This is a genomic window from Kitasatospora sp. NPDC098652, from assembly GCF_044760155.1.
Taxonomy (GTDB): Bacteria; Actinomycetota; Actinomycetes; order Streptomycetales; family Streptomycetaceae; genus Kitasatospora.
Map to the genome: position 1 here is coordinate 57,672 of NZ_JBIWAQ010000020.1, position 112,535 is coordinate 170,206.

Below are 112,535 nucleotides of genomic sequence, written 5' to 3' on the forward strand. Positions count from 1 at the left end.
GTTCTCGACGCTCGCCGGGATGCCGCTGTCGGAGTACGTACGGCGCCGGCGGCTGACCGTCGCCGGGGCCGAGGTCCTCGACGGCGGACGGACGCTGCTCGACATCGCGGTCAGCTACGGCTACACCTCGGGGGAGGCGTTCGCCCGGGCGTTCCGGGCGATGCACGGGGTCGGGCCCGGCGAGGCCCGGCGCGAGGGTGCGGCGCTCATCTCCCAGCCCCGGATGTCCTTCCGACTCATCGTGGAGGGAAGCAGCAGCATGGAGTACCGGATCGTGGAGAAGCCGGAGTTCCGGATCATCGGGAAGAAGGCCCGGGTTCCCCTGATCTACCTGGGGGTCAACCCGCACATCGCCGAGTTCATCCGGGGACTGGGTACGGAGACCGTCGAGCGGATCACCGCGCTGACGGCGAAGGACCCGCTCGGCATCGTGTCGGTGACGGACGACTTCTCGCCCAACCGGGAGGAGGGGTCCGAACTCGACTACTGGCACGCGGTGGTGGCACGCGAGGACGCCGTCGTCCCGGACGACCTGGACGTCCTGCACGTCCCGGCCGGGACCTGGGCGGTGTTCACCAATCGTGGGCCGTACCCGCAGGCCCTCCAGGAGATGTGGGGGGAGACCTACAGCCAGTGGTTCCCCTCCAACCCGTACGAGACCCGGCCGGGCCCGGAGATCCTCCGGACCAGCTTCGTCCCGGGGACGGGCGACGCGGAGGCGGAGCTCTGGCTCCCGGTGTCGCGGGCCGTGCGAGCTGACGGCTGACGCTGACGGGTGACAGCTGACAGCTAACGGCTAACGGCTAACAGATGACAGAAAACAGATAACAGCTGACGGATAACAGATTTCGAAATCTGTTATCCGTCAGCTGTCTTTTGTTCGCCCGCCCCCGTTCGGCCCACCAGCGCCCGCCCAGTCCCGCCGCGCCCCGCATGCTGGGGCGGGGGAGCAGGTGCCGCAGGGCGCTATCCGAGGAGTGGGATCACCGATGGCCAAGGCGTTCGGCTTCATCGACTACGGCGGACCGGAGACGCAGGAGTTCCTCGACCGCCCGGTGCTCGACCCCGGCCCGGGGCAACTGGCGATCACCGTCCGGGCCGCCGGGGTGAACCCGGTGGACTGGAAGATCCGCCGGGGCTTCCTCGGCCGCGAGCGTCAACTCCCCGCCGTCATGGGCCAGGAGGCCTCCGGAGTGGTACAGCGGATCGGCCCCGGGGTCACCGGCTTCACCCCGGGCGACGAGGTGTTCGGCCTCGTCGCCGCCGGTGCCTTCGCCGAACAGACCCTGCTGCGCGCCGAGTTGAGCGCCCTCAAGCCCGAGGGCATCGGCTTCGACCTGGCCGCCACGCTCAGCGTCTCGGTCGCCACCGGCGACGACGCGCTGCGCCAACTCGCCCTCGGCGCCGGGCGTACGCTGCTGATCCTCGGGATCGCCGGCGGTGTCGGCAGCGCCGCCGCCCAGCTCGCCCGCAGCCAGGGCCTGATCGTGCTCGGCACCGCGAGCGACGCCAACCGGTCGTACGTGGAGTCCCTCGGCGCGACGCAGATCCGCTACGGCGACGGCGTCGCCGAGCGGATCGCCGAGGCCGCCCCCGACGGCGTCGACGGCATCCTCGACCTGGTCGGCGGTGACGCCCTGCGCGCGGTGGCCGGTGTCCGGGCCGACCGGACCGAGCTGGTCAGCACCGCCGACCCGGCCACCGCCGCCGAGCTCGGCGGCGTGTACGTCACCCGCTCGACCAGCTCCGAGACCCTGGCCGCCCTCGCCGCCCTGGTCGCCGCCGGCGACCTCGACCCCCAGGTCACCGGACGCTACCCGCTCGGCCGTGCCGGCGAGGCGCTCGCCGAGGTCGAGTCCGGGCACGCGCGCGGCAAGGTGGTCCTCGAAGTCTCTTGAGAGAAAACAGCTTTGACGAAGCATCAGGGCCGAGTGCCGCAGTGCGGCCCGCGAGTCCCTGAGAGCCGAGAGCCGAGAGCCGAGTGCCCCCGAGTGTCACCAACCGAGAGTCAAGAGCCGAGAGCCATGAAGCAGACCTCCGTCACCACCAATGCCCCCTGCTGGGTCGAGCTGGGTACCGACGACCCGGCCGCCGCCCGGGACTTCTACGCCGAACTGTTCGGCTGGCGCCCCGAGAGCGGTGTCCGCCCCGAGGACGGCGGCTACACCCAGATGTTCCTCGGCGAGGCCGCGGCCGCCGCCGTCACCCCGCGCTACGCCCCGCAGCAGCCGACGGCCTGGACGGTCGCCATCGCGGTCGCGGACGCCGACGCCACCGCGGCGAGGGCCGACGCGGCCGGCGGCAAGGTCCGCAAGGAGCCCACCGACGTGTCGGACCTGGGCCGCTTCTCGGTGGTCGCCGACCCGTCCGGCGCCGTCCTCATCCTCTGGCAGGCCCGGGCCTTCGCGGGCGCCGGGGTGTTCAACGAGCCTGGCTCGCTGGGCTGGGTGGAACTGGCGACCCGGGACGCGGCCGGGGCACGGGCCTTCTACCCGGCGGTCTTCGGCTGGTCCGTCGCGCAGTCCGAGCACTACACCCAGTGGGGGCTGGACGGTCAGGACTTCGGCGGCATGGTGGTGATGGACGACGGCTTCCCACCGGAGGTGGCGCCGCACTGGCTGCCGTACTTCTCGGTCGCCGACGTGGACAACACCGTCGGCCGGGCGGTCGCCATGGGCGCGGACGTGCTGATGCCCGCCTATTCCATGCCGGGACGGCGGATCGCCGTCCTGCGCGACGCCCAGGGCGCCCCGTTCGGCGTCTACACCGACGGTGGGGAGGCCTGAGCGACCGGTTCGCCCGCGCGCCGACGGGCCGAGCGCGAGCGCAGGTCGGCCGCTCCCGCGCCCGCCGTGACCAGCAGCGCGCCCAGCGGCACCACGTCGCCGATCCGGTCGTACCAGGTCAGCGTGCCCGGCTCGGTGAGCGGCAGCCGTACGGTCAGCGCGCCGGTGCCGTCGGTGCCGAGCCGGGCGAGCTGTCGGCCCTGGGCGTCGAAGGCGGCCGAGACGCCGGTCAGCGAGGCCTGGACGGCCGGGCGCCCGGTCTCGGCGGCCCGGATCGCGGCCAGTGAGACGTGCTGTTCGGGCGCCCAGGTGTGCTGGAAGGTCGAGGTGGAGGACTGGTAGACCAGCACCCGGGCGCCGTCCCGGGCGGCGGTGCGCGCCATGTCCGGGAAGGCCGACTCGAAGCAGATCAGCGCGCCGACCGGCAGCGGCCTCCCCGAGCGGTCGGTGGCGGGCAGCACGTGGAAGGCGGTGCCGGGGGCCCGGTTCTCACCCGCGGCCCGGCTGACCCCGGCGATCCAGCCGAGGACGGGCCGCAGCGGAATGTACTCGCCGAAGGGCACCAGCCGGATCTTCCGGTAGCGGTCGACCACCCCGGCGGGGGAGACCAGCACCGCGTCCTTGGAGATCCGCCCGTCAGCCTTGCGGGCGTCCTCCCCGGCCATCACCTCGGCGCCGGTGGTGACGGCGAGCCGGCGCAGCGCGTCCAGGGCGGCCGGGTCGCGGTCGAGGTCGGCGGTGGTGCTGCTCTCGCCCCACACCACCAGGTCGACCGGCTGTCCGACCAGGTCGGCGGTGGTCCGGACGCTCGCGTCGAAGCGGGCCTGCGGGTCCTCGAGGACGCCGGGCTGGACGAGCGCCACGGTGACCGCCCCGGCCCCGACCGGCGCCGGGCGCAGCGCGAACAGCAGTGGTCCGGCGGCCAGCACCAGGACGGTGGCCAGCGCCGCGACCGCCCGGGGCCGCGCGGGCACCGCCGTCAGGACGATCAGCACTCCGGTGTTGACGGCCGCCACCGCGGCGCTGACCAGCCAGATCCCGCCCGCCGAGGCCAGCCCGAGGACGGCCGGATGTTGCCACTGGGTGGCGCCGAGCAGGGCCCACGGTCCGCCGAGCGCGTGCCAGGACCGCGCGTACTCGGTGCCCACCCAGACCGCGGGGACGACCAGCAGGGCGAGCAGGGCCCGGCGGGTGGTGACCGGCGGGCCCAGCAGGCGGTGCACCGTGTACCCGACCGGCGCCTGCAGGGCCCCGAACAGCACGGCGAGTACGGGCAGCGCCGGTCCGACGGAGGGGACCAGCCAGTACATCGCGGTGAGGATGAACCCCGCCCCGAACCACCACCCGCGCACCGCCGCTTCCCGCCCCGACGGTGCCCGCTGGGCGAGCAGCAGTCCGGGGACGAGCGCGACCCAGGCGAGCCAGGCCTGCCCGGGTGCCGGGAACGCGACCACCGGTACGGCTCCGGCCGCCAGCGCGGCGAGCCGCGCCCGGTAGCGGTGCGGTGCGTGCGGCTCCCGGGCGTCCGTCGGGGCCGTGCTCGGGACTGGGCCGGCGGTGCCGGTGCGGCGCGACATGCCCCGTATTGTCCGCTCGGGTGACGGCTGGTGCCAGATGGCGGTACGCGTAGTTGACGCCGGTCCTCGGAACGGTGCAGGTCATTGGAACAAGCGGACCAATCCCGCACCCAACTGCGGCCCGTCACGCCCCCCGAGACGGCGGCCGGCCCGTCACGCCCCCCGAGACGGCGGCCGGCCCGTCACGCCCCCTCCGAGACGACGGCAGGCCGCCCTCCCACCCGAGGGAGCGCGGCCGGCCGCCGTACTGTCGTCGCCGTACTGTCGTCGCCGTACGGTCGGAGGGCGTCAGCCCTCGTCGCCCTCCAGGTCGCCCTCGGTCTCCAGGAACGCGGCCTGCAGCTGCTCGATCAGCTGCGGGTCCGGCTGCTCCCACAGCCCGCGGCTCGCCGCCTCCAGCAGGCGCTCGCTGATGCCGTGCAGCGCCCACGGGTTGGCGCCCGCCAGGAACTCGCGGTTGACCGGGTCGAGGACGTACTCCTGGGTGAGCTTCTCGTACATCCAGTCCGCGACCACGCCCGTGGTGGCGTCGTAGCCGAACAGGTAGTCGACCGTCGCGGCCATCTCGAAGGCGCCCTTGTAGCCGTGGCGCCGCATCGCCTCGATCCAGCGCGGGTTGACCACCCGGGCACGGAAGACGCGGGCGGCCTCCTCGGTCAGGGTGCGGGTGCGGACCGTCTCCGGGCGGGTCGAGTCGCCGATGTAGGCGGTCGGGGCCTTGCCGGTGAGGGCACGCACGGTGGCCACCATGCCGCCGTGGTACTGGAAGTAGTCGTCCGAGTCGGCGATGTCGTGCTCGCGGGTGTCGGTGTTCTTCGCGGCGACGGTGATCCGCTTGTACGCGGTCTCCATCTCCTCGCGCGCCGGGCGCCCGTCCAGGCCGCGGCCGTACGCGTAGCCGCCCCAGACGGTGTAGACCTCGGCGAGGTCGGCGTCGGTGCGCCAGTCGCGGCTGTCGATGAGCTGGAGCAGGCCCGCGCCGTAGGTGCCCGGGCGGGAGCCGAAGACGCGGACGGTGGCCTTGCGCTCGTCGCCGTGCACGGCGAGGTCGGCCTGGACGTGGGCGCGGACGAAGTTGTCGGCCGCCGGCTCCTCCTGGGCGGCGGCCAGGCGCACCGCGTCGTCCAGCAGGGCGACGACGTGCGGGAAGGCGTCCCGGAAGAAGCCGGAGATGCGCAGCGTGACGTCGATGCGCGGGCGGCCGAGCTCGTCGAGCGGGATCGGCTCCAGGCCGGTGACCCGGCGCGAGGCGTCGTCCCAGACCGGGCGGACGCCGAGCAGGGCGAAGGCCTCGGCGATGTCGTCACCGGCGGTGCGCATCGCGCTGGTGCCCCAGAGCGACAGCCCGACCGAGGGCGGGTAGGCGCCGTCGTTGTCGGCGGTGTACCGCTCGACGAGCGAGGCGGCGAGCGCCTGGCCGGTCTCCCAGGCGAGCTTGCTGGGGACGGCCTTCGGGTCGACGGAGTAGAAGTTGCGGCCGGTCGGCAGCACGTTGACCAGGCCGCGCAGCGGCGAGCCGGAGGGGCCGGCCGGGACGAAGCCGCCGTGGAGCGCGTGCAGCACGGCGTCCAGTTCGTCGGTGGTGGCGGACAGTCGCGGCACCACCTGGGTGGCGGCGAAGGTCAGCACCTCGCCGACGGCCGCGCGGACGGCCTCCGGCAGTTCGGCGGCGACCTTCTCCACCGCCTCGGGCGCCCAGTCCTCGGCCTCCATCGCCTCGACCAGGGCACGGGCCTGCGCCTCGGCCGCGTCGGTGGCGCCGAGGGTGAGGGCCGCCTCGTCCAGGCCGAGCGCCTCGCGCAGGCCGGGCAGCGCGCTGACGCCGCCCCAGATCTGCCGGGCGCGCAGGATGGCGAGCACGATGTTGACCCGGTCGGTGCCGGCCGGGGCCTGGCCGAGGACGTGCAGGCCGTCGCGGATCTGGGCGTCCTTGACCTCGCACAGCCAGCCGTCGACGTGCAGCAGGAAGTCGTCGAAGCCGTCGTCCTCGGGGCGCTCGTCCAGGCCGAGGTCGTGGTCCAGCTTGGCGGCCTGGATCAGGGTCCAGATCTGGGCGCGGATCGCGGGCAGCTTGGCCGGGTCCATCGCGGCGATGTTGGAGTGCTCGTCGAGCAGCTGCTCCAGCCGCGCGATGTCGCCGTAGGAGTCGGCGCGGGCCATCGGCGGGACGAGGTGGTCGACCAGGGTGGCGTGGGCGCGGCGCTTGGCCTGGGTGCCCTCGCCCGGGTCGTTGACCAGGAAGGGGTAGATCAGCGGGAGGTCGCCGAGGACGGCGTCCGGGCCGCATTCGGCGGACAGCGCGGCGGTCTTGCCGGGCAGCCACTCCAGGTTGCCGTGCTTGCCGAGGTGGATGACGGCGTGGGCGCCGAAGCCGCCGTCCTCCTGGGCGGCCTCGATCCAGCGGTAGGCGGCCAGGTAGTGGTGGCTCGGCGGGAGGTCCGGGTCGTGGTAGATCGCGACCGGGTTCTCGCCGAAGCCACGCGGCGGCTGGATGAGCACCAGCAGGTTCCCGGAGCGGATCGCGGCGAGCACGATGTCGCCGTCCGGGTTCTGCGAGCGGTCCACGTACAGCTCGCCGGGGGCCGGGCCCCAGTGCTGCTCGACCTGCTCGCGCAGGGCGCCGGGGAGGGTGGCGTACCAGCGGCGGTAGTCGGCGGCCGGGATGCGGACGGGGTTGCGGGCCAGCTGGTCCTCGGTGAGCCAGTCCTGGTCGTAGCCGCCGGCCGCGATCAGGGCGTGGATCAGGGCGTCGCCCTCGTGGCCGTCCTCCTCGCCGCCGTCGGTGGGGGCGTTGAAGCCGGGCAGGGCGGAGCCGAGGTCCATGCCGTCCGCGCGCAGCCGCTCCAGCAGGCGCATCGCGCTGGCCGGGGTGTCCAGGCCGACGGCGTTGCCGACCCGGGAGTGCTTGGTCGGGTAGGCGGACAGCACCAGCGCGAGGCGGCGCTCGGCGGCCGGGACGTGCCGCAGCCGGGCGTGCTTGACGGCGGTGCCGGCGACGCGGGCGGCACGCTCCGGGTCGGCGGCGTAGACCGTCAGGCCGTCCTCGTCCAGCTCCTTGAAGGAGAACGGGACGCTGATCAGCCGGCCGTCGAACTCGGGCACGGCGATCTGGGTGGCGGTGTCCAGCGGGGACAGGCCGTCGTCGCTGGCCTCCCACTGGGCGCGCGACCAGGTGAGGCAGAGCGCCTGGAGGATCGGGCGGTCGAGGGCGGCCAGCGCTCCGGCGTCCCAGGCCTCCTCGTCACCGCCGGCCTGGGCGTCGGCCGGGCGGGTGCCGCCGGCGGCGAGCACGGTGGTGACGATCGCGTCGGCCTCGCCGAGCGCGGCCAGCAGCTCGGGCTCGGCGCCGCGCAGCGAGGCGCAGTAGTAGGCCCTCGCCCGGGCGCCCTGGTCCTCGATCGCCCGGCAGAGGGTCTCCACGAAGGCGGTGTTGCCGCTCATGTGGTGGGCGCGGTAGTAGAGCACCGCGACGGTCGGGCCGCTCTCCGTACGGGCTTCGCGCTCCAGCGGGCCCCAGGCCGGGGCGGAGGCGGGCGGGGCGAAGCCGTGGCCGGTGAGCAGCACGGTGTCGGAGAGGAAGGCGCCGAGCTCGGCCAGGTTGGCCGCGCCGCCGTGGGCGAGGTAGGCGTGCGCCTCGGCGGCGATGCCGGCCGGGACGGTGGAGAGCTCCATCAGCTGGGCGTCGGGGGCCTGTTCACCGGTCAGCACGACCACCGGGCGGGGGCCGGCCAGCAGCGCGTCCAGGCCCTCCTGCCAGGCGCGGCGGCCGCCGAGCAGGCGGACCACGACCAGGTCGGTGCCCTCCAGCAGTGCGGGCAGGTCCTCGGGCGTCAGCCGGGCCGGGTTGCCGAGCCGGTACGGGACCGGTCCGGTCGCGGCCCGGGCGCTGAGCAGGTCGGTGTCGGACGTCGACAGCAGCAGGATCATGCGAAGGCCCTCCCGGCCTCTTCGGTGGCCAGGATGGCCTCGGTGGTGGCCGGGTCGGCCTCGGTGGTGGCCGGTGGAACGGGCGCGGGCATGCGACAGCGCTGGTGCATTTCTGCCTTCCTCGGGGTCCGCGCCCCGGGCCGGTGGAGGACGGCGGGAGTTCCTGGCTCCCGCGGCCGACCGGTCTCCCGGTGAACCGCGGTCACAGTGGCGGGACCGCACCGGGCTTGCACCGGTTTCCTCCCCTGCGCCGTCGCTGGCGTCGGGCGGCCCGCTGGGGACCGCCCGCCAGCATCGTACGGGGTGCGGCTGACCTGGGGGGAGGGGCGGCTTCGCCGGGCCCGGGGCACGGGCTGTCCGCCGCCCGGCGCACGGACGGGCGCACGGCGCTCACCGGCGCCGGACGGCCGGTTCGGCGTGCTTCGGCCGTGCCGTCCGGTGAGCCGCCGGTGTGACGCAGCGGACGGAGGCAAGCGATCGGATCATCTGTATGCTCGCCGCCATGCCACCGACACCCGACGCCACCGCGCCGGGCGCCGCCGTGCCCGACCGGGGGCGCGCCGACGCCTGCCCCGGGGCCCTTCGCCTGCACACCGCCGACGACGGCGGCCTCGCCCGGGTCCGACTGCCCGGCGGACTGCTGACGGACCGTCAGGCGCTGGCCCTGGTCGAGGCCGCGGAGGCCCTGGGCGACGGGGAGTTGGAGACCACCTCGCGTGGCAACGTCCAACTCCGCGGCCTGGCCGCGGACTGCGGGGCCGAACTCGCCGACCGGCTGCGCGCCGTCGGACTGCTGCCCTCGGACACCCATGAGCGGGTGCGCAACATCGTCGCCTCGCCGCTGGCCGGGCTGGACGCGGCCGGGAACGCCGATGTGCAGGCCTGGGTGCGGGAGCTGGACGCGCGGCTGTGCGCGAGCGACTGGGCGGCCGGACTCTCCGGCAAGTTCCTGTTCGCGCTGGACGACGGGCGGGGCGACGTCGCCGCGCTCGACGCCGATGTGACATTGATCGCAGCCCCGGACGGCCCCGCGCTGCTGCGGCTCGGGCGGGCCTCCCACGGGCGGCCGGTCGAGGCCGGGCGGGAGGTGACGGCCGTGCTGGACGCGGCCCGTGCCTTCCTGGGCGCGCTGCGCAGCGGCGGCCGCAAGGCCTGGCACCTGCGCGAGGTGCCCGAGTTGCTGCCGCCCGGCACGGTGCCGCTGCCCGCGTTCGCCGGGGCCGCCGCCGTCCCGGTCGGTGTGTTGCCTGCGGCCGGTGTGCTGCCTGCGGTCGGTGCGCTGCCCGGCGGGCTCTCGGTCGGCATGCGCTTCGGGCGGGCCGACGCCGGCCAGTGGCGGGCGCTGGTCGCCGCCTCGACCGGCGAACTGCGGCTGACCCCCTGGCGGGGCGCGGTACTGCCCGGCGCACCCGCCGACCGGCTGCCCGCACTGGCGGCCGCGGGGTTGCGGACCGAGCCCGGCTCGGCCTGGGAGCGGGCCACCGCCTGCACCGGGTTGCCGGGCTGCGCCAAGTCGCTGGCCGACGTACGGGCCGACGCGGCCCGGGCGTTGGAGCGCGCGGCGTCGGGGGCCAGGGCGTCGGGGGCCGGGGCGTCGGGGGCCGGGGCGTTGGAGGCCGGGGGCGGCGCACTGCCCGTCCACTGGTCGGGCTGTGAGCGGCGCTGCGGCCACCCGGCCGGGCAGTGGGTGGACGTGCTCGCCACGGGGCACGGCTACCGGGTGACGGTGAACGGGCCGGCCACGACCGCGGGCACCCCCGCGGGCGTTCCGGTGGACGTGACGAACGAGGAGATGGCCGAGGCGGTCGCCGAGGCCAGGAGGACCACGAAGTGATCGAGTACGAGAAGGACGGCGCGTCCATCTACCGCCAGTCCTTTGCCACCATCCGTGCGGAGGCCGATCTGGCCGCCCTCCCGGCGGACGTCTCCCAGGTCGCGGTGCGGATGATCCACGCCTGCGGGATGACCGACCTGGTCGAGGACCTGGTGTACTCGCCCGGCGTGGTCGCCTCGGCGCGCGCGGCGCTGCACGCCGGTGCGCCGATCCTGTGCGACGTCAACATGGTGGCGAGCGGGGTGACCCGTAGGCGGCTGCCCGCCGACAACGAGGTGATCTGCACCCTCACCGACCCCTCGGTGCCCGAACTGGCCCGCGCCATGGGCAACACCCGCAGCGCGGCGGCCATGGAGCTGTGGCTGCCCCGGCTGGAGGGCGCGGTGGTCGCCGTCGGCAACGCGCCGACCTCGCTGTTCCGGCTGCTGGAGATGATCGAGGCCGGCGCTCCCCGCCCGGCCGCGGTGATCGGCGTGCCGGTCGGCTTCATCGGCGCTGCCGAGTCCAAGCAGGCGCTGGCCGAACACCCGTCCGGCCTGGAGCACTTGGTGGTGCGCGGCCGACGCGGCGGCAGCGCGATCGCCGCGGCCGCCATCAACGCGATTGCGAGCGAAGAAGAGTGACGGACCATCAGATCGCCACCGCCGGGCCCGAGGGCACCGGTCGACTGTACGGCGTCGGGCTCGGCCCGGGCGATCCCTCGCTGGTGACCGTCCGCGCGGCCGAACTCATCGGCAAGGCCGACGTGGTGGCGTACCACAGCGCCCGGCACGGCCGCTCCATCGCGCGCTCGATCGCCGAGCGCTATCTGACGGGTGGTCAGATCGAGGAGAAGCTGGTCTACCCGCTCACCGTGGAGACCACCGACCACCCCGGCGGCTACCGGGGCGCCTTGGACGAGTTCTACGAGGAGGCCGCCGCCCGGCTGGCCGCGCACCTGGACGCCGGGCGCGACGTCGTCGTCCTCGCCGAGGGCGACCCGCTGTTCTACGGCTCCTACCAGCACATGCACAAGCGCCTCGCGCACCGCTACCCGACCGAGGTGGTGCCCGGCGTGACCTCGGTCAGCGCGGCCGCCGCCCGGCTCGGGCAGCCGCTGACCGAGGCCGAGGAGACCCTCACCGTCATTCCCGGCACGCTGCCCGAGGAGGAGCTCACGGCGCGGATCGCCGCCGCCGACTCCGCGGTGATCATGAAGCTGGGCCGCACCTTCCCGGCCGTCCGGCGGGCGCTGGAGCGGGCCGGCCGGCTGGAGGACGCCCAGTACGTGGAGCGCGCCTTCATGGACGGGGAGCGGATCGCCCCGCTCGCCGAGGTCGAGGGGGAGAGCGTCCCCTACTTCTCGGTGGCGGTGCTGCCGAGCAAGGTCGCGCCGCTGGAGCCGGTCGTCCGGCTCGCGGAGGGCGTCGGCAGCGTGACCGTGGTCGGCACCGGGCCGGCCGGGCCGCTCTGGCTCACCGCCGAGGCGCGCGGTGCGCTGGCCGAGGCCACCGACCTGGTCGGCTACACCACCTACCTGGACCGGGTGCCCGAGCGGCCGGGGCAGCGGCGGCACGGTTCGGACAACAAGGTCGAGTCGGAGCGCGCCGAGTTCGCCCTGGACCTCGCCCGGCGCGGGCACCGGGTCTGCGTGGTGTCCTCGGGCGACCCGGGGGTGTTCGCGATGGCCACCGCCGTGCTGGAGGTCGCTTGCGAGGCGGACTACCGGGACGTACCGGTGCGGATCGTCCCCGGGATGACCGCCGCCCACGCGGCCGCCTCCCGGGCGGGCGCCCCGCTCGGGCACGACTACGCGGTGGTGTCGCTCTCGGACCGGCTCAAGCCCTGGGACGTGGTGGCCAAGCGGCTGCGCGCCGCCGCCGAGGCGGACCTGGTGCTGGCGCTGTACAACCCGGGCTCGAAGTCCCGCACCACCCAGGTCGGCCTGACCCGGGACCTGCTGCTGGAGTACCGCGCGCCGGAGACCCCGGTGGTGATGGCCCGCGACGTCGGCGGGCCGACCGAGCGGATCCGGATCGTCCGGCTGGGCGAGCTGGACCCGGCGCTGGTCGACATGCGGACCATCCTGCTGATCGGCTCCTCGCAGACCCGGGCGGTCGAGCGGGGCGGCGGGGTCGAGGTCGTCTGGACGCCCCGGCGGTACCCGGAGGACGTGTAACGAATGACAGATAACAGCTGACAGATAATGAAATCTGTCAGCTGTTATCTGTTCCCTGTTTTCTGTCAGCCGTCAGCCGTCAGCCGTTTGTCGTTGGTCGTGAGCCGTCGGCCCGTTCCCGCCGCGGCCGTCACCGGGTCGGCTTGGTGATCAGCAGCTCGGTGTTGTGGTCCTCCCCGGCGCCCAGCAGCGCGGAGACCCGGCCGTTGGGGTCGTTGTACGAGAGCTCCCGGTACAGCGCGGCCAGGTTGGTGTCCGAGGTGCTGCCGAAGTCCGTCGCGTACGGCGCGGAGGACTCGATCAGCGTGGTGAACAGCGACAGGGTGCCGTCGCCGTTGTCCGCGATCTCGATGATCCGCCCGTGCTGCGGGTAGTCGATGTGCGAGGCGGTGTTGATCTCCCAGAACGCCCGCTCCGGCACCGCGTGGCCGTGCGCGGTGATCTTGTTCATGTGGGTGTGCCCGTTCACCCAGGCGACCACGTTCGGGTAGCGCTGCAGCAGGGCGACCAACTCGTTGCCGTCGTGCCGCTTCTCGAAGATGTTGCGCGGGTCGGGCAGCAGGTTGCCCATCGAGCCGCTGGTGTGGTGGCTGAACACCAGGATCACGTCGTCGGTGCTGCCACCGTTCACCCGGTTCCCGTTGGTGTCGTACCAGTGCCCGCTGTGGTTCTTCAACTGCTGCTCCAGCCAGCGCAGTTGAGCGGTACCGAGCGAACCGTCGGCGAATCCGGCCTGGTTGGTGGTGTCCAGGCTGATGCCGAGGACCTTCTCCGAGATCCGGAAGGTGTAGTAGAGCTTGCCGCTGCTCACCATGTCCGAGGTGAAGCCGTGCCCGTACGGTCCGGCGCCGGTGACGGCCGGGTCGAGGTGGGCCTTGGCGAACTGCTTGAGGGTGAACGGGTGGCGGCGCTCGTCCGGGGTGATGCGGCGCACCGCCTCGCCGTTCGCGAGCAGCTTGCCGAGCAGCAGGACGGCGCCCGCCGGGTCGCGCCGCAGCGAGTCCATCAGCTGGGCGGCGGTCGCGTCGTCGCAGCCCTCCAGCTTGAGCCCGCCCGTGTAGAGGTCGTTCAGCAGCCCGAAGTCGGGCAGCGAGCCCTCGATGCTGTCGTCGTGGTTGCCGACGGTGGTGTACCAGGGGGTCTTGAGGCCCGGCGCGTCGAAGGGCCGGCCGGCCGCGGACAGGAAGCCGGGCACCTGCGGGAAGCCCTTCGCCTTGTAGGCGTCGGCGTAGGAGAGTTCGGGGTTCCAGAAGGCCGAGTTGCCGGAGTTCTGCACGCCCTCGTAGCGGGTCGGGTCGCCGGTGTTCTGGGCCATCCGCCCGCCGCCCATGACGGTGAGGTACCAGTCCAGCTCGGCCAGCTCGTGGTTGTCGGTGTTGTCACCGGTGGCCATCACCAGGCTGAACGGCATTCCGGTGTAGGGGCCGCCGGCCAGCGAGTTGACCCGCTCGACCAGGGCCGAGACGCCACGGGCGTTCAGGGCCTCCTGCGGCCGGTAGGCGCTGTCGTTGAACTTGGCCAGGAACTCGAAGCGCACCGGGGACTCGGTGTCCACCAGGTGCAGGTCGCTGAACTGGACGAAGCTGGCCAGCCCGGTGCGGCGGTCGTCCCGCCCGCTGCCGGGGGCCGCGAGCTCCCCGCGCACCACCAGCGGCCAACCCGGTCCGGCCGCCAGTCGCTTGTAGGAGCCGGCCCCGGTCGGGGTGGCCACCTGCTCCAGGGTGGTTCCGGTGACGTTGACGGCCCGCGCGGCCGTGGTTGCCAGCGCCCGGTCCCGGCCCGCGGCCGTGGCGAGCTGGGCGCCGCCCAGCGACAGGGCCGACCAGGCGGCGGCCACCGAGGTGCCGGTCAGGAACGTACGACGTCTCATGCCTGCCACAGAAACCCCCACATACTGGCAGCCCGGCCGGGTGCCCCAGTCGCCGGACCACGTCATGAACCCGCTAAATAACGGAGCGACAGATTACTCGCTGGTAGTCGCACGGAGCGAGACCCGTGCGAAGAACAGTTCGAGAACGGCGGGGGCTCCCCGCTCCGGCTCCGGGCCGGGCTCCGGCCCCGTCCGGACGCCCCGGCCCCGGGCTCCGGGCGGTGGTGCGGATGGGGGAGAATCGGCGGGTGCGACCGAGGTGGTCGGGGCGGGCGTGAACGGAACGCGGAAGCGAGGCGCAGGTGGCCGCAGCGGGAGCCGAGGCGGGAGGCCGGGCCGGCCAGCTGAGGAGCAGCGGTCTGCGGCACGGCTGGACGACGGGTGCCTGCGCCACCGCCGCCACCAAGGCCGCGTACACGGCGCTGCTCACCGGTGAGTTCCCGGACCCGGTGACCATCACCCTCCCCAAGGGCCAGCAGCCGGCCTTCGCCCTCGCGGTCGAGGAGCTTGTCCTCCCCGCCGGGCGGCCCGCCGACGCCGGCCCGACCTCCTCCGGCGAGCCGCCCGCCGACGGCCCGACCTCCGCCGACGGCCCGACCGTGGCCGCCCAGCGGCCGGTCGCCGCCACGGCCGGAGTGGTCAAGGACGCCGGCGACGACCCCGACGTGACCCACGGCGCCCTGATCCGCGCGACCGTAAGGCTCGGCGAGCCGGGTGCCGGCGTGGTGTTCCGGGCCGGCCCCGGGGTCGGCACCGTCACCAAGGCCGGCCTGCCGCTGGCGGTCGGTGAGCCCGCGATCAACCCGGTGCCCCGGCAGATGATCCGCGACGCGGTGGCCGAGGTGGCGGCGGCGCACGGCGGTGGCGGGGACGTGGTGGTGGAGATCTCCGTCGACCACGGCGAGGAGATCGCCCGCTCGACCTGGAATCCCCGGCTCGGCATCCTCGGCGGGCTGTCCATCCTCGGCACCACCGGGATCGTCGTCCCCTACTCCTGCTCGGCCTGGATCGACTCGATCCGTCGCGGCGTGGACGTGGCCCGGGCGGCCGGGCGCACCCACGTGGCGGGCTGCACCGGTTCGACCTCGGAGAAGGTCGCGGTCGCGGTGCACGGACTGCCCGAGGACGCCCTGCTGGACATGGGCGACTTCGCCGGGGCCGTCCTCAAGTACCTCAAGCGCCACCCGGTGCCGCGGCTGACCATCGCGGGCGGCTTCGCCAAGCTGTCCAAGCTCGCCCACGGGCACCTCGACCTGCACTCGGCGCGCTCCCAGGTGGACAAGGGCTACCTGGCCGAACTGGCCCGGCAGGGCGGGGCGGACGAGGACCTGGCCGCGGCGGTGGCGGCGGCCAACACCGGCCTGGAGGCGGTGCAGTTGTGCCGGGCGGCCGGGGTGCCGCTGGGGGACCTGGTCGCCGAGGCGGCCCGGGCGACGGCGCTCGGGGTGCTGCGCGGCTCACCGGTCGCGGTGGACGTCATCTGCATCGACCGCGCCGGCGCCGTCGTCGGCCGGGCGGAGCCGCTCGGCCCCTGAACGGCGCCCGGCCCACAGCGGTTGGCCCCTGAACGGCGCCCAGTTGGCCGCCTCACCCGTACAGCGGAAGCTCAGAACTTTCGTGTGGTGATGTGAAGATCCAGGAGTCATACGGGGTGAGAAACGGACAAAAGTGGCGCCGCACCCACTCTTGATTCTGGTGCCATCTCAACCATGAGATATGGTCTGCCGAGTGACAGGCGACTACCTCACCCGTATCGGCACCCTCATCCGTACCGCGCGCCAGCATCGCGGCTGGTCCCAGGCGCAGCTCGGCGAGGCACTCGGCACCAGCCAGAGCGCGGTCAACCGCATCGAACAGGGCAAGCAGAACGTCAGCCTTGAGATGATCGCGCGCATCGGCGATGCCCTCAACAGCGAGATCGTCTCCCTCGGCTACTCCGGCCCGATGCACCTGCGGGTCACCGGCGGCACCCGCCTCTCCGGCGCGATCGAGGTCCGCAGCAGCAAGAACGCCTGCGTCGCGATCCTCTGCGCCTCGCTGCTGACCACCGGCCGCACCACGATCCGCAGCGTCGCCCGGATCGAGGAGGTCTACCGCATCCTCGAGGTGCTCACCAGCATCGGCGTCAAGAGCCGCTGGCTGAACGACGGCCGCGACCTCGAACTCACCCCGCCGGCCGAGCTCGACCTCGCCGCGATGGACGTCGCGGCGGCCCGCCGCACCCGCAGCGTGCTGATGTTCCTCGGCCCGCTGATGCACCGCGCCCAGCGCTTCGCCATCCCGTACGCGGGCGGCTGCGACCTCGGCACCCGCACCGTCCAGCCGCACCTGACGGCGCTGCGGCGCTTCGGTCTGGAGGTCGCCACCACCGGTGGCGCCTACCACGCCTCGGTCGAGCCGGGCACCCCGCTGGACCGCCCGATCGTGCTGACCGAGCGCGGGGACACCGTCACCGAGAACGCCCTGCTGGCCGCCGCGCGGCACGACGGCGTGAGCGTCATCCGCAACGCCTCGCCCAACTACATGGTCCAGGACCTGTGCTTCTTCCTGGAGAAGCTGGGCGTGAGGATCGAGGGCATCGGTACCACCACCCTCACCGTCCACGGCGTCCCCGAGATCAGCTGTGACGTCGACTACACCCCGGCCGAGGACCCGGTGGAGGCGATGAGCCTGCTCGCCGCCGCCGTCGTCACCTCCTCCGAGCTGACGATCCGCCGGGTGCCGATCGAGTTCCTGGAGATCGAGCTCGCGGTGCTGGAGGGCATGGGCCTCGACTACGACCGGACCCCGGAGTACCGGGCCCACAACGGCCACACCCGGCTGGTCGACCTCACCGTGCGCCCCTCCAAGCTGACCGCGCCGATCGACACCATCCACCCGATGCCGTTCCCCGGCATCAACATCGACAATGTGCCGTTCTTCGCCGCCATCGCCGCGGCCGCGCACGGCACCACGATGATCCACGACTGGGTCTACGACAACCGCGCGATCTACCTCACCGAGCTGACCCGGCTCGGCGCGGACGTCAAGCTGCTCGACCCGCACCGCGTCCTGGTCCAGGGCCCGACCCGCTGGCGCGCCGCCGAGATGATGTGCCCGCCCGCACTGCGCCCGGCCGTGGTCATCCTGCTCGCGATGCTCGCCGCGCAGGGCACCTCGGTGCTGCGCAACGTCTACGTCATCAACCGCGGTTACGAGGACCTCGCCGAGCGCCTCAACTCCATCGGCGCCCAGATCGAGACCTTCCGCGACATCTGACGGACCGTCATCTTCCTGGCCGGCCTCAGCTACTGAGGCCGGTCAGCAGGATCGCCACGTCCAACCCGGTGTTCAGGTACTCCACGAACACCTGGTTGTTCAGCGCCCAGGGCGAGCGCCGCTCCCGGGTCAGCCGGACCGCCCCGTCCGGCTCGTGCCCGAGGCCGACCATCGCCTGGGCGACCACCAGGCCCGAGCGGTTGTAGCCCGAGTGGCAGCGCACCAGCGTCCGGCGGCCCCCGCGTACGGCGGCGGTGGTGAGTTCCGCGGCCTCCTGGACGGCGAGCAGCTGACCGGGGGAGAGCGGCCGGTCGGGCACCTCCCGGACGACGTGCTCGACCCCCGGGGCCGGGCCGTGGCCGGGGAGCGTGAAGAGGCTGACGACCAGGTCGAACTGCCGCCCGGCGACGACGGGTTGGAGCTCACCGCCGGGCGGGGTGCAGTAGTGTCCGCCCATCCAGAGCCCGGGGACGATCTCGTTCCAGGGCTCCTGCGGCCCGTGGACGTCGCGGTCATTCTGGCGGGTCCGCATTCCTGCTCCTTCCGGCCCGGCGACGCGTCGGCCCCCGTACGTCTCCTCGCTCGCGTGCGTTCTCGCCCGCGTGCCTCCTCGCCCGTGCGGCTACTCGCCCGTGCTGCCGTCGAGGTGCTCGCGCAGGAGGTCGGCGTGGCCGTTGTGGCGGGCATACTCCTCGATCATGTGGGTGAGGATCCAGCGCAGCGAGAACACCTCCTCGCCGTAACGGCCCTGGACGTCCAACGACTCCGCGGCGGCGACGAGTTCCCGCGCGTGCGCGCACTCGCGGCGCCAGATCGCGAAGGCCTCCTCCGGGTCGGCGGTCTCGGCGTCCCACTCGGCGAAGCTGCCGTCGGGGTTCTTCCAGAAGCCCGGAACGGCCTCGTCGGCGAGGACGTTGCGGAACCAACTGTGCTCCACCTCGGCGAGGTGGCGGACCAGGCCGAGGAGGGAGAGCCCGGAGGGTTCCAGTACCCGGCTGCGGAGTTGTTCGGGGCTCAGCCCGGCGCACTTCATCGCCAGGGTGTCGCGCTGGTGGTCGAGGAAGCTCGCCAGGGTGGCCCGTTCGTCGGCGGTCCGCAGGGTGGCGGTCCGCAGGGTGGTGGTGCGCAGGGTGGAGGTGTGCAGGGTGGAGGCGCGCTGATCAGCGGTCATCGCGCCATCGTGCCGGGCGGTCGGCGGCGCCGCTGACCACTCCACTGGGTGGACGCGTCAGGCCGACCGCTCCAGCCAGCGCACCGCGCCCGCCACGTCCGGTGCCACCGGCAGGCCCGCCGGAACGGGCGGGCGTTCCACCACGACCACGGGCAGCCCGAGTTCACGGGCGGCGGTCAGCTTGGGCGCGGTCGCGGTGCCGCCGCTGTCCTTGGTGACCACCACGTCGATCCGGTGCTCGCGCAGCAGCGCCCGCTCGCCGTCGAGGGTGAACGGGCCGCGGTCCAGCAGGACTTGGAGCGAGGGCGGCAGCGGCGGCTCCGGCGGGTCCACCGAGCGGGCCAGGAAGTGCAGTCCGTCCAGGTGGGCGAAGGCGGCGATGCCCTGGCGGCCGGAGCTGAGGAAGACCCGGCGGCCGAGGCCGGGCAGCAGCTCGGCGGCGGCCGTGAGGGAGGGGACGAGGTGCCAGCGGTCCCCGGGGACGGGCGCGAAACCGGGGCGGCGCAGCACCAGCAGCGGGACGCCGGTGGCGGCGGCCGCGAGGGCGGCGTTGTGCGACATCCCGGCGGCGAACGGGTGGGTGGCGTCGACCACGGCGTCCACCGCCTCGGTCCTCAGCCAGTCGGCCAGCCCGTCCGGTCCGCCGAAGCCGCCGATCCGCACCTCGCCGACGGGCAGCCGGGGTCGGGCGACCCGCCCGGCCAGCGAACTGGTGACCCGCAGGCCCGGCCGGCCGTCCAGTGCGGCGGCCAGCGCCCGCCCCTCCGTCGTCCCGCCGAGGACCAGTACGTGGGTCGGTCGGTGGAGGGGCGCGGACGCCCGGTCCGGTCGACTCATGCGCCGCAGGGCTCGTGCGGCCGCTCGCGGTCCGCCGAGTAGAGGTGGCTGTCGCGGAACTGCTCGGCGGCGAGGGTGCGGCCGACCAGGATGACGGCGGTGCGCACCACGCCCGCCGCCTTGACCTGCCCGGCGATGTCGGCCAGCGTGCCGCGCAGCACCAGCTCGTCGGGGCGGCTGGCCATCGCGACCACGGCCGCCGGGCAGTCGGCGCCGTAGTGCGGGAGCAACTGCTCGACCACGTCGTCCACGTAGCCGGCGGCCAGGTGCAGCACCAGCAGGGCGCCGCTGCGGCCGAGGGTGGCGAGGTCCTCGCCCTCCGGCATCGGGGTGGCGCGCTTGGCGATCCGGGTGAGGATGACGGTCTGGCCGACGGTCGGCACCGTCAACTCCCGCTTCAACGCGGCCGCGGCGGCGGCGAAGGCGGGAACGCCGGGGACCACCTCGTACGGCACCCCGGCCGCGTCCAGCCGGCGCATCTGCTCGGCGACGGCGGAGAAGACGGAGGGGTCTCCGGAGTGCAGCCTGGCCACGTCCTGGCCGGCCTCGTGCGCGGCGACCAGCTCGGCGACGATCTGGTCCAGGTTGAGCTGGGCGGTGTCGACCAGCCGGGCGCCGGGCGGGCACTCGTCCAGCAGCTCGCGCGGGACGAGGCTGCCGGCGTAGAGGCAGACCTCGGCGCGGGCCAGGAGGCGCTGGCCGCGCAGGGTGATCAGGTCGGCGGCGCCCGGGCCGGCTCCGATGAAGTAGACGGTCACGAGGCGTCCTCCTGGGGGGTGTTGGGCTTGACGGCGGACCACTGGGTGACCGGCATGGCCTGCCGCCACCCGGTGAAACCACCGACCGGGACGGCGTGGGCGACGGCCAGTTTGACCAACTCCCCGCCGTGGCGCCGGTACCACTCGGTGAGCAGCGCCTCGGACTCCAGCGTCACGGTGTTGGCGACCAGCCGTCCGCCGGGGCGCAGTGCGGCCCAGCAACTCTCCAGCAGACCGGGGGCGGTGAGGCCGCCGCCGATGAACACGGCGTCGGGGGTGGGGAGTTCGACGAGTACATCGGGGGCGCGGCCGGTCACCACCCGGAGCCGGGGCACGCCCAGCGCGGTGGCGTTGCGGGCGATCCGTTCGGCCCGGACGGGGTCGCGCTCGATGCTGACGGCCTGGCAGTCCCGGTGGGCGCGCAGCCACTCGACGGCGATCGAGCCGGAGCCGCCGCCGACGTCCCAGAGCAGTTCGCCGGGGGAGGGGGCGAGGGTGGCCAGGGTGGCCGCGCGGACGTGCCGCTTGGTGAGCTGGCCGTCGCTCTCGTACGCCTCGTCGGGCAGACCGGGGACGAGCGAGCTGCGCGGGCCCTCGCCGAGTTCGACGGCGATCAGGTTCAGCGGGTCGCCGGGCGGGTGCGGCCACTCGTCGGCGCGGCCGTCGAGCTCCCGCTCGCGGGCGTCGTCGCCGAGTTGCTCCAGCACGCGCAGCCGGGCGGTGCCGAAGCCGTGCTCGGTGAGCAGGGCGGCGACGGCGGCGGGGGTGCCGGCGTCGGCGCTGAGCACCAGCAGCCGGCGGCCGGGGTGGAGGGCGAGGGTGAGGGTGGCCGGCGGCCGGCCGACCAGGCTGACCACCTCGGTCGCCTCCAGCGGCCAGCCGAGCCGGGCGCAGGCGTAGGAGACGGAGGAGGGGTGCGGCAGGACGCGCAGCCGCTCGGCTCCGACGGTCTCGGCGAGGGTGCGACCGATCCCGAAGAACATCGGGTCGCCGCTGGCCAGTACGGCGATGCGGCGCCCGGCGTGCTCGGCGAGCAGCCCCGGGACGGCCGGGCGCAGCGGGGACGGCCAGGCGAGGCGCTCGGCGGGGACGGCGTCGCGGGGGAGCAGCTCCAGCTGCCGGGGGCCGCCGATGACCACCTCGGCGGACTGCAGCGCGGCCCGGGATCCGGTGGCGAGGCCGGGCCAGCCGTCGGCCCCGATCCCGACGACGGTGATCGGAGGGGGCAGCTCGGGCACCGGGTGGCTCCTCGTGGTTCGTTCCTGCTGGCCGGGGCAGCCTACCTGGCGGTCTGCGGGCGGCAGCCCGGTGGGCTGACAGGTTTCAACTTTCAGCGTTCAACTTTCAGATTTCAGATTTCAACATCTGAAATCTGAAATCTGAAAGTTGAACGCTGTCACCTGCCGGCCCTCACCGGTCGGCCCAGTCCCCCGAGGGGATCAGCGCGGGCCGGGCCCGCAACCGTGCCTCGGCCGCCGGTCCGGCGAGGTACACCCAGGCCTCGCACGGTTCGCCCGCCGCCGTCCGGACCACCAGCCGGCGCCGCACATACAGCCCCGTACCGTCCGCCCGGCACTCCTCCAGCCGGTCCAGGGCCGCGAGCGCCCCGGGGTAAGCGCCAGGGCGTACGGTGACCAGTTCGCCGACGACCCGGCGCCCGGGCGTCGGGTCCGGCACCGCGTACGGGAACCCCGGGCCCTCGTGCAGGGCGGCGCCCTCCAGTACCGCCGGGCGGATCGCGGCGCAGCGTCCGGCCAGGTGGACGGCGTGGTTGCGGCCGCCGCTGCGCAGGGTGCCGTACACGAAGAACGGCAGGGCCGCTTCCGCCGGTGGGGCCTGCTCGGGCGCGGACACGGGGTTCGACCTCCTCGCTGGGGGGGAGCGCCCACGGTACGTGCAGCCGACCGATCCGTGGAACCCACTGGCGCTCCGGGCCGCCGATGCGCTGTCATATCGGATATTCGGCCAGCACCGTCCTAGGGGGACACACATGACATCGCCCGCCTCGCCGTCACCAGCAGCGACCCCCGGCAGCACCCCGCCCGGTTCCACCGCCGCCGCCCCCGCCACCGCGCCTGCCGCTGTGCCTGCCGCCGCCACCGCCGCAGCCCCCGCCCCCGCCGCCCGGCTCTCCGGCGCGGTCTGGGCGGCCCTCGCCGTGGTCTACGTGGTCTGGGGCTCGACCTACCTCGGGATCCGGATCGTGGTCGAGACGATGCCCTCCTTCTTCTCGGCCGCCGCCCGCTTCCTCACCGCCGGACTGCTGCTGGTCGGCTTCCTGCTGATCCGCCAGGGCCCGGCCGGCCTGCGGGTGAGCCGTCGCCAGCTGGCCTCCGCGGCCCTGGTCGGCCTGCTGCTGCTGACCGGCGGCAACGGCCTGGTGGTGCTCGGCGAGACCTCCGTCCCCTCCGGACTGACCGCCCTGCTGGTCGCCGCGGTGCCGCTCTGGATGGTCGTGCTGACGGCCTTCGGCGGCGGGGAGCGCCCGAAGCGCGCCGAGCTGGCCGGGGTGCTGCTCGGCCTGGTGGGCCTCGGCGTGCTGTCCGCCCCCGCGATCGGCGGCTCGATCGAGCCGCTGGGTGTGGTTCTGATCATCAGCGCCACGCTGTGCTGGGCGGCCGGCTCCTTCGCGAGCAAGAAGATCCCGATGCCGGGCAACGTGCTCGCGGCGAGCGCGTACCAGATGCTGGCCGGTGGCCTCTGCGACCTGCTGGTCGGGCTGGCCCGCGGCGAGCAGCACGGGTTCGACCCGGGGGCCATCTCCGGCCGGTCCTGGCTGGCCCTCGCCTACCTGGTGCTGTTCGGCTCGCTGCTCGCCTTCACCGCGTACGCCTGGCTGCTGCGCTCGGCCCCGCTGACCCTGGTGGGTACCTACGCGTACGTGAACCCGGTGGTCGCGGTGCTGCTGGGCTGGCTGATCCTGGCCGAGCCGCTGACCGGGCCGACCCTGGTGGGCGGGGCGATCGTGGTGGCCGGGGTCTGCCTGGTGGTGAGCGTCAGCCGGGGTCCGTCGAAGGCCGGTCGGCGCTGATCGGCACCGCGGCCGGGCAGATCGTCCCGACCGGCTGACCCGGACGATCCGCCCGTATCCGCGCCCGCGCCCGCGCCGGGCTCCGAGCCCGCGCCCGCGCCCGTACAGGCCCGTGCCCGCGCCCGCGCGGTCAGAGCGCGGCGGGCGGCTTCCCCGTCCACCAGTTGCCCGGTGCGTCCGGGTCGCGGCTGGTCCAGTACTCGACGATCGCGCTGGTGAACTCGGCGGCCGACAGTGTCCCGTCCCCGTCGAGGTCGAGGTGGCGGAAGGCCTCGTCCGCGTCGTCACGGCAGAGCCCGGCGAAGTGGCCGCGCTGGAACACGAAGAACTCGCCGGCGTCCACGGTGCCGCTGCGGTCGGCGTCGGCGACGGCGAGGAAGGCCTCGGCCAGGGCGCCGAGGATCTCCCGGGCGGCCTGCGGATCGTCGGCGAGTGCGCTGGTCGAGGCGACGAACTGCTCGCGGGTGATGGCCTCCGTGCCGGCGGGCTTTCCGACGAGGTGCAGGTCGTGCCAGACCGTCAGGTAGGCGCGGACGATCACGGCCTCCGCCTCCGAACCCTCCTGGTGGCCGAGCGAGCGGGCCACCGAGTGGCCCATCAGCACGTGGTCCCGCTCGGTGAGCAGACCGTCCCCGTCGGCGTCGAGGTGGTCGAAACCGTGATTGATCTTCGCGATGAGCAGGTCGTCCGACAATGTGCCCCCTTCGGTGGCCGGCGCTGCGGCTCCACGTCCGCGGCGCGTTGAGCGACGTCACGTCGCCAGCACGCTAACGCCTGGAGCCGCGCTCGCGCAGCAGAACGAAACTCGAACGGCGGCGCCCGGGCGGCTGCTCAGCCCTCTGGTGCTCAGCCCTCTGGTGGTCGGCCCTCTGGTGGTCGGCCCAGACGTACGACTCCGGCCGCCGCGCCGCCACCCCTGCCCCGCCGCCCCGGCACCCGCCTTCAGTGCGCCGCCGCCAGCAACTCCCGGGTGTACTCGGTGTGCGGCGCCTCGAACAGCCGCTCCCGGTCGGTCGACTCCACCAGCCGCCCCCGGTGCATCACCGCCACCCGGTCGCAGAAGTGCCGCACCACCGCGAGGTCGTGCGAGACGAACAGGAAGGCGACACCGAGCCGCTCCCGCAGCTCCATCAGCAGGTTGAGCACCTGCGCCTGCACCGACACGTCGAGCGCCGAGACCGGCTCGTCCGCGATGATCAGCCGCGGTTCGGGCGCCAGGGCCCGGGCGATGCCGATCCGCTGCCGCTGCCCGCCGGAGAACTCGTGCGGGTAGCGGTCCAGGTGCCCGGCGGGCAGCCCGACCTGCTCCAGCAGCTCGGCCGCGCGCTCGCGCCGCTGCGCCGCGTCCAGCGGGGTGTGCAGCCGCAGCGGGGTGTCGAGGGTCTGGGCGACGGTGCGGCGCGGGTTGAGCGAGGCGTACGGGTCCTGGAAGACCAGCTGGATCTCCCGGCTGAGCCGGCGGCGCAGCTCCCGGTCCGGTCGGGTGGCGTCCTGGCCGTCGTAGCGGACCCGTCCGCCGGTGGGGCGTTGCAGCCCGGCCAGCACCCGGGAGGTGGTGGACTTGCCGGAGCCGGACTCGCCGACCAGCCCGAGCGTCTCGCCCGGTCCGATCCGCAGGCTCACCCCCTCCACCGCCCGGACCGGCTCGGCCCGGAGCGAGGGCAGGCGCCGCCGCCCGGGGAAGTGCACGGAGAGCTCCTCCACCTCCACCAGCCACCGCCCAGGGCGCTCGGGGCGCTCGGGACGCCCGAGGTGCCCAGGACGCCCGGCCGCCGTCGGCCTGGGCGCGAACTTCCGTGTGGGCGACGGATCGTCGACCGTCGGAAGCGCGCTGCCCGGTACCGAGTCCAGCCGCAACGCCGCACCCACCAGGGCGCGGGTGTACGGGCGGCGCGGCGCGGCGAGCAGCTCGCCGGTCGGCGCGGACTCGACCTCGGCGCCGTCGCGCAGCACCAGGGTGCGGTCCGTCGTCCCGGCGACCACGCCGAGGTCGTGGCTGACCAGCAGCACCGCCGTGCCGTGCTCGCGCTGCAACTCGCCCAGCAGGTCGAGGACCTGGCGCTGGACCCGGGCGTCCAGTGCGGTGGTGGGCTCGTCCGCGACCAGCAGCTTGGGGTCGTTCATCAGCGCCATCGCGATCATCACCCGCTGCCGCATCCCGCCGGAGAACTGGTGCGGGTAGTCGCGCAGCCGGGCGGCGGGGATGCCGACCCGGTCGAGCATCGCGGCGGCCTGTCGGCGGGCCTCGGTCCGCCCGGCCTCCGGGTGGTGCAGCCGGTACATCTCGGCGAGTTGGGCGCCGACGCCGTGGAAGGGGCTGAGCGAGGTGAGCGCGTCCTGGAAGACCAGTGCGGCCCGGCCGCCCCGGACGCCGCGCAGTACGGACTCCCCGGCGCCCACCAACTCCGTTCCGTCCAGCCGGATCGAGCCGGTGACGGTGGTGGTCCGCGGTTCGTGCAGCCCGAGCAGGGCCAGCCCGACGGTGGACTTCCCGGAGCCCGACTCGCCGACCAGGCCGAGGACTTCACCCGCCGCGAGGTCGAAGGACAGGCCCCGGACGGCGGTCACCGGGGCGCCGCCGCGCGGATCGGCGAACTCGACCGTCAAGTCCCGCACACTGAGCACCGGTTCGGCGTTCACCGGATGACCACCTTGGGATTCGGGAGACTTCATCGTTGTGGTTCCTCTCAGCCCAGCCGGATGCGCGGGTCGAGCCAGGCCACCGCCAGGTCCGCCAGCGCGACGAACAGCACCACGAAGCAGGCGGCCAGCAGCACCGCGCCGACCACGGCCGGCAGGTCCTGCCCGGACACCGCCTGGGCGGCGAACCGGCCGACCCCGTTCAGCCCGAACACCGTCTCGGTGATCACCGCCCCGCCGAGCAGCACCCCGGCCTCCAGCCCGAGCAGCTGCACCAGCGGACCGGCGGCCCCGCGCGAGGTGTACTTGAGGTGGGCGCGCAGCCGCCCCAGCCCCTTGCCGCGGGCGGTGCGGACGTACTCCTCGTTCATGGTCTCCAGCAGCTGGGAGCGCGAGAGCCGGGCGAACACGGCCGAGTTGACGAAGCCGAGGACGAGCCAGGGGAGCAGCATCCCGCCCGCCCAGGCCGCCGGGTCCTCGCCCGGCGGGGTGTAGGAGGGCAGCGGCAGCAGGCCCGTCGAGTACACCAGCGCCCACTGCGCGAGGTAGCCGAGGAAGTAGATCTGCACGCTCGCGCCGACCAGGGTGAAGCCGGACAGCAGCCGGTCGGTGCGGCGGCCGTGCCGCAGCGCGGAGACGAACCCGGTGCCGAGGCCGAGGACCAGCAGGACGGCGAGCGCCCCGGCGGTCAGCGAGAAGGTGACCGGCAGGTGTTCGGCCAGCGCCTCGGTGACGGGCTGGTGCAGCCGGTAGGAGTAGCCGAGGCAGGGGGCCGCGCAGTGGATGACCGAGCCGTCCACGTCGTTGACGTCCCGCCCGGCGACCACGCCGGCCAGGTAGTCGGTGTACTGGGCGAGCAGCGGCTGGTCCAGGCCCATACTCTGGCGCACCGCCGCGATCTGTCCGCTGTCGCAGCGCGGGCCGCAGGCGGCCCGGGCGGGGTCGGCGGGCGCGGCGTAGAAGAGGGCGAAGGCGGCGGCGGAGACCGCGAGCAGGACGCCGAGCGCCTGGAGGGTCCGCCGCAGGGCGAAGGAGAGCATGGCCGATCCGGGGTCGACGGGACGGGGACGGGAGCAGGACGGGAGCGGGACGCGCGCAGATCAGGGAGGTCCGTTCCCGCGGGCAGCGGGCAGCGGGCACCGGGCAGCGGGAACGGACCTCAGGCCCTCAGTCCTCAGCCCCTCAGGACTTCAGGTACAGCCAGGTCAGCCCGACCGCCCCGTAGATCGGGTGGATGACCGCCCCGCCGACGTTGCTGCCGCGCAGCTGGTTGACCGTCGGGTAGGTGAGCGGCAGCACCGGCAGGTCCTTCATCACGGTCTGCTCCAGCGCGTACAGCTCCTTGGCCTTGGCGCGCGGCTCGCCGATCTGGTTGATCCGGTCGATCTCCTTGTCGACCGCAGGGTTGCGGTAGCGCGCGGAGTTGATGTCGCTGCCGGCCCGGCCGTCGAAGGAGAACGGGATCAGCGTGGACGGGGTGGGCCAGTCGACGGAGCTGGTCTCCTCGAACAGGTCGTACGGGGAGTCCGCCCGGTGCACCTCGTCCAGGAAGGCCTTGGGGTCGATCGGCTTGGGCACCACGGTGATGCCCGCCTTGCCGAAGCCGTCCACCAGCACCTGGGCGACGCGCTGTCCGTCCGGGGTGTTCTTGTACGCGTAGGTCAGGCTCGTCGGCGCCTGCGCGGCCTTGGCGAGCGCGGCTTTGGCGGCCTCCGGGTCGCCCGCGGGCGGGGCCGGGTCGAGGTCGTACTTCTGCCAGTCGATCAGCGCGGGCGAGCTGAGCGTGGTGGCCAGCTCGCCGGTCCGGGAGCCGCCCTGGACCTGCCGGGCCTGCTGGCGCGGGTAGGCGAGGTTGAGCGCCCTGCGCACCTGGATGTCCGGCACCCGCTCGTTGTTGATCACCAGCTGGGTGACGAAGGCGCCCCGGCGGCCGGAGACGACCAGGTCCTTGGCCTTGGGGTCGGTGTCGGTGGTCTGGTACAGCTCGGGGGAGAGCTCGTCGGAGGCGGTGGTGGCGTCGGCGCCGCCGTCCCGCCCGGAGAGGATCTGCTGGTTGCCGTTGAGCGCCTCCTTGCCGTACGTGAACACGAACCTGTCCGGGTACTGGTTGCGGATCGGGTCGGTGTCCGCTTTCCAGGCCGGGTTGCGCTCCAGCACCATGCGGGTGTTCTGGACGTGCTCGACGATCCGGTACGGGCCGGTGGCGAACGGCAGCCGGTCGTAGTCCGTCCCGGTGTCCTTGTCCCGGCGCACCGGCGAGGAGGAGGACTGCGCGGCCATGTACGGCACGTCGGCCTGCGGCTGCGGGAAGTGGAGGACCAGGGTGCGCTCGTCCGGGGTCTGGATCGCGTCCAGGTCGCCGGCCTGCGGTCCGGCGTACTTGGCGCGCGCGGCTTCGTAGCTGGCCTCGCCGGTGAGCCACTGCGGCCAGTACGGCGGGCCGACCTCGTAGCCCTTGCCGAAGGTGCGCTCGATCCCGTACTTGACGTCCTGGGCGGTGATCGGCTTGCCGTCCTCCCAGGCCACGCCGTCCTTGAGCCGGTACGTCCAGGTGCGCCCGCCGTCGGTCGGGGTGCCGGTGTCGGTGGCCAGGTCGCCGACCAGCTTGGCCTTGCCGTCGACGACCTGGTACTGCGTCAGCTGGCGGCCCCAGAGCAGCGAGGCGTTGTACCCGGCGCCCGCGTAGACCTTCTGCGGGTCCAGGTGGCGGAACTCGACGCTGTTGTACACGTTGACCGTGCCGCCCGGGCGGGCGCCGGGGACGGCCGGGGCGGGGCCCGCGCTGTCCTTCTCGGTACCGAGCGCGGCGGTCAGCGGCGAGGTCTCCTTGGCCGGGGCCCCGCCGGCAGCGGGGCCGGTGCTGCCCGCGCCGGCCGAGCAGGAGGTCGCCAGCAGGGCGGTGGCGATGACGGCGAGCGACGGTTTGGTCCAGCGCATGACGAATCTCTCCTTGCCCCGACTCGTTCGGATCGGGGCGGGCTCGGATGGTTGATCAGGGGAGGGGAAACGCAAGGAAGGGGGGAACGGAAGGAAGGAGGAAGCGGAAGGAGCGGGGAAGCGGAGGAGCTCAGCGGGCGCGGCGCGGGTCCAGGGCGTCCCGGACGGCGTCGCCGAGCAGGTTGAAGGCGAGCACGAACACCAGCAGGGCCGCGCCCGGGAAGACCAGGTACGTCGGGTCGGCCTGGAAGACCTCCGAGCCGCGCGAGATCATCCGCCCCCAGTCGGGGACGGGCTCGGTGACGCCGACGCCGAGGAAGGACAGCGCGGCCTCGGAGGCGACGAAGGTCGGTACGGCCATGGTGGCGTGCACGATCAGCTGGGAGCGGACGTTCGGCAGCAGTTCGTGGACGACGATGTGGAAGCGGCTCGCCCCCTGCGCCCGGGCGGACTGCACGAAATCCCTTTCCCGGAGCGAGCGGACGGTGGCCCGGAGGGAAAGTGCGAGCGGAATCCAGCCGAACGCGGAGAAGACCAGGATCAGTACCAGGAACTGCATCCACTCCGGTTCCGCGGCGCCCGGATCGACCAGTCGGGACTGGATCACCGGGCTGAGCGCGAGCAGCAGGAGCAGGGTCGGAAAGGCCAGCAGCACATTGGCGAGGAACCCGAACAGCCGGTCCGCGATCCCGCCGAGGTAGCCGACCGCGACCCCGGCCAGCACGCCGAGCGTGGTGGTCACGGCGGCCGCGGCGAAGGCGATCAGCAGCGAGGTGCGGATGCCGTACAGCAGCTGGGTCAGCACGTCCCGGCCGAGGCCGGGCTCCAGGCCGAACCAGAACTCGCCGGATATCCCGCCGTTCGGCAGCACGGGCAGGCCGCCGTCGCTGAGCAGGCCCGGAGTGTTCTGGCCGTAGTGCTCGACCGGGTTCTTCCCGTACAGGGCGGCGAACAGCGGCGCGGCCAGGGCGAGCAGCAGGAACAGCAGGACGACGGCGCAGGCGGCGGCGCCGACCCGGTCGCGCAGCACCCGGCGCAGCAGGCCCGGTGCGGCGGGCCCGGGGGCCGGGCCGGTAACTGCGACTGTGTCGACCGCTGCCATGAGAGGCGTACTCCCCGAATTTCTCCGCCGCCCCGTGGGTGAGGGTGCGCTGGTGGGCATTTCCGAACCGGCTCCCGGGGGTTTCCCGGCGGCCGTTCGAGCGACATCAGATCGGATGCGTCCGGCCTTCCGCAAATCACCGGAAGGTGCTTCGTGGTAATTCCTTCCGGACTGTTTCGGGAATTGTGACGGCTTCATTTCCCCGCAACACGGCCGTTGCGGGAGAACGGACATACCGCATCGAAGCGGACCGCCCGTTCCGCATTCTGAGACCTCCGCCACAGTCCCCGGGGTATTGGTACGATCCCGGAGGACCGCGACTGGCGCGTAGGGATGGAATCGACCATCGGGAAGCGGTCCCGTGAATCCTCACGTCGTTGCCGAGCGCCTGGGCCGCCCGCATCCCCACCAGGAGACCGCCATGGCCCAGCACCCCGAGTCCGACCGGACCCCCGCGCAGTCGCAGCCCCAGCCCCAGCCGACCCCCGCACAGCCGCACACCACCGCCAGCCCTGCCGCCGACACCTCCTTCCGCAGCGCCCTGGACGTGGTGGCCGGCGTGGAGCCCCGGATCGCCGCCGCCATCGGCCGGGAGCTGGAGGACCAGCGCGCCTCGCTCAAGCTGATCGCCAGCGAGAACTACGCCTCCCCGGCCGTCCTGCTCGCCATGGGCAACTGGCTCAGCGACAAGTACGCCGAGGGCACCGTCGGCCGCCGCTTCTACGCCGGCTGCCGCAACGTCGACACCGTCGAGGCGATCGCCGCCGAGCACGCCCGCGAGCTGTTCGGCGCCGAACACGCCTACGTCCAGCCGCACTCGGGCATCGACGCCAACCTCACCGCCTTCTGGGCCGTGCTCTCCCAGCGGGTCGAGAGCCCGGCCCTGGAGCGGGCCAAGGTACGCAACGTCAACGACCTCACCGAGCAGGACTGGGCCGAGCTGCGCCAGGAGCTCGGCAACCAGCGGATGCTCGGCATGTCGCTGGACACCGGCGGCCACCTCACCCACGGCTTCCGGCCCAACATCTCCGGCAAGATGTTCGAGCAGCGCAGCTACGGCACCGACCCGGTCACCGGCCTGATCGACTACGACGCGCTGCGCGAGACCGCCCGCGAGTTCCGCCCGCTGATCCTGGTGGCCGGCTACTCCGCCTACCCGCGCCTGGTGGACTTCCGCCGGATGCGCGAGATCGCGGACGAGGTCGGCGCGACCCTCATGGTCGACATGGCGCACTTCGCCGGCCTGGTCGCGGGCAAGGTGCTGACCGGCGACCACGACCCGGTGCCGCACGCCCACATCGTCACCACGACCACCCACAAGTCCCTGCGCGGCCCGCGCGGCGGCATGGTGCTCAGCACCGCCGAGCTGGCCGAACACGTCGACCGCGGCTGCCCGCTGGTGCTCGGCGGCCCGCTCTCGCACGTGATGGCCGCCAAGGCCGTCGCCCTCGCCGAGGCCCGCCGCCCCGAGTTCCGGTCCTACGCCCAGGCCGTGGTCGACAACGCCCGGGCGCTCGCCGAGGGCCTGCTGCGCCGCGGCGGCAAGCTGGTCACCGGCGGCACCGACAGCCACCTGGTGCTCGCCGACGTCTCCGGCTACGGCCTGACGGGCCGTCAGGCCGAGGCGGCGCTGCTGGACTCGGGCATCGTCACCAACCGCAACTCCGTCCCGCAGGACCCGAACGGCGCCTGGTACACCTCGGGCGTGCGGCTGGGTACCCCGGCGCTGACCACCCGCGGCCTGGGCGCCGCCGAGATGGACGAGATCGCGGCCCTGATCGACACCGTCCTGCGCGGCACCACCCCCACCACCGCTGCCAACGGCGCCCCGTCCAAGGCGAACTACGCGCTCGACGAGGCCCTCCGCGACGGTGTCGCCAAGCGCGCCGCCGACCTGCTGGCCCCGTTCCCCCTCTACCCGGGCGTCGACCTGGTCTGACCGGACCGGCAGCGCCGGTCGTGACGGCCCGGACGGCGGCGGCTCCGGGCCGCCGAAGGGAAGTTCGGCGGCCCGGCAGTCAAACCAGCTAGTACTGGAGCGACTTGTACTGCAGGAACTCCTCCAGCCCGTGCCGACCCAGCTCGCGGCCGAGCCCGGAGTCCTTGTAACCGCCGAACGGCGCCAGCGGGTTGAACCGGCCGCCGTTGAGGTCCACCTGTCCGGTGTCCAGGCGGCGGGCGAAGGCGGCGGCGGTGTCGGTGTTCGCCGCCCAGACGCCGCCGGCCAGCCCGTAGGCCGTGCCGTTGGCGATCTCGACCGCGTGGTCCTCGTCGCGGTAGGGGAGGACCGCCAGCACGGGCCCGAAGACCTCCTCCTGGGCGACCGTCATCTCCGGGGTGACGTCGGCGAGGACGGTCGGCCGGACGTAGTGGCCGGTGGGGAGTTCGGCCAGCGGCTCCGGGCCGCCGGCCACCACCCGGGCGCCCTGGTCGAGCGCGCCCTCCAGGTAGCCGCGCACCCGGTCCAGCTGCCGGGCGTTGACCAGCGGGCCGATCCGGGTCCGCGGGTCGGCCGGGTCGCCCGGGACGTACTTCTCGGCGGCCTTGGCGGCGAGCGCGAGCGCCTCCTCGTACTGGTCCGCGTGCACCAGCAGCCGGGTCCAGGCGCTGCACGTCTGGCCGGAGTTGGCGAAGACGTTGGCGACGTTCACGTTCACCGCCCGGGCCAGGTCGGCGCCCGGCAGCACCACGTTGGCGGACTTGCCGCCCAGCTCCAGGGCGACCCGCTTGAGCCCGCGCCCGGCCGCCTCGGCGACCTGCCGGCCGACGGCGGTGGAGCCGGTGAAGGACACCACGTCCACCTCCGGATGGGCGGCGAGCGCCGCGCCCGCGACCGCCCCGGTGCCGGTCACCAGGTTGAACACCCCGGCCGGGAAGCCGGCTTCGTCCACCAGTCGGGCGAACAGCCGGGCCACCAGCGGTGTGTCCTCGGCCGGCTTGAGGACCACCGGGCAGCCGGCCGCCAGCGCCGGGACGACCTTGGCGACGATCTGGTGCAGCGGGTAGTTCCACGGCGTGATCGCCGCGACCACCCCGGCCGGCTCGGCGAACACCACCGAGTTGCCGATCCGCTCCTCGAAGGAGTACCCGGCCAGCAGGCTCAGGTAGGAGGTCGTCACGGTCAGCGGCAGCCCGGCGTGCACGGCCCCCGCGAAGCCGACCGGGGCGCCCAGTTCGGCGACCACGGTCGAGGTGATCTCCGCCTGGGCGTCGGCCAGTCCGTCCCGCAGCCGGGTGAGCAGCGCCAGCCGCTCCTCGCGGGTGGTGGCGGCCCAGCCCCGGGCCGCCCGGCGGGCCGCCGCGACCGCGGCGTCGACGTCGGCCGCCGCGCCGGCCGGCACGGTGGCGAGCACCTGCTCGGTGGCCGGGTTGAGCACGGGGATCGTGCCGGAGTCCCGGGAGGGCCGCCAGGCGCCGTCGATGTACTGGTCGCCGTACTCCGCGTACTCCTGCTGCACGGATCATCCTTTCAGCTGGTCAGCCGCTCTTCGGCCGACTGTGCGAGTCGGAAGGTCAGTCAAGGCGGCCGGACCGCCGCGCGCAAGAGCCAATCCCGCCGAGGTGACCGGCCGGTCACTCGGGGGCGAACCGCGCGGTGTACTCGTCGAACGCCTCGATCCCGACCTGCGCCCGGCGTTCGTCCAGCCGCTCCGGGTCCTCGCACGGCCAGGGCACCGGCCGGCCGTCCACCACCGCACCGATCTGGGTCCCGTACCGCTGCTCCCGGCCCTCGTTGACGGCCAGTCGGTCCTGGAGGAAGGCCAGGTCGCGGGCGCTCGCGGCGCCCGCCGCGACCGCCTCGGCCATCAGCTCCACCGCCCGCCGCTGGACGTCCAGTTGGCGGTCCGCGTGCTGGGCGAGCAGCCAGGCGGCCCGGGCGGCCTCGGCGCCGACGGCCCGTTCGGTGGGCCAGCCGTGCTCCGCCACGATCTCCGAGAGCCGGTCCCCGTGCCGGGCGGTGAGCCGCCGCCAGCGGGCCTGTTCGGCCAGGTCCGGGCTGTGCGCCAGCCGCGCGGCCGCGTTGTCCTCGGCCATCATCGCCACCAACTCGGCTGCGATGGAGGATGTCTGACTGTTAGTCAGATTCTGCTGTTCTGTCGTCATACCGATCCGCTCCCCGCGTCCGGGCCCGCCGTCCGGGCCGCCCGCTCCACGGTAGGCGCGGCGGATGCGACGAAGATCATCCGCAGGGCCGGTGACACGGGGTGGCCGTCCGGGACAGAATGGATGTACGCCACCCGCCGGGCCGTGTTCAGCTCCGGCCGCGGGACGGCCGAGCGGACGGCCGAGCGGACGGCCGAGCGGACGGCCGAGCGGACGGGTGAGCGGACCGGCGAGCGGACGGGTGAGCGGGAGGACGCCCCGGACGGAGCACCCCGGCGGAGCCCCCGCTTCCGGTTTGCGGCGGACTCCGCGGCGGGGGCCTACTGTCGATGGGGAGCGCCCTGTGCACGAGCGGTGGTCCGGTTCGGGCCCGGGGCCGGGCCGGCCGGCACCGCGCCGAGGTGCCGGCTCAGGACCCGCAGGTCATCCGTACTGCTAAGGAGCATCCCGTGACCGACACCGCGTTGAAGGGCGAACCGCAGCAGCCCGGCGGACCGGCCGTGCTGGACGACGTTCCGGGATGGTTCTGGGACCACGACCGGCACTCCTTCGAGTGGTTCCTCGGGCGCCAGGCGCGGCTGGGCGTCACCGGCGACCTCATGGAGATGGGCGCCTACCTCGGCCGCAGCGCGATCGTGATCGGGGAACACCTCCGGCCCGGCGAGAGGTTCACCGTCTGTGACCTCTTCGACTCGGACGCGCCGGACGAGGAGAACTCCGGAGAGATGGAACACTCCTACCGGAAGACGCTGACCCGGTCGGCCTTCGAGGCCAACTACCTGTCCTTCCACGACCGGCTGCCGGACATCGTCCAGGCCCCGACCTCGGCGCTCGCGGGCGGACGGGTCCCGGCGGGGGCCTACCGCTTCGTCCACATCGACGCCTCGCACCTGTACGAGCACGTGGTGGGTGACCTCCAGGTGGCCCGCGCCGCGCTGCGGGACGAGGGCGTCGTGGCCCTGGACGACTACCGGGCCCAGCACACCCCCGGCGTCGCGGCGGCGACCTGGGAGGCGGTGTTCAACCACGGACTCCGGCCGATCCTGCTCACCGAGTGCAAGTTCTACGGCACCTGGGGCGACCCGGAGCCGTTCCAGCGCGACCTGCTCGACCGGGTCGGCCTCGCGGTCGGCTGCGAGCTCAGCACCGAGACCCTCAACCACCGGCAGGTGCTGCGGATGACCGGCAGCTCGGAGGGCATCCAGCCGTTCCGCCCCTCCCGGCACCGGCCCCCGGGGGTCGAGGCGCCGGTGCCCGGGGACGCGGACCGGACGGCCCGGGACGAGGCCGCGCTGGAGCTCGCCGCCCGCCGCGCCCGCGCCGCCGAGGCGCGCCGCCCGGTCAACGTCGCCAAGCGCGCCGCCAAGGACCTGTTGCCCCCGCTGGTCACCTCGGCGATCCGCCGCGCCCGGAGCCGCGCCCGGAGCCGCTGACCGGAGTCGCTGACCGGAGCCGCTCCGGCCCCCGCCCCGGAGACGCCGAAGGGCCGGTCGGAAACCCGACCGGCCCTTCCCAGCTGTGTACCCGCTCAGACCCGCGACGGCTCCGCGTCCCCGGCGTTGCCCGCGACCGAGGCGGACGCCTCCGCCTCGGCCTCGGCCGCCAGCTCGCGGCGCACCTCGGCCAGCGAGGGGTTGGCCCAGGCGCTCGCGACGCCCCAGTAGTAGAACGCCAGGCCGATCGCGGCCACGATCAGCAGGTCCCAGCCCTCCGGCAGGTAGCCGTGCCCGCCGAAGTCGGAGCTGCCGGCCCAGGAGACCCCGGCCATCACGAACAGGTAGGCGACCATCCAGGCGCCCGCCTTGAGGTGCGGCTTCAACTGCTCGAAGGGCTTGCGCAGCTCGTACCAGGCCCAGATCGGCAGACCGGCGGCCATCAGCAGGATGACCTTGCCGGTGAGCGGCCAGCGGGCCCAGTAGAGCACCAGCGAGCCGAAGACCATCGCGATCGGCGCGATCACCGGCATGGCCTTGAGCTTCACCGGGCGCTGGAGGTCCGGCGCGAGGCGGCGCAGCGCCATCACGGCGACCGGGCCGGTGATGTACGAGATCACGGTGGCGACGGAGACGATCTCGGCCAGCGAGCCCCAGCCGCGGAAGACCGCGAGGAACAGGAAGGCGACCACCAGGTTCAGCAGCAGCGCCGGGCGCGGGATGCCGGTCTTGGCGTCGACCTTGCCGAAGAGCTTCGGCAGGTGGCCGTTCTCCTGCACGCCGTGGATCATGCGCGAGGTGGTGGCGGCGTAGATCATGCCGGTGCCGGACGGCGAGACGAAGGCGTCCGCGTAGAGCAGCAGTGCGAGCCAGTTGATGCCCCAGGCGATCGCGAGGTCCGCGAGCGGCGAGGTGTAGGAGAGGCTGCTCCAGCCGTTCGACAGGTCCGCGGCCGGGATGGCGCCGATGAACGCCACCTGCAGCGCGACGTAGATCACCAGGGCGATCAGGATCGAGCCGATGACGGCCTTGGGCAGCGACTTGCCGGGGTTGCGGGCCTCGCCGGCCAGGTTGAGCGGGGACTGGAAGCCGTTGAAGGCCCAGACGATGCCGGAGACGGCGACGGCGGTGAACACCGCGCTCCAGCCGTTCGGGGCGAAGCCGCCCTCCTGGGTGAAGTGCGAGGTGTCGAAGTGCGCGAGGAGCAGCGCACCGGCGGTCAGCGTCGGCACGACGACCTTGAACACGGTGATCGCCGTGTTGGTCTTGGCGAACAGCGTGATCGCGAACCAGTTGAGGACGAAGTACACGACCAGCAGCACGCTGGCCAGCGCCACCCCGCTGAGGGTGAGTTCCTTGCCGTCGTACAGGCCCTTGGCCCAGCCGAAGTGCCAGGAGCTCATGTACTGGACGGACGCGGTGGCCTCACCCGGGATGACCGAGACGATGGCGATCCAGTTGGCCCAGGCGGCCAGGTAGCCGGCCAGCGAGCCGTGCGAGTACTGGCCGTACCGGACCATGCCGCCGGCCTTGGGGAACATCGACCCGAGCTCGCTGTAGGTGAGCGCGATGGTGAGCGCCACGGCGGCGCCGATCACCCAGGCGAGGATCGAGGCGGGGCCGGCCAGCCTGGCGGCCCGCTCGGCGCCGAACAGCCAGCCGGAGCCGATGATCGAGCCGAGCCCGACCGCGGTCAGGCTGATCGTGCCGAGCGATCGGCGGTAGTTCTGGTGTGATGCCGTCGGCGAATCGGGCTCACTCAACGTATCGGTCCTCTCGCTCGGGGTTCAGCGGATGGTGTCGGCGCTTTTACGGTTTTGGGTCGGTATTCCGGACAAACCCCAGCAGCCTATGGTTTCAAATGGGGCGAATACCTCAGAGGAAGCTCAAACCGCCCGATCGTTGCCATCTCGTGTCCGGTTTCCGGACGGCCGGGACCGCTCAACGAGACCGGTGCCACACCGCCATCGGCGGTGGATCACGAGGGGGAGTCGGCCGCGGGCCGGAAAAAGGAAATTCCCCGCGGGATCCTTTCGGATTCCACGGGGAATTTCGGTTGTGTCCGAGGGGGGACTTGAACCCCCACGCCCGATAAAGGGCACTAGCACCTCAAGCTAGCGCGTCTGCCATTCCGCCACCCGGACAGGGTGTGTGCTTCGGGGGCTTTTCTCTCGCCCCCTCGGCGACAGAGAGAACATTACCAGGCTTCCGGAGTGCTTCTCACCTGCGTTTCCTCGGCCCCCGGCCCCGCCCCCCACCTCGCCGGGGCCGCCGACCCACCTCGCCAGGGCCGCCGACCCGCCGCGCCCCCGCCGCGCCCCCGTCGCACGGGGGCCGGGCCGTGGGACGCCCGGTCCGTCCGGACTGGCTGGGACGGTTCGCGAGGGCGCTCGAACGCCGGGCGAAGCGGTGGCGAGGGTGAAGCAAACGATCGGTTACGCCCCAGCCGGCGATCGGTTCCGATCGGAACCGATCCGACACGGGCAACTTGTCGACGGTGCCACGGCCGCACCGACCGCTCTCCTAGCCTCTGTGGACCGAGGGCGCCATGATGCGGATCGCCTGATTCCCGGGTCGCGGACGAAGGGCGGCTGGACGTGGAGCAGATCAGCGGGGCGGCGAAGGCCGAGCCGAGACGCGGCGCCCGATCGGGCCGCCGACCGACCGCCGACGGTCCCGCCGAGGGCGTGTGGCGCTTCCGGGTGCCCGCCGTCGAGGCCTCCGTGCCGCGCACCCGCCACGCGGTGCGGGACCGCCTGCTGGCCCAGGGCATGACCGGGGTGCGCTACCAGGAGCTGGTGGACGACGTGCTGCTGATCGTCTCCGAGCTGGTCGGCAACGCGGTGAGGCACGCGGCCGAGCTGTCGCCCGAGGTGACCACCGAGCTGTCGGTGCGCCGGGGCTGGGTGCGGGTCTCGGTCGAGGACGGCGACCCGTACCGGCCGAAGGCCCTGGAGAGCGACACCGGCCGCACCGGCGGGCGCGGCCTGCTGCTGGTGAAGAGCGTCACCCTCCAGGCGGGCGGGGTGTGCGACGTGGAGCACACGGGGGAGGGCGGCAAGGTCATCTGGGCCTCGCTGCCCGTCCCCCCGGAGCCCGAGCCCTGACGGGCGCCCCCTCGACGGCGGTCACCGCCGCAGCGGCCACAGGCGACGACGGCGCCCCGCACGAAGACGGCGCCCCGCACGAAGACGGCGCCCCGCACGAAGACGACAGCGCACCGTACGAGGACGACAGCGCCCCGCACGAAGACGGCCGCCCCCGGCCGGGGACGGCCACCTCCACCGACCCGCGTCCGCTACCAGTCCCGACCGGCGATCTCCCGGATCCCCGGCAGCGCGGCCTCGAAGACGGTCTCGAACCAGACCGAGAACGGCCGCTCCGCCCGCAGCTCGCGCAGCTCCTGCGCGGTCACGAAGGCGAAGTCCTCGACCTCCTCCGGGTCCGGCTGGACCGGCGCGGTGACCAGCCCGACGAACAGGTGGTTCCACTCCCGCTCGATCAGCCCGGTGGCCTCGTCCGGCAGGTCGTAGCGGACGGTGCCGGCCTCGCAGAGCAGCGCCGGCGCGATGCCCAGCTCCTCGGCGGTGCGCCGGGCGGCGGCCACGAACGGCGGCTCGTCCGGGTACGGGTGCCCGCAGCAGGTGTTCGACCAGACGCCGGGGGAGTGGTACTTGGTGAGCGCCCGGCGCTGGAGCAGCAGCCGCCCCTGGCGGTCGAACAGGAAGACCGAGAAGGCCCGGTGCAGCCGGCCCGGCTGCTGGTGGGCCCAGAGCTTCTCACCGGTGCCGATGGTGACGCCCTCGTCGTCGACCAGTTCCAGCAGGATCTCGGTGCTCGAGGGGGCGGTGGCCCGGGGGTCGACCGTCACGTCTGTCTCCACGTCCAGGCCGCTGTCGATCTCGGCGGCGAAGTGGGTCGGGTCGGTCGGCGGACTCTGGGGCATGGGGCCTCTTTCGGGAGGGGGAGCGGGAGCAACGGGAGCGTCGAGCGCGTCGAGCGCGCCGTGGGCACCCGTCGGGGGGCTCGGGACGCGGCGCGGGCACCGGCGCCGGCGTCGGGCTCCAGTCTGCCGTATGGGTGGCGGTCCGGACGGGTCCCACGCACAACCGGGCGGATCATGACGCGGGGGAGTCCGGATCCGTACCGGAAACGGTCGGGGAAGCCCCCGGAAGGGTCATTCGTCCCGAAGGCCAGTTCGGTATCCGTTCCCATTCTGTTCGATCACCGCACCTCCACCGTGTCGTCACCTCGGCGCCTCCGGTCCCGTTCGGGCCCGTCGCCCGGGTCGCCTACCATCGCTTACGACACGCTGCCCGGATCTGTGCCGGTCCGGCGCGCCGCCGCAGGGCCCGGCCGTACGCCGTCCCGACCGGCAACAGCGCCGCCGGGCCCGTCGGCACATCCCCGCGCGGACCGCACGACGCACCACGGATCAGGAGACCCCGCATGATCGGCCTCGTTCTGGCAGCCGGCGCCGGCCGCCGGCTGCGCCCGTACACCGACACCCTGCCCAAGGCGCTGGTGCCGGTCGACGGGGAGCGGACCGTCCTGGACCTCACCCTGGGCAACTTCGCCGAGGTCGGACTGCGCGAGGCGGCGATCGTCGTCGGCTACCGCAAGGAGGCGGTGTACGACCGCAAGGACGCCCTGGAGAGCAAGTACGGGGTCAAGCTCCACCTGGTCGAGAACGACAAGGCGGAGGAGTGGAACAACGCCTACTCGCTCTGGTGCGCCCGCGAGCTGTTCGCCGAGGGTCTGCTGCTGGCCAACGGCGACACCGTCCACCCGGCCTCCGTCCAGCGCACCATGCTGGAGGGCAACCAGCGCCTCGTCGAGGAGGGCCGGGCCCCCGGCATCCTGCTCGCCCTGGACACGGTGAAGAAGCTCGCCGACGAGGAGATGAAGGTCGTCGTCGACCCGGCCGCCGGCATGCGCCGCATCACCAAGCTGATGGACCCGGCCGAGGCGACCGGCGAGTACATCGGCGTCACCGTGATCAACCCGGCCGCGGCCGCCGACCTGACCGACGCACTGCGCGCCACCTACGAGCGCGACCCCCAGCTGTACTACGAGGACGGCTACCAGGAGATGGTCGACCGGGGCCTGCGGATCGACGTGCAGCCGATCGGCGAGGTGTCCTGGGTCGAGGTCGACAACCACGACGACCTGGCGAAGGCCCGGGAGATCGCGTGCCAGTACTGACCCGACTGGTCCCGTCGCCGCTGTTCGCGGAGATCCGCCCGGGCGCGCTGGACGCGCTCGGCGGCATCCTCGCGGACCAGAGGCTGTCGGCCTCGGGCCGGATCGCGGTGGCGATCAGCAACGGCTCCGGCGCCGCGATGCGCGAGCGCCTGGAGCCGGCCCTGCCCGGCGCCGACTGGTACAACGTGGACGACGGCAGCCTCGACAGCGCGGTGCGCTTCGCCGAGGAGATGCGTGGCAAGCACTACGACGCGGTCGTCGGCCTCGGCGGCGGCAAGATCATCGACGCCGCCAAGTACGCCGCCGCCCGGGTCGGCCTGCCGGTGGTCGCGGTGGCCACCAACCTCGCGCACGACGGCATCTGCTCCCCGGTCTCCACCCTCGACAACGACGCCGGCCGGGGCTCCTACGGGGTCCCCAGCCCGATCGGCATCATCGTCGACCTGGACGTGATCCGGCAGGCCCCGCAGCGCTTCGTGGCGGCCGGCATCGGGGACGTCGTCTCCAACATCTCGGCCTGCGCGGACTGGGAGTTGTCGCACGCCGTCACCGGCGAACCGGTGGACGGACTGGCCGTCGCGATGGCCCGCTCGGCGGGCGAGAACCTGCTGCGGCACCCAGGAAGCACTCAGGATCAGGACCTCCTGACGGCCCTCGCGGAAGCCCTGGTACTGTCCGGCATCGCGATGAACATCGCGGGCAGTTCCCGGCCCTCCTCGGGTGCCTGCCACGAGATCTGCCATGCCCTGGACGTGATGTACCCCAAGCGCTCCGCCCAGCACGGCGAACAGGTCGGCCTCGGCGCGGCGTTCGCCAGCTTCCTGCGGGGCGAGCGCGAGTTGACCGGTCTGATCGTGGAGCGACTGAGGAGCCACGGGCTGCCGGTGACCGCGGCTCAGATGGGTTTCACCGAAACGGAGTTCACCGAGGCGGTGCACTACGCTCCGAACACCCGCCCGGGCCGCTACACCATCCTGGAACACCTCGACCTCTCCCCTTCCGCAATCAGGGACGCGTACGCCGACTATGTCCAAGCCGTCAACAGCTGACCCCTCCACCGCGGGCGCCGAGCGGCCCCCGGTGGACCTGACCCGCCGGCCCTCGATCGAGGAGCTGCGGGCGGTGATCCACCCGGAGGGCATGCTCCAGCGCCGCAGCGCCGAGCACTGGGCCGGGCGCCTCTACATGCGGAAGATCTCGTTGCGGATCACCCGCGTGCTGTCCACCATGACGGCGATCACGCCCAACGGCCTGACCTACCTGATGATGTTCACCGGCATCCTGGCCGGCGCCGCCCTGGTCGTACCGGGCATCACCGGCGCCGTCCTGGGCGCCCTGCTGATCCAGGTCTACCTGCTGCTGGACTGCGTGGACGGCGAGGTGGCCCGCTGGCGCCGGCAGACCTCGCTCACCGGCGTCTACCTGGACCGGGTCGGCCACTACATGTCCGAGGCGGCCCTGCTGACCGGTCTCGGCCTGCGCGCCACCGACCTGCTGCACCGCGAGGGCGGCGGCTCGCACTGGGAGTGGGCGTTCCTGGGCACGCTGGCCGCGCTCGGCGCGATCCTGATCAAGTCCGAGACGGACCTGGTGGACGTGGCCCGGGCCCGCAGCGGCCTGACGGCCGTCGAGGACAGCGCCTCGGTGCCGCGGTCCGCCTCGGTGGCCAAGGCCCGCCGGGCCGCCTCGCTGCTCAAGTTCCACCGCCTGGTCGGCGCGGTCGAGGCCTCGCTGTTCATCCTGGCGGCCGGGATCGCCGACGCGGTGCACGGCGGACTGTTCTTCACCCGGATCGCGGTCGTGGTGCTGGCGGCGATCGCCATGCTGCAGACCGTGCTGCACCTGCTGAGCATCGTCCTTTCGAGCAGGCTCCGATGACCACCTCCACCACCACCACCGCGGAGGACTTCCGCCTCGGCGTCGTGATCATCACCATGGGCAACCGGCCCGCCGAGCTCAACGCCCTGATCGAGTCCGTCCGTGCCCAGGAGGGCCCGGAGGTCGAGTTCGCCGTGGTCGGCCAGGGCGCGAAGCTGCCCCCGCTGCCGGCCGGTGTGCGCACCGTCGAGCTGCCGGAGAACCTGGGCATCCCGGGCGGGCGCAACGTCGGCATCGAGCTGTTCGGGCCGGACGGCCGGGAGGTGGACGCCGTCCTCTTCCTGGACGACGACGGCCTGCTGCCGCGCACCGACTCCGCCCGCCTGCTGCGCGAGGCCTTCACCGCCGACCCGGAGCTGGGCATCGTGTCCTTCCGGATCGAGGACCCGGACACCGGCGTCACCCAGCGCCGGCACGTCCCCCGGCTGCGCGCCAGCGACCCGATGCGCTCCTCCCGGGTGACCACCTTCCTGGGCGGCGCGAGCGCCGTGCGCTGCAAGGTGTTCGAGCAGGCCGGGCAGCTGCCGGCCGAGTTCTTCTACGCCCACGAGGAGACCGACCTCGCGTGGCGCGCCCTGGACGCCGGCTGGGCCATCGACTACCGGGCGGACGTGGTGCTGCACCACCCCGCGACCTCGCCGGCCCGGCACGCCGCCTACTTCCACAACGTGGCCCGTAACAGGGTCTGGCTCGCGAGGCGGAACCTTCCGGCCCCGTTGGTGCCTCTCTATCTGGGAACCTGGTTTCTGCTGACCCTGGCCCGACGTCCCTCCGCGGAGGGGTTGAAGGCCTGGCTGAGCGGATTCCGGGCGGGTTTGCGCGAACCCTGCGGTCCGCGCAAGCCCATGCGATGGCGTACCGTCTGGCGACTGACCAGGATGGGACGTCCTCCGATCATCTGATTGGATCAGGTGATCGATCGCCACGGCCGGTGACCACACACCGGCCGGAATCCCCCCGTGATCCCAGTGGATCCCCATCGGCGCAAGGCCGGCGGACCCCCGCCGACCGGCCGCCCCGACAGATCCCGCGCGAAGGACGAATGTGTCGACAGTGAGTGAACCCGTCAGCCTCTCAGCCCCGAGGGGGGCGGACGCGGGCCTGACCCCCAAGCAGCTTGCGGACAAGTACGGTCTGTCGGTGAGCGGTGCCCGGCCCGGGCTGCTCGCCTACACCAAGCAGCTCTGGGCCCGGCGCCACTTCATCTGGGCCTTCGCCACCGCCCGCCTGGTGGCCCAGTACACCGACGCCAAGCTGGGCCAGCTGTGGCAGGTCGTGACCCCGCTGCTCAACTGCGGCGTGTTCTACCTGGTCTTCGGCGTCATCCTGGAGAACAAGGACGGCTTCCCGCCGCACACCTACATCGCCTGGCTCTGCATCGGCGTCTTCATCTTCCAGTTCACCCAGAACGCGGTGCAGTCCGGCACCCGGGCGATCTCCGACAACCTCGGCCTGATCCGCGCCCTGCACTTCCCGCGCGCCAGCCTGCCGATCGCCTTCACCGTGATCCAGCTCCAGCAGCTGCTGATCTCGACGGTCGTGCTGGTGGTCACCGTGCTGGCCGCCGGCATCACCCCGGGCAAGACCTGGCTGCTGATCATCCCGGCGCTGCTCCTGCAGACGCTGTTCAACACCGGCGTCTCGCTGATCTTCGCCCGGATCGGCGCCAAGACCAGTGACATCTCCCAGCTGATCCCGTTCGTGATGCGGGCCTGGATGTTCCTGTCCGGCGTGATGTTCAGCATCCAGGACCGGGTCCACAAGTGGCCGCACTACATCCAGGTGATCTGCAACATCAACCCGGCCTCGGTCTACATGGACCTGCTCCGGCACGCCTTCGCGCCGATCATCTACAACAAGCACCAGCCCGCGCACCAGTCGCTGCCGCCGCACCAGTGGACGTACGGCATCGCCTGGGCGGTCGGGATGTTCGTCATCGGATACGTCTTCTTCTGGAAGGCCGAGGAGGAGTACGGCCGTGGCTGACACCGACCTGAGCAAGCGCGACGCCGTCCCGGCCACGAGCGTGGCCCGCGAGCCCACCGTCGTCGTCGACGACGTGCACATCGTCTACCGGGTGCACGGCGCCGGCTCCGGCAAGGGCAGCGCCACCTCGGCGCTGAGCCGCATCATCAGCCGCAAGCGCGCCGCCGGCGTGCGCGAGGTGCACGCGGTCAAGGGCATCAGCTTCACCGCGTACAAGGGTGAGGCGGTCGGCCTGATCGGCTCCAACGGCTCCGGCAAGTCGACCATGCTGGCCGCCATCGCGGGCCTGCTGCCGACCGAGAAGGGCGGCATCTACACCAACGGCCAGCCCTCGCTGCTGGGCGTCAACGCGGCCCTGATGAACGAGCTCACCGGTGAGCGCAACGTCGTCCTGGGCTGCCTGGCGATGGGGATGTCCCCGGCCGACGTGCGGGCGCGCTACCAGGACATCGTCGAGTTCTCCGGGATCAACGACAAGGGCGACTTCATCTCCCTGCCGATGCGCACCTACTCCTCCGGCATGGGCGCCCGGCTGCGCTTCTCCATCGCCGCCGCCAAGACCCACGACGTGCTGCTGATCGACGAGGCGCTGGCCACCGGTGACCAGGCCTTCCAGCAGCGCAGCAAGAAGCGCATCGACGAGCTGCGCGGCTCGGCCGGTACGGTCTTCCTGGTCAGCCACGACAACAACTCGATCCGCGAGGTCTGCGAGCGGACCATCTGGATCGAGGCCGGCGAGCTGGTCATGGACGGTCCGACCGAGGAGGTCGTCGGCCGGTACGAGCGCGGCGAGCGCCTGTAACGCCCCCGCCGCCGCAGCGCCTGGCACCGAAGGGCCGGCCCCGGAACACTCCGGGGCCGGCCCTTCGGCGTGCGCCGCTCCCCCGGGTGGCCCGCCGCCGCGGGGGTGAGCGCCACCGTGCGCCGGGCGGGGCGCTCTTCTCGGGCGCGGCGCGTGGTGTCAGGCTGGGGGCGCGGGGGCGGTGTGCCTTGCGTGACGCCCGCGCTCGGACGCGTGTCCGAGTCGGACCGGTGGTACCGAGCGGTGTAGAACGGGGGAGTGACTGCAGTGTCGGCTTCGGCCCAGCCCAGAGATACGCCGGTGAACCCTTCCACGGGACAGACCCTGGAGAAGGCGGGTGCGGAGAACTTCCCGGTCGCCCCCTTCTTCCTGCCCGCGGCCTGGCGCGCTGACCTGATGACGGTCTACGGCTTCGCCCGGCTGGTCGACGACGCCGGCGACGGCGACCTGGCCGATCCGGCCGCCACCGCGGCCCTGCTCGGGATCGAGCAGCGGCCCCCCGTCACTCCTTCGGCCCAGCCCGGCCCGCCGAGCCCGGCGGAGGTCTCCTTCCGGCTCGCGCTGCTCGACGGACTGGAGCGCGACCTCGACCGGGTGTTCGAGACCGCGCTGCGCCACGCCGGCGCCGAGCCGCCCCGGCACCCGCTGCTGGGCCCCCTCGTCCCGCTGGTCGACCGGCACGGCCTGACGCCCGAGCCGTTCCGCCGTCTGATCGAGGCCAACCGGGTGGACCAGACCACCGCCCGCTACGCCACCTACGACGACCTGGTCGGCTACTGCACGCTCTCCGCCGACCCGGTCGGCCGCCTGGTGCTGTCCATCGCGGGCGTCTCCACCCCCGAGCGGATCGCCCTCTCGGACGCCGTCTGCACCGCCCTCCAGCTGGTCGAACACCTCCAGGACGTGGCCGAGGACCTCTCCCACGGCCGGATCTACCTCCCCGCCGAGGACCTGGAACGCTTCGGCGTCACCGAGGAGGAGCTCGCCGAGCCCACCGCGACCGGTGCGGTCCGGGAACTGATCGCCTTCGAGGCCGAACGGGCCCGCACCCTGCTCGACCGCGGCGCACCATTGGTAGGTACGGTTCGGGGGAGGCTTCGACTGCTCCTGGCGGGATTCACCGCAGGCGGCTACGCGGCCCTGGCGGCCGTCGAGGACGCCGGGTACGACGTGCTCGCCCGGCAGGCGAAGCCGGACAAGCGCCGCCTCGCAGCGAAGGCGGCGGCCATCTTCGCGAAGGGAAGGTGAACGCCCGAGTGGCGGCATCACCACTGGCGTCGGCCCCGGTCATGGCGGCGTACCGGTACTGCGAGGCAGTCACCGGACTGCAGGCACGCAACTTCAGCTACGGCATCCGCCTGCTGCCCGAGCCCAAGCGACTGGCCATGTCGGCCCTGTACGCGCTGGCCCGCCGGGTGGACGACATCGGCGACGGCGACCTCCCGGCCGACCGCAAGGCCGAGGCCCTGGTGCGCACCCGGGAGCTGGTGGACGAGGTCCGCTCCGGGGCGGTCGCCGAGGACGACACCGACCCGATCAAGGTCGCCCTGGCCGACGCGGCCCGGCGCTTCCCGATCCCGCTCGGCGGCTTCGACGAGCTGATCGACGGCGTGGAGATGGACCTCAAGGGCGCCGAGTACCAGACCTACGAGGAGCTCAAGGTCTACTGCCGCTGCGTGGCCGGCGCCATCGGCCGGCTCTCGCTGGGCGTCTACGGCTGCGAGGACCCGGAGCGCGGGGCGCAGTACGCGGATACCCTGGGCCTGGCCCTGCAGCTCACCAACATCCTGCGCGACCTGCGCGAGGACGCCCTGACCGGCCGCACCTACCTGCCCACCGAGGACCTGGTCCGGTTCGGCTGCGAGCAGGGCTTCGCGCTGCCCAGGCCGCCGGTCGGCGCCGACTTCACCGGGCTGGTGGCCTTCGAGGCCGCCCGGGCCCAGGCCGCCTTCGAGGAGGGCCTGCGGCTGCTGCCCCTGCTCGACCGCCGCAGCCGCGCCTGCACCGCCGCGATGGCCGGGATCTACCACCGGCTGCTCGGCCGGATCGCCGCCGATCCGGAGTCGGTGCTGCGCGGCAGGGTGTCGCTCCCGGGCTGGGAGAAGGCGTATGTGGCGCTTTCCGGGCTCGCCGGGGGGCGTTCTTGATTCTCGCCACGGTTCTGTCACGCTGTGTCAGCGGGGAATCACATCAGGGTGGCGCCGTGTTGACCACGGTGCCGTCCACGACGGTGCCAGCCGTGAGCGCGCCGGCGACAGCGACCGTCGCCGGGCGGTCCGGCGACTGCGAGGGGGAGGGCCGATGACCGGGCGAGCCGATGCCGCGCGCCCGGCTGCCGTCGTGGTCGGCGGCGGCCTGGCCGGGATCACCACCGCCCTGCGGCTGGCCGAGGCCGGCCACCGGGTCACCCTCGCCGAAGGGCGTCCCCGGCTCGGCGGCCTGGCCTTCTCCTTCCAGCGCGGCGACCTGACCGTCGACAACGGCCAGCACGTCTTCCTGCGCTGCTGCACCGCCTACCGCGGGCTGCTGGAGCGCCTGGGCGCCACCCGGATGACCCACCTCCAGGACCGGCTGGACGTCCCGGTGCTCTCCGTCACCGGCCCTGCCGGGGCCCCGGTGCGCACCCTCGGCCGACTGCGGCGGGCCGGTCTGCCCGTCCCGCTTCACCTGGCCGGCAGCCTGGCCCGCTACCCGCACCTGTCCCCGGCCGACCGCGCCCGGGTGGTCCGCGGCGCGCTCGCCCTCAAGGGCCTGGACCTCGCCGACCCGGCGCTGGACGGGCTCTCCTTCGGCGAGTGGCTGCGCCGCAACGGGCAGAACGCCGCCACCACGGCCGCGCTCTGGGACCTGGTCGGCGTCGCCACCCTGAACGCCCGGGCCGACCAGGTGTCCCTGGCGCTCGCCGCGATGGTCTTCAAGACCGGGCTGCTCTCCGACCCGGGGGCGTCCGACATCGGCATCGCCGCCGTCCCGCTCGGCGTGATCCACCACGACCGGGCGCTCGCGGAGCTGGAACGCGCCGGCGTGCGGGTGCTGCTGCGCGCCCGCGTCGCGGAGCTCAAGCCGGCCGCGCCCCAGCACGCCCTCCGGCTGGAGGGCGGCCGACCGGGGGACGGCGAGCTGCTCACCGCCGACACCGTGGTGCTGGCCGGCGCCCAGGACACCGCCGCCGCCCTGCTGCCGCCGGGCGCCGTCCCCCACCGGCTGGAGGACCTCGGCACCACGCCGATCCTCAACGTGCACGTGGTCTACGACCGCAAGGTGCTGCGCCGGCCGTTCTTCGCCGCGCTCGACAGCCCGGTCCAGTGGGTCTTCGACCGCACCACCCACTCCGGCCTGGCCGGTACCCCGATCGGACGCGCCCACCCCGGCGCCCAGTACCTGGCGCTGTCCCAGTCGGCCGTCCAGGACGAGATCGACCTGCCGGTCGCCGAACTGCGCGACCGCTACCTGCCCGAGCTGGCCCGGCTGCTGCCGGCCGCCGCCGACGCCGAGGTGCTGGACTTCTTCGTCACCCGGGAGCGCACCGCGACCTTCGACGGGGCGCCCGGCAGTGCCGCACTGCGGCCCGGGGCCGTGACCGGCGTCCCCGGCCTGCTGCTGGCCGGTGCGTGGACCGCCACCGGCTGGCCCGCGACCATGGAGGGCGCGGTGCGCAGCGGTCACGCCGCCGCCGACGCGGTGCTCGCCGCGGCCGGTGCCAGGGTGCCGGTGGACCGGGGCGACGGGCGGTGGCCCAGGTGACGGCGGGGCCCGCCGCCGGAGAGCCCGCCAGAGCCGACGGGCGTACCGTCGGCCCCATCGGCTCCATCGGCCGCGCCGACACCGATCGCCGCGACACCGATCGCCGCGACACCGATCGCCTCGACACCGCCAGCTTCGACACCAGCCGCACCGACAGTACCCGGCCGCCCCGTGCGGTCCGGCACCACGAGGGAGAGGGAACGCACGTGGAGTCACGCACCGGCATCGCCGTCGGAGGCACGGCGCACGCCGAACCGGTCTCGGTGCCGGAGCTGCTGGCCCGCAGCCGGACGCTCTGCGCCCCGCCGCTCCGGGCCACCGTCGCCCGTCTGGCCGCACCGATGGACACCGTCGCCGCCTACCACTTCGGCTGGATCGACCGGGACGGTACCCCGGTGGAGGGCGACGGCGGCAAGGCCGTGCGCCCCGCGCTGGCCCTGCTGTCCGCCCGGGCGGCCGGTGCGGCGCCCGAGGTCGGGGTGCCCGGCGGAGTGGCCGTTGAACTGGTGCACAACTTCTCCCTGCTCCATGATGATCTGATGGACGGTGACGAGACCCGGCGGCACCGGGCCACCGCCTGGACGGTCTTCGGCCCGGCCCAGGCGATCCTGGTCGGCGACGCCCTGGCGACGCTCGGCACGGAGGTGCTGCTCGACGCCGGGGTGACCGGTGGCGCGAGCCCCGCCGACGCCGCGCGCGCCGTCCGGCTGCTCACCACCGCGACCCGCAGACTGATCGACGGCCAGGCCATGGACGTCGCCTTCGAACAGCGCGACAGCGTCACCGTCGCCGAGTGCCTGGAGATGGAGGGCGGCAAGACGGCGGCCCTGCTGGCCGCCGCCTCGGCGATCGGCGCCGTCCTGGCCGGGGCCGACGACGAGGTCTCCGACGCCCTCCAGCGCTACGGCCACCACCTGGGCCTGGCCTTCCAGGCGGTGGACGACCTGCTCGGCATCTGGGGCGCGACCGAGGTCACCGGCAAGCCGCACTGGGGCGACCTGCGCCAGCGCAAGAAGTCGCTGCCGGTCGCCGCCGCGCTCGCCGAGGGCGGCGCCGCCTCGCGCCGGCTGGCCGAGCAGCTCGCGGACCCGAAGGGCCGGGGCGAGGAGGGCGAGCCCGAGCTCGCCGCCCGGGCCGCGCTGATCGAGGCGGCCGGCGGCCGGGCCTGGACCCAGGAGGAGGCCCGCCGCCAGCACACGACTGCCCTCGCCGCCCTGGACGAGGTGCCCATGTCCGACGAGGTGCGCGAGCACTTCGTCGCACTCGCCGAATTCGTGGTGGTACGAGAGAGGTGACGTTACGTTGACAGCAACCGCGGACGGCCGGCTCGACCCTGAGTACGATTCCGAGCCGGTCGCGGTGGGCGACCGCCCCCCGACCCTGCTGGGCGCGGGGCGGTGGCAGCCCGAGGACACCGACCGGCCCCGGCCGGCCGGTGAGGCGGACCGGCAGCCCGGCGACGTGCGCGAGGCCCTCGCGCGCGCCACCACCCACCTGCTCTCGCTGCAGTCCTCCGAGGGCTGGTGGAAGGGCGACCTGGAGACCAACGTCACCATGGACGCCGAGGACCTGCTGCTCCGCCAGTTCCTGGGCATCAGGACGGAGGAGCAGACCCGGGCCACCGCCGAGTGGATCCGCTCCCAGCAGCGGGAGGACGGCACCTGGGCCACCTTCCACGGCGGACCGCCCGAACTCTCCACCACCGTCGAGGCCTATGTCGCCCTCAAGCTCGCCGGCGACGACCCGGAGGCCCCGCACATGCTGGCCGCCGCGCGCTACGTCCGCTCCGCCGGGGGCATCGCGGCCGCCCGGGTGTTCACCCGGATCTGGCTCGCGCTCTTCGGCTGGTGGCCCTGGGACCGGCTGCCCGAGATGCCGCCCGAGATCATCTTCCTGCCCAAGTGGCTGCCGCTGAACATCTACGCCTTCGGCTGCTGGGCCCGGCAGACCATCGTCCCGCTGACCGTGGTCTCCTCGCACCGCCCGGTCCGTCCGGCCCCCTTCGCGATCACCGAGCTGCACACCGACCCGGACCACCCGTACCCGGAGCGGCCGCTCGCCCCCGCCACCAGCTGGGACGGCCTGTTCGCGCGCCTCGACAAGCTGCTGCACGCCTACCACCGCCGGGCCTTCCGGCCGCTGCGCCGGCTCGCCGTCGCCCAGGCCTGCCGCTGGATCGTCGAACGGCAGGAGGCCGACGGCTGCTGGGGCGGCATCCAGCCGCCCGCCGTCTACTCGCTGATCGCCCTGCACCTGGAGGGCTACGAGCTGGAGCACCCGGTGATGAAGGCCGGGCTCTCCTCCTTCGACCGCTTCACCGTGCACACCGAGGACGGCATGCGCTGGATGGAGGCCTGCCAGTCCCCGGTCTGGGACACCTGCCTGGCCACCATCGCGCTGGTCGACGCCGGGGTGCCGGCCGACCACCCGGCACTGGTCTCCGCCGTCGACTGGATGCTCGGCGAGGAGATCCGCAAGCGCGGCGACTGGTCCGTCCAGCGGCCCACCCTGCCGGCCGGCGGCTGGGCCTTCGAGTTCGAGAACGACACCTACCCCGACATCGACGACACCGCCGAGGTGGTGCTGGCGCTGCGCCGGGTCGCCCACCCCGACCAGGCCAAGGTCGACGCGGCGGTGGAACGGGGCGTGCTGTGGAACCTCGGCATGCAGTCCAAGAACGGTGCCTGGGGCGCCTTCGACGTCGACAACACCAGCCTGCTGCCGAACAAGCTGCCGTTCTGCGACTTCGGCGAGGTGGTCGACCCGCCGTCCGCGGACGTCACCGCCCACGTGGTGGAGATGCTCGCCGAGACCGGCCGGGCCCGGGACCCGCGCACCCGCCGCGGCATCGAGTGGCTGCTGCGCGACCAGGAGGCGGACGGCTCCTGGTTCGGCCGCTGGGGCACCAACTACATCTACGGCACCGGCTCGGTGCTGCCCGCCCTGGTCGCGGCCGGCGTCCCGGACGAGCACCCGGCGATCCGCCGGGCGGTGCGCTGGCTGGAGGACCGGCAGAACGCCGACGGCGGCTGGGGCGAGGACATGCGCTCCTACGACGACCCGGCGCGCTGGGCCGGGCGCGGCGACTCCACCGCCTCGCAGACCGCGTGGGCGCTGATGGCGCTGCTCGCGGCGGGCGAGGGCCCGCAGGGCCGGGCCAACCCGGCGGTGGAGCGCGGGGTCGAGTGGCTGGTGCGCACCCAGCTGCCCGAGGGCACCTGGGACGAGCCGCAGTTCACCGGCACCGGCTTCCCGTGGGACTTCTCCATCAACTACCACCTGTACCGGCTGGTCTTCCCGGTCACCGCGCTCGGCCGCTACCTCAACGGCAGCCCCGGGATGGTGCGGCCGGGCGGCACGCCGGCGATCGGGGCGAACCGGTGACCACCGCCCCGCTGCTGGTGCTCTGCGCGCTGGGCCCAGAGGTGTGGGCCCTGCGCGGCGGCGACTGGCGCGGCTCGGCCGGCGGGCCCCCGGCGCTGGTGCGCACCGGGGTCGGCCGGCGGCGCGCCGGGACTGCCGTGCGGCGACTGCTCGGCTCCGCCCCGGGCGGCTACGGCGCGGTCGTGGTGGCCGGCTTCGGTGCCGCGGTCGGGCCGGGCGTGGCGCCGGGCGATGTGGTGGCCGCGGACGGCGTGCGCGACGCCGAGGGCCACCTCTACCCCGTCGACTCCGGGCCGGAGCTGGCCCGGGCGCTCAAGGAACACGGCCTGACCGCGCACACCGGGGTGCACCACACCGCCGACCACGTGGTGCGCGGCATCGAGCGGCGCGCCCTGCACGTCCAGGGGGCGCTCGCCGTCGACATGGAGGCCGCCGCCGTGCTGGCCGCACTGCGGGAGGTGCGCCCGGCGCTGCCGGTGGCCGTGCTGCGGGTGGTGGTGGACACCCCCGAGCACGAGCTGCTGCGGCCGGGCACGCTCCCGGCCGGGGTGCGCGCCTGGCGGACCCTGCGGGCGACGGTACCCGCCCTGGTCGACTGGTACCGGCAGGAGCTCGACACCCGCTCCGCAGTCCTGAACCACCCCACATCCTCGACGCTCCCCCAGGAGGCGAGCTAGCCATGGCCATGCCGTTGCGCCAGACCGTGCGGGTCGGCACCTACCTGATGCAGCAGAAGCTGCTCAAGCGAAGGGACAAGTTTCCGCTGATCGTCGAGCTGGAACCGCTGTTCGCCTGCAACCTCGCCTGCGAGGGCTGCGGCAAGATCCAGCACCCGGCGGGCGTGCTCAAGCAGCGGATGCCGGTCGCCCAGGCGGTCGGCGCGGTCCTGGAGTCGGGTGCCCCGATGGTCTCGATCGCCGGCGGTGAGCCGCTGATGCACCCGCAGATCGACGAGATCGTCCGACAGCTGGTCGAGCGCCGCAAGTACGTCTTCCTCTGCACCAACGCGCTGCTGATGCGCAAGAAGATGGACAAGTTCAAGCCCTCGCCGTACTTCACCTTCGCGGTGCACATCGACGGGCTGCGCGAGCGGCACGACGAGTCGGTGGCCAAGGAGGGCACCTTCGACGAGGCAGTGGCGGCGATCAAGGAGGCCAAGCGGCGCGGCTTCCGGGTCACCACCAACAGCACCTTCTTCAACACCGACACCCCGCAGACCGTCATCGACGTCCTGGACTTCCTGAACGACGAGCTCAAGGTCGACGAGATGATGATCTCCCCGGCCTACGCCTACGAGAAGGCCCCCGACCAGGAGCACTTCCTCGGCGTCGAGCAGACCAGGGAGCTCTTCCGCAAAGCCTTCGCCGGCGGCAACCGCAAGCGGTGGCGCCTCAACCACAGCCCGCTCTTCCTGGACTTCCTGGAGGGCAAGGCCGACTTCGAGTGCACCCCCTGGGGCATCCCCAACTACTCGCTGTTCGGCTGGCAGCGGCCCTGCTACCTGATGGCCGACGGCTACGTGCCCACCTACCGCGAGCTGGTGGAGAAGACCGACTGGAGCAAGTACGGGCGCGGCAAGGACCCGCGCTGCGAGAACTGCATGGCCCACTGCGGCTACGAGCCGACCGCCGTCCTGGCCACCATGGGCTCGCTCCAGCAGTCGCTGCGCGCCATCACCGAGACCGTCAGCTCCAACCGGGGGCGCTGAACCCGGGCCGGGCCGCCCGGCACCGCAGCCGTCCCGCGTCCTGAGCTCCCGTCCGGCCCGGGCCGTCGTGCCCGGGCCGGCCCCGCCCCCGGTGGGCGGAGGCACCACCGCACCGCTCCGAGTCGTGAGGTGTACCCATGTCACTGCTCTCCCGCGTCACGTCCCCGGCCGAGCTACGCAAGCTCGCGGCCGCCGAACTGCCGCTGCTCGCCGACGAGATCCGAGACTTCCTGATCGACGCCGTCACCCGCACCGGCGGCCACCTCGGGCCCAACCTCGGCGTGGTGGAGCTGACCATCGCGCTGCACCGGGTCTTCGACTCGCCCTACGACCGGATCGTCTTCGACACCGGCCACCAGAGCTACGTCCACAAGCTGCTCACCGGCCGGCAGGACTTCTCCAGGCTGCGGATGAAGGGCGGCCTGTCCGGCTACCCCTCCCGGGCGGAGTCCGAGCACGACCTGGTGGAGAACTCGCACGCCTCCACCGCGCTCTCCTACGCCGACGGGCTCGCCAAGGCCGCCCAGCTGCTCGGCCAGCACGACCGGCACACCGTCGCGGTGATCGGTGACGGCGCGCTCACCGGCGGGCTCGCCTGGGAGGCGCTGAACAACATCGCCGAGGCCCGCGACCGGCCGCTGGTCATCGTCGTCAACGACAACGAGCGCTCCTACGCCAGGACCGTCGGCGGACTGGCCCACCACCTGGCCACCCTGCGCACCACCCAGGGCTACGAGCGCTTCCTCGCGCTCGGCAAGGAGGCGCTGCAGCGCACCCCGCTGGTCGGCCAGCCGATCTTCGACGCGCTGCACGGCGCCAAGAAGGGCTTCAAGGACGCCTTCGCCCCGCAGGGCATGTTCGAGGACCTCGGGCTCAAGTACCTCGGTCCGATCGACGGCCACGACCTGGGCGCGGTCGAGCAGGCGCTGCGGCAGGCCCGGAACTTCGGCGGCCCGGTGATCGTGCACTGCCTGACCGTCAAGGGGCGCGGCTACCGGCCCGCCGAACAGGACGAGGCGGACCGCTTCCACGCCGTCAACCCGATCGACCCGTACACCTGCCTGCCGATCTCGCCCAGCGCCGGGGTCTCCTGGACCTCGGTGTTCGGCGAGGAACTGCTCGCGCTCGGCGCCGAGCGGCCCGACCTGGTGGCGATCACCGCGGCGATGCTCCAGCCGGTCGGGCTGGCGCCGTTCGCCAAGGCGTACCCGGACCGGACCTTCGACGTCGGGATCGCCGAGCAGCACGCCGTCACCAGCGCGGCGGGGCTGGCCACCGGCGGGCTGCACCCGGTGGTGGCGGTCTACGCGACCTTCCTGAACCGGGCCTTCGACCAGGTCCTGATGGACGTCGCGCTGCACCGGCTGGGCGTCACCTTCGTGCTCGACCGCTCCGGGGTCACCGGTTCGGACGGCGCCTCGCACAACGGCATGTGGGACCTGTCGGTGCTCCAGGTCGTCCCCGGGCTGCGGCTGGCCGCGCCGCGCGACGCCGAGCAGTTGCGGGCCCAGCTGCGGGAGGCCGTCGAGGTCGAGGACGCGCCGACCGTGGTCCGCTTCCCCAAGGGCAACGTCGGGCCGGTCGTCGAGGCGGTCGAACGGATCGGCGGGACGGACGTGCTGCTGCGCACCGGACCGGCACCGGAGATCCTGCTGGTGGCCGTCGGCGTCACCGCCTCCGCCTGCCTGGACGCCGCCCGGCTGCTGCTCGCCGAGGGCTTCACCGCGACCGTGGTCGACCCGCGCTGGGTCAAGCCGGTCGACCCGGCCCTGGCCGGCCTCGCCGCCGCCCACCGGCTGGTGGTCACCGTCGAGGACGGCGGCCGCACCGGCGGCGTCGGTTCGGCCGTCGCCCAGGCGCTGCGCGACGCCGACGTGGACGTCCCGGTGCGGGTGCTCGGCCTGCCGCAGGAGTTCCTCGGCCACGCCGCCCGCGGCGAGATCCTGGAGGAGACCGGCCTGACCGGCACCGGGGTCGCGGCCCAGACCGCCGTCTTCGCCAAGAACCTGCTACCGACCCGAGGAGCGAACCCGCGCCATGCCGGCTGACCCCGACCGCCCCGCCTTCGACCTCGCCGCCCTCCTCGCCGAACGCGGCGGTGAGCGTTACGAGTTGCACAGCCGCCACCTCAACCCGCAGCTGCCGCGGATGCTCCGCACGATCGGCTTCGACAAGTACTACGAGCGCGCGCAGGGCCAATATTTCTACGACGCCGAGGGCAACGAGTACCTGGACATGCTGGCCGGCTTCGGCATCTTCGCGCTCGGCCGGCACCACCCGACGGTGCGTTCGGCGGTCCAGCAGGTGATGGACCTGGACCTGCCGGACCTGGTCCGCTTCGACTGCTCGCCGCTGCCCGGGCTGCTGGCCGAGCAGCTGCTCTCGTACGCGCCTGGACTGGACCGGGTGTTCTTCGGCAACAGCGGCACCGAGGCGGTGGAGACCGCGTTGAAGTTCGCCCGGTACGCCACCGGCCGCCGGCGCGTCCTCTACGCCGACCACGCCTTCCACGGGCTGACCACCGGCTCGCTGTCCGTCAACGGGGAGAGCGGCTTCCGCAAGGGCTTCGACCCGCTGCTGCCGGACACCGCCATCCCGCTCGGCGACATCGGGGCGCTGGCCAAGGAGTTGAAGCGCGGGGACGTCGCGGCGCTGATCGTCGAGCCGATCCAGGGCAAGGGCGTCCAGGCGCCGCCGCCCGGCTGGCTGCGGGCGGCCCAGGCGCTGCTGCACGAGCACAAGGCGCTGCTGATCTGCGACGAGGTGCAGACCGGGATCGGCCGCACCGGCGAGTTCTTCGCCTACCAGCACGAGGAGGGCGTGCTGCCGGACCTGGTGTGCGCGGCCAAGGCGCTCTCCGGCGGGTACGTGCCGGTCGGGGCCACACTCGGCAAGAGCTGGATCTTCGAGAAGGTGTACTCCTCGATGGACCGGGTGCTGGTGCACTCGGCGAGCTTCGGGTCCAACGCCCAGGCGATGGCGGCCGGGCTGGCGACCCTGGAGGTGATGCGCGAGGAGAAGGTGGTGGAGAACGCCCGGCAGGTCGGCGACCGGTTCCGCGAGCGGCTGACGGCGCTGATCGACCGGTACGAGCTGCTCGCCGAGGTGCGTGGCCGGGGGCTGATGATCGGCATCGAGTTCGGCCGGCCCAGGTCGTTGAAGCTGCGTACCGGGTGGACCGCCCTCCAGGCGGCGCGCAAGGGGCTGTTCGCGCAGATGGTGGTCGTCCCGCTGCTGCAGCGCCACCGGATCCTGACCCAGGTGTCCGGGGACCACCTGGAAGTCATCAAGCTGATCCCGCCGCTGATCATCACCGACCGGGACGTGGACCGGTTCGTCGACGCGTTCACCGAGATCATGGACGAGGCCCACCGGGGGAACGGCCTGATGTGGGACTTCGGCCGGACGCTGGTGAAGCAGGCGGTCGGCAACAGGTAGTGCGGCGCGGGGTGGGAGGTCGGGCGGAGTGGGAAGTCGCGCGGAGTGGGAAGTCGGCCGGGCCGACTTCCCACTCCGTGGGAGACACCGCGTCAGAGCTCGGTCCGGCGGCGCCGGACGACCACGACGAGATCGACGACGGCGAACAGGGTGATCAGCCCGAGGGCGATGGCGAAGCCGGTCAGGGTGCCCCGGCTGGGGGCGCCGTCCACCGGGGAGGAGGCCGCCCAGAACGCGAAGCCGACCGTCCCCAGGGCGAACAGCGGGGTGAAGGTCAGCGACAGCAGGTAGCGGAGCTTGAGGTCGCTGCGGGCGGTGGCCGGCTCGGTGCCGCTGCGCCACCGTCGCGGCGTCGTGGCACGCATGGGCGTTCACCTCCGGGCCGCGCGGGTGGGGGCTACGATTCCAGCGTACGTCCGAGGGGGAGAGCCGGGGAGGCGCTGTGACGGGTTCGGACGCCGTGGGGGCGGGCACGACGGGGGAGGACGCCGAGGGCTACGCGGGGCTGCGGATCGAGCGGGCCCGGGAGCTGGCCCGGCGGCACGGCTGGGCCTCGGTGCGGGTGCTGGAGCCGGGGCAGCTGATGACCATGGAGTATCGGGAGGGGCGGCTGAACCTCGCGGTGCGGGACGGTGTGGTCGAGCGCAGCTGGGAGGGGTAGCGTCCGCTCGCGGAGCGGGCGGAGCCGGCGGGAGTGACGGAGCCGGCGGGGGTGACGGGCGGCGGGGTTCAGCGTGCGAAGCGGCGGTGCAGCCGTTGTTCGGCGACCGCGAGCAGCGGCTCCAGCAGGGGCAGGGAGAGCAGCACCAGCAGCCCGGCGGCCCAGCCGGCCAGCACGTCGGAGACCCAGTGGGTGCCCAGGTAGACCGTGGTGAGGCCGATCGAGCAGGCGGTGGCGGCGGCGATCATCGCGCCGGTGCGCTGCCAGCGGACCGCGAGGTAGGCGAGCACGCCCCAGGTCACCACGGCGTTGGCGGTGTGGCCGGAGGGGAAGATGGTGCCGCCGGAGAACAGCTCGGGGGAACCGACGTACTGGGCGTAGTGCGGGCCGAGCCGGCCGGTGACGATCTTGACGGCGCCGACCGTGACGTTGAGCAGCAGCAGGGCGACGCCCATCACCAGCAGCGGGCGAAGCCGCCCGAGGCGGTGGGCGCGCCAGAGCAGCCAGGCGAACGCGGCGACGGCGCTGGGCCCGCGCTGCCCGGCGATCACCCAGGTGTCGAGCAGCGGCTCCAGGCTGGGCCACCGCTCGTACGGGCGGAGCAGGCGCACCGACCAGTCGAGGTCGACCAGGTCGGTGTTGAGCAGGACGCCGGCCAGGACCAGCAGGTAGGCGGCGAGGGTGACGGCGAACAGGGTGGCCCGGCGGCGGCTCATCGGCGGCCACCCGGGCTCGCCGCGGACGGGACCGGGGAGCTCCCGGCGGCGGTCGGCGGTGCAGCGATCCGGCCCCTGTCGCGGAATGCGAGCGGCGGTACTTCTGGATTGCACGGGGTGACCATACCCATCCGGGCGAGGCCATTCCTGAGGGAATTGTCATTTTCCCGGGAAATCGACAATTGGGTCCGCCCGCGGTGACCCGGGGAGTGATTTCCAGTATTCCGGGATCGAATGCCCGTGTGGTCTTCGAATGATTCTGCAAAAGCCCCGGTAAAGAAAACGGAGTGGGCGGCCGGTTCGACCGGCTTCCCACTCCGTGGTAACCCTGTGTAGGTTCAGTGCTCAGTCGAGGGGGCCGCCCGCGACGTAGATCACCTGGCCGGAGACGAAGCCGGCGGCCTCGCCGGCGAGGAAGGAGATGGTGTTGGCGACGTCCTCGGGCTCTCCGACGCGCTGGACCGGGATCTGGGAGGCCGCGGCCCGCTTGAAGTCCTCGAAGTCCATGCCGACCCGGGCGGCGGTGGCCGCCGTCATGTCCGTGGCGATGAAGCCGGGGGCCACCGCGTTGGCCGTGATGCCGAACTTGCCCAGCTCGATGGCCAAAGTCTTGGTGAAGCCCTGGAGGCCGGCCTTGGCGGTCGAGTAGTTGGCCTGGCCGCGGTTGCCCTGGGCGGAGGAGGAGGACAGGTTGACGATGCGGCCGAAGCCGGCGTCCACCATGTGCTTCTGCACCGCGCGGGTCATCAGGAAGGCGCCGCGGAGGTGGACGTTCATGACCGTGTCCCAGTCGGACTCGGACATCTTGAAGAGCAGGTTGTCGCGGAGCACCCCCGCGTTGTTGACCAGCACGACGGGGGCGCCGAGTTCGGCGGCCACGCGGTCGACGGCGGCCTGGACCTGCTCGGCGTCCGCGACGTCGGCGCCGACGGCCAGCGCGCGCCCGCCGGCGGCGGTGATCCGGTCGACGGTGTCCTTGCCGGCGGCCTCGTCCAGGTCCAGGACGGCCACCGCGTAGCCGTCGGCGGCCAGTCGGACGGCCGTGGCGGCGCCGAGGCCGCGGGCGGCGCCGGTGACGATGGCCACCCGGGTGGCGGTGCTCTGCTCGGTCATGCTCGCTCTCGTCTCTCTCTCAGGGGTCCCGCCGGGGGGAGTGCCCCCGGGGAGGGTGCCCACACCCTACCGGCGGGTAGGGAAGGCGGCCAGGGCGGAGAGGCCCAGGTGACGGTCGGTAAGGACCGACCGGTCGGGTTTCTGCTGAGAACGGGTTACTGCAAGGGCGTGGCGGGCGCGTAAATATGCCAATGTTGCCGAACCTGCGTCTACTATCCGCCCCTGCCTGCCAGCAAGGGCCTGCCGTTTGTATAGTGTCCGCCAGCAGCCACCGGCTGCACGGCTGGAGCGCCCTCCCTCATAGCTGGACGCCCACTCGCCGTTACTGCCCCACCCGGGTGTCCCACACACACCGGGTGTGACATCGGGACGGATACATGGTGCTGGGGGAGATCCCGACAACCCGCGTGTCCGCGCGACTGCAGCAGTCGCCCGGACACCTCATTCGCGTTGCACAGCAGGTTCACACCCGTCTGTGGTCCGAGCACGTCGGAGCCGATCTCACGGCTCCGCAGTTCGCGGTCCTGTTGGTGCTCGCCCTCGAACCGGGCGCGGACCAGCGGACCGTCGGCGAGCGAGCCTCGCTGGACAAGGCCACGATGGCGGAGATGGTCGCGCGGCTGGTCCGCCGCGGCCTCGTGCTGCGACGGCGCGACCCGGCCGACGGCCGGCGCAAACTGCTCGCCCTCTCGCAGAGCGGCGCCCAGGCGGTGCGCGAGGCCACCGGTGGTGTGGTCCGCGTCCAGCGGGTGCTGTTCGAGCCGCTCGCGCCGGACGAGCAGGTCGAAATCGTCCGGGTGATGGCCAAGATAGCCAGGCTGGAACCCGCGGCGGTGGCCGTCTTCACCGACGCGCGGCCGATACTGGACGCCCAGCGGGCGATCGGCTACCTGATCAGGGTCGGCCAGCAGGTGCACACCAAGCTCTGGTCGGAGCACGTCGGGGCTGAGCTGACGGCCCCGCAGTACGCCGTGCTGGACGCCCTGGAGCTGGAACCGGGCGCGGACCAGCGCACGGTCGGCGAGCTGGCCTCGCTGGACAAGGCCACGATGGCCGAGATGGTCAGCCGGCTGGTGCGCCGCGGTCTGGTGCAGCGTCGGCGCGACCCCTCGGACGGGCGGCGCAACCTGCTCTCGCTCTCACCGGCGGGTCAGGACCTGCTGCACCGCTCGGCCGCCGGAGTGGCCGAGGTCCAGCGCTTGCTGCTCGCTCCGCTCGCGGAGGAGGAGCACGAGACGGCGCTCGCACTCATCGCCAAGGCGGCCAGGCTCTAGCCCAAGCTTTGGTAACAACAGCCAAAACGATTCACCAAGTCTCATGAGGCCCTTGGCCGTCGGCAGCGACCGATGGTCGGGGTCGGTGAATCCGGGTACGCCGAAGTGCCGCTCGTCCCTGACCGGAATGAGCGGTACTTCGATATGACCGACAGTCAGAATTACTGTCGTCGTTGTCGGGGGCGCCGGGCCTGGTCGGCCGGCGCCCCCGCGGCGCTCGTCAGTTCCAGTCGAACCCCTGCGGGTCCGGGCCGATCCGCTTGCCGGTGGCCACGCCCGCGATCGCCGCGATGTCCTCGGCGTCCAGCTCGAAGCCGGTGACGTCCAGGTTCTCCCGGATGCGGGACGGGGTGACCGACTTCGGGATGGCGATCACGCCGCTCTGCAGGTGCCAGCGGAGCACCACCTGGGCGACCGTGCGGCCGTGCTTCTCGGCGATCTTCGCCAGCGCCGGCTCGGCCAGCAGCTCCCCGCCCTGGCCCAGCGGGCTCCACGCCTCGGTGGCGATGCCGTGCTCGGCGTGGAAGGCGCGCAGCTCCTCCTGCGGGAAGTACGGGTGCAGCTCGACCTGGTTGAGCACCGGGACGACCGAGGCCTCGTCCAGCAGGCGGGTCAGCTGCTCCTGGCCGAAGTTGGAGACGCCGATCGACTTGACCCGGCCGCCCTCCTTCAACTGCTCCAGGGCCTTCCAGACGTTCAGGAAGGTGCCGTGCATCGGGCGCGGCCAGTGGATCAGGTACAGGTCGAGGTAGTCGAGGCCGAGCTTGTCCAGCGAGGCGTCGAACTCGCGCAGCACCGCGTCGCGGCCCTGCTCGCCCGACCAGTCGCGGGTGCCCGAGTTCCACAGCTTGGTGGTGACGTAGAGGTCCTGGCGGGCCAGGCCGCCCGCCAGTGCCTCGTTGATGGCCGCGCCGGTGCCGGCCTCGTTCTGGTAGATCGCCGCGGTGTCGATCGAGCGGTAGCCCGCCGCGATCGCCTCGCGCACGGCGGGAGTGGCCTGGGCGTCCTCGACCTGCCACACGCCGAAGCCGAGCTGCGGGATCTGAGCGCCGTCGTTCAGGGTGACGCTGGGGATGTTGCTCACGGGAAGGGGTGCCTTCCTGGTTGTCCGTTGGTTCCAGAGGGGGCAACTGGTGCCCCGGCACGATTGTTCCCGCCGTTCGGGCGAATCTTTGGGGAAGCTTTACGGCGGCGTGGCGTGCGTCGGGGGCCGTGCCACGGGGTGCGCGCCGGGGCGTGCAGGGGGCGTGTGGCAGGGGCGGCGGAAAACCTGTTGCGTGGATCACAGCGGGCTTGGCAGGCTCGCGGACATGACCTCCTGAAATCCGGGTCCTTCGTACCCGTTCGCTGCCGGTCCGGCCGCCCGTCGCCGGACGTGTCGATGTCACCGCGCCGTTGCGCCGCGCCTCCGGGTGTCCGTTCCCGGGCGACCGCGGGCCGCCCGTGCCGCCCGTACCTCCCGTGCCCGCGCACGCCTTGCACACCTCGAACCATCCGCACCCCTCGCACCCCTCGTATCGGAGTGTCATGCCGCTCACCCCACTGCCGCTGGCCGATCCCGGCAGTCCCGACCTCTCCTCACCGATGGCCTTCCTGCGCTGGCTGCAGCGCGCCCAGCGGCGTGGGCAGGTCCGCGCCACCTGCTGGGCGCTGGTCGAGATGGGCGCCCAGGCCGCCCTGCCGGTGGCGCTCGGGCGCGGCGTCCAGGCCGCCGTCGACGGCGACGCCGGCGGGATCTGGCGGGCCGGCGCGCTGGCCCTGCTGCTGGCCGCCACCGCCGCGCTCGGCTCCGTGCTGCTGCACCGGCAGGCGGTCTGGAACTGGATCCACGGCGCCTGTCACGTGCGGCAGTTGGTGGCCGGGCAGGCCTCGCACCTGGGCGCCGGGCTGTCCCGGCGGATCGCCACCGGAGAGGTGGTCGCGGTCGGCAGCGGGGACGTCGAGCGGATCGGCTGGTACGTCGAACTGGTCGCCCGGGTCCGGGCCGCGGTGATCGTCTGGCTGGCCGTCAGCGCGGTGGTGCTGGTGGTCGAGCCGGTGCTCGGGATCGGGGTGCTGCTCGGCGTGCCGGTGCTGGCCGCCTCGGTGTGGCCGCTGATCGGGCCGTTCGAGCGGCGCTACGCCAAGCAGCGCGAGCTCGGCGGCAAGGCGACCGAGCTGGCCGCCGACACGGTGGCCGGGCTGCGGGTGCTGCGCGGCATCGGCGGCGAGGACCTCTTCCTGGAGCGGTACCGGGCGGCCTCCCAGAAGGTCCGGGCGGCGGCCGTCCGCTCGGCCCGGCTGTGGTCGCTGATGCAGGCCCAACAGGTGCTGCTGCCCGGGCTGTTCGTGGTCGGGGTGACGTGGTACGGCGCCCGGCTGGCGGCCTCCGGCGAGCTCGGCGTGGGCACCCTGATCGCGGTGTACGGCGCGACCGCCTTCCTGGCCGCACCGCTGCGGATCCTGGGCGAGGCGGCGCACGCCTGGAGCGTCGCCCGGGTCTCCGCCGGGCGGGCCGTGCGGGTGCTCTCGCTCAGCCGGACCAGCGGCGAGGCCGAGGGCGTGCTGACCAGGCCGGGCCGCTCCGACCTGCACGACCCGACCACCGGGCTGACCGTCCGGGCCGGCGAGCTGACCGCGGTGGTCTGCGGGGACCCGGACTTCGCCGGGGCGCTCGCCGAGCGGCTCGGCGGCCACGTCCCGCTGGCCGAGGGCGAGCAGGCCCTGCCCTCGGTGCGGCTCGGCGGCACCGCGCTGGACACCGTGCCGCTGGGCGAGGTCCGGGCGGCGGTGCTGGTCCACGACAAGGAGCCGGTGCTGCTCTCCGGCACGCTGGCCGAACTGCTGGACGTGCCGTCCTCCGGCCGGGTCCCGGTCGAGGACGCGCTCGCCGCGGCCCGTTCCGAGGACGTACTGGAGGCGCTGGTGGACGGCTCGCCGGACTGCGCGGGGGACCCGATGCGGGCCCGGATCACCGAACGCGGGCGCTCGCTCTCCGGCGGGCAGCGCCAGCGGCTCGCCCTGGCCCGCGCGCTGCTGGCCGACCCGCCCGTCCTGGTGCTGGACGAGCCCACCAGCGCGGTGGACGCCCACACCGAGTCCCGGATCGCCGCCGGCCTGCGGGACACCCGGGCCGGGCGCACCACCGTGGTGTTCGCCACCAGCCCGCTGCTGCTCGACCGGGCCGACCGGGTGGTGCTGCTGCGGGAGGGGCGGGTGGTGGCGGCCGGGCGGCACCGCGAGCTGTTGCGCACCGAGCCGGCCTACCGGGCCGTGGTCACCCGGGACGAGGAGGCGGCGCCGGTATGAGCAGCGCCGTGATGAACAGCGTCCTGGGAAGCGCTCCCGCTGGGGGCGCCACCGTCAACCGTCCGGAGCCGTACGTGAGGAGTACGTCATGAAGCCCCCCGTCCACCAGGAGCAGGGGCCGGCCACCACCCTGCCGGTCGGCTCCCCGGCCGCCGTGCGCGGCTACCTGGGGGTGCTGGCGCGGCGGCACCGGCGCGGGTTCGCCGCGGTGGTGTCGCTGCACTCGGTGGCCACCCTGGCCGGGCTGGTCGGGCCCTGGGTGCTCGGCAACCTGGTCGAGTCGCTGGCCACCGGCACCGCCGGGGCCACCATCGCGGTGGCGGTCGGCTGGTACCTGCTGGCGCTGGCCGTGCAGACCGCGTTCACCGGCTGGTCGCGGCTGCGCGGGGCGGTGCTCGGCGAGCGGGTGCTGGCCGACCTGCGCGAGGACTTCCTGGTCCGCTCGGTCGCGCTGCCGACCGGCGTGCTGGAACGCGCCGGCACCGGGGACCTGGTCTCCCGCGGCACCACCGACATCGACCGGCTGGACAAGTCGGTGCGCGAGGCGGTGCCCGAACTCGCCGTCGCGGTGGTGTCCCTGCTGCTGGTGCTCGGCGCCCTGCTGGTCACCTCGCCGCTGCTCGCGCTGACCTCGCTGGTCGGGCTGCCGCTGCTGCTGGCCAGCTCCCGCTGGTACTTCCGGCGCGCCCCGCAGTCCTACCGCAACGAGGCGGCCGGGTACGCGGCGGTCAGCAACGTGCTGGCCGAGACGGTGGACGCCGGGCGGACGGTCGAGACGCTGCGCCTGGGCGAGCAGCGGGTCCGGCTGACGGACCGCAAGCTGCGCGAGTGGCTGGCCTGGGAGCGCTACACCCTGTGGCTGCGCTCGATCTGGTTCCCGACCATCGACGCCGTCTACACCGCGGCGGTGCTGGCCACCCTGGTGGTCGGCGGGCTGTTCACCCTCCAGGGTTGGCTCACCGTCGGCCAGTTGACCACCGGCGTGCTGTACGCACAGATGCTCACCGGCCCGGTCGACCTGATCCTGCGCTGGTACGACGAACTGCAGATCGGGCAGGCCTCGCTGGCCCGGCTGGTCGGCGTGCAGGAGGTGCCGGAGCACGAGGGCGACGAGTCGGCCCGCCCGGACGGCCGCCGGGTCGAGGCCAGGGACGTCCGCTTCGGCTACCGCGAGGGCGTGGACGTGCTGCACGGGATCAGCCTGGACGTCGCCCCGGGGAGCCGGGTCGCGCTGGTCGGCCCGTCCGGTGCGGGCAAGTCCACCCTCGGGCGGCTGATGGCCGGGATCTACGCGCCCGGCCGCGGCAGCGTCACCCTCGGCGGGGCGGCGCTGTCCCGGATGCCCGCCGAGCGGGTGCGGGCGGAGGTCGCCCTGGTCAACCAGGAGCACCACGTGTTCGTCGGCACCCTGCGGGACAACCTGCGGCTCGCCGCGCCCGAGGCGGACGACACCGAACTGCGGGCCGCGCTGGACGCGGTGGACGCCGGGGGCTGGGTGGACGCCCTCCCGGACGGGCTGGACACCGAGGTCGGCTCCGGCGGCACCGCGCTGACCGCGCCCCAGGCGCAGCAACTCGCCCTGGCCCGGCTGGTGCTGGCCGATCCGCACACCCTGGTGCTGGACGAGGCCACCTCGCTGCTGGACCCGAGGGCCGCCCGGCACCTGGAGCGGTCGCTGTCCCGGGTGCTCGAGGGCCGTACGGTCATCGCGATCGCCCACCGGCTGCACACCGCGCACGACGCGGACGTGATCGCGGTGGTCGAGGGCGGGCGGATCAGCGAGTACGGCAGCCACCCGGAGCTGGTCGCGGCCGGTGGCCCGTACGCGGCGCTCTGGCGCTCCTGGCGGGACGAAGGCCGGCCGTAGGCGCCGGGCGGAGGAGGGTAGCGCGGGTTCCAAACCCGTACGGGGCCGGATTGCCCCGTACGGGTTACTCCCCCGCCGGTAAGGGCGCGTAACCGGGCAAATCGTCGGCCCGGACAGCAGACTGCTCCGGTGACCAAGATTTCAGACGGCTCGTCCCGGCCTCAGCGCAGCGAGATCGGCGGGATCCCCACGCGGTACATCGGGATCGGCGTCATCGTGATCCTCGCGGTGTGGTTCCTGTTCGCCAACCTCGACAAGGTCAAGATCCAGTTCTGGGTGTTCACCGTGACCGCGCCACTCTGGATCGCGCTGCTGGCGACGCTGCTCGCCGGCGGGGTGCTGGGCTGGCTGTTGCAGGGACGGCGCGGCCGGTGAGCACCGCCCCCGAACCGGCCCCGACCGGTTCCCCGGCCTTCGCCCCGCTGATCGAGCTGCGCGGGGTCAACAAGCACTTCGGCGAGTTGCACGTGCTGCAGGACATCGAGCTGACGGTCGGTCGCGGCGAGGTCGTCGTGGTGATCGGACCGTCCGGCTCCGGGAAGTCCACGCTCTGCCGGGCGATCAACCGGCTGGAGCCGATCGAACGCGGCACCATCCTGATCGACGGGCAGCCCCTGCCCGAGGAGGGCAAGGGGCTGGCCCGGCTGCGCGCCGAGGTCGGCATGGTGTTCCAGTCCTTCAACCTGTTCGCGCACAAGACCGTGCTGCAGAACGTCTCGCTCGCCCAGATCAAGGTGCGCGGCCGGGCCAAGGCCGAGGCGGAGACCAAGTCGCGGGCACTGCTGGAGCGGGTCGGGCTGGCGTCGCAGGCCGACAAGTACCCGGCCCAGCTCTCCGGCGGCCAGCAGCAGCGGGTGGCGATCGCCCGGGCGCTGGCGATGGACCCCAAGGCGCTGCTGTTCGACGAGCCGACCTCGGCCCTCGACCCCGAGATGATCAACGAGGTGCTGGACGTGATGCGCCAGCTCGCCAGCGAGGGCATGACGATGGTCGTGGTCACCCACGAGATGGGCTTCGCCCGGGCCTCGGCGAACCGGGTGGTGTTCATGGCGGACGGCCGGATCGTCGAGGACCGCGCCCCGGAGGCCTTCTTCAGCGCCCCCGAGAGCGAGCGCGCCCGGGACTTCCTGTCCAAGATCCTCAAGCACTGAGGGCGGTGCCGTGAACCGAAGGACGACGCCCGCCGCGCGGGTGCGCGCACGCCTGACCGCCGCGGCCCTGCTGCTCGCCGTGCTGGCGACCGGCTGCGGCAAGGCCGGCACTCCGCCCCCCAAGGGCCCCCAGCCCAGCGCGCTGCCCAGCTACCAGGTGCAGAACGCCGCCTCGATCACCGGCTCGTCGACCCTGGACGCCGCCCGCGGCCGGGGCCACCTGGTGGTCGGCGCGAAGGAGGACCAGCCGTACCTGGGCCAGAAGAACCCGGCCACCGGCGTGTACTCCGGCTTCGACATCGAGATCGCCAAGATGGTCGGCGCCTCGCTCGGCTTCCCGCCGGACCGGATCCAGTTCAGGACCATCGCCTCGGCCAACCGCGAGACCGCGCTGCAGAACGGCCAGGTGGACTACTACGTCGGCACGTACACCATCAACGACAACCGGAAGAAGCTGGTCGGCTTCGCCGGGCCGTACTTCATCGCGGGGCAGTCGCTGCTGGTGCGCAAGAACGACAACAGCATCCACGGTCCGCAGGACCTGAACGGCAAGAAGGTGTGCTCGGCGGCCGGTTCGACGCCGTACCAGCGCATCCAGTCGCAGTACCCCAAGGCGCACCTGATCGGCTACGACACCTACTCGGCCTGCGTGGACAACCTGATCACCGACCAGGTCGACGCCGTCACCACGGACAACGCGATCCTGCTGGGCTACGCGGCCAAGGTCCCGGACGAGCTCAAGGTGGTGGGCCCGCTGTTCTCCACCGAGCCGTACGGGATCGGCACGCCGAAGAACGACACCGTGCTGCGCGGGGCGCTGGACGACGCGCTGGCGTACCACGAGCAGAACGGCGACTGGAAGAAGGCCTTCGACGCGACCCTCGGCCTGTCCGGGGAACCCGCGCCCACCCCGCCGCCGATCGACCGGTACTGAGAGGGCCGCGCCGTGAAAACCCTGACCGACAACTGGTCGACCTACTGGGACGGCTTCCTCGGCACGCTCTCGCTGTTCGCGGTGAGCGCCGTGCTCTCGTTGCTGCTGGGCGTGCTGATCGCGGGCTTCCGGGTCTCGCCGGTCCGGCCGCTGCGGGCGTTCGGGACGGTGTGGGTGACGCTGCTGCGCAACACGCCGCTGACCCTGCTGTTCTTCATCGTGGTGCTGGGCCTGCCCCGGTTCGACATCACGCTGCCCTTCTACACCTTCGCCGTGCTGGCGCTCGGCTGCTACACCTCGGCCTTCGTCTGCGAGGCGATGCGCTCGGGCATCAACACCGTGCCGTCCGGGCAGGGCGAGGCGGCCCGCAGCCTGGGGATGAGCTTCGGCCAGACGATGGGCCTGGTGGTGCTGCCGCAGGCGTACCGCTCGGTGGTGGCGCCGCTCGGCAGCGTGATGATCGCACTGGCGAAGAACACGGCGATCGCCGGTTCGTTCAGCGTCACCGAGCTGCTGGGCACTTACCGGACCATCAACGAGCTGGGCTACAGCATCATCTGGACCTTCGTCTGGATCGCCGTCGGCTACCTGATCATCACCCTGGCCGTCAGCGCCGTCTTCAACCTGCTGGAACGACGAGTGGCGGTGTCCCGATGACCGTTGGATCCTCGGCGCTGTACGACATCCCCGGTCCGAAGGCGCTGGCCCGGCACCGGTTGTACGGCGGGATCGCGCTGCTGCTGATCGCGGCGCTGATCGCCTGGATCGTCTACATGCTGTTCCACACCCACCAGTTCACCTACGCCAAGTGGGAGCCCTTCGAGTACCGGGGCGTGCAGGACCTGCTGCTGCGCGGGCTGGGCAACACCCTCCGGGCCTTCGGCTGGACGGTGCTGTTCGCACTGCCCTTCGGCGCGCTGTTCGCGGCCGGGCGGCTGTCCGACCACCGGGTGGTGCGCTGGTTCTCCACGCTGGTGGTGGAGTTCTTCCGGGCCATGCCGCTGCTGGTGATGATCTTCTTCGTGTTCGTCGCCCTCAAGGTGCAGCCGCTCTGGGCGCTGGTGGCCGGGCTGGTGCTCTACAACGGCTCGGTGCTGGCCGAGGTGTTCCGGGCCGGTGTGCTCGCGGTGCCCAAGGGGCAGCGGGAGGCGGCGTACGCGCTGGGCATGCGCAAGACCCAGGTGATGGCGTACGTGCTGGTGCCGCAGGCCAACCGGGCGATGCTGCCGGCCATCATCAGCCAGCTGGTGGTCGCGCTCAAGGACACCTCGCTCGGCTTCCTGATCACCTACGAGGAGTTCCTGCACGCGGGGAAGCTGATCGCCACCAACCTGGACTACGACCTGCCGTTCATCCCGGTGGTGATGGTGATCGCGCCGATCTACATCGGGATGTGTCTGCTGCTGTCCTGGCTCGCCCGCTGGGTCGAGCGGCGCAGTCGGCGCAGTCCGAGCGTGCGGGGCGGGGCGCCGGTGGCCAAGGCGGGGGTGGCGATGGGGCTGCCGCCGTCGGCCCGGTGAGGACCCGGCATCCGCAGTGGGGGGAAGGGCGGTTCGGGACTTAACCATAGGTGCCGAAGGGGTCGAGGCCTGGACCTCCAAATTCCTCTTATGATTGCGGAGGCAGGCGGCAGACGACCGGGCGGAGGGGCCATGGAGCCGGTGTTCGACTCGCGGCACATCAGGACGTTCCACGAGGTCGTCAGAGCCGGTTCCTACTCGGCCGCGGCCCGGGAACTCGGCTACACCCAGCCCGCGATCACCCAGCAGATGAAAGCCCTAGAACGCACCGTCGGCGTCCCGCTGTTCACCCGGGCCGGGCGCGGCCTGCGGCTCACCGAGGCCGGTGAGGCGCTCTCCCGGCACGCCGAACTGATCCTCGGCAGCCTCTCCGCGGCCCAGCAGCAGCTCGCCGCGCTCGCCCGGCTGCGCGCCGGGCGGGTCCGGGTCTGCGCCTTCCCCAGCGCCAACGCCACCCTGATACCCGAGGCGATGGCCCGGCTGCTCGCCGAGCACCCCGGCGTCCGGGTCGAACTGCTGGAGGCCGAGCCGCCGGACTCCGTCCAGCGGCTGTTGCGCGGGGAGTGCGACATCGCGCTGGCCTTCCGCTACCCGGGCCAGGCCACCGAGCTGCCGGACGGCCTGGACGAGATCCCGCTGATGGAGGACCTGCTCACGGTGCTGCTGCCGGTCGGGCACCCGCTCGGCCGCCGGCACGCCGTCCGGCTGGCCGACCTCGACGGCGAGCGCTGGATCGCCGGCTGCCCGCGCTGCCGGGCCAACCTGCTGCACGTCTGCGCGGAGGAGGGCTTCGCGCCCGACATCGTGTTCTCCACCGACGACAACCTGGCGGTGCAGAGCCTGGTCGCCGCCGGAGTGGGGATCGCGCTGATGCCCGCGCTGGTGCTCTCCTTCATGTGCCACCGCAAGGTCACCGGGCGGGCCGTCGAGCCGCACCTGCGGCGGCAGGTGAGCGCGTACGTGCTGCGCGAGCACCGGCGGATCCCGGCCACCGGGCTGGTGCTGGACCACCTGCGGCAGGCGGCGGCGAGCCGGGTCGGCTGCTGACCCCGGCGCTGCGGGCGCTCGACGGGCGGGGCGACCCATAAGCGCGGATGGGGGTGATGCTTAGAAACCCTCGTTGGACGTGATAGGTCGGGTGGTCCGAACCTGCTGCCATGACACTCCCAGCCACGGTCGGCAGCGACCGGCTCACCGAGCGGATGACCGCACTGGTCAGCGAGATCCGCTCCGTCGTGGACCGCGGACTGCCCCCCGAACTCACCGCGTACCTGGTCGGCGAACGGCTCGCCCCGCACCTGCTCGCCGACCCCGACGGCCCCGACGCGCTGCTCACCCCCGCCCAGTGCGAGGGCGACCCGCAGCGCTACCGCCAGCACGTCGTGCACGCCGAGGCCGACGGCAGCTTCTCCGTCGTCGCCCTGGTCTGGCTGCCCGGCCAGCAGACCCCGATCCACGACCACGTCTCCTGGTGCGTGGCCGGCGTCCACCGCGGCCAGGAGAGCGAGACCCGCTACCGCCTGATCTCCGACGGGCGCAGCTCCCGCCTGGTCGAGACCGAGCACGTGGCCGGCCCGGCCGGGACGGTCGCCGCCTTCGCCCCGCCCGGCGACATCCACCTGGTGCGCAACGCCTGCAGCACCACCGCCATCTCCATCCACGTGTACGGCGCGGACGTCTCCCGGCTCGGCACCAGCATCCGGCGGGTCTACCGGCTCCCCGCCGACCAGGAGCGGTGAGCGGCGGCGTGGCACTCACCCTCCGGGAGCGGGCCGCCCGCACCCGCTCGCTCCCCCCGCTCGGCGGGGACGCCCCCGGCCTGCTGCTCGCGGCGGTCGGGGTGGCCACCGCGATCGCCGTCCACGCGGCCGTCCCCGCCGTGCCCAAGCTCACCGCCGCCGTCGCGCTCGGCATGGCGGCGGCCCACCTGCCCGGGCTGCGCCCGGTGGTCCGCGGGGTCGCCCGGTCCGGGCTGTCGACGGCCGGGAAGCGGCTGATGCGGCTCGGGATCGTGCTGCTCGGACTCAAGCTCAGCCTGGACGACGTGCTCGGCCTCGGCTGGGCCACCGTCGCCATGGTGCTCACCGTGGTCGCCGCCACCTTCGCCGGCACGCTCTGGCTGGGCCGGCGGCTCGGGCTGCCCGGCGACCAGCCGCTGCTGGTCGCCACCGGCTACTCGATCTGCGGGGCCTCGGCGATCGGCGCGGTCAGCCAGGCCGCGGGCAGCGAGGAGGAGGACGTCGCCTCCTCGGTCGCCCTGGTCACCCTGTGCGGAACCCTGGCCATCGCCGTACTGCCCTTGCTGCAGCACCCGTTGGGGCTCGGCGAGCTCGAGTTCGGGCGCTGGGTCGGGGCGAGCGTGCACGACGTCGGGCAGGTGGTCGCCACCGCGCAGACCGGTGGCCCGGGCGCGCTGCGCGAGGCCGTGCTGGTCAAGCTGATGCGGGTGGTGCTGCTGGCGCCGTTGGTCGCGGGCGTGGCCGTGACGGTGCGGCGCAACGCGCGCACCGCGCGCCGGGCGGGTGCGGCCGGTACGGCCGGTACGGCGAGGACCGGCAGCCGGCCGCCGATCGTGCCGCTGTTCGTGGCCGGCTTCCTGGCGATGATCGTGCTGCGGACCACCGGGGTGCTGCCCGAGCGGGCCCTCACCCTGGCCGGGGACGCGCAGGAACTGCTGCTGGCCGCCGCGCTGTTCGGGCTCGGCAGTGCGGTGCACCTGCCGACCATGGCGAAGACCGGCGGGCGGATCGCGCTGCTCGGGCTCGGGTCCTGGGTGGTGGTCGCGGGGGTGTCGTACGCGGGGGTGCTGCTCACGACCTGAGCGTCCTCAGCGTCAGGCCGGCCAGCCGGACGCCCGCCGGCCCGGATCCGGTCTCCGGCCCGGCCGGCGGGGACTCGGTTATTGTCGGGTGGGTGATCGCCCCGACGAGGCGAAGCGCCGCCGAGTCCGCCGAGGAGGAAGCATGACCACCGCACTGCCCGAACGCGACGCCCACGAGGCCGTCGTCACGCTCGACCGGCGGGAGGGCCCGTTCGGCGAGGTGGTGCTGCGGCAGCGCGGCCGGCACTACGAGATCATCGCCAACGGCTGCTTCCTGATGGACACCGCGGACGGGCGCTCCGAACGGCTGCTGATCCAGGCGGCGTTGGACGAACTGGACCGCACCGGCGCCGCCCCGGCCGCGCCGTCGGTGCTGATCGGCGGACTCGGCGTCGGCTTCTCGCTCGCGTACGCGGCCGCCGAACCGCGCTGGGGGCGGATCGCCGTCGTCGAGCGGGAGGACGCGATCATCGACTGGCACCGCTCCGGCCCGCTGGGCGCCTTCTCCGGCGGCGCGCTGGACGACGCGCGGGTCTCGGTGATCCACACCGACCTGCTGGAGTACCTGGCCGCGGCCGACGGCGAGCGCTACGACGCGCTGTGCCTGGACATCGACAACGGGCCGGACTGGACCGTCACCGACTCCAACTCCGGGCTCTACGGGGCGGACGGGCTCGCGGTGCTGTGGCACCGGCTGCGGCCCGGCGGGGTGCTGGCGGTGTGGAGCGCCCAGCCGTCGGCGGCCTTCGAGGAGGCGCTGCGTACCGCCGGGTTCTCGGACGTCGTGACCGAGGAGGTCCCGGTGAGCCGGGGCGTGCCGGACGTGGTGCACCTGGCGCGCCGGGCCGACTGAACCGGGGCGCTGCGCAGGTCGGTCGGGTCGAGCGGGCGGTGGTGTGGTGGTGGAGAGCGGATCGCCTTCGGAGCGGATCACGGCGGAACTCCGACGTCGGATCGCGGCGGGTGAGCTGGAGCCGGGCGCCCGGGTGCCCTCGACGCGGCGGATCGTGCAGGAGTGGGGCGTGGCGATGGCCACCGCGACCAAGGTGCTGAACCGCCTGCGCGAGGAGGGGTTGGTGCGGGCCGTCCGCGGGGTGGGGACGGTGGTGGCGGCCCAGCCGGAGGCCCGGTCGACGGCTCCCGCGGCTCCGACGGCTGCTCCCACCGGGAACCCGGCTCCGGCCGCCGCTCCCGCCGTGGCGCCGGGCGCGCCCCCGGCTCCGGCGGTCGGGCGGCGGGGGAAGGGCGGGGAGCGGGAGCTCGGCCGGGAGCGGATCGTCGCGGTGGCGGTGCAGGTGGCCGACACCGAGGGGCTGGCGGCGCTGTCGATGCGTCGGATCGCGACCGAGCTGGGCGTGGCGACCATGTCGCTCTACCGCCATGTGCCCGGCAAGGACGAGCTGTTGCGGCTGATGATGGACAAGGCCTTCGCCGAGCATCCGCTCCCGGGAGCACCCGCGCCGGACTGGCGGACGGGCCTGGACGAGATCGCGCGCTTGCAGTGGCGGATCTACCGGCGCCACCCGTGGCTGGCCGCCACCATGTCCTTCACCCGGCCGGTGCTGGCGCCCGACGCGGCGCTGCACACCGAGCGGTCGCTGGCGGCGCTGGCGGGGACGGGGCTGAGCCTGGAGGAGATGGCCCAGGCCGCCGTCAGCCTGGCAGCCTTCACCTGCGGGCTGGCGGTCCACTTCGAGCGGGAGGCGCAGGCCGAGCAGGACAGCGGGATGTCCGCCGACGAGTGGATGGACCGGCTGGACGACCGGGACCACGACCGGCTGATGACGGACCCGGAGCGGTTCCCGATGTTCGAGGCGCTGAACCGGGGGCCGGAGGTCGACCTGGGCCTGGACGCGCTGTTCGAGTTCGGGCTGGCGCGGATGCTGGACGGGGTGGCGGCGCTGATCGCGGCGCGGGGGAGCGGCTGACGGCTGACGGCCGACGGACGGACGGCCGGGGGCTTTCCGGGGCGGTGAGCCGTGCCGGAAAGCCCCTGGCAGTCGCCGGTCAGCCGAACGGCCGGTGCTCCGGGGCGGCGTCCTCCGCGGCTTCGGCCTCCGCCTCCGGTTCGTCCGTGGTGGGGGTGGTGCCGGAGATGCCGAAGGGGTCGAAGTCCGGCGGCGGGATCATCACCGGGGTGCCCTTGCGCGGGGCCGGAGCGTCCGCCGCGTCCACTGCGGGGGCCGCCGTCGGAGCGGGCTGGGCCGGGATCAGCGGCGGCATCGAGGGCGGCGGCGGGACGGCGGGGCCCTGGGCGGCGACGGTGGTGCCGAACGGGTCGGGCTTCTGCTCGGCGGCGACCGTGGTGCCGAACGGGTCCGGCGCCTGGGTGCCCCCGGCGGGCGGTGCGGCGGGCTCGTCCGTGGTGGGGGTGGTGCCGGAGATGCCGAAGGGGTCGAAGTCCGGCGGCGGGATCATCACCGGGGTGCCCTTGCGCGGGGCCGGAGCGTCCGCCGCCTCCGCCGCGGGGGCCGCTGTCGGCTCCTCGGCGACCGGGGCGAAGGGGTTGAAGTCGGCGGGCGGGATGCGCACCGGGGTGCCGCGCAGGTGCACCGGCTTCTCCTCCTGGTCCGCCACCGAGGGGGCGGTGGCCGGAGGGGTGGCCGGAGCGACGGGCGGAGCGGCGGGCGGGGTCACCGGGACGGGCGGGGCGGCCACCGGGGCGGGCGCGGCCGGTGTCCGGAGCGTCTCGCCGTCCCAGCCGAACTGGATGCTCTTCAACAGTTCCGCGAACGCCTCGGTGTACAGCTCCCAGTCCTCCGGCCGGGCCGTGGACAGCTGGGCGCACAGCACCGTGCCGCCGTCCGGCAGCGGTACGAAGGCCTGGACGGCCGAGGTGACCACCCAGCGGCGCTGCCCGTCGGCGGCCAGCGCCCCGGGCACCGGCACGGTCCGGCCCTCGACCAGCACGGCGGCCGGCCCGGCGGGCAGCAGCACCGTCCAGACCTCGGCGTGCCGCCGTACGGTGGCCAGTTCGGTGGCGAGCGCGGTGATCGGCAGCGGGTGCCGGGCGAACGAGATGACCAGGGTGGCCTCGGAGGCGCGTCCGTCCACCTCCAGCGCGCAGACGCCCGCGTAGCGGACGCCCGCGTCCTGGAGCAGGTCGGTCAGGGTCGCGGTGATCACCGCGAAGTCACGGCGCGGCTCCGGCCCGGTGGCGCTGAACAACTCCTCGGCGACCTCGGCCAGGTGCCCGGTGAGTTCGGCGGCCGCCGCGAGGGTGGCCCGGTCGGCGCCGTCGGTGTCCCCGGCGGTGTCCGTCGGAGGGGCGGGCACGGTACGGGCGGAGACCCCGGCGGGCCCGCCGGGGGAGGTCAGCGGGTGGAAGCCCGGCGGGACGACCAGCCGGACCTCGGCGCCCGCGCCGGTGGCCAGTTCGACCGGCTGCCGGGTCTGCTGACCGGCCGCCAGCGCGGCCAGGGCCGGGGCGAACGGCGGGCGCAGCTTGGCGTCGGCGAACTCGCCGGTGACCGGCAGCTGGAACAGCGCGGCCGAGGTGGTACCGCGGTCGGCGATGGCGCCGCGCACCGCGCCGCCGCCGTAGCGGTTGTGCAGTGCGGTCGTCACCCGGTCGGCGACCCGTGCGCCGGTGCCGGGGCGGGCCGTTCCGGCGGTGAGCACCGTGCCGAGCCGGTCGACGGCCTCGTGCACCGGGCCGTTGGGTGCCAGCGGCAGGCCGAACAGCGCCTCGGCGGCCGGGTGTTCAGCCGGCTTCGGGGTGCTGAGCGCGGCGGCCGGGAGGCGCGAGGTGTGCTCGTCGAAGAGGGCGTCGGTGAGCGTGCCGAGGGTCGCGCAGACCTGCTCGGCTGCCGCGAAGGGGTTGGCCTCCGCACTGAACTGGACGTCCTGGGTCAACTGGTGAGCCCCCCGCTCTGCTCCGTCTGCGGTCGGTGGTTCGGGTGGGACCGGAACCGCCCGGGCGGCGGGTCGTCAGGTCCCCGCCCATTCCTATCAGAGCCCACTGTCGGCACCGAACCGCAGGATCACCCGATGATCACGCCGGGGAGGCGTCGGCGGACCCTTCCGTGGCCTGCGCGGACGGTTCGTCCACGGGTCCGGCGGCCGTCGGGGCGGCCAGCGCGGTGAGCGCGTCGAGGATGCCGGGGACGGCGAGCAGCCCGGCGAGGTCCTGGACCAGCCGCCCGGACGGCCCCTCGGGCCGCTCGTCGGCCAGGAAGGCGGCCAGCTCGGTGGCCAGCGCGGGCTCCCGGGCGGCGGTGAGGGCGAGCGAGGCGACGAACTCCTGGACCAGGTGCAGCTGCAGTTCCTCCAGCGGTACGGACCGCTCGGCCAGCCACTCCAGCGAGGTGATCTCGGCGTTGGCGATCCAGGCCCGGACGGAAAGCCGCAGCCCGGGGCTCGGCGCCGGGACGGCCAGGTGGGCGAGGATCTGGTCGTGCGCCGCCCGGCGGACCTCGTCGATCACCGCCGAGGTCCCCGGGCTGGCCGCCACCGAGCCGCCCCGCAGCAGCGCGGCGAAGCCGGGCCCGTGGCTCTGCACGAAATCCAGGTAGCGGCCCATCACCCGGTACAGCCGCTCCGACAGCGGCCCCTCCATCGGCTCCTCGAAACGCGCCGAGAGCTCCCGCCCGGCGCGCCGCAGCGAGGCCTCGTACAGCGCCTGCTTGCCCGGGAAGTAGTGGTACACCAGCGGCCGGGAGGCGCCCGCGGCGGCGGCGATGTCGTCGATCGACACCTCCTCCGGGGGACGCCGGCTGAACAGCTCCAGGGCCACGGCGATCAGCTGTTCCCGCCGCTCGTCGACGCTCAGCCGCCGGCGCGGCCGCTCGCCCGCGGCCCCCCGGTCGGGGGCGGCGGCGGTCCGTGCTGCGCGGTCGGCCGTCGGCGACGGCGTACGGGAGGCCATGCGCGCAGCCTATCCGGCGGCCGTCCGTGGGCCCATGCGGCCTGTCCCGCGCCTACCGAACCGAACCGAACCGGCCCGGCCCGGCCCGGCCGGTGGGCTACCCGGCCTTGAGCTCCAGGTAGCGGCGGTAGGCCTCCAGCCCGTCGACCACGAAGGTGTCGCGGGCGAGGCGTTCGGTGAGCTCGGCCGGGGTGAGCCAGGCGTGCCAGGCGACCTCGGACTCCTGCGGGGAGACCGGGCCGTCCCACTCCGCCTCGTACATGTCGCACCACCAGGAGAGCTTGCCGCCGTCGGGCTCCCGGAACAGGAACTTGAAGAGCGGGCGCGGGGCGATGCCCCGGACGCCGAGCTCCTCCTCGGCCTCGCGGACGGCCGCCTCGGCGTAGCTCTCGCCGGAGCCGACCACGCCGCCGACCCACATGTCGTACGCGCCGGGGGCGAACAGCTTGGTGTCGGTGCGGCGGTGGACGAAGATCCGCCCGGCCGGGTCGCGGACCATGATGAAGACGCAGCGGTGGGTCAGCCCCTGGCGGTACACCTCCCCCCGCAGCGCCGTCCCGATCACCCGGTCGTTCTCGTCGACGATGTCCAGCAGCTCTTCGGCAGGGTTGGTCATGAACCACAGGTTAGGGTTTCCGGGCCCGCTTCGAACGCGGGATCGAGGAATTCTGACGTCGACGAACGAGCTGAGGACGGCGCGCGATGGTGGAGATCTGGGGCGAGACGGCCGAGGGGTTCGAGCCCGTACGGGAGGCCTTCGCGCGGAACTTCGCCGAGTACGGCGAGCTGGGCGCCGCCTTCGCGCTCTACCTGCGCGGCCGCAAGGTGGTCGACCTGTGGGGCGGCGACGCCCGGCCCGAGGTCGGCGGCCGGCCCGCGCCCGCGGTGCCGTGGACGGCGGACACCGCCCAGGTGCTGCGCTCGGTCACCAAGGGGCTGAGCGCGGCCACCGCGCTGCTGCTGGTCGAGTGCGGCCTGCTCGACCTGGACGCGCCGGTCTCCTCGTACTGGCCGGAGTTCGCGGCGGCCGGCAAGGGCGCGGTGCCGGTGCGCTGGCTGCTGTCGCACCAGGCCGGGGTGCCGGCGCTGGACGCGCCGCTGCGCCTGGAGGACGTGCTGACCTGGGAGCGCGCCGTCGCCGCGGTCGCCGCGCAGGAGCCCGCCTGGGAGCCCGGGACGGCGCACGGCTACCACCCGTACACCTTCGGCTGGCTGGTCGGCGAGGTGGTGCGGCGGGCGAGCGGCCGGAGCATCGGCCAGTACTTCGCCGAGGAGGTCGCCCGGCCGTTCGGGCTGGACCTGTGGATCGGACTGCCGGCCGGTGCCGCGCCCCGGGTCGGCAAGCTGGTCGACCTGCCCGCCCCGGAGGCGGCCCGGACCGGCCCGAGCGGGCTGCGGCTGCGGCCCAAGCAGTCCGTCCGGGACGCCTACCAGGACCCGACCTCGCTGACCGCCCGCGCCTTCGCCTCGGTGCTGCCCGGGGTGAACATGAACGACCCGGCGGTGCAGGCCGCCGAGATCCCCGGTGCGAACGGCATCGGCACGGCCCGTTCGGTGGCCCGGTTCTACGCGGCGCTGATCGGCGCGGCCGACCGCCCGGACGGCTCCGGCGGGCTGCTGCCGCCGCTGTTCGGCCCGGAGGTGCTGGCCCGTGCGGTCGGGCCGGTGGTGCACGGCCCGGACCGGGTGCTGATCGTCAACTCGACCTTCGGCCTGGGCTTCTGGCGGCACGGCCCGACCGCGCCGATGGCCTCCCCGGCGAGCTTCGGCCACCCGGGCCGGGGCGGCTCGCTGGGCTTCGCCGACCCGGAGCTCGGGCTCGGCTTCGGGTACGTCACCAACGGGATGCAGCCGGGTGTCACCGGGGACGTGCGCTCGCGCAACCTGCTCCGCGCGGTGCGGGGGTGCCTGGGGCTGTCCTGAGCCCGCGGGCCGGGGGACGCCGGTGGACGCCGGGGGACTACGCCTGGCCGGTCTCGAAGCGGGTGATCTTCCCGCCGTCGACGGTGAAGCGCCAGGCGGTGCGCATCTCGCCCCAGGTGTCGTTGGTGAAGTTGGCGACCAGGCCGCGGCCGCCGTTGGCCTCGGTCTGGACGTCCATCCGGCCGTGCGGGCCGAAGATCTCCCGGTCGATCCACTCCGTCAGCTCACGGTCGGAGCCGTCGTCGGACATGGTCGCGCCGGGGGCGAGCGTGGCCAGGAAGGCGTTGCGGTCACCGGCGTTGACCGCGGTCACGAAGGCGCGGACGGCGGGGTCGGAGAGCTTGCTGGGGGCGATCGTCATCGAGGACTCCCGAGGGGAAAAGGGACGGGAGTCCTTGTTTAGGGCGTTCGCGCGGGCCGTTCGGGCATGTCGGCGGCGCGTCGGAAAAATCACCTGATTCATGTGCTTAGATCCAGAAACGGGCGATTTGCCCGGTGAGCCCGCCGCGGGGAGTGGCGGTGGAGCGGGCGGCCCGGCGGTCGGGCCTCCCGCTCCACTCTTAACTAGAAGAAGCCGACCGCGTCGGGGGAGTAGCTGACCAGCAGGTTCTTGGTCTGCTGGTAGTGCTCCAGCAGCGCCTTGTGGGTCTCCCGCCCGATGCCGGAGTTCTTGTAGCCGCCGAAGGCCGCGTGGGCCGGGTAGGCGTGGTAGCAGTTCGTCCAGACCCGGCCCGCCTGGATCGCGCGCCCGGCCCGGTGGGCGGTGTTGATGTTGCGGGTCCACACGCCCGCGCCCAGCCCGTACTGGGTGTCGTTGGCGAGCGAGACCGCCTGGTCGAAGCCGTCGAAGCGGGTGACCGAGACCACCGGGCCGAAGATCTCCTCCTGGAAGACCCGCATGCTGTTGACGCCCTCGAAGACCGTCGGCGTCACGTAGTACCCGCCGGCCAGCGAGCCGCCGAGCTCGGCCCGTTCGCCGCCGACCAGGAGCTTGGCGCCCTCCGCCTGGCCGATCTCGAAGTAGGAGAGGATCTTCTTCAACTGCTCGGCACTGGCCTGCGCGCCGACCTGGGTCCCGGTGTCCAGCGGGTTGCCCTGGCGCATCGCGCGCACCCGGGCCAGGCCGTCGCCGAGCAGCCGCTCGTAGACCGGGGTCTCGATCAGCGCGCGGCTGGGGCAGGTGCAGACCTCGCCCTGGTTGAGGGCGAACATCGCGAAGCCCTCGACGGCCTTGTCGTAGAACGCGTCGTCGTCGGCGGCGACGTCCGCGAAGAACAGGTTGGGGCTCTTGCCGCCGAGCTCCAGGGTCGCCGGGATCAGGTTGTCCGCGGCGGCGCGGGCGATCAGCCGGCCGGTGCTGGTCTCCCCGGTGAAGGCGAGCTTGCGGACCCGGGGGCTGGCGGCCAGCGGGGCGCCGGCCTCCTCGCCGAAGCCGGTGACGATGTTGAGCACGCCCGGCGGCACCAGGTCGGCGGTCAGCTCGGCGAGCAGCAGCACCGAGGCCGGGGTCTGCTCGGCCGGCTTGAGCACCACGGCGTTGCCGGCCGCGAGCGCCGGGGCGAGCTTCCAGACCGCCATCAGGATCGGGAAGTTCCACGGGATGATCTGGCCGACCACGCCGAGCGGCTCGTGGAAGTGGTAGGCCACGGTGTCCTCGTCCAGCTGGGAGAGGCTGCCCTCCTGGGCCCGCAGCGCGCCGGCGAAGTAGCGCAGGTGGTCGACGGCGAGCGGGAGGTCGGCGGCCAGCGTCTCGCGGACCGGCTTGCCGTTCTCCCAGCTCTCCGCGACCGCCAGCTGCTCCAGGTTGGCCTCCATCCGGTCGGCCATCCGCAGCAGCACTTGGGCGCGCTCGGCGGGGGAGGTACGGCCCCAGGCCGGGGCGGCGGCGTGGGCCGCGTCCAGGGCGGCCTCGATGTCCGCCGCGGTGCCGCGGGCGACCTCGGTGAAGACCTCGCCGGTGACCGGGGTCGGGTTGCCGAAGTACTCGCCGCGCACCGGGGGCGTCCAACCGCCGCCGATCCAGTGGTCGTACCGGGAGCGGTAGGCGACGATGCTGCCGGGTGCGCCGGGGGGCTGGTAGACCGTCATGCTCTGTGTCTCCTCGCGACGTCGGGCGCCCCCGGCGCCGAGCGGGCCGGGGGCGGCACGCCGGACCGCCGCCCGGTCGGGGGCGGTCCGGCGGAGGTGCGGACACGCAGTCGGGCCGGCGCCCCGCCGGGGCGCCCGCCGACGAGCACGATAACCGCCGGGCGCGCGGCGCGGCTACGGTCCGTACGACCGGCTCGTACGGACGGTGGGGATTCCGCAGCTTCCGGACGTTCCAGATGTTCGGACGTTTCGGAGGTTCCGGACCGGGCGCGTAGGGGCGCGTCCGAGCGCGCGCCGTCCCGGGCGCGCCTCGGACGGGCCCGGCGGAGCCGGACGGCGTCGGGCCGGGGTGGGTCAGACCGCGTGGTACCGGCCGGTGCGGGCCTCCCAGCTGAGGTAGCCGGCCAGCCAGGTGATCAGTCCGTCGGCGTACCGCTGGGCGATCGCGCTCTCGACCCGGGACAGTCCCAACTCCCGGTACACGTCCGGCAGTCGACCGTGCAGCTCGGCGCAGCGCTCGACCATCAGCTGGGCCTCCGCCATGACCGCGGCGCAGGCCTCCTCGGACGAGCAGTGGCGCTCGCGCTGGACGATCATGACCAGGTTGTTCACGTCGCCGCGCGGGGCCTCCAGCGGGAACGAGCGCACGTCGTTGCTGAGCGACGGTATGTCGGCCGCCAGCTGGCGGAGTTGGCGCAGTACCGGGTGGTGCAGCACGGAAGCGGGGACCTCGAACTGGCCGAGTCGTTCGACCATGTCGAAGATGGTCTCCATCGCCGCGGTACCCCGTCTGAGTTCGAGGTAGCCGTCCCGGTCCGGCGGGCGGGCGGAGATCCGGCCGGCCGCCTCGGCCGGGTGACTGGCGAAGTAGTACTCCCAGTTGTAGGCGGCGCGGGCCTGCCAGCGGGCGGGCATGCCGCGCACGCTGCGGCTCCACAGATCGGCGAAGGCGGTCTCGACCGGGGAGCGCTGGTCGGGGCGGGCGCCGTGCAGGACGGCGATCAGCCGCTCGCAGATCGGCGCGACCTCGGCCGGCCGGCGGCCGAGCGGGCCGTCGAACTGGTCGTCGAAGAGGAAGTAGAACCCCATCAGGTCGGCCGCCAGGGCGAGTTCCTCCGGTCCGGCGTCCGGGTAGCCGAGCGCGGCGAGGTCGACCACCTCCCAGTGGGCGTAGCCCGGGTGGTCGGCGTCGGGGAGCAGCGGATGGCGGATCAGCCAGTCGCGGTGCGCCACGGTGGCGTACGGGCCGTGCGAACTCCGGCGGTGCGGGAACGGGATCTGAAGTGAGTTGTCGTCAGACATCGGACTCCCGGTGCAGCGGTTGGTGGGGGCGCTTGTGGTTCGAGCACTGAGTGTGGGGGGAGTTGACGCAGCGGGGTGCAGGGGGTGAGGGTGGTTACGCAAGATCATCCGCGCCTCGCGGGCCGTAGGGTATCTGATGTAATGATCGGACGTTAGGGATATAGGGCAATTGCCCTTGGCAAGCCGTCCGAACCCTCACCGTCCGCCCCAGCCTGCGCGAATGCCGCACAGCGAGCCGTACACGGCGCTAACCTCGGCTCCACGAACAGTAGTGATGGGCCGGCTCCCCGCGCGCGATGGCGGGGCGGAGCCGCGAGCGGGTGAGGCGGAGGCGTGACGGTGACCGATCAGGGCAACGAACTTCGGACGGGAACCGGTTCCGAACGGGACGAGGACGGCCCCGCCCCCCGGGTCAGGCTGCGCGACCGCGACGCCGAACTGCGTTCCGTGGAAGCGGCCATCGACCGGCTCTGCCGCGAGTTCGCCGCCGGCGGCACCGAGATCGGCGAACTCCTCGCCTTCTCCGGCCGCCCCGGCATCGGCAAGACCAGCCTGCTGCACGAGGTCCGACGGATCGCCAGCCTGCGCGAGGGCGCCACCGTGCTCTTCGCCCGCGGCGGCGAACGGCAGTTCAAGGAGCCCTACCACGTGCTCCGCCAGCTCCTCCAGCCCGTCCTGACCCGGCTGGAGCCCGACGAGTTCAGCCAGGTCATGGGCACCTGGGAGGAGGTCGTCGGACCGGCCATGGGCCTCAAGCAGCCCAAGGCCGGCGCCCGCCGCCTCGACCCCCAGGGCGTCCGCGACGGCCTCGACTACGTCCTCACCCAGCTCGCACCGCGCCGCGCGCCGATGGTGATGATCGTCGACGACCTGCACTGGGCGGACGCCGAATCCCTCTCCTGGCTCGCCAAGTTCGCCGTCCGCTCCGGCGAACTGCCCGTCCTGCTGGTGTTCGCCTTCCGCGAGGACGAGAACGACTGGTTCGGCGAGACCCAGGAACTGCGCCGCGGCATCCTGGGCCTCGCCAGCCGCAAGCACGAACTCAGCCGGCTCACCCTGAACTCCGTCTCCGACATGATCCGGGCGGAACTCGGCGACCGGGCCGAGGACGCCTTCTGCTACGAGTTCTGGAACGTCGTCAACGGCAACCCCTTCGAGGCCGTCGCCCTGCTCGACCAGGTCCGCGACCAGGAGCTCGAACCCGTCGAGGAGAACTCCCGGCAACTGCGCGAACTCGCCGTCGACGCCACCGGGATGACCCTCAAGAGCTGGCTGGACCGGCTCGGCCCCGCCACCCTGCGCTTCGCCTGGGCCTGCGCCATGCTCGGCACCGACATCCGGATCGACCTGGTCACCCGGATCTCCACCCAGAGCAGCGAGGGCGCCCGCGAGTCCATCAAGCAGCTGCGCAAGCAGCGCGTGCTCACCCAGGCCCCCAACGGCAACCTCGAGTTCGTCCACCCGCTGATCGCCAGCTCCATCTACAACACCATGCCGGAGGCCACCCGCCTCGGCATGCACGGCATCGCCGCCGTCGAGATCGAGAACGCCGGACTCGGCCTGCTCGCCGCCTCCCGCCACCTGGTCGAGACCCACTCCGGCGAGGGCGACGACCGGATCGTCAAGAAGCTGCGCCGCGCCGCCGTCGAGCACCAGCTGATCGGCGCCCCCGAGGCCGCCCAGCGCTGCCTGCACCGGGCGCTCAACGAGCCGCCCGCCGACGACATCAAGGCCGAGGTGCTGTACGAGCTCGGCTGCTCCGCGCTGCTCACCGACCCCGGCGCCACCGTCAACCAGCTCAGGCTCGCCCTCGACCCCGACGAGGGGCCGCTGCGCCCCGAACTGCGGGTGGACGCCACCTTCCGGCTCTCCGAGGTGCTCGCCCACAGCGGTGAGCTGGGCCAGGCCGCCCTGGTCTGCCAGGCGGAGGCGGAGCAGACCACCGACCCGGTCCGGCGCCAGCGGCTCCAGGCGGCCTCGTTCATGTGGCACGCCTTCCGCAAGTCCGAGGAGGACGGACCGGGCCGCTCCGCCCGGCTGGAGGAGCTCCACCGCAACCTGGCCGGCCGGGATGCCGCCGACCGGGCCGTGCTGGTGATGCGGGCCTGGGACCTGACCCTGCGCGGCGAACCCTCCGCCGACGCGCTCGCGCTCGCCGACGAGGTCCTGGACGGCGGCCGGCTGCCCAAGGGCCTCGGCTGGACGGACACCACCTGGGGCTTCGAACTGCCCTCGATGCTCTGCCTCACGTACATCTACAACGACCGCATCGCCCAGGCCGAGCGGCTGGCCGCGGACGCCATCATCCAGTTCGAACTGGCCGGTTGGAGCGGTGCCCACCGGGGCTTCGCGTACTTCCTGATGGGGCTGGCCCGGTTCCGCCGCGGACTGCTCGCCGAGGCCGAGGACTTCCTGCGCCGGGCCTACCGGATCTCCGAGCGGATCGGTTCCAAGCTGCCGCTGGCCTGGGACGCCGTCGGCGTGCTGGTGGACACCCTGATCGCCCGCGGCCGGGTCGAGGAGGCCTGGGAGCTGGCCAACGAGTTCGGCTTCCACCCGCCGTACCACGCGACGGTCATGGTGCTGCCGGACGCGGCCTCGCTGTACGGCAAGCTGCTGGTCGCCAAGAGCCGGCACGCCGGCGCGGCCGCCGCGCTCACCGAGGCCGGGGCCCAGCTGGAGGTCCGCGGCTGGCACAACACCGTCTGGGCGCCCTGGGCCGGGCACCTGGCCATCGCGATCGCGGCCGACGAGCCGGAGCGGGCCCGCTACTACGCCCAGAAGGCCGTCGACGACGCCCGCCGGTTCGGCACCGCCTCGGCGATCGGCAGCGCGCTGCGGCTGCAGGCCCGGATCGCGGACGGCCAGCAGGCGGTGGAGCTGCTGGAGCAGGCCGTGGAGCAGCTCGGGCAGTCCCCGGCCGGGTACGAGCACGCCGTCGCGCTGGTCGAGCTCGGCGCCGCGCAGCGCCGGGTCGGCCGGCTGGAGGACGCCCAGGAGTACCTCTACCAGGGCATCGAACTGGCCCAGCACTGCTCGGCGGAGCGGCTGGTCGACCGGGCCCGGCGGGAGCTGGCCAACTACGGCCTGCGGCCCAACCGGCTGGGGGTGCACGACTTCCGGGAGACACTGGAGACGCTCAGCGGGCCGGAGCGGGACGTCGCCAACCTCGCCGTCCAGGGCGTACCGCCGCAGCGGATCGCGGAGCGGCTCGGGGTGCACCTGAGCCTGGTCAACCGGCGGCTGGCGGCGGTCTACCGCAAGGCGGGCACCGGGCCGGACGGGCTGGCCTCGGCGCTCGGCCTGCGGGCGGAGCCGGGCGAGGATCCGGCGGAGTAGCGGGCGGAGCGGGGCGAGGATCCGGCGGAGCAGCAGGCGGGGAGCGGTAGGGGCGTCCGGGCGGCGCGCGGTGGCGTGGGAGCGCCCCCGCCGGGGCCACTCTGGCTAGGCTGACGGGCACCACGGGGGGCCGCTGCGACGCCCCCGGACGGAACGGGACACCGGGCGGAGGCGGCAGCGCCGCCGCCAGTGAGGAGCAGGCCATGGCGAGCGAGGCCACCAGTGTGCGCCGCGAACCCCTCGACCCCTCGGGCGCGGGCGCGGCGATCCAGCGCTGGACGCTGACCTCCGGCCCGTACGAGGCGAGCGTGCTCAACCTCGGCGCCACCCTGCACACCCTCACCGCCCCGGACCGGGCCGGCCGCCCGGCCCAACTGCTGCTCTCCACCGACGAGCTGGCGCAGATCCTCGGCCCGGCCCGGCACTACGGCACGGTGGTGGGCCGGTACGCCAACCGGATCGACGGCTCGGTGGTGACCATCGACGGCGAGGACCACCCGCTGGCCCCGACCGGCGGCGGGATCACCATCCACGGCGGGCCGGACGGCTTCGCCCAGCGGATGTGGGCGGCCGAGCCGGTCGACGGCGGGGTGCGGCTGCGGCTGCACAGCCCGGACGGCGACCAGGGCTTCCCGGGCGCGCTGGACGTCACCGTCACGTACACCCTGGCGCACACCCCGGGCGAGGGCGGCGAGCTGGTGATCGACTACCGCGCCGTCACCACCAGGCCGACGGTCGTCAACCTGACCAACCACGCGTACTTCAACCTCGCGGGTGAGGGCGTCGGCGACATCCTGGGCCACCTGCTCACCCTGGACGCCGACGAGTACACCCCGGCCGACGAGCGGCAGATCCCGTACGGTCGGACCGAGCCGGTGGCCGGGACGCCTTTCGACTTCACCGTGGCCACCCCGATCGGCAAGTCGGTGCACGACGAGCACCCGCAGCTGGCCGGTCCGGGCGGCTACGACCACAACTGGGTGCTGCGCGCCCGACCGGCGGACGGCAGCCCGGCGCGGGCGGCGCTGCTGGAGGAGCCGGTCAGCGGCCGCACCCTGGAGGTGCTGACCACCGAGCCGGGCGTCCAGGTCTACACCGCGAACAAGTTCCAGGGCGCGGTCACCGGCGCGCGCGGGGTGCCGTACGGGCCGTTCGCCGGGATCGCCTTGGAGACCCAGCACTTCCCGGACTCCCCGCACCACCCGGCGTTCCCGAGCACCGTGCTGCGGCCGGGGGAGGAGTTCCGCTCGACCACGGTGCTGCGGCTCGGGGTCAACTAGGGCGTGTACATCCCTGGCTAGGGCCTGTCCTGCCCCTGGGCGGAGTCGAGGTCCCGGCGCATGCAGAGCCGGGGCCAGCGGTCGAGGCCGTGCTCGGCCTCCAGTCGGCGGATCCGGCGCAGGCCCGGGGTGAGTTCGGCCTCGCCGAGCGGGCGGAAGCCGCAGCGGGCGTAGTACGGGGCGTTCCAGGGGACGTCCGCGAAGGTGGTCAGGGTGAGCGCGGGGGCGTCGGTACCCTCGGCGAGGTGCTCGATCAGGGCCCGGCCGATGCCCCGGCGGGCGTGGTCGGGGTGGACCGACACCTGCTCGACGTGCAGCGCGCCGTCCACCGGTTCGGCCAGCAGGTAGCCGGCGATCGTCCCGTCGGGGGCCGCGGCGACCAGGGCGGTGCCGTGTTCCAGGTAGCGGGCCAGCTCCGCCGGGGCCGGGGGCTCGTCCGCGGCGATCTCCGGCATCCCGATCTCCGCGAACGGGGCTCCGGCGGCCCGCTCCAACTCGGTCAGCAGGGGCAGTTCGTCCTTCACGGCGGCTCTGATGCGCATGCGTCCAGTCTGCTGCAAGCGGTTTCCGGCCACGGAGGGCGGCTGCGTCGGCCACCCCGGGATGGGGCGAAGCGGACGGAGACGGACATTGCGCCGCGCCGTCCACTACCGTGCGGCCACGTCCAGGACACGCGGATGTAACGATCGCGGCTTCTTGCAGAAACTTGCTGCAAGACCTTTCCGTCGATCTTGCACCGCTGTTAACTTCCTTCCCGAGCCCGACGGCAGCAACGGTGCGGTCGGCACGAGGCAGCCATTATGCGCCTGTCTCCGAACATCTCGGGCACCCCCACCCTCCTAGGAGTTCTCATGCGGCGTGGCATCGCGGCCTCTGCCCTCGTTGTGGCCCTCGCGGTCTCGATGGCTGCCTGTGGCAGCAGTGGCGGCTCCGGCTCCGACGGCAAGGCCGACGGCCCGGTCACCCTCACCTACTGGGACACGTCGAACGCCACCAACGAGGCTCCGAACTACGAGGAACTGGCCAAGAAGTTCACCGCGGCCAACCCGAACATCAAGGTCAACTTCGTCAACGTGCCGTTCGACCAGGCGCAGAACAAGCTGCAGACCGCCATGGGGGCCAAGGGCGCGCCCGACGTGTTCCGCTCCGAGGTCGGCTGGACCGCCGCCTTCGCCAAGGCCGGCTTCCTGGAGCCGCTGGACGGCACCCCCGCCGCCGCCGACACCTCCGCCTTCCAGCCCAGCCTGATCCAGCAGGCCAAGTACGAGGGCAAGCTGTACGGCGTCCCGCTGGTCACCGACACCCTCGGCCTGCTCTACAACAAGGACCTCTTCGCCAAGGCCGGGATCACCGACGCCCCCAAGACCTGGGACGAGCTGAAGACCGACGCCGCCGCCGTCAAGGAGAAGGCGGGCGTCGACGGCTTCTGGATGAAGGCCGCGGACGGCTACTACGCGATGCCGTTCCTGTTCGGCGAGGGCACCGACACCGTCGACGCCGCCGGCAAGAAGATCACCGTCACCTCGCCCGAGGCCGTCAAGGGCATCGAGACCTACAAGTCGATGTTCACCTCGCCCGGCACCGCCAAGGCCGACGTCACCACCGATGCCTACGCCCACATGATGGACGCCTTCAACAGCGGCAAGGTCGCGGCGATCATCCAGGGCCCCTGGGAGATCACCAACATCTACAAGGGCTCCGCGTTCGCCGACAAGAAGAACCTCGGCATCGCCGCCGTCCCGGCCGGCTCCAGCGGCAAGGCCGGCGCCCCCACCGGCGGCCACAACATCGCCGTCTACGCCGGTGCGGACAAGGCCCACAAGGCCGCCGCCGAGAAGTTCGCCGCCTTCATGACCTCGGCCGAGAGCCAGGCCTTCATCGCGCAGAAGAACTCCACCCTGCCGACCCGCTCCGACGCCTACACCGCCGACGTCAAGGCCGACCCGGGCATCGCCGGCTTCCAGGCCATCCTCGGCAGCGCCAAGCCGCGCCCCGAACTGCCCGAGTACAGCTCGCTGTTCGACTCGCTCGGCACCAACCTCGGCAAGGCCGTCCAGGGCACCGGTACCCAGGACGCGCTGAACACCGTCGCCACGGACTACGCCAAGCTCCTGCCGGGCTTCGCCAAGTAGTCCCCGCAGCCCGGCCCGCCGACCCCGGCGGGCCGGGCCGTCGGCTCCCCCGAGACTTCCCCCCGAGAAGGTGCAAACGATGTCAGTCGCCGTGCAGGGCGCCACCGGCAAGGGCAGCCGGGAGCGCGATCAGCGTCCGGGCCTGCTGGAACGCCTCAAGCGCTCCTACGCCAAGCACTGGTACGCCTACGCGATGATCGCCCCGGTCGTGCTGGTGCTCGGCGTCCTGGTGTTCTACCCGCTCGTCGAAGGCGTCTGGCTCACCCTCACGGACGCCAACAGCCTCAACGTCGCCCGCAAGATCGGCGTCAACGAGATCCCGGCCAGCTACCAGTACATCGGCTTCCACAACTACGCCGACATCCTCTGGGGCCCCGGCTCGTACGACCGGTTCTGGTCCCACTTCGTGTGGACCATCGCCTGGACGGCCATCTGCGTCAGCCTGCACTACACCCTCGGCCTCGGCCTCGCCGTCCTGCTCAACAAGAAGCTGCGCGGGCGCGCCGCCTACCGGATGCTGCTGATCCTCCCGTGGGCCGTGCCGACCTTCGTCACCGTCTTCTCCTGGCGGCTGATGCTCTCCGACGGCGGCGTCGTCAACACCGTGCTCTCCACCCTGCACCTGCCCGAGCCCGGCTGGCTCACCGACCCGTGGGCGCAGAAGGCGGCCGCGATCCTGGTCAACACCTGGGCCGGTGTGCCGTTCATGATGATCTCGCTGCTCGGCGGCCTCCAGTCCATCCCGGCCGAGCTGTACGAGGCCGCCGAGATGGACGGCGCCACCCGCTGGCAGCAGTTCCGGCACATCACCCTGCCGGGGCTGCGCACCGTCTCCTCGACCGTCGTGCTGCTCGGCGTGATTTGGACGTTCAACCAGTTCAACGTCATCTTCCTGCTGTTCGGCAAGGGCGCCCCGGACGCCCAGCTGCTGGTCACCTGGGCCTACCGCCTGGGCTTCGGCCAGATCCCCCGGGACTACGCCGGCTCCGCCGCGTACGGCGTGATCCTGCTGTCCATCCTGATCGTCTTCACCGCCTTCTACCGGCGCTGGCTCGCCCGCAACGAGCAGGCCAACGGCTAGGGGCTCATCTCCCCAGGCCCCGGACCCAGTTGACCCACGAAGGCAGGTAACCCGATGAGCACCACCACCGAACGCCCCGCCCCCGCGGCGGCCCCGGCCCCGGCCGCCCGGCCGGCGAAGTTCCGGCCGCGCGGCGAGAGCGGCCCGCTGTCCAAGGCGCTGTCCCACGGCGTCCTGATCCTCGCCAGCCTGATCGCGCTGTTCCCGGTCGGCTGGATCCTCTTCGTCTCGCTCGGGCCGGACAAGAACGACTACCTCCACCCCGGCGACATCTTCGGCAAGATCACGCTGTCGAACTACCAGCACGTGCTGGGCGACACCGACTTCTTCACCTGGTTCGGCAACTCCCTGCTGGTCGCCGGGGTGACCACCGTGTTCGGCGTGCTGCTCGCCGCCACCGCCGGGTACGCCGTGTCCCGGATGAGGTTCCCCGGGCACAAGCCGCTGATGTGGTCGCTGCTGGTCACCCAGATGTTCCCGATCGCGGTGCTGATCGTGCCGATGTACACCATGCTCTCCGCACTGGACCTGCTGGACAGCTACGCCGGCCTGATCCTGGTCTACTCCACCACCACCGTGCCGTACTGCGCCTGGCTGATGAAGGGCTACTTCGACACCATCCCGGTGGAGATCGACGAGGCCGGCCGGGTCGACGGGCTCAGCCCGTTCGGCACCTTCTGGCGGCTGGTGCTGCCGCTCGCCCGCCCGGGCCTGGCGGTGGCCGCGTTCTACTCCTTCCTCACCTACTGGGCCGAGGTGCCGTTCGCCTCCACCTTCATGCTCAGCTCGGACAAGTACACGCTGGCCGTCGGCCTGCAGAGCTTCGTCAGCGAGCACGACGCCCAGTGGAACCTGATGGCCGCCACCGCCGTGCTGATCGCGATCCCCTCCGCGGCCTTCTTCTACCTGGTGCAGCGCCACCTGGTCACCGGCCTGACCGCCGGCGCCTCCAAGTCGTAACGCTCCCAGCACCCTTGCTTTCCAGCGCTCCTCCGATCCCCGAGGGATACCGTCCATGACCCAGAACCTGGCCGACACCTCCCGGCCTGCCGCCGACACCGCTCAGGAGACGGCGACCCCGGCTCCCGTGACCGGCGGCGCGCCCAGAGGCTGGTGGCGGGACGCGGTCATCTACCAGGTGTACCCGCGCAGCTTCGCCGACTCCAACGGGGACGGCATGGGCGACCTGCCCGGCATCCGCAGCCGGCTGCCGTACCTGCGGGACCTCGGCGTGGACGCCGTCTGGCTCTCCCCCTTCTACGCCTCGCCGCAGGCCGACGCGGGCTACGACGTCGCCGACTACCGCGCCGTGGACCCGATGTTCGGCACCCTGCTGGACGCCGACGCGCTGATCCGGGACGCCCACCGGCTCGGCCTGCGGATCATCGTCGACCTCGTCCCCAACCACTCCTCGGACCAGCACGAGTGGTTCCAGCGCGCCCTGCGCGAGGGCCCCGGCTCCCCGCTGCGCGACCGCTACCACTTCCGCCCCGGCAAGGGCGAGAACGGCGAACTCCCGCCCAACGACTGGGAGTCCATCTTCGGCGGCCCGGCCTGGACCCGCACCGAGGACCCGGACGGCACCCCCGGCGACTGGTACCTGCACCTGTTCGCCCCCGAGCAGCCCGACTTCAACTGGGAGAACCCGGCCGTCGCCGACGAGTTCCGCTCGATCCTGCGGTTCTGGCTGGACATGGGCGTGGACGGCTTCCGGATCGACGTCGCCCACGGCCTGGTCAAGGCCCCCGGACTGCCCGACCTCGGCGGCGCCGACCAGCTCAAGCTGCTCGGCAACGACGTCATGCCGTTCTTCGACCAGGACGGCGTGCACGAGATCTACCGCAGCTGGCGCCGGATCCTCGACGAGTACCCGGGGCAGCGGATCGGCGTCGCCGAGGCCTGGACCCCGACCGTCCAGCGCACCGCCAACTACGTCCGCCCCGACGAACTGCACCAGGCCTTCAACTTCCAGTACCTGGGCACCGACTGGGACGCCGCCGCGCTGCGCGAGGTGATCGACCTCTCGCTCGACTCGATGCGCCCGGTCGACGCCCCCACCACCTGGGTGCTGTCCAACCACGACGTCACCCGGCACGCCACCCGGTTCGCCAACGAGCCCGGCCTCGGCACCCAGATCCGCACCCCGGGCGACCGCGCGCTCGGCCTGCGCCGGGCCCGCGCCGCCACCCTGCTGATGCTCGCGCTGCCCGGCTCCGCGTACGTCTACCAGGGCGAGGAGCTCGGCCTGCCGGACGTCACCGACCTGCCCGACGAGGTCCGCCAGGACCCGTCCTTCTTCCGCCAGGCCGGCCAGGACGGCTACCGCGACGGCTGCCGGGTGCCGATCCCGTGGTCCGGCACCGAGGCCCCGTACGGCTTCGGACCGGTCGCGGGCGGGCCGTCCTGGCTGCCGCAGCCCGCCGAGTGGGCCGGGCTGAGCGTCGAGGCGCAGACCGGCGACCCGTCCTCCACCCTGGAGCTCTACCGCAGCGCGCTGGCCGTCCGCCGGGCGCAGCCCGACCTCGGCGCCGGCACCGGGGTCGAGTGGCTGGACGCCCCCGAGGGCACCCTCGCCTTCCGGCGCGGCTCCTTCGTCTGCACGGTGAACACCACCGGCGAGCCCGTGCGGATACCCGTCCCCGGCCGACTGCTGCTCTCCTCGACCGAACTCGGGACGGACGGCGGCGAGACCGTGCTCGCACCGGACAGCACCGGCTGGTGGGCGGTCTGACGTGGGTGCAATAGGCTCTGGGCCCGTGACTACGGCGCGACTCTCAGACATCGCGGCGCAGGCGGGGGTCAGCGAAGCCACCGTCTCCCGCGTGCTCAACGGCAAGGCGAACGTCTCCGCGGCCACCAGGCAGACCGTCCTGGCGGCGCTCGACGTGCTCGGCTACGAGCGGCCGACCCGGCTGCGCCAGCGCAGTGCGGGCCTGATCGGGCTGATCACACCGGAGTTGAGCAACCCGATCTTCCCCGCGCTGGCCCAGGTGATCGAGCAGGTGCTGAGCCGGCACGGGTTCACCCCGGTGCTGTGCACCCAGACGCCCGGCGGGTCCACCGAGGACGAACTGGTCGAGATGCTGGTCGACCGGGGCGTGGCGGGCATCGTCTTCGTCTCCGGGCTGCACGCCGACTCCACGGCCGACCACGACCGCTACGCCCGGCTGGCCGGGCGCGGGGTGCCGTTCGTGCTGATCAACGGCTACAGCGAGAAGATCGACGCGCCGTTCATCTCGCCGGACGACCGCTCCGCGATGTGGATGGCCGTCCAGCACCTGGCCGAGCTCGGGCACGAGCGGATCGGCCTGGCGGTCGGGCAGCGGCGGTACGTGCCGGTGCTGCGCAAGATCGAGGGCTTCACGGCGGCGATGCGCGAGGTGCTCGGGCTCAGCGGGGAGGAGGCCGAGGACCTCGTCCACCACACGCTGTTCAGCGTGGAGGGCGGGCACGCGGCGGCCGGCGCGCTGCTCGACAAGGGCTGCACGGCGATCGTCTGCGGCAGCGACATGATGGCGCTCGGCGCGATCCGGGCGGTGCGCCAGCGCGGGCTGTCGGTGCCGCAGGACGTGTCGGTGGTCGGCTTCGACGACTCGCCGCTGATCGCCTTCACCGAGCCGCCGTTGACCACCATCCGCCAGCCGGTCGAGGCGATGGCGACGGCGGCGGTGGACGCGCTGCTGGAGGAGGTCGGCGGGAACTCCGCCCAGCGTGGGGAGTTCATGTTCCAGCCGGAGCTGGTGATGCGGGGCTCCACCGGGGCCTGCGCGCGCTGAGAACCGGCCGCGGCCCGGACGGCCGGACGGCCGGACGGCCGGACGGGCCGGGCCGCGCTGGCCGGGCCGGGCGGGTCCGGGCAGAGCGGGCCAACTGACGGGCCCCGGAGGGCGGTTGCTCTCCGGGGCCCGTCGGCGTGCGGTGGCTCGGGGGCGGCCCGGCCCGGCCCGGCCCGCTCCGCTCCGCCCGGCCGGGCCCGGCCCGTGGGCCGGGGTTTGACCATGCGGAATCCGGGCCTGCGGGTACGCCGGAGCCCCGGGAGGAGCGGGTGCGCTCTCCCCGGGGCTCCGGCGTCAGCCGTTGGCGGTCGCTAGGTTCGCGGTCGCTCAGACCCGGCCGGCGAAGTCCGGGGCCCAGTTGGCGATGGTCTGGAGGCGGACGCCCGAGCTCGGGTTGGCGGCCTCGACGTACTGGCCGTTGCCGATGTAGATGGCGACGTGGTAGACGCCGGAGTCCTGGCCGTTGTTGGACCAGAACAGCAGGTCGCCCGGCTGCAGGCTGTCCAGCGAGACGTGGGTGCTGGCGGCGGCCTGGTCGGCGGCGACGCGCGGGATGTTGATGCCGGCGGCGCGCAGCGCGGCCTGGGTCAGGCCGGAGCAGTCCCAGCCGCCGTTGCCGGTGCCGCCGTAGACGTACGCCTGGCCGATCTTCGACTGGGCGAAGGAGACCGCGGCGGCCATGCTGCCGGTGGCGGCCGGGGCCGCGGCCGGGGTCTGCGCCTGGGCGGCCGGCTTCGACGCGGGCTTGGTGGCGGACGGCTTGCTCTGGGCGGTCGGCTTGGCGTTCACGGCACCGCCGTTCGAGGCCTGGCCGGCCTTCTGCGAGCGGTCGAACCAGGTGAAGTCCGAGCCGGACTTGGCGGCGGACTGGTCGTCCTGGGCCGAGGCGCCGTCACCGAAGGTCAGCTGCTCGCCCGGGTAGATGGTGTCCGGGCCCTCGGTCAGGGTGCTGCGGTTGAGGTCGTACAGCCGCTGCCAGCCGCCCTGGATGTTGTGCTTGTCGGCGATCGAGGACAGCCAGTCGCCGTCGACGACGGTGTAGCTGCCGGCCTGGGCCTGCGCCTGGCGCTTCTGGGCCCAGGTGCTGTTGGCGGACTGGGCGGAGGCGGCCGCGGAGTCGCCGGAGGCCTGGGCCTGGTCCTGCGCGGGGGCGGCGGGCTTGGCGGGCTTCGCGGCGGGCTTGCTCGGGGTGGCCGGCTTGGCGGCGGGCTTGGCGGCGGCGGAGCCGGCCGAGGTGTCGACGGTGGGCGCGGCGCCGCCCTTGGTCAGACCGGCCTGGACGGAGCAGACCGGCCAGGCGCCGGGGCCCTGCGAGGCGAGCACCTTCTCGGCGACGGCGATCTGCTGGTCCTTGGTGGCCTGGTTGGCCTGCGGGGCGTAGGCGGTGCCGCCGAACGCGGCCCAGGTGCTGGAGGTGAACTGGAGGCCGCCGTAGAAGCCGTTACCGGTGTTGATGCTCCAGTTGCCGCCGCTCTCGCACTGGGCGACCTTGTCCCAGGTGGCGACGGGGGCGGCGTTCGCGGTGCCGGTGGTGAGGCAGGGGACGGTGAGGCCGACGCCGGCGACGCCGAGGGCGGCGATCACGCGACGGGTGCGGCTGGACAGGCGGTTTCCGTTGGAAGGCAGCATGAAGACGCGGTCCTCTCCCACGCCTGCGAGGTGAGCTGTCGGATTCGGGCTGGAGTTGCCCGGCCGCGCTGTGGGCGCGGCTTCACCCCTAGCCCTGGACGGTTCCGGAGAACGGTCCGGGGCGACTTACCTGTGGTTCCCCCGCTCCTGCCGTGATGCGTTTTCGCGCTGCCAGGACATCCGACGGCAGGACTCGGCGTCGCGGATGAACTGGGTCCGTGTGGTCACGAACGGGGAGCACGTTAAGCAGACTTAAGTGAGAACTGCAAATACCTGTGATGCGCATCACGGTTTAGCGAGAAACGCCGCACGGCCCGTAATTCATGATCGTAAATGATCGTTTTCCGGCAATATCGCAGCGGATTCTGATAACTGGCTCCGCCTCAGGAAAGAGGTGACGGAGCGTTGGAGCGCAAAGGGCGCGCGCCCGGGGTGCGGGGGGAGTGGCCGTGAATCGCGCGCCGGGGAACGCCCTCGCCATCCGTCGGATATTCATCGACAAATGAACCGGAAACGGACATTGCGTCGCATTGTCGGCCCAGCTCACCAGTGGGGTGAATCGGAACGCGCCGAAAGGGTCCGGAACGAAGTCGTTCCGGACCCTTTCGACGGTATGCGTGGTACGGGCCGTACGGGTTCCGCCGGTGGCGGCCGACGGGCGTTCAGCGGGTCGTGCTAGCCCTCCAGGGGCCCTTCGGCGGCCGCGTGGGCCCGCCGGGAACCCTCGGCCCCGACGGTGGCCGCGGCCTCCGCCTCGGCCTCGGCGAGCTCCTCCGCCGTCGGCACCGGCAGGGCGGCCAGGTAGGTGGAGGCGATCAGCTGGCCGACCGTCGGGTAGGCGCCCAGCGGCGCGGCCGACGGGCAGCCGGTCTCCTCGGCGGCCGCGGCGAGCAGCTCCGAGTCCGCCTCCGGACCGATCACGAGCGGGGCCAGGGCCGGGCGCTCGGAGCCGGTCTCCTTGAGGTGGCCGACGGCGGCGGCGACCGAGCCGGGCACGTCCAGCGCGGCGGCGACGACCGGGACGGCCAGTCGGGCGGCCAGCAGCACGCCGGTGATCCCGGCCGCGGCGGCCGCGTCCTCGCCGCCGACGGTGGTCAGGACCACGCCGTCCGCGGCGGTCGCGATGGCGAACAGCCGGGCCCGGTCGGCCCGCGCCAGCCCGGCCTCGGACAGCCGGACGTGGACGGCCTCGGCCAGCAGCGGGTGCGGGCCCAACGCGTCGGTGACGGTCGCGCCGTACTCGGCGGCGACGGCGTGAAGCCCGGTCAGGAAGTCGTGCGGGCCCGGGACCAGCGGCACCACGACGGGCGTCGGCAGTCCGGCCTCGGCGGCCGCCGCCAGCAGCTCCGCGACGGTGTGCTCCTGCGGGTCCGCGGCCCCGGCGTCGGTGGCCGGGAGGTAGCCGACCGCGGCCTGGACGCCGGCGTGCTCGCTGCGGACGATCGAGAGCAGCTCCGCGACGACCGAGCGGGACTCGGGCCCCGCGGTCGCGGGTACGGCGAGCACCAGGGCCGGCGAGCCGGTGCGGATCTCGGGGCGCTCGGGGCGGCGGTGGCGCCCCCGCGCACGGGAGCCTGGAGTGCGGACGGGCAGTGGCGCGCCCGGGATGGCTGCGGTGCTCATGCCGGAGATCGTAGGACATCTGCCCGTCAGGCCTGCAGTCGGCTGCCGTACGGGTTTCGGGTGGTCACGGTGCGGGGGTCGTGTTCATGCCGCTCCGGTCCGGGGCGATTGCCTACAATCCGGACATTCCTCGCCCAAGCCCCGTACGGAGCCCCTCAGTTGCCCTGACGCATCCGGTGGGGCGGCGCGTTGCACCGGTCTGGCGTGAGATGTCTCACAGTCGCCGGGCGGCCTGACGGAGGGTCACGGCGGGGCGACTCCCGGCATTCGAAGATCAACATTCAGCGGGGAACCGCTCACGGCCGGTTATGGACGGACCGTCGATTCAATCGCCTATGTCCGTTTACGTACCGTCAGGAGAAGGGTCCGTGAAGAGTTCGCGGCGACCGTCGAAAAGCCTCGTGCACCTGCAATGTCCCGTGCTGATGCACGTGCACTGCGGCTATCATCGCGTCAAGTGAGGCGTTGTGCCGGGCCGGTACGGGGCCGGTCCGTTCGTTCGGCGGGTGCCGGGGCGCCGCGCTGGACGACAACTCCGGAGCTCTTCGGGAGACTTCTATGCACGACTCGCAGGACACGCACGGCTCCAACCACGCCTACAACGGGATGGCCGCCGCCGAGCTCACGGGGGTGGTCTGGCAGAAGAGCCGGCACAGCAACTCCCAGGGCAACTGCGTCGAGTTCGCGGCCCTGCCGGGCGGCGACGTGGCGATGCGCAACTCGCGCTTCCCGGACGGCCCGGCGCTCATCTACACCCGGGCCGAGATCGCGGCCCTGCTGCTGGGTGCCAAGGACGGGGAGTTCGACCACCTCGCGGTCTGACCGGCCGCTGCTCCACCATCGGGGGGCCGTCGTGGGTGCTGACACCACGACGGCCTTTGTCTTTGTCCGGGGCCGGGGGCGGCGGCCCCGTGCGCTCGTGAGCGGTCCGGTGGCGGACCGTCCGGCGGGGCCTGCCGGGGTGGTGCGGGTGCTGCCGCGGATGCTCCCGCCGGTGCTGCGGGCCCGGAGTCGCGGTACCCGGAGCGGGGAGTCGCCACCGGCGCCGGGGTCGCGGGCCGGCCCGGCGCGGGGGCGGGCCGGAGGGCCCGGGGTGTGGTCCTCCCGGGGCGTTCCTCGGCCGGCCGTGCGCCGTGCGGCGCTAGGGCCTGGCCTGATCCACAAGACGCGCCCTAGGCCGAGCGCCGGTGCCGACCACCGATTTCGACCCGGCCGGCCGGCGCGGTGCCGTCGAGCAGGGTGGCGTCCGGTCCGCTGCCGCAGCCGGTCTCCGCCTCGAACACGGCCCAGACGACCTTGCCGCTGCCCAGTGGGTGCCAGCCCCAGGAACGGCTGAACGACTCCACCAGGTGCAGTCCGCGGCCCGATTCGGCGACGAAGTCCGCCTCCCGCGCCACCGGTCCGGCACTGCTCGGGTCGCTCACCGCGCAGACCACCTGGGGGGAGCGGTGCACCAGGCTTATTCGGATCGGCAGCCGCCCTTCCGGGGTCGGCTGTGTGGGAAAGTCGTACTCGCCCAGGGCGCCGCCCGACGGGTCGGGCCGTGCGCCGATCGCATGCCGGAGCGCGTTGGTCACGAGTTCCGAGGCCACCAGGGCGACGTCGTCGAACAGCTCCATCAGGCCCCAGCGCTGGAGCGAGGTCCGGGCGAAGTCGCGTGCGGATCTCACGGCTTCGAAGCGAGGAGCGAGCGTACAGGTGACCACATGGGGGTCAACTGCCAAAGCCGTACCGGTGCTCATGAAGAGCTCCTCCCATAAGGGGGCGGACACGGCTGGACCCGCCGGGGTCATGCCGGTCACCTCCGACTCGCTCGGCCGCTCGGCCGCCCCCTCGACCAGGCGCGCGCGCACTCGAACGCCCGATGGCGCGGGGGACGCCGTCGGGCCGGTGCACGGAGTCGCGCGTGGGGTCGACGCGGAGCCCGCGGGATTGCCAGGGATGTGCAGGTGCACGTGCACCATGGTGGTGTGCGCTCACTGCAGATGCAAGAGTCGATTCACGTGCAGTCGCACTATTGGCATATGCAAGCGCCGGATGCACGTGCATCCTGGTGTGCGGAGTGCGGAACTGATAGGAACATCCGTCAGTATCGGCACCGTGAGCGCTCAACTGATGGCAGACTGTGCGCTGTTTGCCCTAGGTGGAGGTTTCGACCGCATGACCACAGTTCAGCCGGGCGGCGGCTCGATGGTCCGCCGGATCCTCCTCGGCTCGCAGCTGCGTCGCCTGCGAGAGGCGCGCGGCATCACCCGAGAGGACGCGGGCTACGCGATCCGCGCGTCCGAATCCAAGATCAGTCGCATGGAGCTCGGCCGGGTCAGCTTCAAGGAGCGCGACGTCGCCGACCTGCTGAGTCTCTACGGCGTCGACGACGGCCTGGAGCGGGAGGCCCTGCTGGGCCTGGTCCGCGAGGCCAACAAGTCCGGTTGGTGGCACAGCTTCAACGACGTGCTGCCGGGCTGGTTCCAGACCTACGTCGGCCTGGAGGAGGCCGCCCAGCTGATCCGCACCTACGAGGTGCAGTTCATCCCCGGACTGCTGCAGTCCGAGGAGTACGCACGGGCGGTTTTCGGCCAGAGTCGGCCGGTCATCAGCGAGGAGGAGGTCGAGCGCCGGGTCAGTCTCCGGCTGCGCCGCCAGAAGCTGCTGACCGAGGGCGCCAGCCCGCGCCTGTGGGCGGTCATCGACGAGGCGGCGCTGCGCCGGCCGGTCGGCGGGCCCAAGGTGATGCGCGGCCAGGTTCAGTACCTGATCGACGTCGCCGAGCAGGCCAACGTGGTCATCCAGGTCATGCCGTTCCGCTTCGGCGCGCACGCGGGCGAGTCCGGGGCGTTCACGATCCTGCGCTTCCCGGAGCAGGACCTCGCGGACGTGGTCTACCTGGAGCAGCTCACCAGCGCGCTGTACCTGGACAAGCGGGACGACGTCGACGCGTACGTCCAGGTCATGGAGCGGCTCTGCGTGGACAGCCTCACGCCGGAGCGCACCATAGACCTGCTCTCCTCGATCCTCAAGGAACGCTGAGCAACTCCCGGGCGGGGGCCGGGAGATCCCCCGCTCCCGCCCGGGGGGCGCTCGTCCGCACGGCAGTCCGAGTCGGCCGTCGGCCCCGTCAACCGCGGGCCGGCGGCCGCTCGCGTTCCGGCGGCAGCGGCTGCGGCGGGCGGCCCAGTTCCCAGGGCAGGTCGTAGCGGCGGAACAGGTCGGCCCGGATCGGCGCCAGCGGGATCTCCGCGCCCGGCAGCAGCACCCCGATGCAGCCGCCCATCAGCGCGCTGCGCAGTACCGCGTGTTCGGCGACCGGGTCCGGTGCGCCCCAGTCGTCGAGCAGGCCCTGGAGGATCGCGCCGAGCTGCTGCTGCTCCGGTTCCTGGACGAAGGCGCCGGTGTCCGGATCGAGGATGAGCGCCAGGTGCGAGCGCATCACCCGGGGGTGGTCCAGGGCCAGGGCGAGGACGGCGTCTATCGCGCGGGCCAGCCGGGTCTCGGGGGTGGCGTCCGGCGGCAGTTCGGCCAGGGCGCCGGAGAGCGACTGGTGCATCAGCCGGTGCGTCGCGGCCTGCATCAGCAGTCGTTTGCCGTCGAAGTAGTACGAGAGCAGACCGCGGGCGAGACCGGCCCGTTCGGCGATGTCGGTCAGCGTGGTGCCGGCGTAACCGTGCTGGTCAACCAGTTCGACGGTGGCCCGCATGATGCGTCGGCGGGACCGTTGCCGCATCTCCTCGTTGACCGAATCCCCGCGAGGTGCCATCGTGTCTGCTCCGAACGTTCGTTGACTCCGGGCCAATATACTTGCGCAGCCGGCAGTCGCGCCGTGGAACCGTGCGCCCTCACGCGGGTGCCGCCCCGGGCGGCCGGTACACATACGGCCGGCTCCACCAACACGGGGGTTTGGTGGAGCCGGCACCAGTGCCCCGACGGCCGGGGGCCGTACGGGGCGGGGCCAGTGGGTCAGCGCTCGGTCAGGACTTCGGTACGGGCCACGGACGGCGCGGCGGACGGGTAATCATAATCCGGCACCGATATGGGAGTTGCCCTTCGGCGCCGGTCCACCAGGGCGCCCGCCGCGGCGACCGCCAGCCCGATCAGCGCGACCGCGGTGACCAGGACCAACGCCGGCCGGTAGCCGTCCAGCTGGGCCTGCGGGCTGTCGCCGCCCGCGCTCCCGGCCGTGAGCATCGCGGTCACCCCGGCCAGCACCACCGCGGTGCCGACCTGGATCGCGGTGTTCACCAGTCCCGAGGCCAGCCCCTGCTCCTCGTCGGCCACCCCGTCGGTGGCGGCGATGTTCACCGAGGGGAAGGCGAGCGCGAAGCCCACGCCGAGCAGCAGCATCGAGGGCAGCACCAGGACCGGGTACGAGCTGTGCTCGTCCAGGCGCAGGAACAGGGCGAAGGCTCCGACCAGGGCCAGCAGGCCGATCGGCAGCAGCCGGCCGGTGCCGAAGCGGTCCACGATCGGGCCCATGAACGGGGCCGAGAACGCGATGAAGGCGCCGGCCGGCAGCAGGCCCAGGGCCATCTCCAGGGCCGACCAGCCGAGCAGGTGCTGGAGGTAGAGCGTGACGACGAACTGGAAGCCGCCGTACGCGCCGGCCATCGCGAAGGCGACGATGTTGGCCCGGGCCACCGAGCCGTTGCGGAAGATGCCGAGCCGGACCAGCGGGTGGGCGGCGCGGCTCTCGGCGAGCAGGAAGGCGGCGGCCAGCGCGGCGACCACGACCAGCGAGCCGAGGGTGCGCAGGCTCAGCCAGCCGGCGCCCTGGGCCTCGGTCACGGTGAAGACCAGCAGGAGCACGGTCGCGGTTCCGGTGATCGCGCCCAGCACGTCGTAGCCGCCCTTGGCGGGCTCCTCGACCGGGCGGGGGAGCAGCCGGACGGCGAACAGCAGGGCGAGCAGCGCGACCGGGACGGGCATCAGGAAGGTCCAGCGCCAGCCGACCGAGGTGAGCAGTCCGCTCAGCACCAGGCCGAGCGAGAAGCCGCTGGCGCCGCAGGTGGTGTAGATCGACAGCGCCCGGTTGCGGGCCGGGCCCTCCGCGAAGGTCGTGGTGATGATCGACAGCCCGGCGGGGGCGGTGAAGGCGGCGCTGACGCCCTTGAGGAAGCGGGCCGCGATCAGCAGGCCGCCGTCGTCGACCAGCCCGCCGATCAGCGAGGCGGCGGCGAAGACGCCGAGGGCGACCAGGAAGACCCGGCGGCGGCCGAGCAGGTCGGCGGCGCGGCCGCCGAGCAGCAGCAGGCCGCCGTAGCCGAGCACGTAGCCGGAGACCACCCACTGCAGGGTGGAGGTCGAGAGGTGCAGTTCGGAGCCGATGGAGGGGAGGGCGACGCCCACCATCGAGACGTCCAGGGCGTCGAGGAACATGGCGGCGCAGAGCACGAGCAGGGTGCCCCAGAGGCGGGGTGTCCAGTTCAGCCCGCTGGTTGACGGAGCGTCGGGAGACGTGACGGTCGCGGTGGTCATGGGGAGGAGAGTACATGCACGTGCATTCAATGCAAATGAATTAGATGTGAACGCATAAATTTACGATGCACGTGCTAACCTGGCGGCGTGGCTGAACTCGACCCCCTCGAGGCCTCGGCGGAGGCCGGTCTGATCGCGGAATGGCGCGAGCTGCTGGCCCGGCACGCCTCGGCCGTCTGTGCGCTCGACCGTGAGCTCGGCGAGAAGTACGGGCTGGGCATGAGCGAGTTCGAGGTGCTGGAACGCCTGGTGGAGGGCTGTCGGGTCGACGGCCGGCCCGCGCTGCGGTCCAGCGAGCTGGCGCCGACCGTCCACCTGAGCCAGAGCGCTCTCTCCCGGCTGATCGCCCGCCTGGAGAAGGGCGGGCTGGTGACCCGGGCGATGTGCGAGAGCGACCGGCGGGGCATCATGATCGCCCTCACTCCGGCCGGGCGGGAGCGCTACGACCAGGCCCGGCCGCTCCATCGCGAGGTGCTCGGGCAGACCCTCGGCGGCCGGTTCGCCCCGCTCTGCGGGGAGTCCTCGGCCCAGGGCTGACGGTACGTCAACTTCACTGTACGGCGGGTGCGTTCGGTGCCCTGCCGATGGTCCTAGAGCAACGAGTGCAGCCCCGGGGCGACGGCCAGCAGGACGGCTGCGGCGGGCGCGGCCAGAGCGGCGGCGGTCAGCCGCAGCCGGTGCAGGGCGGAGAGCCGGGGGCGGCCCGCGAGCAGCCGGTCCACCCGCTTCGGGGACTGCGCCAGCCCGGGCGGGCAGGAGCCGAACACCCCGCGGTCCAGGTTGAGTTCGGCCAGCGCGAGGGCGGTGGTGTGCCGCCCGTGCCGGCGGGCGGCCCGGTCGTCGGCCGCCAGCTCGACCAGTTCCGCCACCTGGTCCCGGAAGGCCCGGAACACCCGGATGCCGGGGAAGCCGGAGGCGAGCGCCTGGGCGAACTGCTGCAGCCAGTGGTGCCGGGCGCGGACGTGGCCGCGCTCGTGGCTCAGCACGGCCGCCAACTCCCGGTCGGTGAGCTGCTGGAGGGCGCCGGTGGTGACCACCAGGCGGGAGTTCGGGCCGGGCAGCGACCAGGCCTCGGGGCGGACGTTCTCCAGTACCACCAGCCGCTCCCGGCGGCTCCGGGCGGCCTCGATCGCCTCTGGCAACTCCGGCGCCCTGGTCGCGAGTTGGGCGTGCCGACGGTCGCGCAGGGCCTTGGCCGTACGGACCTCGCGGGTGAGCGCCAGCACCGTCTGCAACGCGCCTGCGGCCAGCACCGCGGCGCACAGCCGCCCCCAGCCCTCGGCGTCCTGGAGACCGTACGCGGCCTCCACGCCGTGCGGGGCCCCGGCGAACACCCAGGCGCGCAGCGCGGGTTCGGCGGCGGAGGCGGCGAGGACCAGGCCCAGGGCGCAGCACAGCAGGACGGCCACCACGACGCACTGCCACACCAGCAGGGCCAGCACCGGTTCGCGCTCCACCCAGCGGGCCCGGGCCAGCAGCCGGGGCACCACGGTGGCGAGCAGCAGGCCGAGCAGCAGCAGGCCGGTCAGGGCAGTCATCGCATGGGCTCCCCGAGTACGCACGGAGCGCGACAGCGCGCTCCCTGCCAACCTATGTGCTGGCAACGCCCGGTGGAACGGCTTTCGGCGAGCCAGTGACCAACGCCACGCGGCTGGGACCCGGGCCGGGCTGCAGCGGGCGGTACCGGGCCGGTCCGGGCGTGGACGGGCCGGTCCGGGAGCGTCACATGGTCAGGAGCATGGCGAACATGCCGATCCCCATGGCCAGTCGGCAGGCCTGCGGCAGACCGGTGGTGCCGACCACGAGGGTCCCGGCCGGGGTGCGCAGCAGCCGGGCGCCGGTCCAGAGCGCGTAGCCGCCGAAGTAGAGCAGTAGGGCGCCGGTCAGCAGTGGAGCTCCGGCGGCGGCGGGGTGGTGGTGGCCGGTGGGGGAGACGGTCATCGCCAGGGCCAGGTACGTCATGGCGAGCGCGCCGACGGCGTGGTGCAGCCGGTGGCCGCGGCCGCGGGGCGTCTGCAGGGCGGCGAGCAGGAAGACGGCCGCCGGGAGGCCGAACAGCACGGCCCAGACGGTGGCCGGGACGGTGGCGCCGGTGACGGCCATCGCCGCCATGCCGAGCCCCATCAGGGCTTCGGCGGCGTCGGACTCCCGGGCGAGCGGCGGGTGGGCGCGGTGCGCGGCGTGGGGCGCGCTGTGGGGCGTGGCGGCGCAGGAGGGCTGCCGCAGGCGGGTCAGGCAGTAGGCGCCGGCGGTCGCGGTGAGAAGGGCGAGGAGCCAGTTGACCAGGGTGGGTCCGTGCAACGGCGGCCTCCCGGGGCGCGGACGATCGTCCCGTCCACGATCACCGCTCCGCCCCGAGGCGGCCAGGGCGCGTACGGGGGCGCACAGTGGTGACCGGCGTGGTGAGATCCACCCGGGGAGACCCACGCCCATGCCGAGCGCCCCCGCGCTGGCGGTTGCTCAGCCCTGGAGCCGCCCCGAGGCGACGATCCGGCTGAGGAACTGCCGGGTCCGCTCCTCCTGCGGATCGCCGAACACCTGCTCCGGCGGCCCCTGTTCGAGCACCACCCCGCCGTCCAGGAAGCAGACCTGGTCGGCGACCTCGCGGGCGAACCCCATCTCATGGGTGGAGAGGGCCATCGTCATCCCCTGCTCCTTGAGGTCCCGCACCACCGACAGCACCTCCCCGACCAGCACCGGGTCGAGCGCCGCGGTGATCTCGTCGAGCAGCAGCAGCCGGGGCCCGGCCGCCAACGCCCGTACGATGGCGACCCGTTGCTGCTGTCCGCCGGAAAGCCGGTCCGGGTACTCCCGGGCCTTCGCCGTCAGCCCGAGCCGGTCCAGCAGCGCGAGCGCCTTCTCCTCGGCCTCCGCCCGGCCGACCCGGTGCACCCGGCGCGGGGCGAGCGTGATGTTCTCCAACACCGTCATGTGCGGGAACAGGTTGTACGACTGGAACACCACCCCGATCCGGCGCCGCACGGCGTCCTCGTCCGCGCGCGGGTCGGTGATCTCCTCGCCGTCGAGGAAGATCGCGCCGTCGTCGATCCCCTCCAGCAGGTTGACGCACCGCATCAGGGTGGACTTCCCGGAGCCGGACGCCCCGATCAGCGCCGTCACCGAGTGCTCGGGCACCGCGAGGCCGACGTCGCGCAGCACCACCTGGCCGCCGAAGCTCTTGCGCACCGACTCCAGCCGGAGCACCTCCGTCCCGCTCAAACCGCACCTCCCTGCAGCTGCCGACGGTTCATCCGCGCAGTCAGCCAGTCGGCGACCCGGGTCAGCGGAACGGTCAGCACGATGAACACCAGCCCCGCCACCAGGTACGGCGTGAAGTTGAAGGAGTGCGCCGCGATGATCTTCGCCGCGTACACCGCGTCGATCGCGCCGCCGATCGAGACCAGCCCGGTGTCCTTCTGCAGGCTCACCAGGTTGTTGATCAGCGGCGGGACCACCCGCCGCACCGCCTGCGGCAGCACCACGTACCGCATGGCCTGGGCGTTGGTCAGCCCCAGCGAGCGCGCGGCCGCCCGCTGGCTCGGGTGCACCGACTCGATGCCGGAGCGGAACACCTCCGACACGTACGCCGAGTACGTCAGCACCAGCGCGGCCCCGCCGAGCAGCAGCGGATCGGTGGTCACCCCGGTGAGCCGGAGCGCCGGCACCCCGGTGATCATCACCAGCAGGCAGATGATCATCGGCAGCCCGAGGAAGAAGTCCACGTACGCGGTGGCCAGCAGCCGCACCGGCAGGAAGACCGGCCCGCGCAGCGTCCGCAGCACCGCCAGCAGCAGCCCGAACACCAGGATCAGGGCGCCGCAGCCGAGCATCAGCTCCAGGTTGAGCCGCAGCCCCCGGAGCACCTCGGGCAGCGCCTGGCGGGCGTAGTCGAGGTTGAAGAAGGTCCGCCTGGTCACCTCCCAGCCCGGGGAGTTGACGACCAGCAGGTAGAGGGCGACGGCCGTCAGCGCGGTCGAGGCGGTGGCCACCAGCGCCGAACGGCGGGCCCGGGCCCGCCGGTACGCCTCGTGCGCCAGCCGCCGCTCGGACGGGCGGTACCCGTCCTCCCCGGCCGGGGAGGCGGACCCGGCCGCGGCTCCGGCGGTGTCGACCGGCCCGGGCGGGCCCGCCTCCGCACTCACTTGAGCACCGGTGCCGAGACGGCGTCCGACAGCCACTGCTTCTCCAGCGTGGCCAGCGTCCCGTCCGCGCGCAGCGCGTCCACCGCCTGCGAGACGCACGGCGTCAGCCTGGAGCCCTTGTCCAGCACCAGCCCGAACTGCTCGGTCTTCGAGGCGGATTCGAACTGCCCCACCACCTGGGCCTCCGGCACCTCGGCGCCGGTGATGTAGAACGCCGTCGGCAGGTCGACGACCAGCGCCTCCACCTGACCGTTCTTCAACGCGGCCTTGGCCAGGTCGTTGGAGTCGAACACGGCCGGCTGGGTGCTCGGCTTGATGGTGTTGGTGATGGTGTCCAGGCTCGTGGTGCCGACCTGCGCGCCCAGCTTGGCGCCCTTGAGGTCGGCGACGCTCTTCGCGCCCGCCGCCTTGGAGCCCTTCAAGGCGATCACGGCCTGGCGCACGTCGTAGTAGCCGGAGGAGAAGTCCACCGCCTGCTTGCGCTCGTCACTGATGGACACCTGGTTGATGTCGAAGTCGAAGTCCTTGGCGCCCGGCGCGGTCGCCTTGCCGAACGGCGCGACCACCCAGCCGACCTTGTCCTTCGGGTAGCCCAGCTTCTCCGCCACCGCGTACGCCACGGCCGACTCGAAGCCCTTCCCGTTCTCCGGCTTGTCCTCGGAGAACCAGGGGTCGTACGCCGGCTTGTCGGTGCCGACGGTCAGCTTCCCGGCGGTCCGGGTGGCCAGCGCCCCCGGCGCGCAGCCCGCCGCCGCAGCCGCGGTGCCCGGGGCGCCGGAGGCGGCGGCCCCGTCGGACTTGGCGTCCTGCGGCGCGCACCCGGTGAGCACGGCGGCGGCGACCGCCAGCGCGGTGAGGGGCAGGAGGGTGGACGGCTTGCGCAGGCTCATGGCAGGGCTCCAGGGGAGGACCGGGCGGGACGAGGGGGAGGGACCGGTGGGGTACTGCGGCCGGACCGGGCGGGCCGCCTCCCGGCGGGTCACTTCCCCCCGGTGGCGGCGCCGGAACACACACGGCATGGTCGGCGTACGGGCCCGCGTCCGCGGCGCCCCGGGCCGGATCAGCGACAGCGGCGGCAGAGGCAGCGGCTGGGCGCGCGGCGGCAGGGACAACAGGCCTGCTGACGGGAGGGCGCCCGGAACGGGTTGTCGTGGCGCTCGGCCACCGTGATCACCTCCGGGAGCATGCGGGGAGGTTCGCATCACAACGGCGCGGCTGTCCAGAACATCCAGGAAACCGTCCACATACCGGACAACCCGGGGCTCCGGCGGAACTTCCGGGGCCGGAGCGGCGGTACACGGGAGGTTTGCCGGTTGGGACCCCCTTGAACGGGAGAACCTTTCGTACTTATGGTGTCCTCGTTGAAATAACTCCTGTCGAAGTGAGTCCACGATGCAGAATCTTTCGCCAAGGCTCGCTGCGGCGGCCGACGCCCCGGCCTCGACCCTCGCCGCTCACCCGGCGTGGCTGCGCCTGAAGGAGGCCGTCGAGACGCTGCGCCCGCTGCAGTCCAAGGACGGCTCCATCGACCTGTCCGCGGTCCAGCGCCACACCGTCGACCCGCTGGTCGCCGACGTCCGGGCGTCCATCGAGGAGCTCGCCCCGTACTTCCCGCACGACGCCGCCTACCTGAAGGCCGTCGACGCGGACCTCGCCAAGTGGGCCGACACCGGCTACCGCGAGCCCGACTTCCTGGACTCGCTGCTCGCCTTCCAGCCCGCCGAGCGGCGCGAGGACGGCCTGGAGCACCTCGTCGTCTTCCCGATGTACACCCAGAACGGCAACCCGGACCGCAACCTGGAAGCCGTCCTGCTGAGCGTGGTCTGGCCCGACTGGCTGGCCGAGCTGGAGCGCACCCGGTTCGACAACCCGATGTTCGTGCCGATCACCTTCACGGACTTCACGGCCGGCTACGACACCAACTCCGCCGTGCTCTTCCCCGAGACGGTCGCCGTGCGCAAGGCGCCGGAGCGGTTCACCTGGGGCGGCATCTTCTGCGACCGCGAGGCCGCCCGCTTCCGCGCCGTCACCACCAGCGCCGTCCAGCAGCTCGGCCTGGAGATCCCGGCCGACGCCGAGGGCCTGCTCCAGGACCAGCAGCGCGCGCAGGAGACCTTCGTGCTGTGGGACCTCGTCCACGACCGCACCCACAGCCACGGCGACCTGCCGTTCGACCCCTTCATGATCAAGCAGCGCAGCCCGTTCTGGATGTACGGCCTGGAGGAGCTCCGCTGCGACCTCACCACCTTCAAGGAGGCGGTGCAGCTGGAGACCGAGGGCAACCCGCACGCCCGCGACGTCCAGTACGCGATCCTCTTCGACCGGCTGTTCCGCTTCCCGGTCAGCGGTGACCGCGTCCGCAACTACGACGGCATGGGCGGCCAGCTGCTCTTCGCGTACCTGCACAAGCACGACGCGCTGCGCTGGCGCGACAACCGCCTCACCATCGACTGGGAGCGCGCCCCGCAGGTCACCAACGCCCTCTGCGCCGAGATCGAGACCCTCTACCGCGACGGCATCGACCGGCCCAAGCCGGCCCACTGGATCGCCGCCTACGAGCTGGTCTCCCGCTACCTCACCCCGCACCCGGCCTCCACCTGGGCCAAGGGCCCCGAGGCCCTCCCGCTCGACATCACCGACGGCAAGGCCCTGAACAAGGCGCTGTGCGACGCCGTGCTCCCGGACGAGTTCCCGCTGAGCATGTTCTACGAGGCCCTGTCCAAGAAGCTCCGCGGCGTCATCGCCGCCACCGCCGGCATCACCGGCGCCGGTATCCAGGGAGTCGCCGCGTGACCACCAACCCCTCCACCAAGCTGGCCGGCAAGGTCATCGCGGTCGCCGGAGCCAGCGGCCCGGCCGGCCAGGCCGTGCTGCGCCGCCTCGCGGCCGAGGGCGCCACCGTGATCGGCGCCGACATCGACCCCCGGCGCCTGGAGTCCGCCCTGGACGCCACCCGGGTCGCGGTGCGCGGAGCTAAGGTGAGCGGCCAGGTGATCGACCTGCTCGACCCGCAGGAGGTCCACGACTGGGCCGACCACCTGGAGGCCGAGCACGGTCACGTCGACGGCCTGTTCCACCTGGTCGGCGGCTGGCGCGGCAGCAAGACCTTCTTCGACAGCCGCCTGGACGACTGGGACTTCCTGCACGACACCGTCGTGCGCACCCTCCAGCACACCTCGCTGGCCTTCCAGCCCGCGCTGGTCCGCAGCCCGGCCGGCCGGTACGCGATGGTCTCCGCCGCGGCCGCCCACAAGCCCACCGCGGGCGGCGCCGCCTACGCGGCCGCCAAGGCCGCCACCGAGGCCTGGACCCTCGCGATGGCCGACTCCTTCAAGAAGGAGACCACCTCCCCGGACGGTGAGCCCACCGCCGCGGCTGCGATCCTGGTCATCAAGGCGCTGGTCAGCCCCGAGATGAGGGCCGAGAAGCCGGAGGCCAAGTTCACGGGCTTCACCGACACCGCCGACCTCGCCGGACACCTGGCGGACCTCTGGGACCGCCCCGCAGCAGAACTGAACGGACAGCACCTGTGGCTGACAGCCCGATGACCGACCTCACCCGTACGGACGCGGTACGGCGGCACGACCCCGCCGTTCGCGGCTTCGCCAGCGACAACTACGCGGGCGTGCACCCCGAGGTCCTCGCCGCGATCGCCCTCGCCAACGGCGGCCACCAGATCTCGTACGGCGAGGACGAGTACACGACGCACCTCCAGGACGTCTTCCGCCGTCACTTCGGCGACAAGGCCGAGGCCTACCCGGTGTTCAACGGCACCGGCGCCAACGTGGTCGCCCTCCAGGCGCTGCTGCCGCGCTGGGGCGCCGTGGTCTGCGCCGACACCGCCCACATCCACGTAGACGAGGGCGGCGCGCCGGAGAAGATGGGCGGCATCAAGCTGCACACCGTCCCCACCCCGGACGGCAAGCTCACCCCCGAGCTGCTCGACCAGCAGGCCTACGGTTTCGGCGACGAGCACCGCGCGCAGCCGCTCGCGGTGTCCATCACCCAGAGCACCGAGCTCGGCACCCTCTACACGGTCGACGAGCTCCGCGCGGTCATCGACCACGCCCACCAGCTCGGCATGCTCGTCCACATGGACGGCTCCCGCCTGGCGAACGCGGCCGACTCGCTCGGCCTGCCGATGCGGGCCTTCTCCACCGACCTGGGCGTCGACGTGCTGTCCTTCGGCGGCACGAAGAACGGCCTGCTGCTCGGTGAGGTCGTGGTGGTGCTCAACCCGGAGCGGGTGCGCAACATCAAGTACCTGCGCAAGACCTCGATGCAGCTCGCTTCGAAGATGCGCTTCGTCTCCGTCCAGTTCGAGGCGCTGCTCGCGGGCGACCTCTACCTGCGCAACGCCGGCCACGCCAATGCGATGGCCCGCCGCCTGGATGCCGCGGTCCGGAAGATCGACGGTGTCGAGGTCGTGCGCCCGGTCCAGGCCAACGCGGTGTTCGCGATCCTCCCGCGCGAGGTCAGCGAGCGGCTGCAGAAGCGTTACCGCTTCTACTTCTGGAACGAGCAGACCGGTGAGGTGCGCTGGATGTGCTCCTTCGACACCACGGAGGCCGACATCGACGCCTTCGCGGCGGCCATCGCCGAGGAGATGGGCCGGGCCTGACAGCCGGGCCTGACAGCCTGATCTGACAGCCGGATCTGACACCGCATCGCCTCCGCCCGGACCCCGGGCGGAGGCGATTTGCATGTGGCGGGTCGGTCCCCGTACAGTTCCGGAGTCGCCGCGGGAGACCGGGGTGACAAAGCGGAAAGCGAATCCGATGAATGAAACTCCGGAAAACGGAGCGGAAAACGTCTGATAAGCTGGAAACACGAAAGAACGAAGCGCCCGGAGGGCCCGCTGGAAGGCGGTCCGAAAGAAGCGTCCGTTCCTTGAGAACTCAACAGCGTGCCAAAAGTCAACGCCAGATATGTTGACATCCCCGGCCTCAGGTTTCCTGGGGTTGGAGATTC

The 112,535-nt window shown here is 73.1% G+C and carries 94 protein-coding genes, 1 tRNA gene and 3 riboswitches (1 of these 98 only partly in view); of the genes, 55 read left to right on the top strand and 40 right to left on the bottom strand.

The genetic code is table 11. The annotated features are described in order from the left end of the window. The 3 genes from ACIQWA_RS32185 to ACIQWA_RS32195 all read left to right on the top strand — a co-directional run. A protein-coding gene (locus tag ACIQWA_RS32185; RefSeq protein WP_402488381.1) for a GyrI-like domain-containing protein crosses the window boundary here: on the top strand, positions 1-766 show its 3' portion. It extends 116 nt beyond the left edge of the window; the window shows 766 of its 882 coding nt (coding positions 117-882); its start codon lies beyond the left edge, outside the window; its stop codon occupies positions 764-766. Between the two features lie 223 nt (positions 767-989). Continuing rightward, positions 990-1,898: an NADP-dependent oxidoreductase gene (locus tag ACIQWA_RS32190; protein ID WP_402488383.1), complete on the top strand. Its 909-nt coding sequence runs from the start codon at positions 990-992 to the stop codon at positions 1,896-1,898. A gap of 126 nt (positions 1,899-2,024) precedes the next feature. After that, a complete protein-coding gene (locus ACIQWA_RS32195) occupies positions 2,025-2,786 on the top strand; it encodes a VOC family protein (RefSeq protein ID WP_402488386.1) in 762 nt (253 codons plus the stop codon). On the opposite strand, the gene lnt is transcribed toward ACIQWA_RS32195, so the two are convergent. Beyond that, complete coding sequence (gene lnt / locus ACIQWA_RS32200; RefSeq protein ID WP_402488389.1) at positions 2,762-4,363, bottom strand: apolipoprotein N-acyltransferase; 1,602 nt, start codon at positions 4,361-4,363, stop codon at positions 2,762-2,764. The genes ACIQWA_RS32195 and lnt overlap by 25 nt on opposite strands. 288 nt (positions 4,364-4,651) lie before the next feature. Further along, complete coding sequence (gene cobN / locus ACIQWA_RS32205) at positions 4,652-8,290, bottom strand: cobaltochelatase subunit CobN (RefSeq protein WP_402488391.1); 3,639 nt, start codon at positions 8,288-8,290, stop codon at positions 4,652-4,654. Between the two features lie 157 nt (positions 8,291-8,447). Further along, positions 8,448-8,533: riboswitch (cobalamin riboswitch) on the bottom strand. Between the two features lie 259 nt (positions 8,534-8,792). Here cobN and ACIQWA_RS32210 point away from each other — a divergent pair. From ACIQWA_RS32210 to ACIQWA_RS32220, 3 genes are read left to right on the top strand one after another with little or no spacing between them, the layout of a single operon-like run. Next, entirely contained in the window at positions 8,793-10,124 is a 1,332-nt protein-coding gene (locus tag ACIQWA_RS32210) for a hypothetical protein (protein WP_402488394.1), read from the top strand. Further along, positions 10,121-10,747 (top strand): precorrin-8X methylmutase, encoded by a 627-nt coding sequence (locus ACIQWA_RS32215; RefSeq protein ID WP_402488397.1) that lies wholly within the window; start codon positions 10,121-10,123, stop codon positions 10,745-10,747. The genes ACIQWA_RS32210 and ACIQWA_RS32215 overlap by 4 nt, the downstream gene beginning before the upstream one ends. After that, a complete protein-coding gene (locus ACIQWA_RS32220) occupies positions 10,744-12,282 on the top strand; it encodes a precorrin-2 C(20)-methyltransferase (protein WP_402488399.1) in 1,539 nt (512 codons plus the stop codon). Before ACIQWA_RS32215 ends, ACIQWA_RS32220 begins: the two co-directional genes overlap by 4 nt. Positions 12,283-12,412: 130 nt before the next feature. On the opposite strand, the gene ACIQWA_RS32225 is transcribed toward ACIQWA_RS32220, so the two are convergent. Continuing rightward, positions 12,413-14,152 (bottom strand): TIGR03767 family metallophosphoesterase, encoded by a 1,740-nt coding sequence (locus ACIQWA_RS32225; protein WP_402488401.1) that lies wholly within the window; start codon positions 14,150-14,152, stop codon positions 12,413-12,415. 302 nt (positions 14,153-14,454) lie between these two features. Here ACIQWA_RS32225 and ACIQWA_RS32230 point away from each other — a divergent pair, with 302 nt between their 5' ends. Together ACIQWA_RS32230 and ACIQWA_RS32235 are read left to right on the top strand one after the other, a co-directional pair. After that, entirely contained in the window at positions 14,455-15,687 is a 1,233-nt protein-coding gene (locus ACIQWA_RS32230) for a cobalt-precorrin-5B (C(1))-methyltransferase (RefSeq protein WP_402488404.1), read from the top strand. 193 nt (positions 15,688-15,880) lie between these two features. Beyond that, positions 15,881-17,410, top strand: coding sequence for a UDP-N-acetylglucosamine 1-carboxyvinyltransferase (locus ACIQWA_RS32235; RefSeq protein WP_402488407.1), 1,530 nt, complete (start codon positions 15,881-15,883; stop codon positions 17,408-17,410). A 25-nt stretch (positions 17,411-17,435) separates the two neighbouring features. Here the strand turns inward: ACIQWA_RS32235 and ACIQWA_RS32240 are convergent, their stop codons facing one another. From ACIQWA_RS32240 to ACIQWA_RS32265, 6 genes are all read right to left on the bottom strand, one after another. After that, entirely contained in the window at positions 17,436-17,942 is a 507-nt protein-coding gene (locus tag ACIQWA_RS32240) for a protein phosphatase (RefSeq protein ID WP_402488410.1), read from the bottom strand. A 90-nt stretch (positions 17,943-18,032) separates the two neighbouring features. Beyond that, positions 18,033-18,581, bottom strand: a complete 549-nt coding sequence (locus tag ACIQWA_RS32245) for a DinB family protein (RefSeq protein ID WP_402488412.1) — start codon at positions 18,579-18,581, stop codon at positions 18,033-18,035. A gap of 57 nt (positions 18,582-18,638) precedes the next feature. Continuing rightward, on the bottom strand, positions 18,639-19,418 hold the full coding sequence (locus ACIQWA_RS32250; RefSeq protein ID WP_402488415.1) for a cobalt-precorrin-6A reductase: 780 nt from the start codon (positions 19,416-19,418) through the stop codon (positions 18,639-18,641). Next, positions 19,415-20,176 (bottom strand): precorrin-4 C(11)-methyltransferase, encoded by a 762-nt coding sequence (cobM, locus tag ACIQWA_RS32255; protein WP_402488418.1) that lies wholly within the window; start codon positions 20,174-20,176, stop codon positions 19,415-19,417. Before cobM ends, ACIQWA_RS32250 begins: the two co-directional genes overlap by 4 nt. Further along, on the bottom strand, positions 20,173-21,414 hold the full coding sequence (cbiE, locus tag ACIQWA_RS32260; RefSeq protein WP_402488420.1) for a precorrin-6y C5,15-methyltransferase (decarboxylating) subunit CbiE: 1,242 nt from the start codon (positions 21,412-21,414) through the stop codon (positions 20,173-20,175). Before cbiE ends, cobM begins: the two co-directional genes overlap by 4 nt. Before the next feature lie 172 nt (positions 21,415-21,586). Then, positions 21,587-22,030 (bottom strand): gamma-glutamylcyclotransferase family protein, encoded by a 444-nt coding sequence (locus ACIQWA_RS32265; RefSeq protein ID WP_360238834.1) that lies wholly within the window; start codon positions 22,028-22,030, stop codon positions 21,587-21,589. A 136-nt stretch (positions 22,031-22,166) separates the two neighbouring features. Here ACIQWA_RS32265 and ACIQWA_RS32270 point away from each other — a divergent pair, with 136 nt between their 5' ends. Beyond that, a complete protein-coding gene (locus ACIQWA_RS32270; RefSeq protein ID WP_402488423.1) occupies positions 22,167-23,207 on the top strand; it encodes an EamA family transporter in 1,041 nt (346 codons plus the stop codon). A 130-nt stretch (positions 23,208-23,337) separates the two neighbouring features. Here the strand turns inward: ACIQWA_RS32270 and ACIQWA_RS32275 are convergent, their stop codons facing one another. The 5 genes from ACIQWA_RS32275 to ACIQWA_RS32295 all read right to left on the bottom strand — a co-directional run bounded on the left by ACIQWA_RS32275 (position 23,338) and on the right by ACIQWA_RS32295 (position 29,886). Further along, the gene (locus tag ACIQWA_RS32275) at positions 23,338-23,901 is read right to left on the bottom strand and encodes an EF-hand domain-containing protein (RefSeq protein ID WP_402488426.1); all 564 of its coding nucleotides are present in this window, start codon (positions 23,899-23,901) and stop codon (positions 23,338-23,340) included. Positions 23,902-24,149: 248 nt separating this feature from the next. Next, complete coding sequence (locus ACIQWA_RS32280) at positions 24,150-25,847, bottom strand: dipeptide ABC transporter ATP-binding protein (RefSeq protein WP_402488429.1); 1,698 nt, start codon at positions 25,845-25,847, stop codon at positions 24,150-24,152. A 47-nt stretch (positions 25,848-25,894) separates the two neighbouring features. Further along, positions 25,895-26,887 (bottom strand): ABC transporter permease, encoded by a 993-nt coding sequence (locus tag ACIQWA_RS32285; RefSeq protein WP_402488432.1) that lies wholly within the window; start codon positions 26,885-26,887, stop codon positions 25,895-25,897. A 142-nt stretch (positions 26,888-27,029) separates the two neighbouring features. Beyond that, positions 27,030-28,784, bottom strand: coding sequence for an ABC transporter substrate-binding protein (locus tag ACIQWA_RS32290; protein WP_402488435.1), 1,755 nt, complete (start codon positions 28,782-28,784; stop codon positions 27,030-27,032). Positions 28,785-28,914: 130 nt separating this feature from the next. Further along, entirely contained in the window at positions 28,915-29,886 is a 972-nt protein-coding gene (locus tag ACIQWA_RS32295; RefSeq protein WP_402488438.1) for an ABC transporter permease, read from the bottom strand. A gap of 306 nt (positions 29,887-30,192) precedes the next feature. Next, a riboswitch (ZMP/ZTP riboswitch) is annotated at positions 30,193-30,287 on the top strand. Between the two features lie 20 nt (positions 30,288-30,307). Here ACIQWA_RS32295 and ACIQWA_RS32300 point away from each other — a divergent pair. Continuing rightward, positions 30,308-31,825 carry a glycine hydroxymethyltransferase gene (locus tag ACIQWA_RS32300; protein WP_402488440.1) on the top strand — a complete coding sequence of 506 codons (1,518 nt, stop codon included), beginning with the start codon at positions 30,308-30,310 and terminating at the stop codon, positions 31,823-31,825. A gap of 88 nt (positions 31,826-31,913) precedes the next feature. Here ACIQWA_RS32300 and ACIQWA_RS32305 read toward each other — a convergent pair whose 3' ends face one another. After that, complete coding sequence (locus ACIQWA_RS32305) at positions 31,914-33,344, bottom strand: aldehyde dehydrogenase family protein (protein ID WP_402488442.1); 1,431 nt, start codon at positions 33,342-33,344, stop codon at positions 31,914-31,916. Between the two features lie 115 nt (positions 33,345-33,459). Continuing rightward, entirely contained in the window at positions 33,460-33,990 is a 531-nt protein-coding gene (locus tag ACIQWA_RS32310) for a DUF6624 domain-containing protein (protein WP_402488445.1), read from the bottom strand. 449 nt (positions 33,991-34,439) lie between these two features. Here ACIQWA_RS32310 and ACIQWA_RS32315 point away from each other — a divergent pair, with 449 nt between their 5' ends. Further along, positions 34,440-35,423, top strand: coding sequence for a class I SAM-dependent methyltransferase (locus ACIQWA_RS32315; protein ID WP_402488447.1), 984 nt, complete (start codon positions 34,440-34,442; stop codon positions 35,421-35,423). A gap of 95 nt (positions 35,424-35,518) precedes the next feature. Here the strand turns inward: ACIQWA_RS32315 and ACIQWA_RS32320 are convergent, their stop codons facing one another. After that, a complete protein-coding gene (locus ACIQWA_RS32320) occupies positions 35,519-37,186 on the bottom strand; it encodes an APC family permease (protein WP_402488450.1) in 1,668 nt (555 codons plus the stop codon). 296 nt (positions 37,187-37,482) lie between these two features. Continuing rightward, positions 37,483-37,567, bottom strand: a tRNA-Leu gene (locus ACIQWA_RS32325). Positions 37,568-38,020: 453 nt separating this feature from the next. On the opposite strand from ACIQWA_RS32325, the gene ACIQWA_RS32330 reads away from it, so the two are divergent. Beyond that, positions 38,021-38,530, top strand: a complete 510-nt coding sequence (locus ACIQWA_RS32330) for an ATP-binding protein (protein WP_402488452.1) — start codon at positions 38,021-38,023, stop codon at positions 38,528-38,530. Between the two features lie 191 nt (positions 38,531-38,721). On the opposite strand, the gene idi is transcribed toward ACIQWA_RS32330, so the two are convergent. Next, entirely contained in the window at positions 38,722-39,369 is a 648-nt protein-coding gene (gene idi / locus ACIQWA_RS32335; protein WP_402488455.1) for an isopentenyl-diphosphate Delta-isomerase, read from the bottom strand. Between the two features lie 503 nt (positions 39,370-39,872). Between idi and ACIQWA_RS32340 the strand changes: the two genes are divergently transcribed. From ACIQWA_RS32340 to ACIQWA_RS32410, 15 genes are all read left to right on the top strand, one after another. Beyond that, entirely contained in the window at positions 39,873-40,628 is a 756-nt protein-coding gene (locus ACIQWA_RS32340) for a sugar phosphate nucleotidyltransferase (protein WP_402488457.1), read from the top strand. Further along, a complete protein-coding gene (locus tag ACIQWA_RS32345) occupies positions 40,616-41,677 on the top strand; it encodes an iron-containing alcohol dehydrogenase family protein (protein ID WP_360238807.1) in 1,062 nt (353 codons plus the stop codon). Before ACIQWA_RS32340 ends, ACIQWA_RS32345 begins: the two co-directional genes overlap by 13 nt. A gap of 91 nt (positions 41,678-41,768) precedes the next feature. Then, entirely contained in the window at positions 41,769-42,506 is a 738-nt protein-coding gene (locus ACIQWA_RS32350; RefSeq protein ID WP_360238876.1) for a CDP-alcohol phosphatidyltransferase family protein, read from the top strand. Then, positions 42,503-43,408, top strand: coding sequence for a glycosyltransferase family 2 protein (locus ACIQWA_RS32355; RefSeq protein WP_402488460.1), 906 nt, complete (start codon positions 42,503-42,505; stop codon positions 43,406-43,408). The genes ACIQWA_RS32350 and ACIQWA_RS32355 overlap by 4 nt, the downstream gene beginning before the upstream one ends. A gap of 142 nt (positions 43,409-43,550) precedes the next feature. Continuing rightward, positions 43,551-44,492, top strand: coding sequence for an ABC transporter permease (locus ACIQWA_RS32360; RefSeq protein WP_360238803.1), 942 nt, complete (start codon positions 43,551-43,553; stop codon positions 44,490-44,492). Continuing rightward, positions 44,485-45,294 (top strand): ABC transporter ATP-binding protein, encoded by an 810-nt coding sequence (locus ACIQWA_RS32365; RefSeq protein WP_402488464.1) that lies wholly within the window; start codon positions 44,485-44,487, stop codon positions 45,292-45,294. Before ACIQWA_RS32360 ends, ACIQWA_RS32365 begins: the two co-directional genes overlap by 8 nt. 300 nt (positions 45,295-45,594) lie before the next feature. Beyond that, positions 45,595-46,542, top strand: a complete 948-nt coding sequence (hpnC, locus tag ACIQWA_RS32370; protein ID WP_402488466.1) for a squalene synthase HpnC — start codon at positions 45,595-45,597, stop codon at positions 46,540-46,542. 41 nt (positions 46,543-46,583) lie between these two features. Then, positions 46,584-47,441, top strand: a complete 858-nt coding sequence (hpnD, locus tag ACIQWA_RS32375) for a presqualene diphosphate synthase HpnD (RefSeq protein WP_360238874.1) — start codon at positions 46,584-46,586, stop codon at positions 47,439-47,441. Between the two features lie 154 nt (positions 47,442-47,595). After that, the gene (gene hpnE / locus ACIQWA_RS32380) at positions 47,596-49,038 is read left to right on the top strand and encodes a hydroxysqualene dehydroxylase HpnE (RefSeq protein WP_360238797.1); all 1,443 of its coding nucleotides are present in this window, start codon (positions 47,596-47,598) and stop codon (positions 49,036-49,038) included. A gap of 206 nt (positions 49,039-49,244) precedes the next feature. Then, a complete protein-coding gene (locus ACIQWA_RS32385) occupies positions 49,245-50,333 on the top strand; it encodes a polyprenyl synthetase family protein (RefSeq protein WP_402488469.1) in 1,089 nt (362 codons plus the stop codon). 7 nt (positions 50,334-50,340) lie between these two features. Continuing rightward, on the top strand, positions 50,341-52,422 hold the full coding sequence (gene shc, locus ACIQWA_RS32390; protein WP_402488471.1) for a squalene--hopene cyclase: 2,082 nt from the start codon (positions 50,341-50,343) through the stop codon (positions 52,420-52,422). Further along, complete coding sequence (locus tag ACIQWA_RS32395; RefSeq protein WP_360238795.1) at positions 52,419-53,099, top strand: 1-hydroxy-2-methyl-2-butenyl 4-diphosphate reductase; 681 nt, start codon at positions 52,419-52,421, stop codon at positions 53,097-53,099. Before shc ends, ACIQWA_RS32395 begins: the two co-directional genes overlap by 4 nt. Before the next feature lie 2 nt (positions 53,100-53,101). Then, on the top strand, positions 53,102-54,130 hold the full coding sequence (gene hpnH / locus ACIQWA_RS32400) for an adenosyl-hopene transferase HpnH (protein WP_360238793.1): 1,029 nt from the start codon (positions 53,102-53,104) through the stop codon (positions 54,128-54,130). Between the two features lie 137 nt (positions 54,131-54,267). Beyond that, positions 54,268-56,178: a 1-deoxy-D-xylulose-5-phosphate synthase gene (gene dxs / locus ACIQWA_RS32405; protein WP_402488475.1), complete on the top strand. Its 1,911-nt coding sequence runs from the start codon at positions 54,268-54,270 to the stop codon at positions 56,176-56,178. Further along, positions 56,168-57,568 carry an aspartate aminotransferase family protein gene (locus ACIQWA_RS32410; RefSeq protein ID WP_402488478.1) on the top strand — a complete coding sequence of 467 codons (1,401 nt, stop codon included), beginning with the start codon at positions 56,168-56,170 and terminating at the stop codon, positions 57,566-57,568. The genes dxs and ACIQWA_RS32410 overlap by 11 nt, the downstream gene beginning before the upstream one ends. A 92-nt stretch (positions 57,569-57,660) precedes the next feature. Here the strand turns inward: ACIQWA_RS32410 and ACIQWA_RS32415 are convergent, their stop codons facing one another. Continuing rightward, positions 57,661-57,933, bottom strand: a complete 273-nt coding sequence (locus tag ACIQWA_RS32415) for a DUF6343 family protein (protein WP_402488481.1) — start codon at positions 57,931-57,933, stop codon at positions 57,661-57,663. A gap of 77 nt (positions 57,934-58,010) precedes the next feature. On the opposite strand from ACIQWA_RS32415, the gene ACIQWA_RS32420 reads away from it, so the two are divergent. Continuing rightward, a complete protein-coding gene (locus tag ACIQWA_RS32420) occupies positions 58,011-58,229 on the top strand; it encodes an I78 family peptidase inhibitor (RefSeq protein ID WP_360238785.1) in 219 nt (72 codons plus the stop codon). A gap of 68 nt (positions 58,230-58,297) precedes the next feature. On the opposite strand, the gene ACIQWA_RS32425 is transcribed toward ACIQWA_RS32420, so the two are convergent. Further along, positions 58,298-58,945, bottom strand: coding sequence for a phosphatase PAP2 family protein (locus tag ACIQWA_RS32425; protein ID WP_402488484.1), 648 nt, complete (start codon positions 58,943-58,945; stop codon positions 58,298-58,300). A 345-nt stretch (positions 58,946-59,290) separates the two neighbouring features. Beyond that, on the bottom strand, positions 59,291-60,058 hold the full coding sequence (fabG, locus tag ACIQWA_RS32430; RefSeq protein ID WP_360238781.1) for a 3-oxoacyl-ACP reductase FabG: 768 nt from the start codon (positions 60,056-60,058) through the stop codon (positions 59,291-59,293). Between the two features lie 377 nt (positions 60,059-60,435). On the opposite strand from fabG, the gene ACIQWA_RS32435 reads away from it, so the two are divergent. Then, on the top strand, positions 60,436-61,332 hold the full coding sequence (locus ACIQWA_RS32435) for a MarR family winged helix-turn-helix transcriptional regulator (RefSeq protein WP_360238779.1): 897 nt from the start codon (positions 60,436-60,438) through the stop codon (positions 61,330-61,332). Positions 61,333-61,552: 220 nt separating this feature from the next. On the opposite strand, the gene ACIQWA_RS32440 is transcribed toward ACIQWA_RS32435, so the two are convergent. Beyond that, positions 61,553-62,416, bottom strand: coding sequence for an aldo/keto reductase (locus tag ACIQWA_RS32440; protein WP_402488489.1), 864 nt, complete (start codon positions 62,414-62,416; stop codon positions 61,553-61,555). 443 nt (positions 62,417-62,859) lie between these two features. Between ACIQWA_RS32440 and ACIQWA_RS32445 the strand changes: the two genes are divergently transcribed. From ACIQWA_RS32445 to ACIQWA_RS32500, 12 genes are all read left to right on the top strand, one after another. After that, complete coding sequence (locus tag ACIQWA_RS32445; protein ID WP_402488491.1) at positions 62,860-64,620, top strand: ABC transporter transmembrane domain-containing protein; 1,761 nt, start codon at positions 62,860-62,862, stop codon at positions 64,618-64,620. 88 nt (positions 64,621-64,708) lie between these two features. Next, positions 64,709-66,487, top strand: coding sequence for an ABC transporter ATP-binding protein (locus tag ACIQWA_RS32450; protein WP_402488494.1), 1,779 nt, complete (start codon positions 64,709-64,711; stop codon positions 66,485-66,487). Positions 66,488-66,616: 129 nt separating this feature from the next. Next, positions 66,617-66,862 carry a LapA family protein gene (locus ACIQWA_RS32455; RefSeq protein ID WP_360238771.1) on the top strand — a complete coding sequence of 82 codons (246 nt, stop codon included), beginning with the start codon at positions 66,617-66,619 and terminating at the stop codon, positions 66,860-66,862. A gap of 47 nt (positions 66,863-66,909) precedes the next feature. After that, positions 66,910-67,638: an amino acid ABC transporter ATP-binding protein gene (locus ACIQWA_RS32460; RefSeq protein WP_360238868.1), complete on the top strand. Its 729-nt coding sequence runs from the start codon at positions 66,910-66,912 to the stop codon at positions 67,636-67,638. A 10-nt stretch (positions 67,639-67,648) separates the two neighbouring features. Further along, positions 67,649-68,572, top strand: coding sequence for a glutamate ABC transporter substrate-binding protein (locus ACIQWA_RS32465; protein ID WP_402488496.1), 924 nt, complete (start codon positions 67,649-67,651; stop codon positions 68,570-68,572). A gap of 12 nt (positions 68,573-68,584) precedes the next feature. Then, on the top strand, positions 68,585-69,229 hold the full coding sequence (locus tag ACIQWA_RS32470) for an amino acid ABC transporter permease (RefSeq protein WP_360238767.1): 645 nt from the start codon (positions 68,585-68,587) through the stop codon (positions 69,227-69,229). Next, positions 69,226-70,092: an amino acid ABC transporter permease gene (locus ACIQWA_RS32475; protein ID WP_402488501.1), complete on the top strand. Its 867-nt coding sequence runs from the start codon at positions 69,226-69,228 to the stop codon at positions 70,090-70,092. Before ACIQWA_RS32470 ends, ACIQWA_RS32475 begins: the two co-directional genes overlap by 4 nt. 141 nt (positions 70,093-70,233) lie before the next feature. Then, positions 70,234-71,139, top strand: coding sequence for a LysR family transcriptional regulator (locus tag ACIQWA_RS32480; protein ID WP_360238866.1), 906 nt, complete (start codon positions 70,234-70,236; stop codon positions 71,137-71,139). A gap of 110 nt (positions 71,140-71,249) precedes the next feature. Beyond that, entirely contained in the window at positions 71,250-71,831 is a 582-nt protein-coding gene (locus ACIQWA_RS32485; RefSeq protein ID WP_402488503.1) for a cysteine dioxygenase, read from the top strand. Between the two features lie 8 nt (positions 71,832-71,839). Beyond that, positions 71,840-72,913, top strand: a complete 1,074-nt coding sequence (locus tag ACIQWA_RS32490; RefSeq protein WP_402488506.1) for a YeiH family protein — start codon at positions 71,840-71,842, stop codon at positions 72,911-72,913. A gap of 142 nt (positions 72,914-73,055) precedes the next feature. Then, complete coding sequence (locus tag ACIQWA_RS32495) at positions 73,056-73,766, top strand: spermidine synthase (RefSeq protein ID WP_402488508.1); 711 nt, start codon at positions 73,056-73,058, stop codon at positions 73,764-73,766. Between the two features lie 49 nt (positions 73,767-73,815). Then, complete coding sequence (locus ACIQWA_RS32500; RefSeq protein ID WP_402488510.1) at positions 73,816-74,841, top strand: TetR/AcrR family transcriptional regulator C-terminal domain-containing protein; 1,026 nt, start codon at positions 73,816-73,818, stop codon at positions 74,839-74,841. 79 nt (positions 74,842-74,920) lie between these two features. Here ACIQWA_RS32500 and ACIQWA_RS32505 read toward each other — a convergent pair whose 3' ends face one another. The 3 genes from ACIQWA_RS32505 to ACIQWA_RS32515 all read right to left on the bottom strand — a co-directional run bounded on the left by ACIQWA_RS32505 (position 74,921) and on the right by ACIQWA_RS32515 (position 78,396). After that, positions 74,921-76,768 (bottom strand): hypothetical protein, encoded by a 1,848-nt coding sequence (locus ACIQWA_RS32505; RefSeq protein WP_402488513.1) that lies wholly within the window; start codon positions 76,766-76,768, stop codon positions 74,921-74,923. Positions 76,769-76,907: 139 nt separating this feature from the next. Beyond that, positions 76,908-77,780, bottom strand: a complete 873-nt coding sequence (locus ACIQWA_RS32510; RefSeq protein WP_402488516.1) for a TetR/AcrR family transcriptional regulator — start codon at positions 77,778-77,780, stop codon at positions 76,908-76,910. A 97-nt stretch (positions 77,781-77,877) separates the two neighbouring features. Next, complete coding sequence (locus ACIQWA_RS32515) at positions 77,878-78,396, bottom strand: NUDIX hydrolase (RefSeq protein WP_402488519.1); 519 nt, start codon at positions 78,394-78,396, stop codon at positions 77,878-77,880. Positions 78,397-78,482: 86 nt separating this feature from the next. Between ACIQWA_RS32515 and ACIQWA_RS32520 the strand changes: the two genes are divergently transcribed. Next, positions 78,483-79,703, top strand: a complete 1,221-nt coding sequence (locus tag ACIQWA_RS32520; RefSeq protein WP_402488521.1) for a serine hydrolase domain-containing protein — start codon at positions 78,483-78,485, stop codon at positions 79,701-79,703. A 37-nt stretch (positions 79,704-79,740) separates the two neighbouring features. Here the strand turns inward: ACIQWA_RS32520 and ACIQWA_RS32525 are convergent, their stop codons facing one another. From ACIQWA_RS32525 to ACIQWA_RS32535, 3 genes are all read right to left on the bottom strand, one after another. Further along, positions 79,741-80,064: a nuclear transport factor 2 family protein gene (locus ACIQWA_RS32525; RefSeq protein WP_360238751.1), complete on the bottom strand. Its 324-nt coding sequence runs from the start codon at positions 80,062-80,064 to the stop codon at positions 79,741-79,743. 203 nt (positions 80,065-80,267) lie between these two features. Then, positions 80,268-81,791 carry an aldehyde dehydrogenase family protein gene (locus tag ACIQWA_RS32530; RefSeq protein ID WP_402488524.1) on the bottom strand — a complete coding sequence of 508 codons (1,524 nt, stop codon included), beginning with the start codon at positions 81,789-81,791 and terminating at the stop codon, positions 80,268-80,270. A gap of 354 nt (positions 81,792-82,145) precedes the next feature. Continuing rightward, positions 82,146-83,093 carry a terpene cyclase gene (locus ACIQWA_RS32535; protein ID WP_402488526.1) on the bottom strand — a complete coding sequence of 316 codons (948 nt, stop codon included), beginning with the start codon at positions 83,091-83,093 and terminating at the stop codon, positions 82,146-82,148. A gap of 333 nt (positions 83,094-83,426) precedes the next feature. On the opposite strand from ACIQWA_RS32535, the gene ACIQWA_RS32540 reads away from it, so the two are divergent. Next, a complete protein-coding gene (locus ACIQWA_RS32540) occupies positions 83,427-86,432 on the top strand; it encodes an ATP-binding protein (protein WP_402488529.1) in 3,006 nt (1,001 codons plus the stop codon). 203 nt (positions 86,433-86,635) lie between these two features. Beyond that, positions 86,636-87,712, top strand: a complete 1,077-nt coding sequence (locus tag ACIQWA_RS32545) for an aldose epimerase family protein (protein ID WP_402488532.1) — start codon at positions 86,636-86,638, stop codon at positions 87,710-87,712. 17 nt (positions 87,713-87,729) lie between these two features. Here the strand turns inward: ACIQWA_RS32545 and ACIQWA_RS32550 are convergent, their stop codons facing one another. Then, positions 87,730-88,254 carry a GNAT family N-acetyltransferase gene (locus tag ACIQWA_RS32550; RefSeq protein ID WP_402488534.1) on the bottom strand — a complete coding sequence of 175 codons (525 nt, stop codon included), beginning with the start codon at positions 88,252-88,254 and terminating at the stop codon, positions 87,730-87,732. Positions 88,255-88,563: 309 nt separating this feature from the next. On the opposite strand from ACIQWA_RS32550, the gene ACIQWA_RS32555 reads away from it, so the two are divergent. The 5 genes from ACIQWA_RS32555 (at position 88,564) to ACIQWA_RS32575 (ending at position 94,701) form a co-directional block, all read left to right on the top strand. Then, positions 88,564-89,844, top strand: a complete 1,281-nt coding sequence (locus tag ACIQWA_RS32555) for an extracellular solute-binding protein (RefSeq protein ID WP_402488537.1) — start codon at positions 88,564-88,566, stop codon at positions 89,842-89,844. Positions 89,845-89,923: 79 nt separating this feature from the next. Then, complete coding sequence (locus tag ACIQWA_RS32560) at positions 89,924-90,925, top strand: sugar ABC transporter permease (protein ID WP_360238738.1); 1,002 nt, start codon at positions 89,924-89,926, stop codon at positions 90,923-90,925. 54 nt (positions 90,926-90,979) lie between these two features. Further along, a complete protein-coding gene (locus tag ACIQWA_RS32565; RefSeq protein WP_360238736.1) occupies positions 90,980-91,885 on the top strand; it encodes a carbohydrate ABC transporter permease in 906 nt (301 codons plus the stop codon). Between the two features lie 55 nt (positions 91,886-91,940). Continuing rightward, entirely contained in the window at positions 91,941-93,656 is a 1,716-nt protein-coding gene (locus ACIQWA_RS32570; protein WP_360238734.1) for a glycoside hydrolase family 13 protein, read from the top strand. 25 nt (positions 93,657-93,681) lie between these two features. After that, a complete protein-coding gene (locus ACIQWA_RS32575) occupies positions 93,682-94,701 on the top strand; it encodes a LacI family DNA-binding transcriptional regulator (RefSeq protein ID WP_402488542.1) in 1,020 nt (339 codons plus the stop codon). A gap of 327 nt (positions 94,702-95,028) precedes the next feature. Here ACIQWA_RS32575 and ACIQWA_RS32580 read toward each other — a convergent pair whose 3' ends face one another. Together ACIQWA_RS32580 and ACIQWA_RS32585 are read right to left on the bottom strand one after the other, a co-directional pair. After that, positions 95,029-96,330, bottom strand: a complete 1,302-nt coding sequence (locus ACIQWA_RS32580; protein ID WP_402488545.1) for a transglycosylase family protein — start codon at positions 96,328-96,330, stop codon at positions 95,029-95,031. Positions 96,331-96,337: 7 nt separating this feature from the next. Continuing rightward, positions 96,338-96,500: riboswitch (cyclic di-AMP (ydaO/yuaA leader) on the bottom strand. Between the two features lie 505 nt (positions 96,501-97,005). Then, positions 97,006-97,953, bottom strand: coding sequence for a hypothetical protein (locus ACIQWA_RS32585; RefSeq protein ID WP_402488547.1), 948 nt, complete (start codon positions 97,951-97,953; stop codon positions 97,006-97,008). Between the two features lie 558 nt (positions 97,954-98,511). Between ACIQWA_RS32585 and ACIQWA_RS32590 the strand changes: the two genes are divergently transcribed. Beyond that, positions 98,512-98,775, top strand: a complete 264-nt coding sequence (locus tag ACIQWA_RS32590; protein WP_360238725.1) for a DUF397 domain-containing protein — start codon at positions 98,512-98,514, stop codon at positions 98,773-98,775. Positions 98,776-99,125: 350 nt separating this feature from the next. Here the strand turns inward: ACIQWA_RS32590 and ACIQWA_RS32595 are convergent, their stop codons facing one another. Further along, positions 99,126-99,695, bottom strand: a complete 570-nt coding sequence (locus ACIQWA_RS32595; RefSeq protein WP_402488550.1) for an ATP-binding protein — start codon at positions 99,693-99,695, stop codon at positions 99,126-99,128. A 418-nt stretch (positions 99,696-100,113) separates the two neighbouring features. Between ACIQWA_RS32595 and ACIQWA_RS32600 the strand changes: the two genes are divergently transcribed. Beyond that, on the top strand, positions 100,114-100,980 hold the full coding sequence (locus tag ACIQWA_RS32600; protein WP_360238721.1) for a helix-turn-helix transcriptional regulator: 867 nt from the start codon (positions 100,114-100,116) through the stop codon (positions 100,978-100,980). 88 nt (positions 100,981-101,068) lie between these two features. On the opposite strand, the gene ACIQWA_RS32605 is transcribed toward ACIQWA_RS32600, so the two are convergent. Both ACIQWA_RS32605 and ACIQWA_RS32610 read right to left on the bottom strand, forming a co-directional pair. Further along, positions 101,069-101,674: a TetR/AcrR family transcriptional regulator gene (locus ACIQWA_RS32605; protein ID WP_402488554.1), complete on the bottom strand. Its 606-nt coding sequence runs from the start codon at positions 101,672-101,674 to the stop codon at positions 101,069-101,071. 233 nt (positions 101,675-101,907) lie between these two features. Beyond that, positions 101,908-103,422 (bottom strand): MFS transporter, encoded by a 1,515-nt coding sequence (locus ACIQWA_RS32610; RefSeq protein WP_402488556.1) that lies wholly within the window; start codon positions 103,420-103,422, stop codon positions 101,908-101,910. An 87-nt stretch (positions 103,423-103,509) separates the two neighbouring features. On the opposite strand from ACIQWA_RS32610, the gene ACIQWA_RS32615 reads away from it, so the two are divergent. Then, on the top strand, positions 103,510-103,959 hold the full coding sequence (locus ACIQWA_RS32615; protein WP_402488559.1) for a MarR family winged helix-turn-helix transcriptional regulator: 450 nt from the start codon (positions 103,510-103,512) through the stop codon (positions 103,957-103,959). Positions 103,960-104,012: 53 nt separating this feature from the next. On the opposite strand, the gene ACIQWA_RS32620 is transcribed toward ACIQWA_RS32615, so the two are convergent. From ACIQWA_RS32620 to ACIQWA_RS32640, 5 genes are all read right to left on the bottom strand, one after another. Then, on the bottom strand, positions 104,013-104,960 hold the full coding sequence (locus ACIQWA_RS32620; protein ID WP_402488561.1) for a M56 family metallopeptidase: 948 nt from the start codon (positions 104,958-104,960) through the stop codon (positions 104,013-104,015). A 184-nt stretch (positions 104,961-105,144) separates the two neighbouring features. Beyond that, positions 105,145-105,723, bottom strand: coding sequence for a DUF5134 domain-containing protein (locus tag ACIQWA_RS32625; protein WP_402488564.1), 579 nt, complete (start codon positions 105,721-105,723; stop codon positions 105,145-105,147). 159 nt (positions 105,724-105,882) lie between these two features. Next, positions 105,883-106,641 carry an amino acid ABC transporter ATP-binding protein gene (locus ACIQWA_RS32630; RefSeq protein ID WP_402488566.1) on the bottom strand — a complete coding sequence of 253 codons (759 nt, stop codon included), beginning with the start codon at positions 106,639-106,641 and terminating at the stop codon, positions 105,883-105,885. Then, a complete protein-coding gene (locus ACIQWA_RS32635) occupies positions 106,638-107,459 on the bottom strand; it encodes an amino acid ABC transporter permease (RefSeq protein WP_360238860.1) in 822 nt (273 codons plus the stop codon). The genes ACIQWA_RS32630 and ACIQWA_RS32635 overlap by 4 nt, the downstream gene beginning before the upstream one ends. A gap of 101 nt (positions 107,460-107,560) precedes the next feature. Continuing rightward, the gene (locus ACIQWA_RS32640) at positions 107,561-108,454 is read right to left on the bottom strand and encodes an ABC transporter substrate-binding protein (RefSeq protein WP_402488569.1); all 894 of its coding nucleotides are present in this window, start codon (positions 108,452-108,454) and stop codon (positions 107,561-107,563) included. A 502-nt stretch (positions 108,455-108,956) separates the two neighbouring features. Between ACIQWA_RS32640 and ACIQWA_RS32645 the strand changes: the two genes are divergently transcribed. From ACIQWA_RS32645 to ACIQWA_RS32655, 3 genes are read left to right on the top strand one after another with little or no spacing between them, the layout of a single operon-like run. Beyond that, positions 108,957-110,357, top strand: coding sequence for a DUF6421 family protein (locus tag ACIQWA_RS32645; protein ID WP_402488572.1), 1,401 nt, complete (start codon positions 108,957-108,959; stop codon positions 110,355-110,357). Then, positions 110,354-111,112 carry an SDR family NAD(P)-dependent oxidoreductase gene (locus ACIQWA_RS32650; RefSeq protein ID WP_360238703.1) on the top strand — a complete coding sequence of 253 codons (759 nt, stop codon included), beginning with the start codon at positions 110,354-110,356 and terminating at the stop codon, positions 111,110-111,112. Before ACIQWA_RS32645 ends, ACIQWA_RS32650 begins: the two co-directional genes overlap by 4 nt. Beyond that, positions 111,109-112,185 carry a threonine aldolase family protein gene (locus ACIQWA_RS32655; protein WP_402488585.1) on the top strand — a complete coding sequence of 359 codons (1,077 nt, stop codon included), beginning with the start codon at positions 111,109-111,111 and terminating at the stop codon, positions 112,183-112,185. The genes ACIQWA_RS32650 and ACIQWA_RS32655 overlap by 4 nt, the downstream gene beginning before the upstream one ends. Positions 112,186-112,535: the final 350 nt, after the last annotated feature.

Coding starts and splice junctions, on each gene's coding strand:
- ACIQWA_RS32240 (WP_402488410.1), bottom strand. CDS start 17,942: ATGCGGACCCGCCAGAATGACCGCGACGTCCACGGGCCGCAGGAGCCC.
- ACIQWA_RS32610 (WP_402488556.1), bottom strand. CDS start 103,422: ATGACCACCGCGACCGTCACGTCTCCCGACGCTCCGTCAACCAGCGGG.
- ACIQWA_RS32245 (WP_402488412.1), bottom strand. CDS start 18,581: ATGACCGCTGATCAGCGCGCCTCCACCCTGCACACCTCCACCCTGCGC.
- ACIQWA_RS32250 (WP_402488415.1), bottom strand. CDS start 19,418: ATGAGTCGACCGGACCGGGCGTCCGCGCCCCTCCACCGACCGACCCAC.
- cobN (WP_402488391.1), bottom strand. CDS start 8,290: ATGATCCTGCTGCTGTCGACGTCCGACACCGACCTGCTCAGCGCCCGG.
- ACIQWA_RS32590 (WP_360238725.1), top strand. CDS start 98,512: ATGCACGACTCGCAGGACACGCACGGCTCCAACCACGCCTACAACGGG.
- idi (WP_402488455.1), bottom strand. CDS start 39,369: ATGCCCCAGAGTCCGCCGACCGACCCGACCCACTTCGCCGCCGAGATC.
- ACIQWA_RS32595 (WP_402488550.1), bottom strand. CDS start 99,695: ATGAGCACCGGTACGGCTTTGGCAGTTGACCCCCATGTGGTCACCTGT.
- ACIQWA_RS32475 (WP_402488501.1), top strand. CDS start 69,226: ATGACCGTTGGATCCTCGGCGCTGTACGACATCCCCGGTCCGAAGGCG.
- hpnE (WP_360238797.1), top strand. CDS start 47,596: ATGACCGGGCGAGCCGATGCCGCGCGCCCGGCTGCCGTCGTGGTCGGC.
- ACIQWA_RS32225 (WP_402488401.1), bottom strand. CDS start 14,152: ATGAGACGTCGTACGTTCCTGACCGGCACCTCGGTGGCCGCCGCCTGG.
- ACIQWA_RS32530 (WP_402488524.1), bottom strand. CDS start 81,791: ATGACGGTCTACCAGCCCCCCGGCGCACCCGGCAGCATCGTCGCCTAC.
- ACIQWA_RS32620 (WP_402488561.1), bottom strand. CDS start 104,960: ATGACTGCCCTGACCGGCCTGCTGCTGCTCGGCCTGCTGCTCGCCACC.
- hpnH (WP_360238793.1), top strand. CDS start 53,102: ATGGCCATGCCGTTGCGCCAGACCGTGCGGGTCGGCACCTACCTGATG.
- ACIQWA_RS32495 (WP_402488508.1), top strand. CDS start 73,056: ATGACCACCGCACTGCCCGAACGCGACGCCCACGAGGCCGTCGTCACG.
- ACIQWA_RS32555 (WP_402488537.1), top strand. CDS start 88,564: ATGCGGCGTGGCATCGCGGCCTCTGCCCTCGTTGTGGCCCTCGCGGTC.
- ACIQWA_RS32310 (WP_402488445.1), bottom strand. CDS start 33,990: ATGACGACAGAACAGCAGAATCTGACTAACAGTCAGACATCCTCCATC.
- ACIQWA_RS32425 (WP_402488484.1), bottom strand. CDS start 58,945: ATGAGCCGCCGCCGGGCCACCCTGTTCGCCGTCACCCTCGCCGCCTAC.
- ACIQWA_RS32515 (WP_402488519.1), bottom strand. CDS start 78,396: ATGACCAACCCTGCCGAAGAGCTGCTGGACATCGTCGACGAGAACGAC.
- ACIQWA_RS32570 (WP_360238734.1), top strand. CDS start 91,941: ATGACCCAGAACCTGGCCGACACCTCCCGGCCTGCCGCCGACACCGCT.
- ACIQWA_RS32295 (WP_402488438.1), bottom strand. CDS start 29,886: ATGGCAGCGGTCGACACAGTCGCAGTTACCGGCCCGGCCCCCGGGCCC.
- lnt (WP_402488389.1), bottom strand. CDS start 4,363: ATGTCGCGCCGCACCGGCACCGCCGGCCCAGTCCCGAGCACGGCCCCG.
- ACIQWA_RS32565 (WP_360238736.1), top strand. CDS start 90,980: ATGAGCACCACCACCGAACGCCCCGCCCCCGCGGCGGCCCCGGCCCCG.
- ACIQWA_RS32290 (WP_402488435.1), bottom strand. CDS start 28,784: ATGCGCTGGACCAAACCGTCGCTCGCCGTCATCGCCACCGCCCTGCTG.
- ACIQWA_RS32350 (WP_360238876.1), top strand. CDS start 41,769: ATGCTCCAGCGCCGCAGCGCCGAGCACTGGGCCGGGCGCCTCTACATG.
- ACIQWA_RS32655 (WP_402488585.1), top strand. CDS start 111,109: ATGACCGACCTCACCCGTACGGACGCGGTACGGCGGCACGACCCCGCC.
- ACIQWA_RS32535 (WP_402488526.1), bottom strand. CDS start 83,093: ATGTCTGACGACAACTCACTTCAGATCCCGTTCCCGCACCGCCGGAGT.
- ACIQWA_RS32300 (WP_402488440.1), top strand. CDS start 30,308: ATGGCCCAGCACCCCGAGTCCGACCGGACCCCCGCGCAGTCGCAGCCC.
- ACIQWA_RS32450 (WP_402488494.1), top strand. CDS start 64,709: ATGAAGCCCCCCGTCCACCAGGAGCAGGGGCCGGCCACCACCCTGCCG.
- ACIQWA_RS32435 (WP_360238779.1), top strand. CDS start 60,436: ATGGTGCTGGGGGAGATCCCGACAACCCGCGTGTCCGCGCGACTGCAG.
- ACIQWA_RS32410 (WP_402488478.1), top strand. CDS start 56,168: ATGCCGGCTGACCCCGACCGCCCCGCCTTCGACCTCGCCGCCCTCCTC.
- ACIQWA_RS32545 (WP_402488532.1), top strand. CDS start 86,636: ATGGCGAGCGAGGCCACCAGTGTGCGCCGCGAACCCCTCGACCCCTCG.
- dxs (WP_402488475.1), top strand. CDS start 54,268: ATGTCACTGCTCTCCCGCGTCACGTCCCCGGCCGAGCTACGCAAGCTC.
- ACIQWA_RS32645 (WP_402488572.1), top strand. CDS start 108,957: ATGCAGAATCTTTCGCCAAGGCTCGCTGCGGCGGCCGACGCCCCGGCC.
- ACIQWA_RS32605 (WP_402488554.1), bottom strand. CDS start 101,674: ATGCGGCAACGGTCCCGCCGACGCATCATGCGGGCCACCGTCGAACTG.
- ACIQWA_RS32340 (WP_402488457.1), top strand. CDS start 39,873: ATGATCGGCCTCGTTCTGGCAGCCGGCGCCGGCCGCCGGCTGCGCCCG.
- ACIQWA_RS32600 (WP_360238721.1), top strand. CDS start 100,114: ATGACCACAGTTCAGCCGGGCGGCGGCTCGATGGTCCGCCGGATCCTC.
- ACIQWA_RS32190 (WP_402488383.1), top strand. CDS start 990: ATGGCCAAGGCGTTCGGCTTCATCGACTACGGCGGACCGGAGACGCAG.
- ACIQWA_RS32520 (WP_402488521.1), top strand. CDS start 78,483: ATGGTGGAGATCTGGGGCGAGACGGCCGAGGGGTTCGAGCCCGTACGG.
- ACIQWA_RS32510 (WP_402488516.1), bottom strand. CDS start 77,780: ATGGCCTCCCGTACGCCGTCGCCGACGGCCGACCGCGCAGCACGGACC.
- ACIQWA_RS32560 (WP_360238738.1), top strand. CDS start 89,924: ATGTCAGTCGCCGTGCAGGGCGCCACCGGCAAGGGCAGCCGGGAGCGC.
- ACIQWA_RS32195 (WP_402488386.1), top strand. CDS start 2,025: ATGAAGCAGACCTCCGTCACCACCAATGCCCCCTGCTGGGTCGAGCTG.
- fabG (WP_360238781.1), bottom strand. CDS start 60,058: ATGACCGAGCAGAGCACCGCCACCCGGGTGGCCATCGTCACCGGCGCC.
- hpnD (WP_360238874.1), top strand. CDS start 46,584: ATGGCGGCGTACCGGTACTGCGAGGCAGTCACCGGACTGCAGGCACGC.
- ACIQWA_RS32525 (WP_360238751.1), bottom strand. CDS start 80,064: ATGACGATCGCCCCCAGCAAGCTCTCCGACCCCGCCGTCCGCGCCTTC.
- ACIQWA_RS32415 (WP_402488481.1), bottom strand. CDS start 57,933: ATGCGTGCCACGACGCCGCGACGGTGGCGCAGCGGCACCGAGCCGGCC.
- ACIQWA_RS32550 (WP_402488534.1), bottom strand. CDS start 88,254: ATGCGCATCAGAGCCGCCGTGAAGGACGAACTGCCCCTGCTGACCGAG.
- ACIQWA_RS32285 (WP_402488432.1), bottom strand. CDS start 26,887: ATGCTCTCCTTCGCCCTGCGGCGGACCCTCCAGGCGCTCGGCGTCCTG.
- ACIQWA_RS32210 (WP_402488394.1), top strand. CDS start 8,793: ATGCCACCGACACCCGACGCCACCGCGCCGGGCGCCGCCGTGCCCGAC.
- ACIQWA_RS32585 (WP_402488547.1), bottom strand. CDS start 97,953: ATGAGCACCGCAGCCATCCCGGGCGCGCCACTGCCCGTCCGCACTCCA.
- ACIQWA_RS32270 (WP_402488423.1), top strand. CDS start 22,167: ATGACATCGCCCGCCTCGCCGTCACCAGCAGCGACCCCCGGCAGCACC.
- ACIQWA_RS32355 (WP_402488460.1), top strand. CDS start 42,503: ATGACCACCTCCACCACCACCACCGCGGAGGACTTCCGCCTCGGCGTC.
- ACIQWA_RS32485 (WP_402488503.1), top strand. CDS start 71,250: ATGACACTCCCAGCCACGGTCGGCAGCGACCGGCTCACCGAGCGGATG.
- ACIQWA_RS32640 (WP_402488569.1), bottom strand. CDS start 108,454: ATGAGCCTGCGCAAGCCGTCCACCCTCCTGCCCCTCACCGCGCTGGCG.
- ACIQWA_RS32445 (WP_402488491.1), top strand. CDS start 62,860: ATGCCGCTCACCCCACTGCCGCTGGCCGATCCCGGCAGTCCCGACCTC.
- ACIQWA_RS32580 (WP_402488545.1), bottom strand. CDS start 96,330: ATGCTGCCTTCCAACGGAAACCGCCTGTCCAGCCGCACCCGTCGCGTG.